General features: G+C 69.4%; 94 protein-coding genes, 1 tRNA gene and 1 other RNA gene (1 of these 96 running past the window's edge). 37 read left to right on the top strand and 59 right to left on the bottom strand.

The window, feature by feature from the left end:
- The 11 genes from O7626_RS03275 to O7626_RS03225 form a co-directional block, all read left to right on the top strand.
- A protein-coding gene (locus O7626_RS03275; RefSeq protein ID WP_278059105.1) for a hypothetical protein crosses the window boundary here: on the top strand, positions 1-190 show its final stretch. 1,889 nt of this gene lie to the left of the window's left edge; 190 of the gene's 2,079 nt are visible here — the last part of the coding sequence; its start codon lies beyond the left edge, outside the window; it ends in the stop codon at positions 188-190.
- 292 nt (positions 191-482) lie between these two features.
- The gene (locus tag O7626_RS41425; protein ID WP_347404742.1) at positions 483-977 is read left to right on the top strand and encodes a phosphotransferase; all 495 of its coding nucleotides are present in this window, start codon (positions 483-485) and stop codon (positions 975-977) included.
- 212 nt (positions 978-1,189) lie between these two features.
- The gene (locus tag O7626_RS03265; protein WP_278059101.1) at positions 1,190-2,287 is read left to right on the top strand and encodes a TauD/TfdA family dioxygenase; all 1,098 of its coding nucleotides are present in this window, start codon (positions 1,190-1,192) and stop codon (positions 2,285-2,287) included.
- Between the two features lie 169 nt (positions 2,288-2,456).
- Entirely contained in the window at positions 2,457-3,191 is a 735-nt protein-coding gene (locus O7626_RS03260) for a DUF6875 domain-containing protein (RefSeq protein ID WP_278059099.1), read from the top strand.
- Positions 3,185-10,219, top strand: coding sequence for a non-ribosomal peptide synthetase (locus tag O7626_RS03255; protein WP_278059097.1), 7,035 nt, complete (start codon positions 3,185-3,187; stop codon positions 10,217-10,219). Before O7626_RS03260 ends, O7626_RS03255 begins: the two co-directional genes overlap by 7 nt.
- Positions 10,220-10,221: 2 nt before the next feature.
- A complete protein-coding gene (gene asnB, locus O7626_RS03250) occupies positions 10,222-12,126 on the top strand; it encodes an asparagine synthase (glutamine-hydrolyzing) (RefSeq protein WP_278059095.1) in 1,905 nt (634 codons plus the stop codon).
- Positions 12,123-13,091, top strand: coding sequence for a TauD/TfdA family dioxygenase (locus O7626_RS03245; protein ID WP_278059094.1), 969 nt, complete (start codon positions 12,123-12,125; stop codon positions 13,089-13,091). The genes asnB and O7626_RS03245 overlap by 4 nt, the downstream gene beginning before the upstream one ends.
- A gap of 254 nt (positions 13,092-13,345) precedes the next feature.
- The gene (locus O7626_RS03240) at positions 13,346-14,848 is read left to right on the top strand and encodes an IMP dehydrogenase (protein ID WP_278059092.1); all 1,503 of its coding nucleotides are present in this window, start codon (positions 13,346-13,348) and stop codon (positions 14,846-14,848) included.
- A gap of 118 nt (positions 14,849-14,966) precedes the next feature.
- Positions 14,967-15,905 (top strand): hypothetical protein, encoded by a 939-nt coding sequence (locus O7626_RS03235; protein ID WP_278059090.1) that lies wholly within the window; start codon positions 14,967-14,969, stop codon positions 15,903-15,905.
- A gap of 226 nt (positions 15,906-16,131) precedes the next feature.
- Positions 16,132-16,935, top strand: coding sequence for a DddA-like double-stranded DNA deaminase toxin (locus O7626_RS03230; RefSeq protein WP_278059088.1), 804 nt, complete (start codon positions 16,132-16,134; stop codon positions 16,933-16,935).
- Positions 16,932-17,363: an Imm1 family immunity protein gene (locus O7626_RS03225; RefSeq protein WP_278059086.1), complete on the top strand. Its 432-nt coding sequence runs from the start codon at positions 16,932-16,934 to the stop codon at positions 17,361-17,363. Before O7626_RS03230 ends, O7626_RS03225 begins: the two co-directional genes overlap by 4 nt.
- 862 nt (positions 17,364-18,225) lie before the next feature.
- On the opposite strand, the gene O7626_RS03220 is transcribed toward O7626_RS03225, so the two are convergent.
- Genes O7626_RS03220 through O7626_RS03165 form a run of 12 tightly spaced genes read right to left on the bottom strand, consistent with a single transcriptional unit; the run spans position 18,226 to position 29,250 of the window.
- Positions 18,226-21,492: a LysM peptidoglycan-binding domain-containing protein gene (locus O7626_RS03220; protein WP_278059084.1), complete on the bottom strand. Its 3,267-nt coding sequence runs from the start codon at positions 21,490-21,492 to the stop codon at positions 18,226-18,228.
- Between the two features lie 3 nt (positions 21,493-21,495).
- Positions 21,496-21,921, bottom strand: a complete 426-nt coding sequence (locus O7626_RS03215; RefSeq protein ID WP_278059082.1) for a pilus assembly protein TadG-related protein — start codon at positions 21,919-21,921, stop codon at positions 21,496-21,498.
- Entirely contained in the window at positions 21,918-22,352 is a 435-nt protein-coding gene (locus O7626_RS03210; RefSeq protein WP_278059080.1) for a TadE/TadG family type IV pilus assembly protein, read from the bottom strand. Before O7626_RS03210 ends, O7626_RS03215 begins: the two co-directional genes overlap by 4 nt.
- Positions 22,349-22,843 carry a TadE/TadG family type IV pilus assembly protein gene (locus O7626_RS03205; RefSeq protein WP_278059078.1) on the bottom strand — a complete coding sequence of 165 codons (495 nt, stop codon included), beginning with the start codon at positions 22,841-22,843 and terminating at the stop codon, positions 22,349-22,351. The genes O7626_RS03210 and O7626_RS03205 overlap by 4 nt, the downstream gene beginning before the upstream one ends.
- On the bottom strand, positions 22,792-23,007 hold the full coding sequence (locus O7626_RS03200) for a hypothetical protein (RefSeq protein WP_278059076.1): 216 nt from the start codon (positions 23,005-23,007) through the stop codon (positions 22,792-22,794). Before O7626_RS03200 ends, O7626_RS03205 begins: the two co-directional genes overlap by 52 nt.
- A gap of 22 nt (positions 23,008-23,029) precedes the next feature.
- Positions 23,030-23,917, bottom strand: a complete 888-nt coding sequence (locus tag O7626_RS03195; RefSeq protein ID WP_278059074.1) for a type II secretion system F family protein — start codon at positions 23,915-23,917, stop codon at positions 23,030-23,032.
- On the bottom strand, positions 23,914-24,813 hold the full coding sequence (locus O7626_RS03190; RefSeq protein WP_278059072.1) for a type II secretion system F family protein: 900 nt from the start codon (positions 24,811-24,813) through the stop codon (positions 23,914-23,916). Before O7626_RS03190 ends, O7626_RS03195 begins: the two co-directional genes overlap by 4 nt.
- On the bottom strand, positions 24,810-26,345 hold the full coding sequence (locus O7626_RS03185) for a CpaF/VirB11 family protein (protein WP_278059070.1): 1,536 nt from the start codon (positions 26,343-26,345) through the stop codon (positions 24,810-24,812). Before O7626_RS03185 ends, O7626_RS03190 begins: the two co-directional genes overlap by 4 nt.
- Positions 26,332-27,132 (bottom strand): ParA family protein, encoded by an 801-nt coding sequence (locus O7626_RS03180; RefSeq protein ID WP_278059068.1) that lies wholly within the window; start codon positions 27,130-27,132, stop codon positions 26,332-26,334. The genes O7626_RS03185 and O7626_RS03180 overlap by 14 nt, the downstream gene beginning before the upstream one ends.
- 2 nt (positions 27,133-27,134) lie before the next feature.
- A complete protein-coding gene (locus tag O7626_RS03175) occupies positions 27,135-27,791 on the bottom strand; it encodes an SAF domain-containing protein (RefSeq protein WP_278059067.1) in 657 nt (218 codons plus the stop codon).
- Positions 27,788-28,705: a hypothetical protein gene (locus tag O7626_RS03170; RefSeq protein ID WP_278059065.1), complete on the bottom strand. Its 918-nt coding sequence runs from the start codon at positions 28,703-28,705 to the stop codon at positions 27,788-27,790. Before O7626_RS03170 ends, O7626_RS03175 begins: the two co-directional genes overlap by 4 nt.
- Positions 28,699-29,250: a hypothetical protein gene (locus tag O7626_RS03165; RefSeq protein WP_278059063.1), complete on the bottom strand. Its 552-nt coding sequence runs from the start codon at positions 29,248-29,250 to the stop codon at positions 28,699-28,701. The genes O7626_RS03170 and O7626_RS03165 overlap by 7 nt, the downstream gene beginning before the upstream one ends.
- A gap of 546 nt (positions 29,251-29,796) precedes the next feature.
- Here O7626_RS03165 and O7626_RS03160 point away from each other — a divergent pair.
- The 4 genes from O7626_RS03160 (at position 29,797) to O7626_RS03145 (ending at position 32,407) form a co-directional block, all read left to right on the top strand.
- Complete coding sequence (locus O7626_RS03160; protein WP_278059061.1) at positions 29,797-30,132, top strand: hypothetical protein; 336 nt, start codon at positions 29,797-29,799, stop codon at positions 30,130-30,132.
- 175 nt (positions 30,133-30,307) lie between these two features.
- Positions 30,308-30,652 (top strand): hypothetical protein, encoded by a 345-nt coding sequence (locus O7626_RS03155; protein WP_278059060.1) that lies wholly within the window; start codon positions 30,308-30,310, stop codon positions 30,650-30,652.
- Positions 30,653-30,691: 39 nt separating this feature from the next.
- Entirely contained in the window at positions 30,692-31,438 is a 747-nt protein-coding gene (locus tag O7626_RS03150) for an A24 family peptidase (protein WP_278059058.1), read from the top strand.
- 192 nt (positions 31,439-31,630) lie between these two features.
- The gene (locus O7626_RS03145) at positions 31,631-32,407 is read left to right on the top strand and encodes an HNH endonuclease signature motif containing protein (protein ID WP_278059056.1); all 777 of its coding nucleotides are present in this window, start codon (positions 31,631-31,633) and stop codon (positions 32,405-32,407) included.
- A 311-nt stretch (positions 32,408-32,718) separates the two neighbouring features.
- Here O7626_RS03145 and O7626_RS03140 read toward each other — a convergent pair whose 3' ends face one another.
- The 6 genes from O7626_RS03140 to O7626_RS03115 all read right to left on the bottom strand — a co-directional run bounded on the left by O7626_RS03140 (position 32,719) and on the right by O7626_RS03115 (position 44,531).
- Entirely contained in the window at positions 32,719-40,644 is a 7,926-nt protein-coding gene (locus tag O7626_RS03140) for an SNF2-related protein (protein WP_278059054.1), read from the bottom strand.
- Between the two features lie 353 nt (positions 40,645-40,997).
- A complete protein-coding gene (locus O7626_RS03135) occupies positions 40,998-41,276 on the bottom strand; it encodes a hypothetical protein (protein WP_278059052.1) in 279 nt (92 codons plus the stop codon).
- A 111-nt stretch (positions 41,277-41,387) separates the two neighbouring features.
- Complete coding sequence (locus O7626_RS03130) at positions 41,388-42,197, bottom strand: hypothetical protein (RefSeq protein WP_278059051.1); 810 nt, start codon at positions 42,195-42,197, stop codon at positions 41,388-41,390.
- Positions 42,198-42,315: 118 nt separating this feature from the next.
- Entirely contained in the window at positions 42,316-42,969 is a 654-nt protein-coding gene (locus O7626_RS03125; protein WP_278059049.1) for a hypothetical protein, read from the bottom strand.
- Positions 42,970-43,029: 60 nt separating this feature from the next.
- Complete coding sequence (locus tag O7626_RS03120) at positions 43,030-44,148, bottom strand: M23 family metallopeptidase (protein WP_278059047.1); 1,119 nt, start codon at positions 44,146-44,148, stop codon at positions 43,030-43,032.
- A gap of 5 nt (positions 44,149-44,153) precedes the next feature.
- The gene (locus O7626_RS03115) at positions 44,154-44,531 is read right to left on the bottom strand and encodes a hypothetical protein (RefSeq protein WP_278059044.1); all 378 of its coding nucleotides are present in this window, start codon (positions 44,529-44,531) and stop codon (positions 44,154-44,156) included.
- Positions 44,532-45,092: 561 nt separating this feature from the next.
- Between O7626_RS03115 and O7626_RS03110 the strand changes: the two genes are divergently transcribed.
- From O7626_RS03110 to O7626_RS03075, 8 genes are all read left to right on the top strand, one after another.
- Positions 45,093-45,389, top strand: coding sequence for a hypothetical protein (locus tag O7626_RS03110; protein WP_278059042.1), 297 nt, complete (start codon positions 45,093-45,095; stop codon positions 45,387-45,389).
- Positions 45,386-46,159 (top strand): hypothetical protein, encoded by a 774-nt coding sequence (locus O7626_RS03105; RefSeq protein ID WP_278059040.1) that lies wholly within the window; start codon positions 45,386-45,388, stop codon positions 46,157-46,159. The genes O7626_RS03110 and O7626_RS03105 overlap by 4 nt, the downstream gene beginning before the upstream one ends.
- Positions 46,160-46,236: 77 nt before the next feature.
- A complete protein-coding gene (locus O7626_RS03100; protein ID WP_278059038.1) occupies positions 46,237-47,502 on the top strand; it encodes a hypothetical protein in 1,266 nt (421 codons plus the stop codon).
- Between the two features lie 5 nt (positions 47,503-47,507).
- On the top strand, positions 47,508-49,004 hold the full coding sequence (locus O7626_RS03095; RefSeq protein ID WP_278059036.1) for an SCO6880 family protein: 1,497 nt from the start codon (positions 47,508-47,510) through the stop codon (positions 49,002-49,004).
- Between the two features lie 26 nt (positions 49,005-49,030).
- Positions 49,031-50,485: a hypothetical protein gene (locus O7626_RS03090; RefSeq protein WP_278059034.1), complete on the top strand. Its 1,455-nt coding sequence runs from the start codon at positions 49,031-49,033 to the stop codon at positions 50,483-50,485.
- The gene (locus O7626_RS03085) at positions 50,482-52,356 is read left to right on the top strand and encodes a type IV secretory system conjugative DNA transfer family protein (RefSeq protein WP_278059032.1); all 1,875 of its coding nucleotides are present in this window, start codon (positions 50,482-50,484) and stop codon (positions 52,354-52,356) included. The genes O7626_RS03090 and O7626_RS03085 overlap by 4 nt, the downstream gene beginning before the upstream one ends.
- The gene (locus tag O7626_RS03080; protein WP_278059030.1) at positions 52,353-52,565 is read left to right on the top strand and encodes a hypothetical protein; all 213 of its coding nucleotides are present in this window, start codon (positions 52,353-52,355) and stop codon (positions 52,563-52,565) included. Before O7626_RS03085 ends, O7626_RS03080 begins: the two co-directional genes overlap by 4 nt.
- The gene (locus O7626_RS03075; protein WP_278059028.1) at positions 52,555-54,627 is read left to right on the top strand and encodes a toprim domain-containing protein; all 2,073 of its coding nucleotides are present in this window, start codon (positions 52,555-52,557) and stop codon (positions 54,625-54,627) included. Before O7626_RS03080 ends, O7626_RS03075 begins: the two co-directional genes overlap by 11 nt.
- A gap of 397 nt (positions 54,628-55,024) precedes the next feature.
- Here the strand turns inward: O7626_RS03075 and O7626_RS03070 are convergent, their stop codons facing one another.
- Entirely contained in the window at positions 55,025-55,786 is a 762-nt protein-coding gene (locus O7626_RS03070) for a hypothetical protein (RefSeq protein WP_278059026.1), read from the bottom strand.
- A 105-nt stretch (positions 55,787-55,891) separates the two neighbouring features.
- Here O7626_RS03070 and O7626_RS03065 point away from each other — a divergent pair, with 105 nt between their 5' ends.
- Both O7626_RS03065 and O7626_RS03060 read left to right on the top strand, forming a co-directional pair.
- Positions 55,892-56,065 (top strand): hypothetical protein, encoded by a 174-nt coding sequence (locus O7626_RS03065; protein WP_278059024.1) that lies wholly within the window; start codon positions 55,892-55,894, stop codon positions 56,063-56,065.
- A gap of 545 nt (positions 56,066-56,610) precedes the next feature.
- Positions 56,611-56,886, top strand: coding sequence for a hypothetical protein (locus O7626_RS03060; protein WP_278059022.1), 276 nt, complete (start codon positions 56,611-56,613; stop codon positions 56,884-56,886).
- 105 nt (positions 56,887-56,991) lie between these two features.
- Here the strand turns inward: O7626_RS03060 and O7626_RS03055 are convergent, their stop codons facing one another.
- The gene (locus O7626_RS03055) at positions 56,992-58,128 is read right to left on the bottom strand and encodes a hypothetical protein (RefSeq protein WP_278066041.1); all 1,137 of its coding nucleotides are present in this window, start codon (positions 58,126-58,128) and stop codon (positions 56,992-56,994) included.
- 467 nt (positions 58,129-58,595) lie between these two features.
- On the opposite strand from O7626_RS03055, the gene O7626_RS03050 reads away from it, so the two are divergent.
- The gene (locus O7626_RS03050) at positions 58,596-59,840 is read left to right on the top strand and encodes an ATP-binding protein (protein ID WP_278059020.1); all 1,245 of its coding nucleotides are present in this window, start codon (positions 58,596-58,598) and stop codon (positions 59,838-59,840) included.
- Between the two features lie 1,090 nt (positions 59,841-60,930).
- On the top strand, positions 60,931-61,200 hold the full coding sequence (locus O7626_RS03045; protein ID WP_278059018.1) for a hypothetical protein: 270 nt from the start codon (positions 60,931-60,933) through the stop codon (positions 61,198-61,200).
- 198 nt (positions 61,201-61,398) lie between these two features.
- Here the strand turns inward: O7626_RS03045 and O7626_RS03040 are convergent, their stop codons facing one another.
- From O7626_RS03040 to O7626_RS02960, 17 genes are all read right to left on the bottom strand, one after another.
- The gene (locus O7626_RS03040; protein WP_278059016.1) at positions 61,399-62,694 is read right to left on the bottom strand and encodes a hypothetical protein; all 1,296 of its coding nucleotides are present in this window, start codon (positions 62,692-62,694) and stop codon (positions 61,399-61,401) included.
- Positions 62,695-62,813: 119 nt separating this feature from the next.
- Entirely contained in the window at positions 62,814-63,203 is a 390-nt protein-coding gene (locus tag O7626_RS03035; protein WP_278059014.1) for a hypothetical protein, read from the bottom strand.
- Positions 63,204-63,323: 120 nt separating this feature from the next.
- Entirely contained in the window at positions 63,324-63,737 is a 414-nt protein-coding gene (locus O7626_RS03030; RefSeq protein ID WP_278059012.1) for a DUF4913 domain-containing protein, read from the bottom strand.
- Between the two features lie 44 nt (positions 63,738-63,781).
- Positions 63,782-64,768, bottom strand: a complete 987-nt coding sequence (locus O7626_RS03025) for a hypothetical protein (protein WP_278059010.1) — start codon at positions 64,766-64,768, stop codon at positions 63,782-63,784.
- Positions 64,769-64,804: 36 nt separating this feature from the next.
- Positions 64,805-66,214, bottom strand: a complete 1,410-nt coding sequence (locus tag O7626_RS03020) for a hypothetical protein (protein ID WP_278059009.1) — start codon at positions 66,212-66,214, stop codon at positions 64,805-64,807.
- Between the two features lie 12 nt (positions 66,215-66,226).
- Positions 66,227-66,457 carry a helix-turn-helix domain-containing protein gene (locus O7626_RS03015; RefSeq protein ID WP_278059007.1) on the bottom strand — a complete coding sequence of 77 codons (231 nt, stop codon included), beginning with the start codon at positions 66,455-66,457 and terminating at the stop codon, positions 66,227-66,229.
- 171 nt (positions 66,458-66,628) lie between these two features.
- Positions 66,629-67,333, bottom strand: coding sequence for a hypothetical protein (locus tag O7626_RS03010; protein WP_278059005.1), 705 nt, complete (start codon positions 67,331-67,333; stop codon positions 66,629-66,631).
- Positions 67,334-67,534: 201 nt separating this feature from the next.
- Positions 67,535-69,295 (bottom strand): DUF2637 domain-containing protein, encoded by a 1,761-nt coding sequence (locus O7626_RS03005; RefSeq protein WP_278059003.1) that lies wholly within the window; start codon positions 69,293-69,295, stop codon positions 67,535-67,537.
- 343 nt (positions 69,296-69,638) lie between these two features.
- Entirely contained in the window at positions 69,639-70,115 is a 477-nt protein-coding gene (locus O7626_RS03000) for a hypothetical protein (protein WP_278059001.1), read from the bottom strand.
- A 69-nt stretch (positions 70,116-70,184) separates the two neighbouring features.
- Complete coding sequence (locus tag O7626_RS02995; protein WP_278058999.1) at positions 70,185-71,420, bottom strand: hypothetical protein; 1,236 nt, start codon at positions 71,418-71,420, stop codon at positions 70,185-70,187.
- Positions 71,417-72,520 carry a DNA methyltransferase gene (locus O7626_RS02990; RefSeq protein ID WP_278058997.1) on the bottom strand — a complete coding sequence of 368 codons (1,104 nt, stop codon included), beginning with the start codon at positions 72,518-72,520 and terminating at the stop codon, positions 71,417-71,419. Before O7626_RS02990 ends, O7626_RS02995 begins: the two co-directional genes overlap by 4 nt.
- Positions 72,517-73,386 (bottom strand): hypothetical protein, encoded by an 870-nt coding sequence (locus tag O7626_RS02985; RefSeq protein WP_278058995.1) that lies wholly within the window; start codon positions 73,384-73,386, stop codon positions 72,517-72,519. The genes O7626_RS02990 and O7626_RS02985 overlap by 4 nt, the downstream gene beginning before the upstream one ends.
- Positions 73,387-73,528: 142 nt before the next feature.
- Complete coding sequence (locus O7626_RS02980; protein WP_278058993.1) at positions 73,529-75,154, bottom strand: ParB N-terminal domain-containing protein; 1,626 nt, start codon at positions 75,152-75,154, stop codon at positions 73,529-73,531.
- A gap of 179 nt (positions 75,155-75,333) precedes the next feature.
- Complete coding sequence (locus O7626_RS02975; protein ID WP_278058991.1) at positions 75,334-75,696, bottom strand: hypothetical protein; 363 nt, start codon at positions 75,694-75,696, stop codon at positions 75,334-75,336.
- Positions 75,693-76,562 carry a hypothetical protein gene (locus O7626_RS02970; RefSeq protein WP_278058989.1) on the bottom strand — a complete coding sequence of 290 codons (870 nt, stop codon included), beginning with the start codon at positions 76,560-76,562 and terminating at the stop codon, positions 75,693-75,695. Before O7626_RS02970 ends, O7626_RS02975 begins: the two co-directional genes overlap by 4 nt.
- A gap of 118 nt (positions 76,563-76,680) precedes the next feature.
- Positions 76,681-76,920 carry a hypothetical protein gene (locus O7626_RS02965; RefSeq protein WP_278058987.1) on the bottom strand — a complete coding sequence of 80 codons (240 nt, stop codon included), beginning with the start codon at positions 76,918-76,920 and terminating at the stop codon, positions 76,681-76,683.
- 84 nt (positions 76,921-77,004) lie between these two features.
- Positions 77,005-77,475, bottom strand: a complete 471-nt coding sequence (locus O7626_RS02960) for a hypothetical protein (RefSeq protein ID WP_278058985.1) — start codon at positions 77,473-77,475, stop codon at positions 77,005-77,007.
- A gap of 672 nt (positions 77,476-78,147) precedes the next feature.
- Between O7626_RS02960 and O7626_RS02955 the strand changes: the two genes are divergently transcribed.
- Positions 78,148-78,600 carry a hypothetical protein gene (locus tag O7626_RS02955; protein WP_278058983.1) on the top strand — a complete coding sequence of 151 codons (453 nt, stop codon included), beginning with the start codon at positions 78,148-78,150 and terminating at the stop codon, positions 78,598-78,600.
- Entirely contained in the window at positions 78,537-80,048 is a 1,512-nt protein-coding gene (locus tag O7626_RS02950) for a relaxase (protein WP_278058981.1), read from the top strand. The genes O7626_RS02955 and O7626_RS02950 overlap by 64 nt, the downstream gene beginning before the upstream one ends.
- Before the next feature lie 7 nt (positions 80,049-80,055).
- On the opposite strand, the gene O7626_RS02945 is transcribed toward O7626_RS02950, so the two are convergent.
- The 5 genes from O7626_RS02945 to O7626_RS02925 all read right to left on the bottom strand — a co-directional run bounded on the left by O7626_RS02945 (position 80,056) and on the right by O7626_RS02925 (position 83,929).
- Positions 80,056-80,853, bottom strand: coding sequence for a hypothetical protein (locus O7626_RS02945; protein ID WP_278058980.1), 798 nt, complete (start codon positions 80,851-80,853; stop codon positions 80,056-80,058).
- A gap of 343 nt (positions 80,854-81,196) precedes the next feature.
- Positions 81,197-82,330 carry a tyrosine-type recombinase/integrase gene (locus O7626_RS02940; protein ID WP_278058978.1) on the bottom strand — a complete coding sequence of 378 codons (1,134 nt, stop codon included), beginning with the start codon at positions 82,328-82,330 and terminating at the stop codon, positions 81,197-81,199.
- A 689-nt stretch (positions 82,331-83,019) separates the two neighbouring features.
- Positions 83,020-83,095, bottom strand: a tRNA-Ala gene (locus O7626_RS02935).
- Positions 83,096-83,189: 94 nt separating this feature from the next.
- Entirely contained in the window at positions 83,190-83,780 is a 591-nt protein-coding gene (locus O7626_RS02930) for a YqgE/AlgH family protein (RefSeq protein WP_278066040.1), read from the bottom strand.
- 11 nt (positions 83,781-83,791) lie between these two features.
- The gene (locus O7626_RS02925) at positions 83,792-83,929 is read right to left on the bottom strand and encodes a hypothetical protein (protein ID WP_278058976.1); all 138 of its coding nucleotides are present in this window, start codon (positions 83,927-83,929) and stop codon (positions 83,792-83,794) included.
- Between the two features lie 115 nt (positions 83,930-84,044).
- Between O7626_RS02925 and O7626_RS02920 the strand changes: the two genes are divergently transcribed.
- Complete coding sequence (locus O7626_RS02920; protein ID WP_278058974.1) at positions 84,045-84,848, top strand: S-methyl-5'-thioadenosine phosphorylase; 804 nt, start codon at positions 84,045-84,047, stop codon at positions 84,846-84,848.
- A 153-nt stretch (positions 84,849-85,001) separates the two neighbouring features.
- On the opposite strand, the gene O7626_RS02915 is transcribed toward O7626_RS02920, so the two are convergent.
- The 9 genes from O7626_RS02915 to pruA all read right to left on the bottom strand — a co-directional run bounded on the left by O7626_RS02915 (position 85,002) and on the right by pruA (position 94,093).
- Positions 85,002-85,439 (bottom strand): hypothetical protein, encoded by a 438-nt coding sequence (locus tag O7626_RS02915; RefSeq protein ID WP_278058972.1) that lies wholly within the window; start codon positions 85,437-85,439, stop codon positions 85,002-85,004.
- A gap of 227 nt (positions 85,440-85,666) precedes the next feature.
- Positions 85,667-86,042, bottom strand: a transfer-messenger RNA (tmRNA) gene (ssrA, locus tag O7626_RS02910).
- Between the two features lie 246 nt (positions 86,043-86,288).
- Positions 86,289-86,774, bottom strand: coding sequence for an SsrA-binding protein SmpB (gene smpB / locus O7626_RS02905; RefSeq protein ID WP_278058970.1), 486 nt, complete (start codon positions 86,772-86,774; stop codon positions 86,289-86,291).
- Positions 86,775-86,964: 190 nt separating this feature from the next.
- Positions 86,965-87,840, bottom strand: a complete 876-nt coding sequence (gene ftsX, locus O7626_RS02900) for a permease-like cell division protein FtsX (RefSeq protein ID WP_278058968.1) — start codon at positions 87,838-87,840, stop codon at positions 86,965-86,967.
- Positions 87,841-87,943: 103 nt separating this feature from the next.
- Positions 87,944-88,624, bottom strand: a complete 681-nt coding sequence (ftsE, locus tag O7626_RS02895; RefSeq protein WP_278058966.1) for a cell division ATP-binding protein FtsE — start codon at positions 88,622-88,624, stop codon at positions 87,944-87,946.
- A gap of 164 nt (positions 88,625-88,788) precedes the next feature.
- A complete protein-coding gene (prfB, locus tag O7626_RS02890; RefSeq protein ID WP_278058964.1) occupies positions 88,789-89,910 on the bottom strand; it encodes a peptide chain release factor 2 in 1,122 nt (373 codons plus the stop codon).
- Positions 89,911-90,165: 255 nt separating this feature from the next.
- Positions 90,166-90,678 (bottom strand): PadR family transcriptional regulator, encoded by a 513-nt coding sequence (locus O7626_RS02885; RefSeq protein ID WP_278058962.1) that lies wholly within the window; start codon positions 90,676-90,678, stop codon positions 90,166-90,168.
- 253 nt (positions 90,679-90,931) lie between these two features.
- On the bottom strand, positions 90,932-92,182 hold the full coding sequence (locus O7626_RS02880) for a serine/threonine-protein kinase (protein WP_278058960.1): 1,251 nt from the start codon (positions 92,180-92,182) through the stop codon (positions 90,932-90,934).
- 282 nt (positions 92,183-92,464) lie between these two features.
- Positions 92,465-94,093, bottom strand: a complete 1,629-nt coding sequence (pruA, locus tag O7626_RS02875; RefSeq protein WP_278058958.1) for an L-glutamate gamma-semialdehyde dehydrogenase — start codon at positions 94,091-94,093, stop codon at positions 92,465-92,467.
- Positions 94,094-94,250: 157 nt separating this feature from the next.
- On the opposite strand from pruA, the gene O7626_RS02870 reads away from it, so the two are divergent.
- Complete coding sequence (locus O7626_RS02870; RefSeq protein WP_278058956.1) at positions 94,251-94,409, top strand: hypothetical protein; 159 nt, start codon at positions 94,251-94,253, stop codon at positions 94,407-94,409.
- Positions 94,410-94,538: 129 nt separating this feature from the next.
- Positions 94,539-95,756 (top strand): hypothetical protein, encoded by a 1,218-nt coding sequence (locus O7626_RS02865; protein WP_278058955.1) that lies wholly within the window; start codon positions 94,539-94,541, stop codon positions 95,754-95,756.
- A gap of 128 nt (positions 95,757-95,884) precedes the next feature.
- Here O7626_RS02865 and O7626_RS02860 read toward each other — a convergent pair whose 3' ends face one another.
- From O7626_RS02860 to O7626_RS02845, 4 genes are all read right to left on the bottom strand, one after another.
- A complete protein-coding gene (locus O7626_RS02860) occupies positions 95,885-96,997 on the bottom strand; it encodes a Dyp-type peroxidase (RefSeq protein WP_278058953.1) in 1,113 nt (370 codons plus the stop codon).
- An 11-nt stretch (positions 96,998-97,008) separates the two neighbouring features.
- Positions 97,009-98,271, bottom strand: a complete 1,263-nt coding sequence (locus tag O7626_RS02855; RefSeq protein WP_278058951.1) for a S8 family peptidase — start codon at positions 98,269-98,271, stop codon at positions 97,009-97,011.
- Positions 98,272-98,299: 28 nt separating this feature from the next.
- Positions 98,300-98,719, bottom strand: a complete 420-nt coding sequence (locus O7626_RS02850) for a hypothetical protein (protein ID WP_278058949.1) — start codon at positions 98,717-98,719, stop codon at positions 98,300-98,302.
- A gap of 90 nt (positions 98,720-98,809) precedes the next feature.
- Positions 98,810-106,159, bottom strand: a complete 7,350-nt coding sequence (locus O7626_RS02845; protein ID WP_278058948.1) for an RHS repeat-associated core domain-containing protein — start codon at positions 106,157-106,159, stop codon at positions 98,810-98,812.
- 408 nt (positions 106,160-106,567) lie between these two features.
- On the opposite strand from O7626_RS02845, the gene O7626_RS02840 reads away from it, so the two are divergent.
- Positions 106,568-106,873 (top strand): hypothetical protein, encoded by a 306-nt coding sequence (locus tag O7626_RS02840; protein WP_278058946.1) that lies wholly within the window; start codon positions 106,568-106,570, stop codon positions 106,871-106,873.
- A 114-nt stretch (positions 106,874-106,987) separates the two neighbouring features.
- On the opposite strand, the gene O7626_RS02835 is transcribed toward O7626_RS02840, so the two are convergent.
- Together O7626_RS02835 and O7626_RS02830 are read right to left on the bottom strand one after the other, a co-directional pair.
- On the bottom strand, positions 106,988-107,500 hold the full coding sequence (locus tag O7626_RS02835) for a hypothetical protein (RefSeq protein ID WP_278058944.1): 513 nt from the start codon (positions 107,498-107,500) through the stop codon (positions 106,988-106,990).
- Positions 107,501-107,677: 177 nt separating this feature from the next.
- A complete protein-coding gene (locus O7626_RS02830; protein WP_278058942.1) occupies positions 107,678-108,139 on the bottom strand; it encodes a rhodanese-like domain-containing protein in 462 nt (153 codons plus the stop codon).
- A gap of 93 nt (positions 108,140-108,232) precedes the next feature.
- Here O7626_RS02830 and O7626_RS02825 point away from each other — a divergent pair, with 93 nt between their 5' ends.
- The 3 genes from O7626_RS02825 to O7626_RS41420 all read left to right on the top strand — a co-directional run bounded on the left by O7626_RS02825 (position 108,233) and on the right by O7626_RS41420 (position 110,057).
- A complete protein-coding gene (locus O7626_RS02825; protein WP_278058940.1) occupies positions 108,233-108,715 on the top strand; it encodes an Lrp/AsnC family transcriptional regulator in 483 nt (160 codons plus the stop codon).
- 28 nt (positions 108,716-108,743) lie between these two features.
- On the top strand, positions 108,744-108,971 hold the full coding sequence (locus tag O7626_RS02820) for a helix-turn-helix domain-containing protein (protein ID WP_278058938.1): 228 nt from the start codon (positions 108,744-108,746) through the stop codon (positions 108,969-108,971).
- A gap of 720 nt (positions 108,972-109,691) precedes the next feature.
- The gene (locus tag O7626_RS41420) at positions 109,692-110,057 is read left to right on the top strand and encodes an Rv3235 family protein (protein ID WP_347404741.1); all 366 of its coding nucleotides are present in this window, start codon (positions 109,692-109,694) and stop codon (positions 110,055-110,057) included.
- Between the two features lie 77 nt (positions 110,058-110,134).
- Here the strand turns inward: O7626_RS41420 and secA are convergent, their stop codons facing one another.
- Positions 110,135-112,999: a preprotein translocase subunit SecA gene (gene secA / locus O7626_RS02810; RefSeq protein ID WP_278058934.1), complete on the bottom strand. Its 2,865-nt coding sequence runs from the start codon at positions 112,997-112,999 to the stop codon at positions 110,135-110,137.
- Positions 113,000-113,170: 171 nt separating this feature from the next.
- On the opposite strand from secA, the gene O7626_RS02805 reads away from it, so the two are divergent.
- Positions 113,171-114,415, top strand: coding sequence for a GNAT family N-acetyltransferase (locus O7626_RS02805; protein ID WP_278058931.1), 1,245 nt, complete (start codon positions 113,171-113,173; stop codon positions 114,413-114,415).
- A gap of 58 nt (positions 114,416-114,473) precedes the next feature.
- Here the strand turns inward: O7626_RS02805 and raiA are convergent, their stop codons facing one another.
- Entirely contained in the window at positions 114,474-115,127 is a 654-nt protein-coding gene (gene raiA, locus O7626_RS02800) for a ribosome-associated translation inhibitor RaiA (protein ID WP_278058929.1), read from the bottom strand.
- Positions 115,128-115,343 lie beyond the last annotated feature (216 nt).

The following is a 115,343-nucleotide window of genomic DNA, read 5'->3' as shown; positions in this document are numbered from 1 at the left end:
GGTTCTCGTGGACGCTGCCACCGGAGTTGACGAGACGCGTGCCCAAACCACTGTAGCCGACGCCCTTTTCCGAAGTGGTGAGAAAATTCATCTGACCCACTCCGATCCCGCCGACGACCTGGCCCTCGTCCGGGGCGATGCGGATGGGGGGATTGTGTTGCGCGCTTCGTGGTCGGCTATTTGCCTCTAGTACGGCAGTCGGAGCTCGCTCACGGTGGATGTCCGCCGTTCACCTCGTTGCAATCCGGGCGAGGAGGAACGGCGCAGTGGCGTCGATGACATCGTCGAAGTGCCTTCTGTTGGTCGCGAAGACGTGCCGGTCGCCGAATCTGCCTGACGCACGGGGGCGGGGTCGCTGAACCATTCGCACTGCGCGTACAGGTCCCGGTCGACCAGCGCGTGACCGTGCGCGGTGCGTAGACCGCGACGATCGCGCTCTCGATGCGGCCGGCGGTGCCGGTGTAAGCGTCCGACTCTCAGCGGTGGGCCTGCCCCTCTCTCAAAGTCTTCCGTCTCGTCGGAGATCATGGCTCCTTCTGCCGGGCGACGAAGGCACGCACCGCGTCGTCATCCCAAGCTGCCCCCAGAGAGCAGGTGCTGAAGCTGGTAGGGGCGATCTCGTCCACAACGATGCCCACCCCGGCAACCCCTTACCCGACCCGACAAGCTCGTACGGCTACGTCCTGACCGACTGGGAAGGTGCTTGCATCGGACCGCGCGAATTGGATGTGGTGCTCGTCGGCGCTCCCGGCAGCCGATTCGGTGACTCCGACGAACGCCTCGCCTTTACCAGTGCCTACGGATACGACATCGCCGCCTGGCCCTCTTACCGGACGTTTCGCGATATCCGGGATCTCCACTCTCTTGCGGCATACATCCGAACTGGGCTCCACAAGTCCGCCGCGCTGACCGAACTCCAACGCCGAGCCAGCTCGCTGCGCGACAACAACCGCACCATTCGCTGGACAGCGATCTGACGGCAAGGTTGGTCGGCGGATCAAGCCGGCACCTCGCCGACTACGCGCCGTGATCAAGGTAGGCATCTCAATCTAGAGGGTCGGCCGCTTCCCACGTCATCCAGGCAGCTGCAGACGTATAGGCAGCTCAAGGCCATGTCGGACCGAAGGTCGGACTCGAGGTCGGACCACAGGTAGGTATTCCCAGAGTGCAATGCGCTCTGTGATGGTTGGTGGTGCAGTTGGTTACATCAAGCGTCGTAATCGCACCGTCCCGAGAGATCCGCCAGGGCTGCGAAGTGATTGTGGCGGCTCTTGTCGAGGCGAATTCGGAAGGCAGGACGAGAATGTCGACGCAAGCGTCCGTCAACACCACAACCGCAGGACAGCTTGATGTCCGCCCGGTCGGCGGCCACATCGGTGCCGAGGTTGTCGGATTGAATTTGGCAGGGTCGTTGGCCGAAGATGCCGTGGCGGAGATCCGGAGGGCGATGCTGGCCCACAAGGTACTGTTCTTCCGCAGGCAAACGCTCACTCACGCCGAGCACATCGCGCTCGGGCAGCGGTTCGGCGAACTCACGCGTCGTTCTCGTACACAGAGCAACGCGGCCTTGGACGAGTACCCCCAGATCCTGACGATCTCGCCCCAGATCGACGAGGAGCGCTACGGCCAGGACTACGAGGCTCACTACCGGACGCGGTGGGCAACGACGATCACGGGTTGGCACTCGGACATGACCCATGCCGTCAACCCCCCGGCCGCCTCGATCCTGCGCGCGGAGGTGGCCCCGCCGGTGGGCGGGGACACCCAGTGGACAAACCTGGTCGCGGCCTACGAAGGGCTGTCGGCACCGCTGCGCGCCTTCGTCGACGCTCTGCGGGCCGAGCACAGTTTCTTCGCCGGATACCGCATGGTCGACCACGACCCGATCGATCGAAGAATCATCGACATGATCGAGGGGGACCCGCTGGTCGCCGTCCATCCGGTGGTACGGGTCCATCCGGAAACGGGCGAGCGGGCGCTCTTCGTCAACCCGTCGCGCACGGGCCGGATCCTCGGGCTGTCGCCCGCCGAAAGCAGGCACATCCTCGACCTGCTGTTCGCGCAGATCACGAGGCCGGAGTACACGGTCCGCTTCCGTTGGGAGGAGGGTTCGGTAGCGATGTGGGACAACCGGTCGACGGCTCACATCGCGGCAACCGACCTGAAGCCTGGGACGAGGCGAACCCTGCACCGCGTGACGATCGTCGGGGACAAGCCCGTCGGCCCCGACGGCTTCGTCTCCGAGCTCGTCAGCGGGAAGCCGTTCGGTACCGAGCCCGGCGCCTAGACCTCGTAGCACCGGAGCGGCGGCCCTGCATGCCGTGTTCGCGCCCACGCTCGGCATCCCCATCGCGCGATCCCTGAGTGATCCGGCTCGGTAGCCACGCCGCAAACCCCGTCCCTGCTCCTCGTCCCGCGCCTAAGCAGCGCCACCTAAGTGATCATGGAGGAAGACGATGGTAAGCCCGCCAACCGGCATGGCGCAGGTGGCCCATGCCGTGGTTGAGCGCTATCCCTTCGAGAACGGGTCACTCACCGACATCAACAACGCTTCGGCGCTGTTCGCGCGGTACCCCACGTACCGGTCCTGTCTGCGTTGGCTCGACGAGTTCGTGGCGGCGCCGCATCCCGACATCAAGCGACCGGGCGACGTGTGCACGAGGCTCAGGTACGCGATGCAGCGCAACCTCGTCTGGCTCGTGACGATCCGTACCCAGCGGTCGGACAGGGACGAGGCCGTGGAGAAGGGCCTTTACCTGCCGGCGCTGTTCCGCGAGATCTTCAATGAGCAGACGGACTTCCGTTCGGGAACACTGCTGGCCTTCTTCCCTGACGTTCAGCCGGCCGAGGCGGCCGGCTTCATCGACGGCGGGCACCGGGTGTTGCGGATGGAGTTCGTGAGGCGAGGTCTCATGCTCGGCGAATTCCATCCGTCCAGCACCGTCGCCAGCGTCCGTAACCCCGACTTCCAGGTCATGCGCGCGCCTGCACCGATGTACGCCGTCAGGGCCATGACCCCGCATGACCTGATGTTCCTCGATCGGCCGGAGACGCCACCCGCCGAACGGGTCGAGTACCTGCGGCACTTCCTGGAGCACCTCGGGGAGCAAATCAGCCCGGCCATTCGGGATCGGGTTGCCCGCAGCATCGCCGATGCCGAGTCCGGCGCGACCGGGAGGGTTCCATGCTGATCGACCTGGGTGGGCACCTCGGCAGCGCGTGGCGGGCGATAGCGGCGTCTCACGCGGATCGTCCGGCGCTGCGGTACAAGGGCCGGACGACCACATACTCCGAGGTTGACGAGGCATCGCGAGCGGTGGCCGCGGCACTGGTGACGCCGCTCGGCGAGACGACCGGGTCGGTGCCGCTGGTCGCCGTGGTGCTGGAGGCGTCGGTGGAGTTCGTCTGCACAGTGCTGGGCGTGGTGCGGTCCGGCGCTGCGTATCTCCCGCTCGATGTCGACATGCCCGACGACTACCTACTCGACGTGCTGCGGCAGGCCCGGCCGGCGCTGGTGGTAACCACGTCGGACCGTGCCGCGCGACTCGGCACCTCCGGTGCGCCGGTCGTCACCTACGACACCCTGGCCTCCACGAATAGGAACGACCCCGTCGACGCCTCCCCGCGTGCGGTTGATCCCGCCTATGTGATCTACACCTCCGGCTCGACCGGACGGCCGAAGGGCGTCGTGGTCACCCACCGGGCGCTGCTGAACTCGACCGGGGCGCGGACGCTGGCCTACGGGATCCCGGAGCGGGTGCCGCTGGTGCACTCCGTCGCGTTCGACCTGGCGTCCGGGGTGCTGTGGTGGGCGTTGCTGTCGGGCGGCACGCTGGTGGTCGCCGACTCGCGGCTGCGCGACGTCGGCGCCACGCTGGCCCTGGTACGAGACGAAAACATCACGCATCTGGTCTACGCGGCGTCGCTGTACGCGCCGTTCTTGCAGCGCGCCGCCGCAGCTCCGCCGACCGGGCTGTTGGCGGTGATGATCGGCAGCGAGCGGTGGAGTGAGGTTCTGATCGACCGGCATGCCGAGTTGCTGCCCTCCACATCCTTGTACAACGAGTACGGGCCGACCGAGGCGTGCGTGTGGTCGAGCTACGCGCACGTGTACGACGGGCAGACCGGCCGGCGGGCGCCGTTGACGCTCGGTCGGCCGATCATCAACACCGACTACCTCGTGCTGGACGACGCCGGTCATCCGGTCCGCTCGGGCGGTCGGGGCGAGTTGTGCATCACCGGCTCGAACCTCGCCTTGGGCTACCTGCATCAGCCCGAGTTGACCGCGCAGCGGTTCGTCCAGCTCGACGGGCAGCGGGCCTACCGCACCGGTGACCTGGTCGAGGTGACCGACAGCGGTGAGTGCGTGTTTCTGGGCCGCATCGACCGGCAGGTCCAGGTGGGTGGTAACCGTGTCGAGGCCGGGCACGTCGAAACGGTCTTGATGTCCCATCCCGGGGTTGTCCAGGCGTACGTTCGCGCCGCTGCGGCCGGACGCGGAGTCGTCCTCGTGGCGTACCTGGTCACCGCGCCGGGCGGCGGCGATCGGGAGGGGTGGGACACCGCCGGTCTGGACGCCTACCTGAGTGAGCGGCTGCCTGCCTACATGAAGCCCTCGGCGTACCTGGTCGTGGACGAGTTGCCGCGCACACCGTCCGGGAAGGTCGATGAGTCGCGCCTCCCGGAGCCGGCCGCGCCCGCCGGTGACTCGGCAGACGAGGTGGCGAGCCCGTTGGAGTCGTCACTGGCCGTCGAGATCGCCGACATTCTGGGCCGCTCCGCGGTCGGCGTGGTGACGTCGCTGACGCAGGTAGGTGCGAACTCCCTGGCGTTCGTCCAGATCGCGGCGATGATCTCCACCCGGTACAACGTCGAGGTGCCGATCAGCGCCATGTTCGCCGAGCCCACCGTTCGGGCGATCGCGGCCCACATTCAGGTCGCGATCCCCGGGAGTCGGCCACCACTGGTCGCCGCGACGCAATCCCACGGTCCTACGCCCTTGAGCGCCCAGCAACAGCAGATCTGGGTGCTGCACCAGCTCGCCCCGCGCAGCTTGGCCTACAACGCGCAGTGCTCGCTGCGGCTGACCGGCCCACTGGACGTGCCGGCGTTGGAGGCCGCCCTGTCCTACATCGTGGCGCGGCACGAGATCCTGCGCACGACCTTTCACGACGGCCCGGACGGGCCGGTCCAGGTTGTCCACGAGCCGTGGCCGGTCCGCGTCGATGTCGTCGACCTGGCCCATGTCGGTGAGGCGCTGGGCGCCGCGGCCATGGCAGCCGAGGTGGAGCGGGAGACCCGGCGCCGGTTCGATGTCGGCGCGCTGCCGCTGGTGCGCTGGCACGTGTACCGGCTGTCGCCGACGTCGTTCAGCCTGTTGCAGGTCGAGCATCACTTCGTGCACGACGGCTGGTCGGCGGTGCTGTGGCTGCGGGAGATCCGGGACGTCTACCGCACCGCTGTCGAGGGCAGGCAGCCCGACCTCGCGCCGCTGCCGGTCCAGTATCGGGACTACGCCCGCTGGTACCAGGAGTGGACCACGACGGAGGACTTCGCGGAGCAGGGCCGGTTCTGGCAGCGCACGCTCGACGGCTGCCCGGCGCAGGGCGTCACGTTCCAACCGGATCGTCCCCGACCGCAGCGGCGAGCCTTCCGTGGCGGCTGCCTGCGTGCCGAGATACCGGCATCGACCGTCGCCGGCGTAGATGCACTCTGCGCGCAGAATCGGGTCAGCCGGTTCGGGGTGTTCCTGGCCGCCTTCGCGTCCCTCGTCTGGCGGCACACCGGCGAGGACGACATGGTGATCGGCTCGGCGCTGTCCAACCGGCGCCTGCCGAACACGGCACCGGTGATGGGCATGTTCGTCAACGCGCTGCCGCTGCGGCTATCCATCGCCGGGAACCGGACCGTGTCGCAGGTGGTCGCGGACACGATGCAGACGATCTTGCAGGCGCAGGACCACCAGGAGTTCCCGCTGGTCGAGATCGTCCGGCGGCTGAGGCTGCCGCGTGACCCGTCCCGCAATCCGCTGTTCTCGCTGATGTTCGCCTTCCATGACAGCCCTCGGCCCCGGTTCGAGGTCGACGACTTGCGCGGTGAACTCGTCATCGAGCACAACGGGTCGGCGAAGAACGATCTCAACGTCGTGTGCGTGCCGCATCCGCCCGAGGCAGGGTCCGGCCTGTCGCACGCCGGAGTGCAGGTGCTGTGGGAATACGACGAGGAGCTGTTCGACCGGGCCACCGCGCAGGCCCTGCTGACGAACTTCAGCCACGTCCTCGACGTGATGATCAAGGGCTGGGACCAGCGAATCGACGCGCTGGACCTGCTCGGCCCCGATCAGAACGCCACGATTCTGCGCGCCGGGACAGGCCCGCAGGTCGCGGTGGCGCACCCCACGCTGCACGGCGGCGCCGACGCGAACATCGCCCGGCGACCTGACGCGACGGCGGTGGTACAGGGCGACCGGCAGGTCACATACCAGGACCTCGACCGACTCTCTGCGCACCTGGAGCAACAGCTCGCCCAACATGGGGTGGTCGCGGGGGCGATCGTGGCGATCGCCGTACCGAGATCGCCGGAGCTGGTCGCCGCGTGCCTGGCCGTCCTGCGTCGAGGCGGGGTGTACCTGTGCCTCGACGATCAACAGCCGCCCGCCCGCGTGGACCTGCTCGTCGCCGACGCCCAACCTGTCGCGTTGGTCTGCACGGCGGCCACGGCCGCCGGTCTGCGGCGGCTCGACCTGCCTCTCATCGTGGCTGACCGGCCGGACGTCAAACCTGTCTCGGCACCCGCCCGGCCGCAGGTCGAGCCGCAATCAGCGGCGTACCTCGTGTACACCTCCGGCTCGACCGGCACCCCGAAAGCCGTCCTGGCCACCCATGGCAACGCCGCCGCCGCGATCCAGGCCCGCACGGCACTCGTCGGGGCTGCGGCGCCGCGCACCCTGGTCACCCTGCCACCGATCTTCGACGTGGCCACCTCGGTAATCTTCTGGACCTTCACGCTCGGCGGCACGGTGGTGTTCCCGCCGGCCGATGACGAAACCCGCGATCCCAACGCGCTACGGCACCTGGTCGAGCAGCACGCGGTCACCCACCTCAACCTGGTGCCCTCGTTCTACCGGCACCTCGTCGACGGCCCCGACGGGTGGGGGCGGTCGCTGCGTCTCGTCGCAGTCGGCGGCGAGCCCTGCCCCCCGGACTTGGTGATCGGGCATGCCACCCACCTGCCACACGCGGTCCTGCTCAACGAGTACGGACCCACCGAAACCACCGTGTTCAGCTCTGCGGCGCGCCTGTATAACCCGCAGACGCAGTCGACCGTCAGCCGCATCAGCGTCGGGCGCCCGGTCGCGAACGCGAGCATGTTCGTGCTCGACCCGCAGCGCGGGCTCGCACCCATCGGTGCCGCTGGCGAGCTGCACATCGGCGGCGCCGGGGTGGCCGCCGGTTACCACCAGCGCCCCGGCCTGACGCTGGACCGGTTCGTGATCGCCGAGGGCGGGCCGCTCGCCGGGACGCGGCTGTACCGCACCGGGGACCGGGCCCGGCTGAACCAGCGCGGCGAGTTCGAGATCCTTGGCCGCTTGGACGAGCAGGTCAAGCTCCGCGGGTATCGCATCGAACTCGGCGAGGTACGCCGCTGCCTCACCCGACACCCCCAGGTCAACGACGCGTTCGTCCTCCTCCAACCGTCCAGCGACCGGGCCGGCCGGCTGCTGGCCTACGTCGCCTCCGACCAGCCGGCCGACCACCTGGTGACACAGCTGCGTGGCTGGGTCACCGACCGGCTGCCGAACTACATGGTGCCCGCCTCCTACACCGTGCTGCCCGAGCTTCCGCGGACCTCGACCGGCAAGATCGATCCGAGCCGGCTCCCCGCACCCCGCGAGCACGCCGAGACGGCACCACCCGGGCGGACAGCCACCGAACGGGAAGCCCGGCTGATCACCCTCGTGCGGGAAGTGCTCGGCACCTCGGCGAGTCCCAGCGACGACTTCTTCGCCCTCGGCGGCGACTCACTTCAGGCCATCCGTCTGGCCAACCGGGCCCGCGCGCACGGCATGCGGCTGACTGCGGCGCAGGTGCTCCAGGCCCGCACCGTCGAAACCATGGCAGCGCTAATGGTCAGCACTGCGGCGGGCGCGACGGCGGTACGCCGACCGCCGGGAACGGTGATCGACCTCACCCCGATCCAAGGCTGGTTCTTCGCCCAGCGGTTCGCCAACCCGCACCACTTCAACCAGGCCAGGCTGTACCAGATCGCTCCGGACACCCCACAGCCGGCGCTGCTGGAGGCTCTGGTCTGGACCCTCGCACGACACGACGCCTTCCGGACCCGGTTCCGCCGAGACGGCCACACTTGGGTGGCGTTCCTGCAAGACGATCCCGTACGCATCGAACAACGGGTGCTGTCCGGTCCCGCCGAGCAACACCTTGCACAGGAACTCAACGAGCTGCAACGGTCCCTCAACATCGAGGACGGCCCGCTGTTCCGGACCGTGGTGTTCAGCAGGCCGGGCAGCCCGCAGCGATGGTTGTACCTGGTCGCACACCACTTGATCATCGACGCAGTGTCCTGGGACATACTCGGTGAGGACATCGAATCGGCGTGCCGGCGGCTGGCCCTCGGCGAACCGCTGCCTGACCAGCCCGCACCGGGTCTCCCCGAGCTGTCCCCGCCGGGTGCGCCCGCCGATACGGAACTCGGCTACTGGCAGGGCCTGCTCGACCAACCCAAGCCCACCTTCGGGACCGATCAGCCCACAGAACCCGCGCCGGTCGGCCACCTGCGGCACACCGCCCGGAAGCTGACCCCGCACGCGACCCACCACCTCCTGCACGACGCGCCGCGCCTGTACTCCTCTACCACCGAGTCGATCCTGCTCGCTGCGCTCGCCCAGGCACTCGCGCCGCTATCAGATCGGCCAGGTCTGTACACCTTCGTCGAAGGGCACGGTCGGGACGGCGATCTCCCAGCCGATGGCGTCGTCGGCTGGCTCACCAACCTGTACCCGATCCTGCTGGCCCCGCCACAGGGCGACAGTCTGCTCGACTGGGCCGCCGCGTTCGGCCAACAACTCGCCCAGGTACCCGCTGGCGGGGCCACCTTCGGGCGAGCCCGCTACCTCGAACCCGACAGCTCCTTGGGCACGCTGCTCAGCAAGCTCGACCTACCGAAAGTCACCGTCAACTACCTCGGGCAGACAACGACCGTCAACGGCCGTGGCGTCCTGCGTTCCTCCCCGCTCGATACGAGCCAGGCCATCAGTCCGAGCAACGTCCTGCCCACACCGCTGCACGTCACCTTCGCAATCGATCGAGGAACGCTTCAGGCACGGTTCAGCTACGACGAGGGCGTGTGGGCCGACGCCATCGAATCCGTCGCCGACCGCTTCGTCGCTTCCCTCGAACACACCGCCCGAGCGGTACCGCTGACCGACCGGTGGCACGAGGCCACCGCCCAACCGCACTGGCTGGTACACCCGGTCGGCGGCGCCGTCGACTGGTACGCCCCGCTTGCCCGCGCGCTGGCGCCGGAGCAGAGCTGCTACGGCCTTCCATACGACCGCGACGACAACGCCCGCGACATCCCCATGCTGGCGGCGGCCTACCTCGACCGGATCCGCTCGGTGCAACCGGCCGGCCCATACCGACTGACTGGATGGTCGTTCGGGGCCGTGGTCGCCTACGAGATCGCTCGCCGGCTGGAGCAGGATGGCCAGAGCGTACGGCTGACGCTGTTGGACCCGGTCGTGCCATTCGACCGCGCTGGTGACGCCGCCGCGCTGGTGGCGCAGGTGAGCACACTCGCCCCTCACCTCGACCAGGCGACGCTGGTGACCGCCGTCGACACGACCAAGAATCTGCCGCCGCTGGCGCGGGCCCAGGTGCTGGCCGAACAGCTCGGCCTGACCGGTCCAGAGCCGGAGCACGCGCTCGCTCAACAGCGGCTGGACATCATCGTGCGCAACCACGCCGCGCTGACCTCCTGGCAGCCGGAGGGATCAGTGCAGAACCTCCTGTTGATCCTGTCCGCGCAGACCGCTGCCCGCCAGATGGAGGCCCTAGCCGGCTGGCAGGACCTGGCCAGGACGTGCGTCGGCGTCGAAGTCGTGCCCGGTGACCACCAGACGATGCTCACCGGCCCCGGGCTCAAGGAAATCGAGGAGCACCTGCGCGCTCCGTTGCAGGATCCGCACGGCGAGGGGCGGTAGCCGTGTGCGGCATCGCGGGAGTCCTTCGGTTCGCCTCTGGCGGCAGCAGCGTGCCCGGCGTAGACGAGATTCGGGCGGTCACCGCCGGGCTGGCCCACCGCGGCCCTGACGGCGGAAATGTCTGGCACCGACGCGAGATCACGCTCGGACACCGGCGGCTGAGCATCCTCGACCTCACCGAGCATGGCACGCAGCCGATGACCCGCGACCACCTGACGCTTGTCTACAACGGGGAGTTGTACAACTTCGCCGACCTGCGCAGTCACCTACAACGCCAGCACCGCTTCCAGTCCGGCACCGACACCGAAGTTGTCCTGCGCGCGTGGCAGGAGTGGGGACCTGCCGCCCTCGACCGGTTCGACGGCATGTTCGCCTTCGCCCTCTGGGACGACCGCGCACGGCAACTGCACCTCGTGCGGGACCGGCTCGGCGTCAAGCCGCTGTACTACCACCGCGGCAGCGGGTTCCTCGTCTTCGCCTCCGAGGTCGAAGCCCTCCTGCGTTGCCCGCAGGTACCACGCCGACCGAACCTGGACGCCTTCTACTCGCAACTGCTGTGCTCCTCCACGCTCCAGGTCGACCGGCAACTCACCCTCATCGACCAGGTACACGCCCTACCGCCCGCCACCCACCTCACCCTCGACCACGAGGGATCCGAAACCACCCACACGTACTGGCAGCTCCCCATCCAGACGGCCGGACAACGTCCGGCCGAGGCCCCGGCGGCGTCCACTGAACTGGGCGCCCTGTTCCGGCACAGTGTGACCAGCATGCTCGTGGCGGACGTCCCGGTCGCCGCCTTTCTCAGCGGCGGCCTGGACTCCAGCGCCATCACCGCCACCGCCGCGGCCACCGGCCCGCTCACCGCCATCACCCTCACCCACACCACCGCAGGGTGCCGGCGGGCCCGCGACACCGCCGACGCCGACCTGCGCTTCAGCAAGCTGCTCGCCGCGCACACCGGCCAGGTCACCCACCGCATCGCCGCCCGCCCGAGTACGGTCACACTCGACGACGTCGATACGGTCTGCGACCTCGCGGCGATCGGCGACGACGTCCGGCACGTCAGCATCGCGCACAACTACCGGATGGTCCGAAACCTCGGACTCAAAGTCGTGCTCAACGGACAAGGCGCCGACGAAACCATGGGCGGCTACGTCAGCCTGCCCACCTTCGTCAATCACATCATCGACGTACGCCAGCCGTCCGCCGCCACTATCAACTCCCTGCCCGGCTCCCGGCAGACCGCCGGACTCACCTGCGAAGTGCTCGCCCACCGGGCACAGATGCACGAGCGCGTCCTCGACTTCCACGCCGGACTACCCGGCACCCCGCTGGAGCGCGCGCATCGGCTGCTCGTGCACACCCAGCTCAACCGGGTCATGCAGTTCGAGGACCACCTCAGCATGCGCTCCGGGGTGGAAATCCGAGTGCCGTTCCTCGACCACCACCTCGTCGAGTGGTGCTTCACGCTGCCCTTCGAACACCACGTCGACATCCAAGCCCAGCAAGGCAAGGCAATCCTGCGCGCCGCGCTCACCGGAACGCTCCCCGCCGCGCTGCTGGCACGGCCGAAGCAGGTCTTCCCCCACCCCGAACCGGCCGCGCTGCATCGGAGTCTCGCCGCGCTCGTACGCCTCCACGCCGCCGAGCTGCACGCCGACCCGCTCGTCAACCACCTCTTCACCCTGCCGCGCGGCGGCAGACTGTCCGCCCTGCCGGCCAAGACGCTGTGGCTGCTGCTGACCACCTGGAGATGGCACCACAAACTCCAATACCCCCACCCCGGCCCCGCCTGTCCGAAGCCGACGAGAAGCGAAGCTACCGAGCCCGAGCCCGCCTCCCACGACCCATCAGCCCGCCCCGTACCCGCGCCCAGGGGCACCGATGAAAGGACACCACGATGACGACACAGACCCTTCCCGACCAGATCACCGTCCAACGGATCGCCGGGCACATCGGTGCCGAAATCCACGGCGTCGACCTCGCCCAGCCGCTGACCGACGACGTCATCTCGACCGTCCGTGCCGCGCTGCTCGCCCACAAGGTGATCTTCTTCCGCGACCAGCAACTGACCCACGCAGAGCACATCGCCTTCGCCCGCCGGTTCGGCGAACTCACCCGCCGCCCCGGGGCCAAACACGGTGTCCACCCCGAGGGCTTCCCGCAGATCCTCACCATCGACCCGGACGCCGAGGACGCGCGGTACGGGCGCGACTTCGAGGAGCGGTACCGCCAGAAGTGGACCTCCTACACCGCGGGCTGGCACACCGACCTCACCCCGGCCGTGAACCCACCGGCCATCTCGATCCTGCGCGCCGAAACGGTCCCGCCCTTCGGGGGCGACACCCAATGGACCAACCTCGTCGCGGCGTACAACGGCCTCTCCGAGCCGATGCGCAACCTCGTCGACGGACTCCGGGCCGAGCACACCTTCTTCGCCGGCTGCCAGATACACCCCGCCGACCCCGAGGACATCACGATCCGCAAGATGAACCGCGACGACCCACAGATCTCGCTCCACCCCGTGGTCCGGGTCCACCCCGAGACCCGCGAGCGGGCGCTGTTCGTCCACCCGGCCTCCGTCAGCCGGATCCCCGACCTCACCCCTGCCGAGAGCACCACGCTCCTGGACCTGCTCTTCGCCCAGATCATCCGCCCCGAGTACACCGTACGGTTCAACTGGCGGCCCAGCAGCGTCGCCATGTGGGACAACCGCGCGACCGCCCACCTCGCCGCCACCGACCTGTCCCACCTCGACGTACGCCGCACGATGTACCGGGTGACAATCCTCGGCGACCGCCCCACCGGCCCCGACGGATTCACCTCCGAGATCATCGCCGGCGAACCACTCACCGCGTTCGAGGACTGAGCACAGCAGCGCCGGCCCGCCCGACCACGATCGACTGACGAACCGCCGTCAGGGAGCGCAGGCAGCGCCCCAACGCCTTTCCGGGCGGGCCGGCGTTGCCGGCCGAATCACGGACGGACACAAGCCCTGGCAAGATCCGCCCTGGTGCGGCGGGCGGTTGCGGCAACACTCACAGGAATCAGCTGACCAACGGGCCTCGGCTGATAACCTGCCGCAACCGCCAACGCACATAGCTCGCGGAGCAAGGAGATCGCGTGAAAATCCTCGACGAAACTTCCCGGACGCTCAACGAATACCTGCTCGTCCCCAACCTCACCACCGAGGACTGCACACCCGGGAGCGTCGACCTCAGCGCACCGCTGGTACGGCACCGCCTCGGCGAACAGTCGCCAATCCGGATCGCCGTCCCCCTGGTCAGCGCCATCATGGGAGCGGTCTCCTCACCACGCATGACGATCTCCCTCGCGCAGTGCGGAGGGCTCGGCTTCATCCATCACAACCAACCAATCACCGCCCAGGCGGAGATGGTCAGCAACGTCAAGCAACACAAGGCCGGATTCCGGCACAGCGACATCAACATCAAGCCAACCGCCACGCTCGGCGAGGTCGCCGGACTCCTACAGGCGGCCGAGCGCGACATCGCCGCAGTCACCGACGACGGCACACCTCACGGCACGTTCCTCGGGCTGATCTCCACCCGCGACTTCCACCCCAAGCGCCACGACCTGAACGACTCCGTCGAATCGCGCATGCAGCCCGCCAAGTCCCTCGTCGTCGCAGACCCCTCGATCTCACTCTCCCAAGCGAACGCGATGATCTGGGACAACCGCCTCGACGTACTTCCCGTGGTCGCCGACACCGGAAGCCTGGAGTCCATCGTCCTGCGTCGCGACTACGAACTCCACAAGACCTTCCAGAACGAGACGATCGACAGCGACAAGCGGTTCCGGGTCGGAGCAGGCGTCAACACCCACGACTACAAAGAACGCATCCCCGCACTCGTCCGGGCCGGAGCCGACCTCCTGTGCATCGACTCCTCAGACGGATACTCCGTCTGGCAACGCAACACCCTCCAGTACGCCAAGGGCGAATTCGGAGACCAAACCCCTATCGGAGCCGGCAACGTCGTCGACGGACGAGCCTTCCGCTACCTCGCCGACGCAGGAGCCGACTTCATCAAGGTCGGGATCGGTGGCGGCTCCATCTGCATCACCAGAGACCAAAAAGGAATCGGCCGCGGCCAGGCATCAGCACTCATAGACGTCGTCGCCGAGCGCGACGCCTACGCCAAGGAAACCGGCGTCTACATCCCAATCTGTTGCGATGGCGGCCTGCTGAGCGACTACCACATGGCCATCGCGCTCGCGCTGGGCACAGACTTCATCATGCTCGGCCGCTACTTCGCCCGCTTCGCCGAAAGCCCCTCCAAACTGGTTCGCGTCAACGGCCAACTCTACAAGGAATACTGGGGCGAAGGCTCTCAGCGGGCCCGAAACTGGTCCCGCTACGACCAGGGCGGCGAGCAGCACCTCGTCTTCGAGGAAGGCGTCGACGGCTACGTACCGTACGCCGGCAGCATGTACGACACTGTCACGATGACCATCGCCAAGCTCAAAGCGACAATGATCAGCTGCGGCTCAACCACGCTACGCGCCTTCCACGAGAACGCAGTCCTGGTGCCCGTATCGCATCAGAGCTACCTGCAAAACACCGCCGAAATTCAACTTCGCGACCGACCGAGCGACCCAGGGCAGTAAACGCGAACCATGGAACTCCCGGCAAGCTGCGCCTTACCGTCCGCGTCATAGAGGATCGCGATTGCCGAAGCGTTGACCGACGTTGAAGTGAACGTATTGGGCAGCCAGGAGGGGATCGATGACCACGAAGCCAACGCTAACCGTCATCTATCGCACCGACGATTTCGATCCGGACTACCTCACGAAAGCCACTAACCGCTTCTTCGACGCCTCCTCAGAAGCGGCAACGCGAGCCGGATTTCGTTTCCGCGCCATCCCTATCAACGAGCTTTCGCCAAGCTGTGTGGGCCAACCGCAGCTTTGGCGCCACGGAGAGAACCTGCTCCGGACAAGGCAGCTCTTCCAAGTCGACGACTTTAGTTGGGATCCCCAGACTGCCCATCACCTAAAAGCGGTATGCCGCACAGTACGGGAAAGTGATTCAGTCCTCCTTAACCGCTCATTCACTGACGCGGAGTACCTGTCAACCGATAAGCTCGCCATCATTCAGCGGGCCTCACGGCTCGGGCTGCCGACCCCGCCTACTGTAGCGATCCCGTTTGGCCGCTATGCCCGCACCGCAATCCCTTTGATTGAGCAGCAACTCGGCCCAGGACCCTATATTGTGAAGCCCCGAGAGATGGGCATGGGGTTCGGCGTAATGAAAGTCGACAGCATCGAGCAACTGTCAACTACCCTCGACGTGACGGCTCAGGCCGGAATGGGATACGTCGTACAACCCTTCATTCCCAACTTGGGCGACCTAAGGGTTTACGTAATCAACCGGCAGGTCACCGCGACGCAACATCGCTCGCCTTCCCCGGGGCGCTATTTGGCCAACATCAGCCAGGGTGGGGCTAGTGCGGCCAGGGCAGCAGATCTGGACATTCAGTCGGCAACGCTGCGCATTGCCGACAGCCTCGACGCAGCCTGCCTGCAAGTTGATTGGCTTTTGGGCGAGGATGGTCCGGTAGTCAACGAGTGGAGCAGCGGATTTGGCGGGTACTCAGCCCTGCCCGACCTCGAACGCACCCGCCTGAGCAATGCGTTCTTCGATTGGGCCAGGACCCTCCTTTGACGCAGAAGGTGGCTCCCAAGGAAATGCTGTTTATCTACTCAGTGCCCTCCGAGGTACGCGACGTTCCGGTCCCCGCCTTGCCGACTCCAATGCTGTGCTGGCTCACCGCAGCAGCGATGCGTCACCGCTACTACGGCTTACCAAGGGCTTCCCGGAGTCCGCAGTTGGGAGATCATCAACATAAGTCGCCGGTAGGCTCCTGTCACGTGGGCAACGGGCGGCACGAATGAACCTCGGCGAGGTCGCCGCCGGGTTGCAGGCCGTGCTCGAAGAGATCGCTCGTCAACGATCATCGCTGGCCGCCACCGTTTCTTCGCTGAACAGCACGTCCATGCGTCTACGGGCTGTTATCAGGGGCAGCGACCACGTCCTCGTTCAACAGGCTCTCACCGCAACGGCAGCATCAGCCGAGCAATTGCGTGAAGCAGACCGGCAGCTCGCGGGGACCGCGATGGCGATTATCGAGTATGGGCAAATCATCGGTATCGCCCTCACCTCGGCCTCGGACAGTACACCATCCGCGCTACCCGCGAGTCCAGGGAACGTGGCCGCTGGCGATGGGCCGCAGGCCAGCCCGCCTCCGTCGTTGACCGGGGCGCCGTCGTCTGGTCAACGAACGGAGGCCGGCGATGCTGCCCCGGCCCCCTTTCTGCCGGGCTTCCTGGAGTCCTTGCCAGCGCGCCGTTCGTCGGACGCGCCCACCGACGGGGTGCTCACGACCACCGGTGGCAGGAAGATCAGCGATGTTCACAGCGGCAAGGAAGGGCCGGGCAAGGGCGGTCCTGGTCTCCGGCCGCCGTTCAAGCACTACGTGTCCGCCCTCGATCACGCCGAGGGGCATGCGGCGGCGGCGATGCGCACGCGGGGGATGACGGAGGCCACCCTGTACCTGAACAACACCCCATGCCGGGACCCCATGGGTTGTGACAGGGTTCTGCCGTATGTTTTGCCGAAAGACGCGAAACTCACCGTCTACGGACCGAACGGGTACGTCAAGGTGTACCGAGGAAACGGAAAGGGGTTGGCATGAGTGCCGAGCCAGTCATGGTCTACTACGACCGCGCCGAGCCGGTTGCTGTAGAGAGGATCGAAGATCTCGATGGGCTGCTCGACCGCGTATCGGCCAACCCCGAGTACCAACAGTTTCCCGTCATGGTGTCGCTGGAAACGGGCGACAAGGAACATGTACTCGAAATCTGCCTCGGCCGGCAAGACCTCAGTGTGCTGGTCTGGCACCATGCGTTTCTCGACATAGCAGCGAGCAAAGGCACCCTCCACCAACCTGCGGGCCTGGCCTACAACTTCGGAGGTTCACGGACGGACGCCTATGAAAATTCGGCAATTCCCGTGGCGACCGCACGACAGGCGGCACGAGAATTCTTCTCCACCAACGGGCAACGACCCACCTGTCTTGACTGGCAGACGCCAAACTATGGTGAGCAGGGCGAGACGACATAGGGGCCGATGTTGTTCTCAACCGTTCTGCTCAACGTTGGACCTAGGTTGACCTCTCAGGTTAGTCGGTCGTGGGCGCCGACCAGGGACGTTCCTCGTCAGCCATTTCGGCCGAGACACCTGCGGCAATTCCGGTTCGGAGTTCCAAAGAGATGTGGCGAAGCACGGATGCGACTTCTGTGAATGCGGCAAGGTTTCGGCTAATGGATGGAAGCCAAGCTGCACCCTCGTTGACTACTTGGTCGGCCACGTCGAGGAGGACGTCAGCGGCAGCACGGAGGCCGTCACCAACATCGCCAGCGTCGAAGGCTTCGGCCATGCGATGCATTGGATTGCATGGGATTGCTTCATAGGGGATTGGCGCCCCTGGGTCAGCTACCAGCCGCGCTCCGAGTTCAAGTGCTGACGTAACCCTAGAGCGTTCCGCCAATGAGCGAACGCAAGCGGATGCACTCGTGTCTACGATGACGACGCGGGGATGATGCTCAGGTGAGAGGCCAGACGCTCCCCGCACCACTGGATCGAACGTAACCGGCGCAGCTGGATCCAGGTCGGCTATGACGGCGGCGAGGTCGGCGACGGTACGGATAGCCCTCGTAGTGTCTCCGGTCGAACGGAAGTTGTCTTCGCGCTCAGGGAAGGTCGGGTGACCCGTTGGCGCCGTCCTCGTAGTGGTCATTTCCGCCGTCCTCCCCCTCGATACAAAAATCCCGGCTGTCTGACAGACCGCCGGGTCGCCCGCGAACGCAGGCCGCATACCGAGGGTAGCCGGCGAGCGGAACCATGGGAACCGCCTCTGCTAGTCGTGGAATCCAGAAGTCCATGTGGGTCCGAAATGGTGTGTTCCGTCCATGCTCGTCCGCTCTCAGCCAACCCGCAGGAGATCTCCAACCAGCTCGTGAATCGCCGCGTACGTGTCAGGCGAGAGATCCTCCGGGACCTCGACTTCGCGCGTGCGTACGAGGTCGTCGAGGAGGGCGCGGAGTTCTGCTGAGCGGCCGTCAGCGTGGGCGACTCGCATGGCGTCGACCCAGGGATGGTCGTCGAGGCGTGAGGGGTCGGCGAGCCAGGCACGTTCGACGGCCCATCGCGCGCCAGTGGTGTCTCCGGCGGCGAGGTAGAGGTCCACGAGTTGGTGTGCGGTGTCCACCACGGCCGAGGCGAGGTTGTGCGGTTGGACGTCGCTGCCGGGTAGCCAGGTGTATGGGTTGCGGTAGCCGGACGAGTAGGGCAGCTCCGCACCGGCGAGGGGTTCGCCTCGGACGAGTTCGAGCGCACGGCGTAGGTCGGCTGTGCCTGCTGCTCCCCTGGCTTCACCCCGGGCTCGGAGACGGCGAAACATCTGCCAGTCAAGAAGTACGCCAGGTGTGAGGCGGTAAAGCCGGTCCGCCCCCGCGTTCGGGGGGAGCCACTGGGCTCCTTCGTCTGTTTCGCCGAGCCAGCGACGTACCTTGCTGATGGCGACGCGGCGGCTTCGTGCGTTGACACCACGCTCTGGCCAGAGCGCTTCGTCGATCTGTTCGCCGGTTGCTCCGGCTCGTCCCCGCTGCGCTAGGTAGACGACCAGTTCGGAGTAGAAGCGGAGTCGCTCGTCGGGCATTTCGCCGGGTGCGTGGACTTCGACTGGGCCGAGGATAGCGACACGCGGTCGGTGCGGGTCCGGTCGGTACCAGGCGTCAAGATCTTCATCGAGGGTTGGGTCATGAGGCTCGCGGGAGCGGCTTCGTGCTGCGGGTGCGATTCGAGCAGTCGCTCCGTTGGCGATCGGGGTGAGGGTCGCGAGATCGACTGGTTGCGCCGCGGTGGTGCCGGGCTGGGCGGGCGCCGGGGTGCTGCGGTCGGGTTCGGGCACGGCCGGTCGCCTTTCTTGTGCGTGTTGGTCCGTAGTGGGGTGCGCGTTGACCGGATCGTCGGGCAGGGTGTGGTGCTCGCTGTTCTCCGCGTCTTCGCCCTGGACGTGCCGTGGGGTGCGGTCGGTATCGAGCAGGTGCCCGTGTGCGTCGGTGCCCTCGGCCCAGGGGTCCAAATCGGCTGCGGCGGGCACTCGCTCGTCGCCGGATTGGTCGTCGGTGGGTACGGCAGTGCGGGCGGCGCGCATGACAGGTGCTAGCCGGGCGAGTTGGTCGCGGGGCAGTCGGGTGGCGGCAGTGTTGGAGATGCTCAGCCAGTCGATGGCCAGGCTGCCGTCTTCGTCGACGTCGACGTGCCAGGTTGTCGGGATCTCGCTGACGACGGCGACGGCTACCGCGCATCGGCCGGCCAGGCGGAGTTCGTCCGCGAGCGCCGTGAGATGTTCCTCGGCGTCGGTGGCGTCTGCGATGAGGAGGACGTGGGGCATCCATGCGTCGGCAACATCGTCTGCGATCCGTCCGGCGAAGGTTGAGCCGATGCCGCTGTCGGTCATGGCTTTGGCGTTGGCTGCGGCGCGGCGTCGGGCACGTTCGATGGCGTTGGTTGTTGATGTTGCGGCGGTGATGCGGTTGCCGCCGATGGTGATGAGGTTGTCGGCGTCGACGGAGTCGAAGCCCGCGAGCACCACTTCGGCGTCGTCGCTCCATTGGTTGGTGGCCAACTCGGCTGCGATGTATCGAATCAGGTCCTTGGTTCGATCGTGGTCGCCGCCAATGGTGAGCAGGCCCGTGCGTTCGAGGTCGATGAGGAGGTGGTCGCCGCCGGGTCGCGATGCCACGGTGACGAGGACCGGCAGTGGCGCCAAGGTTTCTTCGACGTCGGGAAGGGTGGCGTTCGCGGGCAGCATCCAGTCCATCGCGGTGCTGTCCGCCTGGAAGGGGGGCGGTGCGTCGGCGTTGGCTTGAGCGAGCATGAGGTGGACCTCGCCGCCGGACAGCCATGCAGCGGCGAGGTCGGGCAGTTCGGCGGGGTCATGATCGCGCAGGCCGTTGGCCAGTGCCCGCAGGGCCTGATCGAGCCGGTTGACGTCGACTGGCTGGGCGGCGGCACGAACTCGCTGTTCGATGGTGGGGTGGGGCGTGGGAATCCGGCGGCCGGGGCGCCGGTGCTGGCGTTGACGGCGTCGACGTTGGGTGAGGCGGAAGAGCAGGAGGGCAGCAAGAAGGCCAGCGGTGGCAAGAGCTGCGGTGATGGGGAGGGCAGCGTCGAACTCGCTATCGTCGGCATCGGCGCTTGGTTCGTCCGCCTCGGCGGCGGGGGTGGTTGTAGGAGCCGCCGTTTCGGCGGGTGAAGACGGTGCCGGGTCGGACGCCAGGGGTGTCGGCTGAGTTGCGGCTGTCGCCGGCGGTGTCGGTGCTGCTGTTACTGCCGGCGGACTTGGTGGTGTGGCCTGGACGTTCGGCTTCTGTGGGCCTGCGGTGCCAGGGGTGCCCTCGGTCGGCGGTGGTTTTGGGGGCGTGCGGAGCTTGCCGGTGGCGTGGTGTCGGGTACCGCTGTCGTTGGCGTCGGCGGGGAGCTTCAACGCCTGTCCGGCGACGATGTGGTCGGGGAACCGGGGATCCGCCTTTTCAAGTGCCGGGTTGAGCTTGGCGATGTCGACGTAGCGGTCGCCGTCGCCGAGGAATCGTTCGGCGATGTGGTAGAGCCAGTCACCGCGGGCTACTTCGTAGACCGGTGTCCTCACCGTTGGGGCCTTCTCGCCGGCGGAAGTGGCTGTTGCCGAGTTGAAGGATGCAAGCGTGACTGCGGGCTGCACCTGTGCCGTGGTGTGTGAGGAGGCGACGCCCGAGGGTGCAGCCGGCATCGTGATCGCGTTGGCGCTCGCGACGGCGGGCGCGGCGCCTATGGACAGGGCTGCGGCGACAAGCGTTGCTGCGCGGCGTTGCTGCCAGGCGAGGCCGAGGATTCGCGGGGGCCGCCAGCGGAAGACGTGGCAGGTAATCTCCACGAGGAGTGGTAGTGCGAAGGATGCCCAGCCGATCCAGCCGGCCCAGGTGATCGCGGTGAGGAACGCGCTGCCGTCGTCGCGGGTGGTGAGTAGTTCGCCGAGGTGGGACCAGGTGGGTAGCTGGTCCGGCAGCGGGTTTCCGGCCAGGGCGTAGAGGGCGTAGGGGATTCCCCCGAGGGTGGCAAGGATGCTCAGCTGGGCGGAGAGACGTGTGGCGAGGCCGACGGCGCGCGGGCGGCGTGGCGGAGTGTTTCTGCGAGCCGGATTGGCCATGGATCATCCCACCAGCAGGGTTGCGGTGACGGTTGCGTTTGCCGGGATCGTGGTGACGCCCGGCAGTACGTCAACCAGGAGGGGGTTGTACTGCACGGTGACGGTGACGGTGAGCTGCTGGCCGTCGTCGTCGACAGTGGCCTGCCAGTCGGTGATGCCTGCGGTGTCGAGGTAGTCCGCGACGGCGTCGATGGCTTTGGTCGTGTCGACCGCCTTCGTCTCGCCGTTGATGGCTTCGGGGAGCCGGATCGCCTGACCGCCCGCCCGCGCGGCCTCGGCGGCTATGTTGTGCGCCCGTTGGGTGGTGCGGACGTATCCAGCGCCGTCTCCGGCCAGGCCGATCATGGCGATCAGGCCGGGCAGGACGATGGCGTAGAACAGCCCGATTCGGCCGGCGTCGTTCCGGAGTGCGGAGGGGTTTCGGTTCATCCGGTTCTGCTTCGGAAAAGATCGAGCGGAGAGCTGTAGACGGCGGTGATCCACCGTGATGTCGGCATGCCTGGCATCGCTCCGGCGGACAGGTCGACGCGGCATTCGACACTGACGGTCACGCTGGCCGGTTCGCCAACGTCGCGAGCGAACTGGCTGGTGTCGACGTTGACGAGAAGGTTGAGACAGTGGATGTCCTGTGCGTCGAGCGTCGTTTGAATGGAGGACTCTGCGCGGCTTTGCGCGGTGGCCGCGTCGCGGGCGAGCGACGCGGCCCGTGCTGCTGAGTAGGTTGCCGCGTCGAGCGCGGCGTTTGCCAGAGAGACCCGGCCGACGAGCATGGCGAAGGCGGCAACCAGCAGCATGCTGGGTGCCAAGATCGCCAGCTCGATGGTGACTGAGCCGCGTTGTCTCTCTGGTTGCCGTCTCACGAGTCGTCTTCCGTGGTGAATTGCTCGATGGGGCTGTAGGCGGTCTGGCTGATCTGGAACCGCATGCCCAGCCAACCGAGGGTTGTGCCCGTAACCGTGACGCGCACCGCGGTGGGCTCGGGCGCTCCCTCACCGGCAGGGGCAACGGTGACCTCCCAGTCGTTGAGGACGTCACCCATGCGGGTCAGGTACGCGCTGGCCTGGGTATGCCCAATTCCGTCGGGAGCGCCGTAGGCCGCCTCGGCGACGGCCCCCTGCTGGGCGGCGGCCAGGGCCACCGTCCTCCCGTAGAAGATCAGCCCCACCTGCACGCCGAGGAGGATCAGCAGCACGAAGACCGGGAACAGGATCGCCATCTCGATGTTGGTCGAGCCCCGGTCGCCGGCCAGGCGCCTGAACCAGCGTGTCCCCCGGCTCAGGCGCCTGACTCGGGTCTCCGTCACGGAGCGGGCGCGGCCGGGGCTGCGGCGTCCGGCCAGAGCCCGATCCATCCGAGGACGTAGTCCGACGCGGCGGTCAGCAGTGCGACCGCGATCACCGCGCCGATCGCGTAGATGATCGCGGTGGGTACGACTTCGCCGCGGTCATCGCGGCGCAGCGCGGCGAGTAGCCGCAGGGCGTACGTGGCCCAGATAGATGGTCTTGTGACATCCATGGCAGCAACCTCCTGATTGTGGTCAGTTGACGGTGGGCGCGGCGAGTAGGCGGGCCGCGAACGGGTAGAGGGCCAGCAGCATGAGCACGACCAGCAACAACGCGCCGGGAATCTCCAGTTGCGAGGTACGCAGCTCGGCGCGGGCCAGCTCGTCGGTGCGGATCTGGGCGCGCAGGGACGTGGCTCGGGCCCGCAGTGTCCGGTAGACCTGGGCGCCTGTGACGCCGGCGGCCTGCATGATGTCGCCAAGGTCGCCGAGCTCTGGCACGCCCAGGTCGGTCCCGAGCTGTTTGAGCCCGTCCCACGGTGCGGAGACGGAGAGCTCGGCCCGCAGCAGGGTTTGCCGGATTCTGGCGAATACCCAGCCACTGCCCTTGCTCGCAGCCCTCGTAAGGGATTCCTCAGTGCCCCGGCCGGCCGCTCGTTGCAGCGCGACGAGGTCGATGAACGTGCACACGGCGCGGCGGCACTCGCGTCTGGCGATGACGGCCTTGTGGCTGACGTCCCGGTAAACGATGAGGATGAGGAGCGCGGCGAAGCCGAGCGCCGCGACCACCGGTACGCCGGTACCGAAGCCGCGTCCCATGAGTGCCAGCAGGCCGAGGATGACCGACGGCACGGCGAGCCCGAGCAGCCCGGCGACGATGAGACTGGTGACGAACTCCTCCGGGCTGCGGCCCAGCAGCCTCAGATCGGTGGCTGGGATGATGCGATGCACTCGGGTGGTCAGACGGCCGATGGCCTTGGATCCACCGGACTGCGCCGTGACCGCGCCGGTTGGTGGTTGCAGGCGGGCGAGCGCCGGCCCGAGCGCGGGGCTGGCCGGGCGGAGTTCGTGCACGGCGAGGAAGACCGCGAGACCGAACCCCGCGCCGAGCACCGCGGTGATGCCGATCCAGGTGGGTGTCATGACGGACTCCCTCCAGCGCTCGCATTCGTGGCCAGGAAGCGCTCCTCGGCCGGCGGCAGGCCCAGCGTTCGCGCCCACCACAGGCAGCCGACGAACCCGGACGCGAGGACCGCGAGCACGACCTGTCCGCGGGGCTCGGCGTACGGGGCGGTGTACTGGCCGCTGGCCAGTCCGAAGCCGACCAACAAAACAGATCCGATGGTGAGGAAGCGGATCTGGAACCGCGCCCGGGATCGCTTAGAGGAGGTTTCGCGGCGCATCGCCACTTCGTCCGCTGCGGCTTCCGCGATGCCGGTCAGCGCATCGGTCAGCTTGGCGCCCCGATCGCTGAGGTGCAGCGCGAGGGCCACCACGACCTGATCGCTGACCGGATCCCGGAGTGACTCGGCGAATTCGTAGAGCGCAGCTTCGGCTTCCCAGCCGGCTTGAATACGCGCGGCGAGCAACTGCACCTCGGCAGCGATCGCGGCGGGGGCGGTCTGGGCGGTGTCGACGATCGCTTCCTGGAGGCCAACGCCGGAGTCCTCCACGTCGCGCAGGCGGCGGGTCCATGCCTCCACCGCCTCGACCCGGGTTATGGCGCGCTGTTCCTCCTTTCCCGCCGACAGCAGCCAGGGCACGCCCGGCACCGCAACGGCGACGAGGAGCGCCGCCACCGGTATTCCGCTGATGACCCAGGCGAGGGCGCCAGCGGCGAGCGCACCGATCACCCAGGCTTGGTGGCGCCGTTGGGCCTGGCGGGTGGTCCCGGACCCGTACCAGAGCCACCGAGCGCGCATCGTCCACCGGGACGGCGGGCGGTCAGGCTGGGCGGACCCGATGACGGCGCTCACGCCCAGCACGAGGCTGCCGACGAGACCGGCGCCGAGCATGGCGGCAACGAGGACCGGGTTCACGTCCGCACTCCCAGTCGGGGCAGAGGCCGTGGCCAGCCACCCCGACCGCGGTGCGCGGTCAAGATGGTCGGGTCGTAGCCGGCGAGGAGGAAGTGCTGCTTGAGCCGGTCCGGCTGGTGCATCGGCACCGCACGGCCATCCGGCCCGGGCCCGAAAATCTGCGTGGTCCGGGGACGGCCGTCTTCGACCAGTCCACCCACTTCGATCACGTGGGACACGAAGCGGTGCTTGCGGCCCCCGATCGCGCTTTCGTCGATCATGCTGACGTAAACGACCAGGTCGAGCGCGTTGGCGACCTGGAGGTAGGCGCGCCGGTCGGACCGCTCGTCGCGGTGGCTGAGGGCCAGCTCCACCACGCGGTCAAAGACCAGGCCGGGCTCGCGGGCATGGATCGTGCAGAGAGATCCGTTGGTCGTGCCCATCGCCTGGAGCATGGCGACGATCTCTCGGGATCGGACCTCGCCGACGATGATCCGGCGTGCGTTGAGCTGCAACCCGATCGGGATCAGGTCATCGAGGGTGATCTCGCCGACCGGTCGGCCGTCCGGTCCGCGTTCACCATGGCCCTCGCGGGTTTCCATCGAGACGGCCCACGGGTGGCGCCCGGTCTTGTGCAGGCCGAGTTCTCGCGCCTCCTCCATGATGATCATCCACTCGTCGGCGGGGATCTCGCTCGCCAGCGCCCGCAGAAGAGAGGTCTTACCGCTGCCCGGCACGCCGGCGACCATGATGTTGAGCCCGGCCCGCATCGCCGCGCGGAGGAAGTCACGCAGGAGCGGATCGATCATGGCGCTCTTGTTGGGATCCGCCTGGTCCAGGGTGACCAGCTCGTCGAGGGTGACCTTGAGGATCTGGTGGTTACGGATGACCGCGACCGGTCGCTGCGTCACCAGGTAGGTGGCCGCGAGCCGCTGACCGCCGGGCATCTCCATGCTCAGCGTGGGTTTGTCCTTCGTGAGTGCGCGCTCGGTGCCGCCGGCTCGCCGCGCGAGGGCCTGGAGCAGCAGGACGAGTTCTTCGTCGCTGTCCGCTACCGGGGCCTCGAAGTCGACGCGTCCGTCCGGGCGCTCGACTCGCACACCGTCGCAGCCGAGGATGGTGATGGTGTCATAGGGTTCGCGCAGCAGCCGGTCGAGCCGGCCCAGGCCCAGCAGCGCGGCGAGCACGCCGTCGAGCAACCGTCGCTCGTAGTCGCCGCTGAGCGGAGTGCCACTCATTCGTTGCTGGTCGACGTACTGGCTGACGCGCCGTGACGCGATCTGCCGCCCCTCGGCTTCTCGCTCCGACGGGCTGACGTATTCACGTCCGGCCAGCAGGCGCGACAGCTCGTCACTGACGGCGTTCTGGAGTGACCGGATGACGGCGTAGTCGGGCTCGTTCAGCCTCGGCCCAGGTGTCGGAGGCCGCGGTGCCGCTACGAGGGCGGCGACGTTGCCGTTAGCGCGTCCATTTTGTCGCGGTGGAGCGGCGCTCTCTATCGTGGGTGTCCCGTCGGAGGGGTCGCGCCACCGTGGGTGCTCAAACGTCGGCATGAATGGTCTCCCGGGATCCAGGGCTGCGGAGGCGGTCACGTCGGTCGGTGATGGATCGCATGACCTTGCCCTCGGCTGCCGCCGCCGCGCGGAGCAACGGCCGCCGGGTCCGGACCGTGCCTCCGTGGGCGAGCACCCGGGCGGATCGGTCGTCGTCGGGCAGGTAAGCGATCACCGGTACGTCGAGGTGCCGCGACACGGCGCGGTCGTCGTAATCGCCGTCGCCGACCACCAACAGCCCAATCCGGCCCTCGCCGCCAGGACCGCCGCCCGCGAGCAGCGTCTGCACGGCAGCGCGAGCAGGCAGGAGGGAGGACAACGTCGGCTTCACCGCCAGCAGGACCAGGTCGGCGCGACTGAGCAACGGCCACGGGGCGTGCGGGGCGACGAGCCGGCCGCAGTCGGCGATGACGTCGAAGCCTGGGTCACCATGTTCAAGTGAGGCGAAGAAGCCGGCGAGGCCGTACCAGTTCGGGTCAAGGCTGGCCGCCTGTGCGGGGGTCGCGATGCCGGGCAGCAGCAGCCGCTGCGCATTCGGCGGGTCGAGGTCGACCAGTTGGGACCAGAACTGCTCGCTCGCCTGTCCACGCAACTCGGCCACCACCAGCTGCATAAGGCCGTGTCCGCCGTCCAGTTCCAGGTGCCGCAGGTACCCGGCCGCGATGTCACCGCCGGCCGGGTCGCACTCGGCGAGCACCACCGGCCGCGACCAGGTCAATGCGAAGGCCAAACCCGCCGTGGTCACCCCCGGCGACCCCTTGGCGCTGGCGAGGCAGATGACCGCCATCGTCAGCTCCCCGAAGTCATGGTCAGCACCAACCGGCCCTGTGCGGCCAGCCGGGCGACAACCGGCCCGTCGCTCTCCCGGACCGCGACCGACACCGTGGCGGTGCCGTCGCGTGCCCCCGCGATCACGTGCACCACCGTGGCCCGGATCGTCGGCGCCGCGGTAGTGGGCTTGTCCTGGGTGGCTTCCTCGGTGGACACGAGCAGAACGTTCGCGCCCGGCCGCAGCGGCGCGGACGGCATCTGCCCGGCCTTGAGGGATATACCGACCACCTGTTCACCGGGTGCGGGAAACGGCTTGTCGACCAGGGCATTCGCATTGAGCAACGTGCCGGACAAAAGCGCCACCGAGGCGTATTTGCCGACCACGGACTCGACCCGATCGGTTGACACCCCCGCGATGCCCGGGTCCGGGTTGAGGTGCACGGTGGCCAGGTCGGCAGCGGTGATCTGACCTCCCACCGGCACATCCCTGGCAATCGCCAGGTACGGCTGGGTGCGGCTCACGTAGCCGAACAACGCCACCGCACCCAGGGCACACACGGCCATGAGGGCGACCGCGACGCCGAGACGTCCCCGGCGCACGCTGCGCTCGCGGACCACGCGCCGCTGCGGGATGGCCGCCGTAGGAAGGCTCACAACGTCGTCCGTCGTTGTCACCCGGTCACCACCTGAAGTTCGTCGATGCGGATTGATGTCGTGGATTCGCGGGTCACCGTTTCGGTCCCCGTCGCGCCGCCGCCGACCACCCACCAGTCGATGTGCCATGTGGTCGTGGCGGTGATCGGGTACCGGCCGGAAGGCTCGTTGCGGCTCGGCAGCGGGTACCCGTCGTATCCGCACGTCGGCGATGGAGACGCACCGTGCTTGGCCTTGTTGTACGGGGTGCCCGGGTTGTCGCAGGTGATGGATTTCTCGTTGCCCATGTTCCACCTGATCTGGGTGGCTTTCGCCCGAGCGGTGACGGACATCCCGGGCACGGAGGCGGTCGCCGTGATCGGTCCCCAGGTCTGTGGGGTGACCGCGGTCCACAGCCAGACCGGAAGGCCCACCAGCCCGGCGCCGGAGGGGTTCGGACTGATGCCGATCTGGGCGCCCCGCATCGGTAGCTCCTTGACGGCCCGAGCCGCCAGCTCCGCCGGGCTCAGGCTTCCCGGTGTGCCCGGTGGCGGGTCCGCCCGCCACACCAGTGCGCCGATGATGTCGCCGTAGCACCGCTGCCGGTACACCGCCCCGTCGCCGGGTTCGTGGCCGGCCCACGCCTCATCGCCGGCGGGTGGCTGTGGCGATTCGAGGATGTAGTAGCAGCCGTCAGCGGGGTTGAGGTATCCCCAACCTGCCTGCCAACACGGCACGACGATGCCGCCCGAGGTGCACTCCTGCGTACCGCCGCCCTCGCCACCACCGGGCGGTGTACCGCCACCGCCGTCGCCCGGCTTCTCGATCACGAGGTAGCAGTCCCCGATCGGGGGGCACACCCAGTAATCCGCTCTGGCCGGCGCGACCGTCAGCCCGAGGGCCACGACCGCGACGGAGACGGCGACGGCGAGGGCTCGGAAGGTTCGAGTCAGCATGTGGAACTCCGCTGGGCCGTTGACTCGTACACGTACCACTTGTCGTTGACCCGCTTGGCCTTCACGACCACCGGGTACCTCTTCGCCTGCGCGGTCGGCTGCGCCTTACCGCCGACGGTGTTCCAGTTCGTGGAGTCGAAGCAGTCCTGGATCACGGCCTGGTTCGCGTCGAGGCGCAGCTCGGTGACGGTCGGGCTCCAGGTCGGTCGGCCCTCGTTGTGCACGCCGCTGCGCGACATGTTGAACAGGTTGTTGAGCAACTGCCCGAGCAGCGGTTCCCCCACGTACGTAGCCAGTTCCTTGGTCCGGTAGTCGGCCGTGGCCGACGCCTTGACGTACGCCTCTAGGTACCCGTTGTAGGCAGCGAGGATGTCGTGTCGGGCACCTTCCTCGACAGCATCAGGGGTGGGCGTTCCCGCCGCGGTCGTGGCGCTGGTGGGCGCGACGTCCGGCTCGGCGGGGTCCGATGTGCACCCCGCAAGCACGCACAGCGCGACCCCAAGTCCGACCACGATCGACCCGCTCACCTTGGCTCGCTTCGTCATCTGGATGCCTCCCTGCCCTCAAGGCCGCACCGAGGCGGCGCAACTGGTGGGGATGATGTCCCCGCTCCAGCTTCGTCGGCGAGACCGGGCGGCAGCAGATTGACAGCGGCGTGCGTGTCGGTGAACAGCTCGAAACTGAGCACTGCACGATTGGGCATCCCCTGCCACCTCCCCCGCGCGGTAGGACGCACCCATTGGTCTTAGCGCATATGAACTGGGCTCCGCTACGCACCGTCAGGTACGCCGTCGCCGTGCGTTCTCCTGCGTACGCACCGCTGTGTGCGTTCCTGACGGAACGCTCATTGCGGCTGCGACCTCGCACTCGTCGGTACCCTGCCGTCCCACGACGAGCTAACGCCGGATCGCCCTGGCCCTGGGTGCACTAGTGAGTGCCACTCACTCTCAGTACATGTCCCGTTTGACATCGAGCCCGGAAACAGTGAAGGAAGTTCCCTCTTGTACCGTCCCCTCGCCACCGTCACACTGTGGCCATCAAGCTCTGATCACCGATGACAGCGAATGCAGCCACCACTCACGGAAAGTCAGATGGGGATGCCCGAAGACCGTAGCGAATTACAGTCCGTGATTGACTTCTTCGGCACCCCATTGATTGTCGACGTTCTTCTTGCTGTTCGGGACGGCCGCCCTCCTCACGACTGCCCCGAGCTAAACACGTACGGTGATGCGATCAACACGGCGATCGCGGCCCTGGCTGCCGCCGGCGCCGTAACCGGGCCGGCGGCAGCGAGCCTCGACGGAGCACACTCCCTCACCCTCACCCGCAAAGGCCGCGAGGTCTGTGCGTTGGTAGAGCGCGTCGTCGACTTCGAGGGGAACGACCGCAGGACCGAGCTGTCGACCGAGCGGGTAGCTATCGGATAAACAATCGATCGACCTTTTTGGGCCGAATTGCCTGAACGCGGCGCAAACTTTGCGCCTTCGCACTTGACAGCGAGGTCACTACCGCCTGCACACTGGTGCCTTACTGTCGGGTAGCTGACACCCGATAGCGTGGCTGGGGGCTACGCGTTGAGGCAACGCGGTAACGGGGGGCGGGGTGGAATTCGGAGATCTGCTGGAGATCCGGGATATTCTTCAATATCAACATGTAATCGGGGCAGTAGTGTGCCTCGGCGAACGGCCGATGCGGTACGGCGAGTTGGGCAGTGCGATCACCGAGTGGACCGGCAACCGCATCGGCGACGGCGAGATCACCCGAACGGTCCGCCGTCTAGTGGAGAGCGGGCTCGCGCGGGAGACGTTCGCGGAAGGGCATCGGCTACTGACCCTCACAAAGGCGGGACGTCGGCGGCTGGAGACGATCCGGGCTCTGGGTCACGCGTTGCACCGCAGCGACTCGCACGCTCAAGACGACGGGCTGCCTGATGGCAAGGCGTCCTGAGGTTCTCCGTCGCGACGCTCGGCAACGACCGGCAGCGGAATGAGCCCGTTGATTGTCTCGCTCGCCGCGGCGCTCGCTGTGGCGGCCGGTCCGGTGATGCGGATGGCAGCGTTCCGCTATTCGGTGCCGAGCGGTCCGGCCCGCGCCACGGCGTGTCCACATTGCGAGCGCCCGATTGCCGGCACGGGATCGCTGTGGCGGGGCTTCGTGTGGTGGTGGTCCGGTCGATGCCGTCAGTGCGGGGCGCGGGTGGGGCCCCCGCAGGCGTCGGTGGAGGTCGCAGCCGGCTTGTCGGTCGCGGCCCTTGCGGCGGTGACCGATGATCCACTGCCTCTGCTCGCGTTCTGCTGGCTGGCGCTGGTGGGGATCACGCTTGCGGTGGTCGACATCGCGGTGCACCGTTTGCCGAACCGGCTGACCGCGCTACTTGCGGGCGGGGCGTTGGCCGTCTTCGGCGTACAGACGATCATCTTCGGTGATGCTCGTCGCCTAGGCGGAGCGCTCGCAGCCGGCGCAGGCACCGCAGCGTTCTACGTACTGATGTCGCTGCTGACCCGGGGCGGCATCGGTCTTGGAGACGCCAAGCTTGCGTTCGGGCTCGGTATCGGCGTCGGCTGGATGGGATGGCCGGCGGTCACGGTGTCCACGTTCCTCGCGTTGGTGCTCACTGGGCTCGCGGCCGGCGTCCTGCTGGCGGTCCGACGGGCCGGACGCAAAGACGCGATCCCCCACGGGCCGTTCATGGTGGTCGCGGCGATCGCGGTAGCGATCGCGCTTCAGATGTAGGTTCTCACCGCCAATGTTCTCCAGAATTCGGATGTCTCATGAGACATCTCGCTGGGCGGCGCGGCGGCAGGCTGGGCTTCGCTCCTCCATCGACTTGGCCGGTCGCAACGGCTCCTGTCGGCTCCTCCTTGGTCTTCGTCGTGTACGTGTGTACCGACGGGACCTGTCACAGGACTATGCCAGCATGGCTTCATGTCCCTTGTCCCAGCTACCGTGGCGGGCGCGCTCTCGAACGACCGCTACTACCTGGTGGCGGTCCGAAAACTGCGATCAGACCTGCTGAATATCGCGCTCTATACCCGATTCGCCAGCTTCTCAGCCCGTGATCGCCGGTGGGAGATCCGACAGGCTGATGCAGTGGGCCGTGAAACTTTCGACAGCCTGCTCGTCCGGTTCGGGCACCGGCCTAAGGTGATCGCCGATGATCCGCAGGGACTTGCTGCGGTCCTGAGCCGTGGGGGCTTCGTTGCGACGGCGATCGCCGACGCCCTGCTACGCGAGTTCTTGCCTTCGCTGCTACGGCCAATCGAGTGTGTACGCGACGTGGCGTCGTTCGTACCCACATTCGATCCGGGCCACGATCTCGTCGGCAGGAAAGCGCCGACTCGCCGACAGCGGGGTGATGTCCTGCGCCGCGACGGCCGCCGGTGCGTCCTGTGCGGCCGCAGCCCGGCTAACCACGTTGACCTAGAACTGGATGTCCATCACGTGGTGCCAGTACGCAAGGCCGGACCCACGGTGGAGCACAACTTGTTGACCCTGTGCGGCACCTGTCACGCGGGATTGGGGGACGACCACGACCCGGGCCTGCGTCAACACGGGTACCTCCCGGGACCAACCTACGACGTGAAGACGGCTCCGTTGCCGCTGATGATCGTGGACAACCTCGTTGACGGGATCGTCATCGACGGCCTGGCCGTGGTCGACGCGCTAACCGCAATTCATTGCCCAACGCGGCGGGCGCAGTGAGCGCGCGCGGAGAGCTGACCAACTCGCGGGGTTGCTCGTGTGCGAGGGGCATGAGGCCGGGAACCGACCCAGGTGTCGGCGGCGTCGGCCGCATCGCCTGAACTGAGCGTCTCGACACCGGTGAGCCGATCGGGTCGTTCCTGTCTCGTCCTCGGCGTCGCGGGCGACAAGGAGGCAACGCCGCGGTACCCGCTCGGCCGGTTGTCGCTGGCTGCGGGCGACTCGTACCGTTGCTGGACATCTGGGCAGGGTGGCTTCCCCCGTGGTCACCCTGGCCAGATGTTATCGGCTGGGCCCGCGTCGCCGTTTGGTCAGCGGGCACGGGCGTTGCGCGCGGTGGCCGCAGGGGCGGGTTCTGCCGATGGCGGCTGGCCGGAGCTGGCTGCCGGAACCGGCACCGGGGTTGCGTGGCCGGCCCTGGCCAGGGCTGCCGGTCGCGGCCGTTCTGCGGTGGCCACGTCCGCGCTCTTCGTCGTGGAGTCGGAGGGTGTGGCCGCTCCGTCCACGACGCCCGAGCCGGCCTTGGTCCGCACGATGCCGCGATAGTGATCCCAGTTACCGCCTCGGTCCGGGTGGCCGTCCGGGCAGTACACCTCGGCGTCGTCGAGCCGTTCAAGGGCGAGGTCGAAGTCGCCGCGCCTCATCGCGTCGGTAGCAGCCCCGAATGCTGTCCGGGCGGCCGTGCGGTTGATCTCGACGATGCGCGCGTCGCCGAGGCGTTCGCCATCCAGCACCTCGGGGTTGGCCTGGGCGTAGGTCGCCATCCACTCCCATTCCTGCTCCGTCGCGCGCATCACCTCAGCTGCGTACCTGACTCCGTCGCCGGTGAGCCGGTGGTATCCAGGCCCGTACTGTTCGAGCGCGCGTACCAGTTGGCGCTGTCGCACCTGGGATCGCCGATCCACCGGCGCGTCTTCCCGAGGCATCTGCTGCTCGGGCTGGTCGCCGCGTCCCGGAGTCTCTACCGCCGGGCCAGACGTAGGCGGGTTCGCAGCGCCGCCGTGCGTTCGCACGTAGTCGCGGCCGGCACTCCATTCCGCGAGAGAAAGCACTCCGCACGCCCGTGCCTCGTCGAGCCAGTCCAGTGCACCGGTCAGGTCGCCTGCGGCGTGGGCAGCTTCGGCCTGTTGGAACGCGTCCTCGCCTCGCCGCTGCCGGACCTGGTCCCACTGCGCGGGCGTGCGGTACGGAAGCTCCAGCACCTCGGGGTGATCAGCGATGTAGCCCTTGATCCACTCCATCTCTGTTGGAGTTGCCTTGACCATCTCGCCGACGTAGCGGTGCGCTGATCCGGTGCTCCGGTGCAGGCCAGCTGCGTGTTCCTCGATCTTCAGCACGATCTGGCGGCGGCGCACCTGCTGCTCCCGTTGCTCCAGGTCGTCGTTGGCGGCTGGTTCGGTCTGGTCCGGCGCTGGCGTGCCCGCACTGTCCGCGGCTTCTGCACAGTGGTCGGGACCGGCGTTTGGATCGTCAACGGAGGGTGTGTGGGCCGCCCGGGTGGCCTCCGGTTCGGCCTCCGCCTGTTCTGCGAGTGCCTGGAGATCGGCGGCGGATCGGACAGCGGCGAAGACTGCCTCGGTGGCGGCTTCGCGCAATGCGGTCTGGTCCTGTCGGTCGCCGAAGTACGCCCACCGCAGGAAGTCGATGCGTTCCTCGAAGGCGTCCATGAGGGTGTCGGCGAGCATGTTGGCGAAGGGGTGCGCGAAGTTGTCGGCGGAGTTGGCGAGGGCCCACATCTGCGTTTGCGGATCGTTGGCCAGTCCCGTCAACACGTCGGAGAGCCAGGTGATGTCGTCCTCGCTCGCACGTGCTCCGGGTCCGGCGGCCCAGGCGTCGAGGTTCACCGGGATCGTAACGGCAACGGTGGCGGCTGGCGATGTGATCGCAGACGGTGCCGGAGGTGCGGGTTCGGGTGGAGGCGGAGCGTCGTCGGCCGGTTGGCTGGTGGTGTCGTTGTGGTCCCGCGGCCAGTCCGCCGGCATGTCGATCGGAGCGAGAACGCACCGGCCGAGTTCGGTCTGCCGGTGTCCGTCCGTGGTGTCGTGACCTTTGATCTTGCCCGTGACGTGGACGTACGTCCCGTCCCGGAAGGCGTTGAGGTTGGGTGCCCGCCAGGTCCAAAGGTTCCCGGACGCGTCGGCTAGGTAGAGCGTGGTGGCGGAGGACTGGGCGCCGCGGCGTTGGCGGTTGTAGCTGCGGGCCGCGAGAACCTGAGCGTCGAAGCTGACCTGATCACCCTTCTTGCCCTGCCACGTCGACGTGGCCGTGACGTGGCGGATGGCTTGGTCTTGTAGGTGGCGCTGGTAGCTGGAAACGGCCGAGACCAGGGTGGCGAAGTGGCGTGGGCTTACGCTGGGCTCGGTCGCGGCGACCCGCAGTTGGTAGGCGTAGTCGCTGACGTCACGGTCGGGTAGCGCGATGGCGTACTCCCGCACGGCGGTGGCATAGGCACGAGTTTCGTCGGTTACGGCCGCCTCCAGTTCCTCGCGCAATCCGGCGGCGTCGTATCCGTCGCCGTTGATCGCAGTGTCGACGATCGCGGCGGTCGGAACGAGTTTGCCGTCGCTGGCGTCGGCATCCCGGCGAGACACCCAACCGTAGGTTTGGATGGCTGCGGCGGTGAGGGTGAGGACCTGCATGGTGTCGTTGCCGTCGGGGTGTCCGGGACGGCCGCTGCGGATGATGGCCGGGTCAACGCGCTTCGGCATCGCCGTGGCTTCGTTGGGGGCGGCGGTCGAGGACGCTGTCGGCTCGGACTTGCTCGCCTCGGTGATCTGCGCGTTCACCTGCTCCAGCCGCAGTCTCGCGGTGCGCAGCGCATCGCCGTGTTTGAACGGCGCGTCCAGCCCGCTCGTGATCCGATCAAGGTCCTGTTCCTTGGCCGCGAGGTCACGTTGCAGTTGCCCGACGATGGCGTCGAGCCCGCGCAGCCGCTTCTCCAACCGGCCCACCAGGTCCGCGTTGTCCAGCTCGGTGTGGGAGAGTGCGAACTCGGCTCGGGGCAGGTCGGGCACGTTGACGAACAACAGCCGCCGGTTCTGCGCCTCGATCCACCGATGTTCCGCGACTACCGCAAATCCACCGATCGTGGCGACCTCCTGCTCACCCCGTGGGGGCGGCACGGTGAGGGCCTTGAGCGCGTCACGCAGCAGCGCGTTGCCCTGCTTCCGCTCCGCAGTGCTCTGGCCGAGCACGGCAATTCGGAACTTGTCCCCCGTGGTGTCGACTCGGCGTGCCTGGGCCGCGATGGCCTCCCCGATCTCGGCCCGCAGAATGGCGATGTCCTGCTCACGTTCGCGCCGGACCCAGGCCATCCGATCGCGTTCCCGGTGATGTGAGCGTTCCATCCGCTCCAATTTGGTTACTTCGGCTTGGAGGGCCGCCTGGTCGAGCAGCAACGGGTTGCCGGTCGCCAACGCTTTCACTTCGTTGTACGACAGGGCCGCGTCTCCGATGTCTTCGATTTCTCGCACGTCGAGCCGGCCACGCATGAGCTGCGCGATGAACTCGGCCTTCCTCGCGACCGTCTGCCACATGAACCCGTCGAACGAGCCTTCGGTGACGTACCGGATGATCTCGACTTCAGAGTTCTGGTTGCCCTGCCGAAGGATTCTGCCTTCTCTCTGTTGGAGGTCGGCCGGCCGCCAGGGACAGTCCAGGTGATGCAACGCGACGGCGCGAGCCTGGACGTTCGTCCCTACACCCATTTTCTCGGTGCTACCGACCAAGACGCTGATGCGCCCGTCGCGGGCAGCGGCGAACAAGGCGGCCTTTTCCGCGTCGTTTCCGGCCTCGTGCATGAACCGGATCTGAGCCCGAGGCACGCCACGAGCGACGAGTTGAGCCCGCAGTTCTTCGTAGGCGTTCCATCCGGCCGCAGGCACACCGAGGTCGCTGAAGACGATCTGAAGCGCGCCGGGGCGCGGATGGGGTTGACCGTCGCTGTCGTTGAAAATGTCGTCTCGGTGCTCGGCGTAGATGCCGGCGATCGTCTCCGCTGCGATGGTCAGCTTGCTGGCCGCATCCGTGTCCATGGCGCGGATTGCGAGCAGCGCTGATTGGACCTCCTCGCTGAACGACCCCGACCACAGCAACTCCGGCGGAGCGGTGATCGGGTCCGGCCATGCCGTCTCCGCTGCTCTGGCCACATCGTGACCGACGTCCGGTCCAGCGGGAGGTTCCTGGCTCCATAGACCGGCGAGGTCCGAGGCGAGCCGCTCGCGGATCCTCGGGTCCGCGAGGCGGTCGTAGGTGTCCATCAGCTCGACGAGCCGGTCTGCGGTCACGGGGTGTTCGTCGTCTGCGTCCCGATAGGCAAAGACGAGGGCCTGCTTGAGGGTGTGTGGCAGTTCGCCGCTCCAGACCACGCGGCCGGTAGCGTCCTCAACGCGGTCGGGCCAGCGGACGCTCCGGCCGACCTGTGCGTACGGCGGTTCGGTCACCCAGTGGTCGATCAGGTGCTCGGCCACTTGCTGTCGGATGTCGGCGTCGCCGAGCCCGTCGTAGTTGGTCAGCGTGTCGAGGATCTGGCCGCTTTCCAGCGGGCCGACGCTCCAGTCGTGGGTGTCGGAGAGCCGGAGCAGGGCCTGTTCGGTGGCGTGATCGAACTGCCCCGACCAAAGTGTCTCGCCCTGTTCCTGCCACACCTCGCCGGGCCATACGGCTGTGGTGGGGTCCAAGCGGTTCGGCCGCTGCCGGGCCCACAGTGCGGAAAGGTTGGCAGCCACCGCCGCGATAGCTCGCTCGTCTTCGAGCACCTCGAAGCGGCGCAACACGTCGGCAATCTCGTCTGCCGTGGGTGGCACCAATCGCAGGTCCATCGCCGCAGAGCGGCCGTTGTGCGTGATCTTCAGGAGGTTGTCCTCGGTCGGCTCGACATCCCCCTTGCGGACCTTGTCGGCCCGGTCGACCAGGGCCGTGAGGTAGTCGGTCAGCCCGTCGCTGGGGGCGACGACAATGGTGCGGGGCAGGCGTTGGCCGTCCTCGCGCTGTTTGAGCGCGGGCACGGGCAGAGCGAGGTCTTCCGCCGTCTTCACGTCTGCGACCTGATGCAGCAGCCGCAACAATTCTGGGACGTTGTAGAACTTGGCGAACCGGCTGTTCATTCGCAGGCCGCCGCCCTCGGGAACGACCTCGATCCCCTCGACCGTCTCGCCGAACGTCGCCGCCCAGGAGTCGAACTCGTCAATACGCAGCGAGCGCATCAGATCCGGGGCGAGGTACATGAGCATGGTGTGGACCTCGCCGAGGGAGTTCGCGACGGGGGTCGCCGTCGCGATGGTGCCCACCCTGTCGTTACTCTCGCGCAGCCACCGCAGCTTCATGTCCAGGTCGGTGGACCGGTTGGATCCGGGGATGCCCATGCCCGGAATCCGGCTCGGCCGCTCCAGATTCTTGAACAAATGGCCTTCATCGACGAACAGGTAGTCGACGCCCAGCAGCTCGAAAGTCAGGCCGGGGTCCTTCTTCGTGGCGAGCTTCTTCTTGATCCGTTCCTCTGCCCGACTGATGGCGCCTTCAAGCTGCTTGACGAGCCGCTTCTGGCCGGCAGCCTCCGCCGACGCCAGCCGAATCTCCAACTTCTCGATCTTCGACTTCAGGTACTTCCGCTGGTACTCGGGTGACATGGCCACCTGCTCAAACGCGCGGTGAGTCATGATAACTGCGTCCCAAGTGCCGGTCGTCACCCGAGCCTGGAACAGCCTGCGTCGGTCCGCCGTCAGGTCCGCGCTGCTGGCGGAGAGCAGCCGAGCCTGGGGATATAGCTGGAGGAACTCCCTGCTGAATTGCTCCAACATGTGATTGGGAACGATAATCATCGGCTTGCGGACCAGGCCCAGGCGACGAAGTTCCATCGCCCCCATGACCATTTCCGCGGTCTTGCCGGCGCCGACTTCGTGCCAGAGCCCGACCGACGGTTCGGCGACGATCCGGGCCACCGCGCTGTACTGGTGCGAATGCGGCTTGAAGGTAAGAGCCAGACCCGGCAGGGTCAGCTTCAAACCGTCGTAGGAACGCAGCACGAGAGAGTTAAATCTCTCGTTGTAGGTGGCCAGGTGGGCGTTGGCCCGCTGCGGATCCGCCCACAGCCACTCGCTGAACCGTTCGTTGATCTCGGTGGCCTTGGTCTGGGCAGCGAGAGTGGCGTCGGCGTTCAGCCGCCGCTTCTCAGTCACCGGGTCGACGTCGTACACGCGCACCGGCCGCTGCTTCAGCAGGTCCTCCGCGATGTCGACCGCAGATCGGCGTTCGGTCCCCCACGTGCTCGTCGCGAGGGTCGTCGCGCGACGCTTCGAGGTGACGGTCCAGTCCGTGCCGCCGTCGCCGTGCTCGACCGCGAGCGTGGGGTCGTCCAGAAGCTCTTGCAGGAACTCCTGCACCGTGCTGCCGCTCACCCAGCTCGCACCGAGCCGAACGCGGATCTCCTCCGGGGTGAGGTCGACTGGTTTGACGGCGGTCAGCGCCTCGACGTTGGGCGCGTACCGCTCGTCTTCCTCGGCTGCGGCGCGGGCCTGATCCAGCTTGACCCGCACGTTGCCGGACAGGTACTCCGCCGCCGGGACGAGTCGGTCGGTGCCAGGCTCGTCGAAGACCAGGGTTCCCAGTCGCTGGCGCGCTTCCGCCTCGTCCACGCCGAGCAGCCACGCCACCCGCTCCAGCGTGATGTGGCCGTACACGTCCTGGCAGACCGCGATCGCGTCCTCGGGTGTCTCCGCGCCGAGCTTCGGCGCACGAGGAGCGATGGCCCGCGTGGTGAAGATGTCGGACTTGTAGGCGAGCTGGGACGCTTCATCGAAGCGCTCCAGGGCGTAGACAACGTTGGAGAACGGGTCGGCACGGAACCCGCCCTGGGCCGGGGCGACCCGCCGCAGGACCGGTTCGCCGGTCTCTTCGTCGACCTTGCCGGTCTCGTAGGTGTTGTAGCGGTTGATCGGCCCAAATCGTGAAACGTAGCCGTCGTAGCGCCGCCCGAGCTGGGCGCGCAGGTAGTCGATCTCTTCGGTGTCGTCGCGGGTCGCGGCCTCGGCCTCCAGCAGCCGCATCGCGATGTTGCGCAGTCTCAGCAGTTCCCGCAGCTCGTCCGCTTGAGTCTTCGGCGGCGCGTAGGGCTCTGTCTGCCCGTCGATGACCCGCGTGAACGTGCCGTCCTTGTTCAGCGCAAGGTAGCCATCCGGATGCTGTTGCGCGGCGGCGACGAACGCGATCGGCTGCGGTGCCGGGGCCCGCCGGGCTTCGCTGTACGTCAACGCCTGCATCTCGGCTACCGCCACGACGTCCTGCAACGCGGCTCGTAGCGCCGGCGCACAATCACGGTCTCCCACGACGGTCAGTTCGTCCCTGCTGTGCAGGCCGCCGGTGCCCAGTCGGCCGAGCACGCGGTCCGGGCGATCCAGGAAGTAGCCGTTGATCCTGACCTCGTCCTCGCCGAGGGTGACCCGCCGAGTCGTTTCCCAATCCTGCGAAGTGGCGGCTGGGCGGCCCTCTTCCCGTCGGCGCAGGATCAGTACGTCGATGACGGCGTCGGTACCGGCGGCTTTCGCCATGGCGCCCGACGGCAGGCGTACGGCGCCGACCAGATCCGCGAGTGAGGCGATCTCTCGGCGGGCTGCGGGGTTGGCGCGGTCCATGCTGAAGTGCGAGGTGAGCACCGCCATAAGCCCGCCTGGCCGCAGCAGGTGCAATCCCTTGATCATGAAATGGTCATGAATGCTGTGGCCGCCCGGGTTGTGGCGACGGTCAGCGAGCGTGATCTTGCCGAAGGGGACGTTTCCGATCACGAGGTCGAAGGCGCCGGTCGGGATGCGGGTGTCGGCGAAGCTTTCGTTGAGGATCCGGGCGTCCGGGTAGAGCGCGGCAGAGATTGCTGCGGTGACCGGGTCCAGCTCGACCCCGACCATCCGGGCGTTCTCGGGGGCGAAGGCGATGAAGTTGCCCGAGCCGCTGCCGGGTTCGAGTACGTCGCCGCCGGTGAAGCCGAGTTGCTGCACGGCGTCCCACACGACCTTGACGACAGAGGCGTCGGTGTAGTGGGCGTTGAGGGTGGTACGTCGTGCGGCACGCCACTCGGTCTCGTCGAGCAATTCGACGAGTTGCTCCCGTGCCCAGACGTAGGCGGTGTGGTCGTCGCGGTCCGGGTCGAAGACGGCGGGGACGGCGCCCCATCCGGACCAGCGGGCGAGTACCTGTTGCTCGTCCTCGCTGGCGGACCGCTGATCGGCTTGCAGCGTACGCAGCACCCGCAGCGCGGCGATGTTCGCCTTGATTCGGGCGGCCTCCCCGGAGGGGGCGAGATCGGCCTGCTCCGTGGGCCGGAACCTCGCCCCGGTCGGCGCTGCCCCGGCGTCCGGTACTGCCCTCGCGTCGTGCGACTCGGATCCGGAGAAGCGGTCCGGAGGAACGGGGTCGTCCTCCGGCTCGGCTGGGGGTGCCGGCGGGGCGGGTGGCAGGTTCGCCAGTTCGCCGAGCAGATCTGTGGTGGCGGTCGGGCGTGGGGCGGGTTGAACGACGTGTGGCGTGGTGGAGTCGGATGAAGCCGTCGCCGTCGCCGTCGGGGGCGGTAGCGCCGCCCCCGACGGCGGCGCGACGGGTTCTAGCGGGTCGGGCTGAGGTCGGTCTCCGGGTCGGGCAGCATCTCCCGCAGCACCTGGCCCTCGGCGCGCAGCCTGGCGTTGTTCAGCCGGCCGAGCTTGTCCAGGTACGTCTCCTGCTCCGGGTCCGGGCCGGCCAGCGTCCTGCTCAGGTCCTCGATCTGCTGGGCGATCTGCTCCCCCAGCGCCGTGAAGAACTCGTCCGGGTTCCCGATCTGTTGGTACCGATTCGGCAGGTACTTCTTCCAGTGAGTCTGTGCTTGCGCTGCGTACTGGTTCACTCGTCTCCACCTCCAACTCGTCGGAGCCGTCCGGTTCCGACGCACGCGCCCAGAGGTAGTCGTCGAACGACAGCTGCCCGGCTATCTCCTTGCGCTTCCTCGCCAATGGAATCACATCCCCCGCGGCCTGCGGTCGTCCTTATCCAGGCCGTTGTTGTGGTGGTTCTGGGCCGCCGATGGGGCCTCCCGGCTCGCCGGGTCACCGCTCGCAACCGGTGGCGCCTCGGTCGGCCCGGCCAGTCGGGCGAGCCGGACAGGATGCTGGCCGGGTCGCTCGTCGGCGATCGCCCGAGCCGCATCGGCAAGGTCGTCGAGCCAGGCGACGGCCGGTATCCCGTCGATGGCGCTGGTGGCGGAGAGCTCGCTGTCCCGGATCGCGATGATGATGCGGTTAGCGGCCCAGTACGCCTGTCCCCAGCCGTCCTGGATCCCGTGGGTCCAGGCGACGCCGGCAGCGGCTGCGGCGCGCTGCGCGTCGGTGTTGGCGCGGTTGTCGCTGGCCGCCACGAAGTAGGTCCGCGGTGACGGGCGATTCCGTCCGTCGTCCGCCGCCGGTCCGGCGTGGCGCCGGACCTCGTCGTGGGCGGCAGCCGTCAAGCGGCCTAGAAGTCCGCGCACGATGCGCCCCGGGTCGGTGTCGTTGCTGAGGCGGGTGACCGCCTCACGAGTGGCTGCGGTGATGTGGTCGGCCACGGCCTCGACCCCGGCTCGCCTTGCGGCGGCGTACCCGAGCGGGAAGACGGCGTCGACCACAGCATCAGCACCTGCTCGGTGCCGGTCGTCGGCGGCGATCGTCCTCGCCTCGTTCCAGGCGGCGGCTGTGCGGGTGGCCAGGTCAGGCGGAGTCGGCCAGTACGCATCGGGGTGGTAGGTGGGAAGGTGCGCGGCGACAGTGTCGCGGGTGACGGGTGGGTCGCTCATGAACTTCTCCGGGCCGGAGCGGAAGCCGACTGGCCGGCCGAGGACGGGGTGACCGGTTTCGTGGCCGCGGCTTGCGGAGGTCGGCGCGATGGCGCGGGCATGCTTGTAACTCCGTCGTCTATCGGCTGTGCGGGCGTGCTGCTGCCCGGTGACTCGACAGGTCGCGGGGCTGGAGAGGCGGGGATCCGGCGGCGGCCGGCGCGGCAGTGGGTGGGGCCGCGAAGCTCAACTGGGCAACGCCGCGAGGCAGAGAACCGGTGTTGGCCGTCTCAGCGGTGTCCGCGCTGGGAGCGAGTGCGGCGGGCGCCGGTCGCGGGTGGGCGGGTGCGAGCCGGGAGGTGACCACTGATGTGCGGGCATAGGCGCGAGCGGTGTCAGCGCGCAGTGGCCCATTGGCGGCATCGGCGAGCAGGGTGAGGGTGGTCGGGGTGGTCCGCACGGCTACCCACGGCCGGTCTGCCAGACCGAGGCCGTCGGCCATGCCACGCACGATCTGCGACCAGTCGTAGTCGGACATCTGGCGCTCGTTCGGCTCGGTACGCAGGGCCAGCGCGGTCACGCGAGCCCGGTCGGCAAGCCGGCGCAGGTCTTCGCGCCAGGTGCCCGGGTGCCAGCCGCCGCCGACATCGACGACGCGGGTGCCGGCGAGGTGCGCTCGGGGACCGGTCCGGCCGGCCGCCCCCACCGTGATTGACGTGGCGAGCTGACGTGAGGATTGAGAGTCGTAACCGCTTACGAGCATTGGGAATGCCTCCAGGTATCGCCGGGTCATGAGGAGTGCCGGTAAAGGCCGGCGGTGCAAGGTTTCGGAGGTGACGACAGTGGCGGCGGACTACCTCCGGATACGCACGCCCACCGAATCCATCCACGGCAACGGATCGATCGCGTTCGCGGCGGTCAGGGGCGGCGCATTTCGGTGCACCTCGAAGTGCAAATGCGGTCCGGACGAATGGCCCGTGCTGCCGACCCAAGCGATGAGTTGCCCGGCTTGTACCTGGGCACCGGCGGAGACAGCGAGGCGGACCGCGTGGCAGTAGCGGGTGGCGATGCCGTTGCCGTGGTTGATGTTGATCAGGAGTCCGCAGCCCAGCAGGTTCGGGTTTCCGGGGCGGTCGCAGTACGCGCTGTCGCATCGGGCGGCCAGGACGGTTCCGGCTGCGGCGGCGTAGATCGGGGTTCCGGTGGGCGCGGCAAGGTCGATGCCGTCGTGGCTGGGCCGCGATGGCGGCCGGAACCTGCTGACGAGTTGGTAGCTGTCGGCGGGTAGGGGCAGGCGCCAGGCGCCGGTGCTTCCGGACGCGAGGGTGTACTTGCCGATGCGGGAGCGGACCTGTTGGGGGTAGTCGTGCGCCTTGCCCGCAGCGGGTACGCCGCCGGCGCCGATGACGCAGGCTCTGCCGCAGAAGTAGGCGGCCCAGGCGATGTCGAGGGGGTTTCCGGTCACATGGTTCGCCTCGATGTTGCGGCTGGCCCATGCCACGAGGTCGCACATGAGGCGGCCCATCGCGTAGATGGCGTCCTCGGGGTCGTCCGGCCCGTTGCGACCGTCGTTGTCGTAGTCGTCGCCCCACGTCGCCCACGTGCCGAGCTGGAATTGGGCGATGCCGATGGCATCTCCGCCGCGGTCAGGCGGATTGTGGGCGACAGCGTCGGCGTTCCAACTGCTTTCGAGGTCGACCTGCGCTGCGATCATCGGCGGGGTGATCTGTGGGCAGATCGAGCCGGCCCGCACCACCCAGGGAGCGAGATGGCGAGCGTGCGGCGGGATGGCGTCGATGTTGAGTTGGCCGCTGGCGGGGGCGGAGACCAGCGCGGGGCTCGCGGCCAGCAGCGTGGCGGCGCCTGAGCTGACGAAGGCGACCAGACCAGCGCCCACCGCGAGTACGCCGACGAGCAGTAGTACCAGGGCCCGTCTCGACGTCGTGCTGGCCTGGCCGGTCGTGTTGGTCATCACGGTCAGCCGATCTCGTAGTCGCTGATCCGCCAGCCGCCTGTGCTTGGCTGAAGGGCGCACACGACGGTGTGGCGCTCCAACGGGCCACGCCAGCCGTCGCGTCCGATCGGCTGGACGGTGATGAGTACGGCATGGTGCCGCTGCTCGGCGGTGTCCGGCGGGAGCGCGTCTCCGGCGTACGGGGCGATCTGGACCTCGGTGTGGGCCCGGTGATGGACCCACTCCTGCCACTGAACGGTCTGTCGTACCGGGTCTCGGAGGGCTGCCGACCCGGCAAGCGTGGCGTCCAGGTACGCCACGGCCCGCTGGTAGGCAGCGGCCCAGTCCTCGTCGATGGTGGTGTCGATACGGTGCACGGCGGCGGCGAACGCCTCACACACCGCTGGCGGATCGGAATAGTCGGTCGACGGGTCGACCGGCGGGGCAGATGGTGTCGTGGATGCCTGGAGCCGGGGCGTTGGGCTGGCCGTGGAACAGGCTCCAAGCAATCCGATGAGAGCGACCGCCAAGGCGGCGGATCGGATGCGAGTCATGCTCGTCACGGTCACGTCCGCGCCTTTCCGGCGACGCTGCCGTAACCCCGTAGCGCTGGTGTTACCCAGGCACGAAACGCTCTCCACTCACGCGCGTCCCCTGGCCCGGAAACTCCATGCCGAGCGGCGCTTCGCCCGTCGAGTTCCGACATCGACGCGTGGACGGCGGCGGCGACGGGGTCGCCGTCGCTCAGCCTCGCCCGCCGCTCGCGGTAAGCCCCCGATCCGAGGGCGACGAGTCGCCGCCCCCACCTCTACCTCCCCAGCAGCCGAAAGCAACGAGGGCTACCCCTAGCGCCCGTAGCGCTGCCGCTGACTCCGGCGGCAACCGTAGCGGCACCGCACCGACGCGAACGTCTCCGGCAGCGGCCCCCATCGGGCCGCATTCCCTTGTCGGAGGAGATCAGCATGATCCTCAAGTTCGTCGTTGCCGGCCAAGCGGCGCTCGCCGCAGACGCCCCGAATCCGGCTCCCGCCGCACCGCCCGGGATGGAGGCGATAGCCAACACCTTCCTCGGCTGGGGCAAGTGGATCTTGCTCGTGGCTGGCGTTCTCGGGTTCATGATCTGCGCCGGAATGATGATCATCGGTCGGAGGAACCGATCGCAGACCGCCGTCGACGGCGCGGCGGGCGTTCCCTGGGTGCTCGCCGGGCTGGCACTGACCAGCCTGGCGGCTGGCATCGCGGGGGTGGCGCTGACATGAGTCGGCCCCGTTTCCGTCACGCCGCGCCACGCCGGGTCCGTCCGCTGGTCATCACCGCTGCCGGACTGGCGCTCCTCGTGCTGGCGTCGCTCGCGGTCGCCCGGTCCGGCGACACGCGGCCGAAGGACGAGCACGCTTCGCCCGACCGGCAGCCCGTCACAGTGCTTCCTCCTGCCGACGACCAGACGGCAGAGCCCCAGCAAGTGGAGGTAGCCGTTGCCTGGCCAACCGATCTCACCTGGGTCACCGTCGCCGGGCTCGACCTCCCCGTCTCCGCCATGCAGGGTCCGCGTGAGCTAGCTGGCGGGCAGGCTCAGCAGTTCGCCCAGACACCGCCCGGTGCGGTTCTCGCGGCGCTGCACCTGCTGGTTCGCACCAGTCCGCAGGTGGGCCCGCGAGTGTGGGGACCGACGCTGCGAGAGCAGGTCGTCGGCCCGGACGTGGCCGCGTACGTCGACGCCGTCAACCAGGACTACACCGCCGGCCGCGAACAGCTTCAGATTCCCTACGGGGAGCCCCTCGCGCCGATCTACGCCTCGATCGCTGGCGTACGGATCGACGCCTACAGCCCGCAGGCGGCCAGCCTGCGGCTGCTCATCGAGGCGCCGGACGGCGACGGTGGCGTCGCCCGCGCGGCCACCGTGGTCCAGGTTTCCTGGTCAGGCTCGGACTGGCGCCTGATCGCTCCGCCGCAGGGCGACTGGTCCACGGTCCGCGCCCTAGTCGGTCCCGCTGTCGTCCGTGACTACACGCCACTGCCGGGCAGGTAGCCATGTGCGACGCATGGGACCTCAAGTGCCAGTTCAAGGAGGGCGCCACCGAAGTCGCCGGGGCGGTGGCGGACAGCATGATCGGCCATCTCGCCATCCTCATCAGCCAGGCGCAGTCCACACTGATCAAGTCCACGGTGACCTGGTGGCTGTATCTGCCCCCGGTCAACGTCGAACACGCCCCGGCGGCGAGAACCCTTCAGCAGTGGATGCTGCCGTTCGCGCTGATGGTCTCCATCGGCGGCATCATGTGGCAGTCCCTCCTGCTGATCATCAACCGGAAGGGCGAACCGCTCGTCACGGTCGTGAAAGGGCTGTTCACGACCGCGCTGTTCGGCGCGGTGAGCCTCACCGGCACCCAGATGCTGCTCAGGGCCTGCGAGTCCTACACCGAGTGGGTCCTGACCTGGGGGATGGACTGTGCTCCAGGTCTGGGCCAGGACCAAGGATGCAAGACCAACGCGCTGGCCGAGCGGATGCAGCTGCTGCTGCTTCCGGTCGGCCCCAGCATCGGCAGCATCCTGGTGGTCGTCGTCGGCTTGTTCGTGCTCGTCGCGAGCATCGTGCAGGCGATGCTGCTGCTGTTCCGCAACGGCGCCATCATCATCCTCGCCGGGATGCTGCAACTCGCCGCCAGCGGCAGCTTCACCGCAGCCACAAGTAACTGGCTAAGGCGGGTGCTCGGCTGGCTGCTGGCACTGGTCTTCTACGAACCGTTCGCCGCCACCAGCTACGCGGTCGCGTTCATGCTCATCGGCGATCCTGCGAACCGGGACATCTCGACCTGGTTCACCGGCGCCGGCATGCTCGGGCTGACCCTCGTCGCACTGCCGGCCATGATGCGGTTCTTCAACTGGACCGTTGGCGCCGTCCAGCAGTCCGGCAACTCGGCGGGCATGCTGGCCGCTGCGGGTGCGGCCGGGTTGCACGCGGTGGCGTCGAGCCGCGGCGCGTCCGGCATGACCGCGACGGACTACGCCCGCGACATGGACCGCCGCTATCCGCCGTCCTCGGGCAGCAACGCGGACAGCGGCTCGGGCACACCCCGGCCAACGCCACCGACGTTCAACGGTCCAGCCCCCACCGCCAGCGCCAGCCCTTCGGCGGGTACCACGACGGCAACCACGGCAAGCACCGCGTCCGGTAGCGCTACGACGGCTACAGCCGCCGGCACTAGCGCGGCGGCTGGTTCCAGCGCTGCGGGTGCCGGTGCGGTCGGGGCCTCCGCCGCTGCGGGTCCTGCCGCGCCCGTCGTTGCGGGTGTCGTCGTCGGCGCCCAGGTCGCGGGAGCGGCGGCCAAGTCTGCGGCGAGCACGGCCGCCCGGTCGACGGAAACCGGGTGAGCGGGATGTCTGCTGACTCTCCGGTCAACGAGACGCGCACGTACGGCGGTTGGCGCCGGGCTCGAACGCTGGGCATGTTCGGGCTCGGCTTCGGCCAGACCATGGTGGTGCTCGGGGCCATGACCGTCGCCCTGATCACGGTGTCGGTAAGTCTTGCCGCCCTCGTGGTGGTCGGCCCGGTCTGTCTGATCATCATCGTCGGCAACGTCGCCCAATGGGACGGGGTGTCGCTGGCGCAGGCACTGGTGCAACGGCTGCGCTGGGTCAGCGGCACCGCGCGGGGCCGGACCAGCTACCGCGGCGGCGTGATGTCGGCCGAGGAGCACGCCTGGCAGTTGCCGGGCGTGCTCGCCCCGACCGTGCTGTTGTCCGCCGACGACGGCCACGGCGGCACCTACGGGGTCGTGTGGCATCGCCGGCTCGGGACCATGACCGTCACCTTGCGCTGCGCCGCCCAGTCGACCTGGCTGGCCGACGCGGAGGCGGCTACCGCGTGGGTGTCGAACTGGGGTGGCTGGCTGGCCGGGCTCGGCCATGTGCCGATCGTGCGGTGGGTTGCGGTCACCGTGGACACCGCCCCGGACTCCGGCACCCGGCTTGCCGACTACATCACCGGGCGGCTGGCCCCGGACGGGCCAGCGGCGGCGGTACGTGTGCTTCAGCAGCTCGTGGCCGCCGCGCCGCAGGCTGCCGCCGACGTGCAGACGACCGTGTCGATCACCTTCGACCCGGGGTCGTCGCCGGCACGCCCCAAGACGGTGCCGGAATGCCTCGCTGAGGTCGACCGCGCCCTGCCCGGATTGCAGGACGCTCTGGCCGGCTGCGGGCTCACCGTGCTGGGGCGGGCGACAGCCGCGCAGATCGCGGGGATCGTCCGGCACAGCTTCGACCCAACCAGCCGAGGCGACGTGACCCGGCTGCTCAGCGCCGATCCCGGCGCGGCGGCAGACCTGCTCGACTGGAGCAACGCGGGTCCCGTAGCCGCGCAGGAGCACACCGACCGGTACGAGCACGACGGCGCTACCAGCGTGACCTGGGCGTGGCACGAGGCGCCGCGCCAACCGGTCACCCATCACGTGCTCGCCCGGCTCCTCGCGCCCGGTGACCACCCAAAGCGGGTCACCCTGCTGTATCGGCCGCTGACCGCCGCGCAGGCCGCCGGTGAGGTCGAACGGCAGGTCAACGCCGCCCAGTTCCGCAGCGCCTACCGGCGGGCGCGCAAGCTCGACCCGACCGCCCGGGACATCGCCGACCACGAGCAGGCCGCGCAGGCCGCCCGGGAGGAAGCGCTCGGAGCCGGCGTCGGGCTGATCAGCCTGTGGGTGACCACGACGGTGCTCGACCAGGCAGACCTGGGCCGGGCCGTCGCCGACGTGGAGAGCCGCGCCGAGACGTGCAAGGTGCGCCTACGCCGCCTGTGGCGCTCCCAGGCCGCCGGGTTCGCCGTCACCCTGCCGGCCGGCATCTGCCCGCCAGTGCTGGCCCAGCAGTGGCCGCACTGACTCTTCTCTTCTTCAGGAGCATCACCGTGACATCTGCGGATATCGACGTGTCCTCATTCGGCCCCGTCGCCCCGGCATGGGGATGGCGGCAACCGGGCGCCGGCCGGGCCGTCCACGTGACGGCCGGCACCGAGTACCAGGCCACGACCGTGCAGGCCGCCGGCTTGTACCCGTTCACCGCCGGCAGCGGATCTCCCCTGCTGGGAGTGCCAATCGGCCGCCATCAGCTCTGGGGTGAGTCCGTGCTACTCGATCCGTTCGAGTGGCTCGGCGCCGGTTTGATCACCAACACCGGCGTCTTCGTGTTGGGCCAGCCGGGCGCGGGCAAATCTGCCCTGGCCAAGCGGCTGGTGATGGGGATGGCCGCGACCGGTGCCCAGATTCTGATCTTGGGTGACACGAAGCCGGACTACACCCGGGTCGTGCAGCATCTGGACGGCCAGGTGATTCGGGTCGGCAGGGGCCTGGACCGGATCAACCCGCTCGACGCCGGCCCCTTAGGCACAGTGCTGTCGCGGATGAGCGGCCCGGACGCCGAGCAACTTCGCCTGGAGGTACGCGGCCGGCGTCTCACCCTGCTTATCGCCCTGTGCACCCTGGTCCGCGACGGCGGCCGGGTCAGCAACACCGAAGAGGTCGTCCTCGGCAGGGTGGTCGACCTGCTCGCCGAGCGCCGGACCGGCGACCCGGTGATCCCTGACGTGCTCGCGGTACTCGACCAGGGACCGGACACGATCCGCGCCGCCGCGCGGGCCACCTCTCTGGCGGACTACCGCCGCCGGATCGATGACCTGGTCGCCACCCTCCGGCTGCTGTGCGAGGGCACCCTCGCCGGTGTCTTCGACTCCGCCACCTCCACCCCCATCGACCTGTCCGCCAAGGCGGTCAGCATCGACATCTCGCGGGTGGCCGCCGCGGGCGACAAGCTCGTCGCCGCCGCGATGCTGTCCACCTGGAGCTACGGGTACGCGGTTATCGACGCCGCAGCCGTACTCGCCGACCAGGGCCTCGCGCCCCGGCGCCGTCACCTGGCGGTGATGGACGAGTTGTGGCGGGCGCTACGGGGAGCACCGGGACTGGTCGAGCCGGCCGACGCGCTGACCCGGCTGTCCCGCAACCTCGGCGTCGCGCAGATCATGCTCACCCACTCCCTTGACGATCTCGACGCGCTCGCCAGTGACGAGGACCGGGCCAAGGGACGTGGCATGGCCGAACGGTGCGCGATCAAGATCCTGGCCGCGCTACCTGGCCGGGAACTGGACCGGATCGGCCAGATGGTCCGTCTCTCCGGGCCCGAACGGGACATGGTCGCGTCCTGGGCCGCCCCGGAGGCCCTGGTGCCCGGCGCGACTCATCCCGGGCGCGGCAAGTACCTCGTCAAGACCGGCGAGAGGGCAGGGCTGCCCGTCGCCCTGCACCTGGTCGGCGACGAGATGTCGCTCTACGACACGGACGCGGCGGTGCGGGCGGGTGCCCGATGAGCGGTATCCGCAGCCAGCAACCGATCTACCCGCGTGGTAGCGCGGGCGGATACCCCGTAGCGCCGTGGCTGATCCTGGGTGCCTGCTCCGCCGCCATGGCGCTGACCTGGCTGGCGTGGTTCGCCGGCCGCCTCGCCGCCGTGGCGTCCGGGCGGCCGTGGGACACCGGCCCGCCGTTCGGGTGGGACTTCACCGGACGGCTGCTCGATCGGGACTGGCAGCAGTTGTGGCCGGGGGTTGCGCCGCTACTGGTAGCGCTCATCTACGCGCTTCTGCTCACCGCGACCATCGTTCCCGGGTTCTGGGGGTGGGCGTGGTGGCAGGCTCGCCGGCCGCAGGCCGGAGACCCGTTGGCGTCCCTCGCCCGCGCCCGCGACGTTGACGAGCTCATCGGTTCGACCGCCCTACAGCGGGCGCGGCGGCTGCGGCCGAGCCTCGCCGGACGCGCCCCGAAGCAGGTACCGGCCGCCGCGATCGGCATCGCGCTCGGACGGCTCGTCACCAGCAGTCGCCGCCGAGGTCCCGTGCTCCGATCGAGTTGGGAGGACGTCCTCCTGGCCGTGATGGCGCCCCGGGCCGGCAAGACGACCAGCCTCGCCGTTCCCCCGATCCTGGACGCGCCGGGGCCGGTTCTGGCCACGAGTAACCGCTCCGATCTGTGGGCGGCCACGTCCCGAGCCCGCGAGCGGGTCGGCCGGGTGTGGTCGTTCGACCCGCAGCGGGTCACCCGCCAGCGCCAAACCTTCTGGTGGGACCCACTCGCCACGATCAACGGGGTCGAGGACGCCGCGCGGTTCAGTGATCACTTCATCCAGGAGATCCGGGGCGTTGGCTCCTCCGATCCGTTCTGGCCGCTCGCTGCCGGGGACCTGCTCACCTGTCTCTTCCTCGCCGCCGCCAACTCCGGCGGCACGCTCACCGACGTGCAGGCGTGGTTGTCCGACGTGACCAGCCGCGAGCCGGTCACGCTGCTGCGCGCCGCCGGCTATCCACAGGCCGCGCGGTCCCTCGCCGGGCGTCAAGGTGGTGCGCCGGAAACCAGAGACGGTGTGTACGAGACCGCGCGCACGGCCGCGCGGTGCCTGTCGGACCCGGAGATCATGGCCTGGGTCACCCCACCGGCCAGCGCCATGGACCGGCTCGACGTGACCACGTTCCCCGCCTCCCGCGACACCCTCTACCTGCTCAGCAAGGAGGGAGCGGGAGCTGCCGCGCCTCTGGTCGCCGCCCTCACCGACGCCGTGTTCCGCACCGCGGTCGTGCACGCCGAAGCCGCTGGTGGTCGCATCGACCCGCCCGTGCTGGCGGTGCTCGACGAGGCAGCCAACATCTGCAAGATCAACGATCTGCCGCAGCTCTACAGCCACCTCGGCGGCAGAGGAGTTATCCCGATCACGATCATCCAGAACATCGCCCAGGGCCAGGGCGTGTGGGGCGAACGCGGCATGACCGCCCTGTGGAGCGCCGCGACCGTCAAGGTCATCGGCGCCGGTCTGGACGATGCCCGCCACGCCGAGGACATCTCCCGCCTGATCGGCGACCACGACGTGGCAACAACCTCGATCAACCGCGACGGCAACGGCCACACCAGCTACTCCACCAGCGCCCAACGGCGGCGGATCCTCGAACCCGGCGACCTGCGCGCGCTCAAACGCGGGCGGGCGATCTTGCTGGCGACCGGCGCCCGAGCGGCCATGATCGACCTGATGCCGTGGTACGGCGGCGAACACGCCGACGTCATCGGCGCTGACACCGCCGCCAGCGTCGAGGCCATCACCCGGACCGCCCGGGCCGACCTCGCCGCCGGGAAGCACGACGTCGATCCCCCGAGCTTGAACCGGCCGGCTCCCGATGGCGAGGACCTGCCATGAGCGGCCCTGAAGCCCGGATTTCGGCGGACCTGCGTTGGGTCGAGGCGATGCTCGCCGACCTACAACGGCAGATCGATCAGCTCGCCGGCGAGCTCCGGGCTCTCTCCCAGGTCGTGAACGCCCAGACCCTCGCGTCGCTAAAGGGCGCACCAGCTACGGACACAGGTGCCCGGCCGCCCGGGTCGGAGGAGGCCGACGATGGCCAGTGAACAGCCGACCCCACCGCCGGAACGCCTGTACGCGGTCAACGCTGCCGCAGCCCACTTCTACGCCGGCCGGCTACAGACGTCGCGCAAGGCTGCCCGCTATCTGCAAAGCCACGGCATCAGTGCTGCGGCGGACTCAACCGGGCCGTGGCAGGTGGGCTACGCGCCGGGACGGTGGACCGAACTGGCCACCCACCTCCAGGCAGCGGGATTCAGCGCCGGGGAGGTGACCGCCGCCGGCCTGGGTTTCATCCACAGCAGGAGCGAACACCTGCTGGACCGCTTCCGCGACCGGCTCATGTTCCCGGTCACCGACGCACACAACCGGGTTGTGGGGTTCACCGCCCGCGACCTGAGCGGACGAGCCGAGGCCAAGTGGATCAACACGCCGGAGACGGCCATCTACCGGAAACGCCTGCTGCTCTACGGTCTCGGGCAACAGCTCGCGGACCGGCCCGCCGGTGTCGGCGACCCGGTCGTGTTCGTCGTCGAGGGAGCCGCCGACGTACTCGCGATGCACCGCATGGCCGCAGCGCACTCCGCCGTTCCCGAGACGCAGCCGGTGTACGCCGTCGCCCCGTGCGGTACCAACCTCACCCGGGAACAGCTCGACCTGATCCAACAGACCCTGCCCGGTGCCCACCTCATCCTGGCCTTCGACGGCGACGACGCCGGACGCCGGGCCGCCGACCGGGCGTACCCGGTCGCGTCCCGGTGGCCCGGCCAGGTCTCCGGTGTACGTCTGCCGAAGGGGCAGGACCCCGCCGACGTGCTCGCCACCATGGACCCGATCTGGGCGATGAGCGAGGTCCTCGGCGCCGTCCAGCCCCTGGCCCAGCTACAGATGACCAACACGATCAGCCGGCTGTTCGACACCAGGCGGATCACCAATCCCGCCCGGTTCGTGGAGGACCGGATCACCGCCTACCGGGCGATCGCCGAGTTGTTCGTTGACGCCCCGCACGCCACCCGCGAGATGGCCGAGGCCGCCGCCGAGCAGCTCGGCCTGCACTCCACCGACGTGGTGCGCGGCGTGGTCGAGGCGTGGCACGCCCGCACCGGTGCCCCCGGCGGCACCGACCCGCCGCCCGACTGGGCCTCGCCGGCCCCACCGCATCCCGAGCAACCACCCGCCCCGTCCGACGATCCGTCGATACCCTCGGGCGCCCGCGTGCCGGAGAAGGAACCTACGACGGTGTCGGCTGCGGCCCGCAGCGCGGGTGGCCGGGGCATCGACACCACCGCAGTGATCACGCGCCACGATCCGGACAGCGGCGTTACCGTCTGGGCCCTCGCCGATGGCATCGGCCGGCATGCTCCAGCAGCGACCGCCGCGCAGATGTCTGCCGACATCGCCGCCACCGTCACCTTGCGCTCCAACCCAGCAGCCGGCCTGCACGCGGCGCGGGCCGCGATCAACGCCTTCTACGGCGGGGTCGACGCCAGCCAGGCAGGCGACGCCTCGCTGCTCGTCGTCTCGGCATACCCGGCCAAGGGGAACCGCCACGGCGTACGGTGGGAACTCGCGTGGGCCGGCGACTGCCGCGCCTACACCATCCGCGCCGGGCAGCTCGCCCAGGTCACTGCCGACCACACGACCGGCCGGCGACGCCGCGACCAGGGGGAAGCCGTGCCGCTGGGCAGCATCGCCGACCTGCTCCTCACGTCCAGCGTCCGCGCCGGTGACGTCAGCGTGTGCCCGCTCGACGCGGGTCCGCTCCTGCTGTGCAACAGCGTCGTGCACCGCACGGTCCGCGAGGACCGCCTCGCGGCCGAACTCGCCGGCATGAGCGACGCCCAGGCCAGCGCAGACCGGCTCGTCAGCGTGATCGGACAGCAAGACGACCGACGTGCGGCAGTGCTACTGATTCACGCCCGATCCGCCCCACCAGCCCGCGTCACCATCACCGGATCCTCGCAACGGGCGACGGCCATGGCTTCAGGACCTGCGGCGGCCCTGGCGAAGACCTCCTTCGCTCACCCAGGGCCGGCAACGGCGACGACACCGCCGTTTGAAGCGGCAGCGCCGGGCCGTAGTCAGTCACGTCCCGGCCGCCACCGCTGACAACACTCTCGCGAGGCAAGAGGAGGGCAGGCGCGGCGATGTTCGTGGGACTGGTTCGGCTAGGAAACGGCATCGGTCCCCCAGGAAGATTCCTGGGGGACCGATGGAAGGCCGTGCTTCCGGCGTCATAGCCGCATCTCCGAAGAGATGAGCCAGAGGAGCTGGGTGTCTGCCGGTTGCGCACCCGGCAGGCTCCCTTGATCCGGAAGCTTACAAACAAGAGCGTAAGGCACGCGCGGGCGAACCGCTACCCGATTTCCTCGTTGATGCTTCACCGATGAGAACCAGACAGTCCGACCTCATGGTCCTGGGCCGGCCGTCCTGCGATTCACCTCGCCGGGTGGACGCCAGGTGGGAATGGCTTGCGGGGCTGCCAGGAGCACCGGGAGCCGTTGTGTCACGCCTCCGCTTCAGACAGCGTCTTGACCACGAGGTCTGCGACCTGTTCCGGGTGCGCGTACCAGCAGTACAGGCCGAACGAAACCGGCTTCCATCTCGACGGTTTCCCGGTCGGGAAGAGCAGGCTCCAGCTGTTCTCGCTGCTAAGCGCCAGGTGCCGGTCTCCGCCCAGTTCCCACCTTGTCTCCGAATCGAAAACGTGCACCTTGGCAACCTCGATGCCACGGGCTCGCAGTTGCTCGATCACGCCGGCGATCAGCGTGTCCATATCGAGAGCCGGGCTACGGTCTCCCGGCACAACCACCTCGCGCAAGGGCAGGCCAGCCGCTCGCAGGAGATCTGCGGCCCTGCCCAGCTCCGTCCGGGCGGCGGCCGGCTCGCCGTCGAGCTCGCCGCGCTGGTACGCGGCGTCCAACCAGACGCCCAGACCTTCCGCGACCGCGGCCAGGGCCGCGATGTGCTGGCCCAACGCTGCGAGCACCGCCTCGACGTCCCGGGTGGTCCGCAGCGTGTACGGCTCGCGCAGTACCTCGCCCAACGTGCCGGTCTTATCCGCCAGGTAGCGGGCACTCGCTACGGCGTACAACGCGGTGGTGGTGCCGGGCTCGCTGTCCAGCCCTTCGAGGTGCTCGCTGTCGTGGCGATCCTCCTCGTAGATCCGCTCGTAGTCGTCTTCCACGCTCAGCACGTACTCGCCGCGGTAGTGCACCGGCACCCCCGCGATGATCTCGGTTACGGTCCCGCTCTCGGCCTCGGTCATCCTGGTTCCTCTCGTGCGCGCCACCGCCCAACCCGGACAGCAGCAAGGTACGCGCTAGGTGTTCCGCCTCGGCGTAGGACCAGAACCCTGCCAGCCGCGCCGCTGGTGGCACTACCGACCGGCGTCGCGATCCTCGCCGGCTGGTGCGCCGGCCTCGCCGCCGAGATCCGCGACGCACTCGGCCTCGACCCGATCGACGAGAAGCTCCCCGGCTCGGAGTGCCCCGCCTGCGGGTTGCGCCTCCTCCGGTCCCTACCGGCTGTCCGGGCGCTGCGGTGATCGTCTGCCTGCCCGACTGTCTCTGCTCCGGCGAGGGCTGCCGATGCAGGATGCAGGTGCAGGTGGAGGGCGTGGCACACATCTGGGCTGGGCGACGGCGGCTCGGGCTGCCTGACCTAGTCATTCAGGGTCGTCACGGCGAACAAATACCACATTTCGCGGAACTCGTTAGATAGGCAGAGGGGAACCCGAGGTCAACATCCTGGGATGGGACGCCCGCCTCCAATCTCGCGAGGGAGGCGAACGTCCTCTCTGGAGGGAGACCGTGCCGTATGAGTGCGCCACATCTCGCACCACTCCGGCCAACCAAGACCGACAGGTGGAGCAAGGCAGGCGAGGTGACCGTCCTGGCGCTCAGGGCGCTTGCCGCGACCGCGACGCTGATAGCCGCGATCGTGTCCGGAAACGGGTGTGGGCCCACCTGACCGACCGGTCGGTGAGCCCACACCAGAGCGGGAGACCTCCGCCTCGGGGCCGCAAACCGTGGGGCGGAGGTTCCTCCGTCACATCTAACGAGCCCCGCTGGGCGGACGTAGCATCGGGCGATGACCATCTCGGCCGACGGAGTTACGCACGCCATCGCACTCGTCACCCTCGCGATCGAGGCCGGCGCTGATGGCGACGCGCTCGCTGACCGCATCGGACCGCTCATCGCCGAGCGCACGGCCGGCACCTCCATCAGTGGCCTGATCGCTCTGGCTTCCCTGCTCGCCCAGCTCGCCGCCAACCGTGGAGGCGACACTCCAGCCGAGGTTTTGGAGCAGGTGGGCCTGGCCGTTGCGGCACACGAGGCCGAGCACGGTCCCGGCTCGACCGGTTGACCGCGCGGGTGTAGCGATGATGACCGCCTGTACCCGGACGCCGTAAGCCTCGCCGAATCGTGCGCGCCACGAGGAGGAGGCGGACCGGCTCGACAGTTACGGCGGTCAGGCAGCGTGACGGGCGGCGAGGCGGTCGAAGAAGGCGGTGAGCCGGCGTACAGTCTGTGGGCGGTCAACGAGTTCGGCGCCACCGAAGCGGTACACCTCGTAACCGTTGAGTCGCAGTTCGCGATCCTCGGCCGTCATTGCGGCGTAACGGCGAGGGCTGGCCCGGCCGTCTTCGTCGGCGTAGTGCTGGCGGCCGTCGCATTCGATCACGACGCGGGCCTGGTGCGGCAGGAGCAGTAGGAAGTCCATGCGCTGACGCGGGAGCGGTGCCGTGCCGGGCGGGTAGTGGCTGCGTACGTTGGGGTCGTAGTGCAGGTAGACCTGCGGAATCAGCGCCGGGATGTCGGTGCCAAGCCGGTCGTATCGCTCCTTGTAGGTGTGCAGGATCCGTCGTTCGGCGTCGTTGTCGCCCAGGGACAGGTCCAGCCGTTGGTGCAGGCTGTCGGAGACCTCCTGCGCGGTCGCGCCGATCATGCTCTCTCGGTCGGCCCACCAGACGGCCATTTCGGCCCAGGTCAGGCCGTGCGCGGCGAGTGGCCGGTCGTAGACCAGGCAGTTCTCCGCGTTTCGGACGATGCGTATGTCGTTGTTGACAGCATCGGCGAGCACGATCTCGGGCTTCGCACCGATCGCGGCGAAGATTAGGTTCTTCATCGTGCCGGGCACGCCGGAACCAATGCGACGAGGGGCGAAGATCGGGGCCCCGCTGATGGCGTCGACCTGGACGAGTTCGTAGCCGTCGTGCACCAGGACGCCATTGAAGAGGTCACGCAGTCGCTCGACCTCGGCGAGGTCGGTGCGTACGGCTGGGTGCAACATCTCAGCGAGGAACTCCAGGAGCTTCCCGTCGCTGTCGGCTAGGCCGAACCGTGGATCGTCGAATATCCAGTCGTCGGCCCAGTCGTCGTTGGCCATGCGGTGCTGGACGATGTCCTCGAAGGCGGTGCGGAACCGGGTGTCCGTGCTCGGAAGCTCGCCGAGGTCGTACAGCCGGGAGAGGAAGTCGGTCTCCGTCAGTACGCCGCTCCAGTAGGTGTATCGCGGTGCGAGAAACTCGCGGAAGCCCTCGGCCTCGGCGATGAAGGGCAGCCGGCCCAGACCCTTGATGAGTCGACGGCGGGTGACCTCAGTGATGTAGTTTGTGATCGTCGCCTCCCTAGGATGATGCCTCGATCCGTCTTACCGGCCAGCGATCGCTGTTGTCCAGCAGCCTGTGACACGAGCTGAGCAAGCCCGAAGCGTGCGCCGTCGCCGAGCACGGCCGCGCGGGCATCATCGACCAGCATGGGTGCCGCTGCTCGCCTGGACGACGTTCGCGCTGAGCTGGCCAGGCCGGGACCCTAACGTGCTCGTACCCAGGGCGCCCGGACCTCCAGCCGGCGAACGTCAACGCGCCATATCTCACGAATGACGCCGGATAGGTTCGGCAGCGAGCACTCTGGGCAGCGCTCGCCACGCTGAACATGCCCCGTGATGTAGGAAGCACCCGCACGGCTACGGCTGGGGCTGCGAAGGATGCTCAGCGCTCTCAGGCGTTGACGCTAGACGGGACACGCGCCTGCCTCCTCGCAAGTGGATAGGCCCGGTGCGACCATCATGAGGTGACAGATCTGTATGGCGCGGGCCAGTGGCGTACATGGGAAGAGTTCGAGAAACATGTCGCATCGGGCGAACTGCGTGAGTCGCACACCCTGGAGCTGAAGCGCGACGACTACTCCAGCGGGGAGAGCGGTAAGAAAGAGCAGGCCAAGGACATCGCCGCGCTGGCCCTTGACGGGGGCGTCCTTGTCATCGGGGTGGAAGAGGACAAGACGACAGGCGTCGCGATCAAGGCGTCTCCGGTGGCCCTGGCCGGCGTCATAGAGCGGATCGACCAGATCTGCGCCAGCCGGATCGCGCCGCCGCTGCGAGTGGCCATGCGCGACGATCTACGCAGCCCATCCGACCCGTCCACCGGCGTGCTCATCATCGAGGTGCCGGCAACCGGCGTTCCCCACATGGTCGATCACCGCTACCTCGGCCGGGACAACCGCACAACGCGGCCGCTCGACCACACCGAGGTAGTACGCCTGCTGGCCCGCCGCGACCTCGACGCCGAGCAGGTGAACAAGGAACTCGACGCGACGAGCGCGCTGATGGGCGAGGAGGGGATGTCGGCCTCCCGGCTGATCATCACCGCGACCCCGATCCCCATGCTCCGCCGCGATGCGCTGCGCGACCATCTCGCGGCATCCGGCACGGCCAGCTGGTTCAACGACCGCATGACAGCTGCGGCCGCGCGTGCCAGCGCCGCGCGTGCGGGCAGCGAGGCGATGTCCCGGCTGTTCAAGCCGTGGACGTGGATGGATCGCTCGAACGGTTGGGGTGCGCGTCGGATCCCCGGGGGTGCGGCTCTGCGATTCGGATCCGACGGCAAGACGCCGTTCGTCATCGAGGTACTGGAGTCGGGTGGGGCACGGTTCGCCGCTGACTTCGTCACGCAGGTCTACAAGGACCGGTATAGCGAAGCTGAGACGAAAGTGCTCTACCTCGACTACGCGATGTCCTTCACCTGCGAGGCCCTGGCATGGATCGCCGAGGTGGCTGAGGAGGCCGGCCTGCGCGGGACCTACGGCATCGGCCTGCATCTGGGCGACCTCGCCGGGGCCGTGCGCGCGCCGACCAACTCGATCGAGGAGACTCGCCTGCACGTACCGGACAAGACCAAGTACCGCGACGACAGTTACCGGCAGATCCTCCTGGCGACCGGCGCGGACCTGCGTGGCCCACTCCAGCCCATGCTTGACCAGCTGTTCGGCCAGCTGCTGCGGGCGATGGACTACGGCGACCCGCTGCGCCAGCGGTAGGTGCGCCCTCAAGCTTGCTGCGAGACCGAAGGCCAACCCGTGACGTCACTGACGTTCGATGTCGTTTCCACTGACGTTCTGGTTCGCTCAACACCTCGCGGGTATCCGTAACGATGGAGCCGTGAACCTCTGAAAGCGGAAGCGTACGATCCCGTTCTGGATCGCGCTCCTCCTGCAATCGCTCAGCCCGATCACTGATGATCTTTTCGTGCCGAAACCGCCCGAGCCAGTGTTGGAGATTCTGGACGGCCACGAAGCCCAGCACCAGACGGCACCGCTCCAAGACTGGGCGCTCTCGGTGACCGGCGGCGCCAGCGTGTCGCGGGAGGATGGTCCGGGCTGGGCCAGGATTCCCGCGTAATCCAGGTCGAGGGCGGGGAGCGCGTGACGGCGGTGTGGTGTCCATTTTGCCCCGACCGTATTCGGCTTAGGACCCTGAAAGATGCCAACTCGGCCCGAGATCCCACCGACGCGGGCGGGGGGTCGGTCGAGTGTCACGCTCGGTGGCTACAGTGGTCAGTAGCACAGCAACAACACCGCCTCACCAACCGAAGCGAGGGAGGCACAGGGTCTCCCCCGACCCGAGGAGGTGGCGTCATGGCTGTGCCCGGCAACACAGAGGGCCACGCTGGCCCAGCAACCCCGCCGGCCGAAACCAGCAAGTGGGCGAAGGCGAGCAGGGTTGCCACCGCAGCTCTCGACGTCGCAACGGCGGCGGCGAGGCTCGTGGTGGTGGTGTTGTCGGGCTGTGGCCCTACCTAGCGCCTGAGGTACAAGGCGCCGGTAGGACTCACAGTTCCGATCGGATGGGCCCTCGTCACGCTTGGCGGCTCGGCGGGGGCCTTTCCGTTGATTCATTCCGCATCTGATTCTACTACCACACGACCGAGGTTACGCCTTTGCCATAACCTCAATCGTGCCAACGACAGCTACCTACCCAGGTAGCAGCCGATGTTGAAGAGGCAGACTCGCCTGCTCCGTCATCAAGCAGCGAGCACTACCTGGCGAGCTTGACCCATGCCGTGGAGCAGGTTGCGTCCGGCCTGGTCGGTCGGATCTGGCCCGGCTTGCGTCGGGCTACCCTCACCCCATGACCACCTACAACGGGCCCGCCGTACTCATCGAGGCCGACGGCACCGAGCACGACACCACCGCGACCCTCAGCGCCGGGGTGAGGCCGGGCCTGCCTGTCCGGCGGATCTGGGCCGGTCGCCTTGACCTCGACGGCGATGTGGCGTGGCGCGCGTTTGAAGCCTCCGACCCGCTCACCCTCCGACTCCCCGATGGCCGGGAGGGAGGCGTCCTGGTCCAGGCTGACGGTCAGGTGACCGGCTCCGGGCCGGCGCCGTTCGGCGAGTAGCGATGATCCGTGTCGAAGGTCGGGAGTACGGGACAGCGGCCGAGCTGGCCGCCGATCGTTGACGCGGGGCCGGATCATCGTCCCGGACTACATGATCCAGATCCAGGGCCCGGGACAGGGGGCGACGACCTGGGACGCCAAGCGCGAGGTCCTGTCCCGGCCTGGAGGACCGGATCCGGTACCGGGCACGTTCGGCGTTTAGCGTCCCCGTTGGGACCGGTCGCGATGACTCTGCCCAGGGAGAAGCTGTCCCGTCGCTTGGTGGCTGCCAGCGTCCGCGTCGTTTCTGGACGTCTGTTCGGCGGTGGCCGCGAAGGCTAGCTTGGCCAGGCGCGGTGCCGTGCGCGGAAGGTGCGGCGGCGCCGACGCGAGTGCGGAAGAGCCTGCGTCGAATAGCGCTGCCCTCAACCGGTAGACCTGCTCGTCGTCCGGGCGTGCAACACGCCACCGCGCGACGGCGTGATACACGAGCGACCTCGGAACCCGTTCAAGCTGTCGGCGGCCGACGACGAAGAAGTTCCCGTGACGAGCGGCGTTCCGGGCTGCCGTGCTGAGGACTTCCGCCAGCGACGGCAGGACCGCGGCGAGTTTGTCGATCGCTTCGGCTCGGGAGCCGGAACTGGTGAGCTGGCCTGGGCGTGGTGGTCCAGGACGGACCCACAGTGTGACCAGGTCAAGTTCACGGGCAATGGACGCGCCCGGGCCATGTGGTGGGGTGCCGTGCAGTTGGCCTGCGGAATGCGCCGCTGCGCTCCAGGAGCGCCAGTCTGCTCCGGCGGTGTTTGGTGTCGCGAGCACGCTGATCGCGAGGGCCGCGTGGGTTGCCTTGGCCAGATGAGCGGCCCGCACGTCTCCAGGGTTGCGGTACATCCAGTCCCGTGCGGCGGTCAACGATCGCCGGGCTGTCTCGCCATTCCTGATGGCACGCTTGCCCGCCGGGATGGGCGGCGACTCCAGCAGGTGCAACAGTGGTGGATCGTCGCCGGCGTCCGACCTCACCTGCTGGATGACTTCGCTGAGATAGCCTTCGCTGGCCCACCGTGCCTCATCGGCTACCGTGTCGTAGACGTCGTACGCGAGCCGGTGGCTGTTCGACAACCAGCTAGGGAATCCCGCATCGACGGTCAGCATGTCGTGTGCCAGCGCGGCGATGTCGGCCAAGCCGGCTTTCTGCCCCGCGCCGGCACGAACCGCCATCCCTTCCGGGGTCAGCGGATCCCTCATCGGCGGCACATGGCCAGCCAGGATCTCCCCGGCCACCGCGACCGCCTCCGCCGCCGAAGCCAGGTGGCGCCCGACTCGGCAGATCGGGACCGCGTCCCGAACACCCTGCCGGTCGAGGCGAGCCGCCGTGGTGAGTCCCAGATACAGCCGCGTCATTGGCTCTCCTGCCTGCATCCGCAGTGCGATGTCGACAGTGCCGCGGTCGATATCAGCGCGAGCCGGCTGACCGCCGGTCACCAGCTCTATGAGCTTGGCCAGCCGGAGGTACACCCGGTGCCGGGCTACGACCGCCGCGCCGACATCATCGAGGGTGACAGCAGGGTCGGACCGTAGGCGTGCTTGGGCGTGGGCTAGCTGCTCGTGCGCCCGCGAGAGCCACTCTCCGTACGTCACACCAGTCCTCGCACGGCAGCGTTCAGGCGAGCGGCTGTCGCGGCATAGGCGAAGCGCCGCTGGGTCGGCAGCTCCGGCTGTGCGCTCGCCCGGTCGTAGCCGGTAGCGAGTGCCGACGCGAGGCGGATGAGGGCCTGTTGCGTCGAGGTGGACGTGATCGACGGGCTCAGGGCGGCGATTGAGATGGGTGCCGGATCAGGGTATAGATCGGCGAGCGCGGTGAGCAGCTCGAAACCGAGCAGCGCCCACTGTTGAGCGGGCACGCTCGGGGAGTCGTCGAAGGCCAGACACGCCAGCCGCAGGCTGGCCTGAGCCTCGGTCTCATCGTTGACTCCCCGAGCCTCCAGGCGGGTGATGGCCTGCTCCAATGCGGTGATGTAGTTCATCCCGGGATCCTTTCGGCGGGTGTAGGAGTACGGCCACCGAGACAGTGATGTTCTGTGGATAACCGGCCGGCTGGGTGGGCGTCACGAAAGCCTGGCGAGGACAGCCCCTCGTCACGGCTGTCACTCCCACCATCCGTCTGGGGCGGGCTCGGCGGTCGCTGGCTGGAGTTCGGTGTGCCGGGCAGCGCGGTCGTCATCGGCCGCCCGGCACTGTTTGAATGGTCCGTCGTCGCCGAGCAGTTCGTGGATGTGCCGGTCGACCTCGACCGACCAACCGGACATGCCGGTCGGTGCGAGGCGGCTGACTTCCCACGAACGCCACAGCAGTTCGAGGCGCCAGATGGCCTCTGCGTGGCGCCACCACTGCGGGCACCAGTGCCACCGTTGGCCGTCGACGCGCCACCCGAACATCGGGAGGAACAGGCCGACGACCCAGGCTTCGACGGTCGGGAACCTCAAGGCGGGCGGCGCGTCGGTGGAGATGGGGGCCTGGTCGTCCAGACGCTGGGTGAGTTCGGCGACCTGGTGCTGCAACGCGGCGACCGTACCGGCTAGGTCTTCGTCTCGGTTCCGGCTGGTCACCGGGTCCTCCTCTGCGCGGGGCGTGCTGTTGGGGTGCGGGCTGGCATGGCAGTTGGGTGGGCGGTGAGTGCCCGCTGTGCGGGCACGGCGAAGGATTCAGCGGCCAACCGTGTCGGTTCCGCCGCCGGTGTGGCTGCGCCTTCTGCGGCGGCGTCGGCGGCGAGGTCACCGGCGCGGCCGGTTGCGGCGGCGGTGCCAGCGCGAGCCGCCTGGTGCTCATCGACCGCCGTGTCGGGGTTATCGAGCGTCCCGGCGGTGGTGGCCGCGGCGCGCTGCTCGGCCTCGGCACGGTCGAGGAGAGATTCGACGTGGGCGAGCGACTGTGCGGACCAACCGCTGTCTTCGAGGTTGCGCAGTAGCCGGGCCCTGCTGACCGGGTCCAGGGTTCCCGCGAGTCGCATGATCTCCTGGTCGAGTTCTTCGCCGACTTGGGTCAGCGCGCCCGTGGTGGGTGGCCGCCCGCTGTGCGGGCGGGCAGGGCCTGATCCGGACCAGACATAGCGGGCAGCCTCCGCCATCGCTTCCTGGCGTGACAGTCCCGCGTCGCGTCCGAGGTGGTAGAAATCGATCAGGCTCGGGGCCCGGCGACGCAGTTCTTCTTCGGCGGCGGCCAGCACGGCACCGTCGGTGGGGTTGCTGTCGGCGTTCTGGGCTGCCTGTCCCCAGTGCCGTGCCACCTCCACGAAGGGCAGATCCGCGAGGTAGTCGCGTAGCCGCTCCTCGTCCCCCGCGAGGCGGGACCACTCTCGCTTCCGTCGGGACGCCTCCGCCGCAGCGAGCCGTTCGGCTTTCCGGTCCGCCTTCCGTTCGTCCTGCTCCTGGCGAGCCTGGTCGCGTAGCTCCTGTTCGGCTCGGTTGGCCTTGGCGCGGGCGTTCTCTGCGGCCAGCCGCGATCCGGCCTCGACGAGTACGCCGAGGGCCATGAGTCGTTCCATCGCGCGCTGGGTGCCCTCGCTCCAGGGATCGTGATGCTCGGGTTCCATATCAGCGACGCTGCGGGATGCGGGTTTCCGGCGGCGCTACCGGGAGCGGCCACGGGTGGGCTGCGCGGTGGGCGGTAGCGGCGCTACGGGTAGCGGCTGCCCTGACGCCGGCGCTGCGGTCGGCTGCCGGTGGGTGGCGGCCGTCGAGTGCAGGTGGGCTGCGGCGGTGGAGGCCGCAGCGGCTTGGCTACGGCGTTGCTGGGCTTGTCGGAGGGTGGCCAGGTTGTCGGCGAATCCGGCCAGCAGGTAGACCAGTTGCACGGCAGCGGTGCCGTTGCGGTCGTTGCTGAGTTGGACCATGAGCCCTATCAGCCGGGCGAGGGAGCGCAGGTGCACGGCGCGGGCGTCTGGAGCGGAGGGCGGGGTTCGACGCCGTTCACCGATCGCGCGACGGAGTAGTTCGGCGGCGTCGGCCAGGCGCTGTGCCTGCGGTTCCGGAACCGCCGTCGCGGTGGCGGTCAGAACGTCGGCTACGGCGTGGGCTGCCTGTGCGGACAGCGGTTGCGACGGCTGGGTGAGGTCGTTGGTGGCGCTCGTGACCGCGTCTGCCGTCTCCTGCCACAGGTGCTCGCGCTGCTCTGGCGTGGTGGGCGTGGAGGTTCCGGAGGGTCGGGGTGCCTGGGCCCAGCGGACACGCAGGTGCGTCAGGGTCAGGTCGGGGGCGAGCTGACCGCCGCCGAACCAGCGCGGCTGGTCGCCGCCGGGCGGGACGGGGTGGCTGACGGCGTAACCGGTGACGCTGTTGTCGGCACGGCTGCGCCGTAGTCGCACCCGCATCCCGGCTGCCCGCAGCCGGTGTACGAAGTCGTCCTCGTCGGTGGCGACGATGGCTGCTGCTCGGACCTGGCGGCGCAGCCGGTCACGGGCCGAGGGGGGCGTGGAGCGTCGTGTCGGGGCGGCATGCGGGGTGCCGGGCGTTGTCGCGCCCGGCTCCGGCGGAGGCGGTGCGAGTCCGAGTCTGCGCTCGATGCTGCGGATGGCATGCACGCAGCGGTGCCGATCGTCGCTGGCCGGTTCGGTCCGGCCGTCCTGGCGGACGAGGGTGGCGACGATGTCGACCCGGGCACGCCCGTGGGCGACGGCGATCCACCGCACGGCGTTGCGGTCGCCGTGTGGTGCCAGGCCGGCTTCGTCGAGGAGATCCCTGACGGCGGCGGCCCACTCCTGATGGGTGAGCCGCCGTTCGGCGGGGTCGAGTTCGAGGGTGCAGCGCCAGACCGGCCGGGCCGGGGCGGTGCCCGCCCTCATCGGTTCGGCGAGCATCGTGGCCAGGTGTGCGGTGTCGTAGCCGCCCGGTCGGGGCGCTGGTTCCAGGTCTGCCAGCTCGCCGCTGCCCTCCCAGGCGGCGACCAACTGGGGTGCTGGATCGGTCACGTCGCGGGCGGCGTACGCACGGCGGATCGCGGCGCCCACGAGGGTGCCGCGGGCGTGCACTCGGCTGATCATCGAGTGGTCCGGCTAGTCCACGCCGAGGAGCTTGAGCAGGGCCGGGACGCTTACGAGGTAACGGCGACCGATGCGGAGGATCTTCACCGGAAACTCGTTGGTCTTGGCCAGCTCGTACGCCTTGGTTCGGCCGATGCCGAGGATCTCCCCGGCGGTCTCGATGTCGGTGGTCATGCCGAGGGCGCGCACGGCCTGTTCGGTCCAGACCTGGGACTGCGGCGTGGTCGCGGTGGTGGTCGTCATCGGTCCTCCCGCTGTTATCTGGTGCCGACCTGTGGGTCTGCGACAACAGCGACGGTGCCGATGACGGGGTGGCGCCGGGGCTACCCCTGCGATGTCATGCGCTAGGCGTAGCGCAACCGGATCAGGTGGCCGGCGACGACGACCAGCCGCGGTGCTACGGGTAGCTCGGGCTCACCCTCCGGCGCCCGGTTGCGCGTCCTGTTTCGGCCGGCCGGTGCTCGACGCCGATCCAGTGCGGTTGTTGATCCAGCTTTCGACCCGGTGCCGCTTCCAGGAGCGGATGATCCCGCGACGGCCGGGCTCCTCCAGATCCGGCTTGATCAAGTAGCCGTCCCGGCCCTCCTCCCAGGCCGGGGCGCTCTTCTCCACGTACTTGGACCAGGCTCCGTGGCTGACTCGGATCAGCGTGCGGAATTCCTTGGCGGTGATCAGCTCGTCCGGGTCCCCCTCCAGGCTGACCTGGTGCACGCGCGCCATGCGAGCGGTCCGCTTCGCCTGGAAGTACGCGATATTGAACGCGTCGAGATCGTCAAGCGCGTACCACTCCTGGCCGTCCACCACGTCGACGGGCTCCCGCCAGCCCGTGGTAGGGCGTTGTTTGGGTGAGGCGACCAGGTTGATGGTGTGCAGGCTCCGGTCGAGGTATTCGGCAGCGCCGCGTCGGTTGGTGCAGGGGCGTCCACTGATCACTCGTAGCTCCACGCATCCCCCTGCGTTCACGTCCCGCCGTGCCCCGGCCTCGCCCGCCAGGCAGCCGTTTCCGCTTCCGCTCACCTCAGCCGGGCGGCTCCGGTCGCGGGTGAGGGTCACTGTACCGGCAGCAACGTCACCGAGTGCTTCCGCTGCTTCCGGAAGCACCACGTCAATCCGCTTCATGAACCGTCCTCCGCGAACGTGGCCAGGTGCGATAGACATCCGCAGGCGCCCGGCGACGCTCTTGGCGTCGGCCGGGCGGCTGATCGAGCGGGGCCGGCGGGGCTGTGCGGGCGGGCGATGGCATCGCGCTCGGGTGTGAGTATGGGCAACGCCTCCCGGGAAGCCCGGGAGGCGTTGCCGAATCGGGGAGTGACTTGCAGGTCAGGTGCCGGCGGTGGCGAGTTCTTTCCGCGATGCCGCAGAAAGCACGCTCCGGACCGTCCGGTCGGTGACGCCCGCCAGGGTCGCCAGGTCCTGCTGCTTCGCCTCTGGGTGATCCCGGTGTGCTTCGAGCACTGCCAGGACGGTGGCCGGGCTGACCCGGTCGACCTGCGGTACCGGCCGCCCGTCGAACATCAGTGGCTCGCCCGCTGAGGCGTTCGACGCCGTGCGGCGACGGCGTGGCGACATCCGCTCCATGAGCCCGCGGATCTGCTCCTCCGCGGCCTCGCGGCGCTGCTGTTCGTCAGCGAGGGCACGCTCGGCGGTTGCCGTCCGCACCTCCAGGTCCTTCTGGACCCGCGCCTGCTCCCTGCCCTTGAGCCGGAAGTTGGCGACCTCCGTTTCCGCCAGCTCGCCGCGCCGGCGCCACTCCTGAGCTTCCGCTTCCGCCTGACCCCGGCCCCGGGCCGCCTGCTCCGCTTCCGCTCGGGCAGTCGCTGCTGCTTCCTCGGCCGCCGCCCGCAGGGCCGCTTCGTGCTCCGCTCGCCGCTTCGCTCGTTGCGCCTCCTCGGCTGCTTCCGCTCGCCGCGCTGCTTCCGCTTCCGCTGCCTGCCGAGCCGCCCGGATTTCCGCTTCCGCCTGAGCGCGCCGCGTCGCTTCTGCATTCAGCCGCGCTTCCGCTTCCGCCAGCGCCACGCGGGCCAGGCGGGCATCCTCCTGCGCCGCTTCCATCTCCTTGCGCGCCGGCCCGGGTAGCGCCAGTGACGGTACCGAGGTGCCGGTCTGTGCGAGGTGCAGCAGCAGCGTCAGGGTCTTGCCGGTCTCCCCGGCACGGGCAGCCTTGCGGGCGGCGGTGCGCGCCTGCTTCCGGACGTCTGCCGCGAGCGCCTCCCGCCGTTCCCGGTCGCGTTCGACGGCGGCGAGCCGGCGGCGCTCACGGCGAGCGGCTTCGGCACGAGCGACCAGGGCCGCCGCGCCGGGGCTCAGCCGGTCAAGCACGTCCAGCCGCCAGGCCGTGAAGGTCGAGCGCGGGGCCACCAGCCACCGCCGCCATCCGAACCGCTCCGGCGGGGGCGGCAGCATGCCCCGGTCGCGCAGCGTCGGCCTGTGCTTGGCTCCGCTGCGGACCTCGTAGACGATGATGCCCAGCGCCGAGAGGAACGACAGCCCGACCGCCTTGACCGGGTCGGTGTGGTGGCCGATGGCGTTGATCGCGACCGCCGCCGCCGTGCAGATCCAGATCAGCGCCCGCGCTGCGAGCGCACGCTCCCCGGCAAGGCGCTGCTGCTGGGCGGTCAGGGCCATCGCCAGGCCCGTGCCCTCGATGGCGACCGCCGCCACGACGCCGATCGGCGTGGGCAGACCGTTGATCCTGGCAGCGTCGACCTGCCCATACACGGCGCCCGCTACGGCGAGGCCGTAGATCACGCCGGAGTAGACCGAGGCGGCGTTGGCCCGTACGTACTCGACGCGACGCGCGTACCAGGCCGCCGTGTCCTGCCGGCGAGTCTGCCGCCGCTTCCGCCTCGCCTCACGCTTGTCCTCGCGTTCCTTCCGGCGACGCTCGGCGCGGTCAGCCTTCTGCCGATCGCGCTGGTCATCCAGACGCAGCCGCCCTTCCTGCTCGCGAAGGCGTCGCTCCACCGCCGCGTCCTCGTCCGCGATCCGCTGCTCGCCGGCCAGCCGCGCCCGTTCGGCGGTCGCCAGCTCACGGGCGACCCGCCGGTCGGTCCGGGCGAGGTTGGTCAGGTCGGTGCTCATCGCGCCACCGGGCCTTCCAGCACCCCGCGCGCCGGCACCGACCCTGTCGGCACCTGGTGAATCGGGGGCCGAGGGAACGGCGATGTCGAAGCCGTAAGGTCTGTCATAAGTCGGACCTCCGTTGTCCGATCAAGGTCCCGGCCGGTGGGTTGCCTCCACCGGCCGGGACCGCTGCGTTTACGGGCCGAATGGGGCACCAACGGTGGGTGATCATCCGGCTTATCGTGGGAGCTACGGGTTATCGGCAGCGCTACGGGTAACGCGCCTGGTGTACGGTGCGCGGCTTTCCCTTCCCGTCCGGGGCCGGCGGGTCGCCCTGGCCGCACGCTCCGGTTGGCGCCGTTCAGCGCGCCGGCGGCTGGCGGGGCGAGGGTCGGCGCGGCGCGGCGAACGCCTTGACGCAGTAGCCGGAGCAGTGCTCCTGCCAGGTGGTGTCGTCGGCGTCGTCGGCGTAGAGCAGGTGACCGGCGGCCCGGCGGGTGCCAAGCCGATACCCGGCGGCGCGAAGCCGGGTGGCGGCGTCGGCGCGGCTGATGACGCGCCAGCCTTCCGCGCTCAACACGGCCTCCACCTCGGCCGTCGTTCGCTGGGTGAAGGGATGCCCGGCCGGCAGCGGTACCGGCGTGGTTGCCTCCAGCAATCTGAACCCGCGGGCCGGGACCGGGCCGTTGTCGTGGTGGGGACGGATGCCGATCAGGCCGGCGGCCCCGGTCGGCAGGTGCAGCCACACCTCACCGATGTCGGTGGCAGCGAGCGGGTCACCGGGCCAACCGTCGAGGCGGCCGGCCCCGTCGAGGTGGCTCGTCACGCGCGTTGTCATGAGGTCTCCATAAGCATTTGGCGTCGGGCACCGGCAGCACGCCCGACAAGACTTGTAATGATACCGCATTTAGTCGGCGTTGCCGCCCGGGTCATCGAAAAGCGTGAGCTGGTCGGGGTGCGGAGCCCCGGGATGGGAACGCCGGGGCGATGTTCCACGCCGGCCGGTCAGCGATGTCAGGGGCGGGGCTAACGGTAGGTCGACCAGCGGTGTGGACGGCGTGGGCGTAGCGCGTGCGGCGTACCGCAGGGCGTCCATCACCTCCTCTCGGTAGGCCAAGGCGTAGCGGAAGCAGTTGCGGCAGTCGGTGGGAACTCGGCAGCCGGTCAGCGGGTCCGGACGGCTCACATGGGTGCAACCGGGCAGGCGGATGCGCTCCCTCCGGGCGGTGGCCGACCAGGCTTGGCTGTCGGAGCTGGCCAGCAGCGGGCCGACGAGCCGTAGCGCGTTGATGCTCACGCCGAATCCGTGCATCCGCATACCCAGCGGCGCGAGGGTACCCAGGACGCGGGCCACCTCACGCTGGGAGCCACGCCGGCACAGGCTGCCGACACCGACGCGCATGGCGCCCAGGTCCACCCCCGCGTCCTGGTACATGCGGTGGTGCTCGACGTACTCCCACGGATGCCACCCCTGCAACGTCGGCAGCCACGGGACGTGCGGGAACTGTTCGGCCAGGTAGAGGTAGTTGGTCAGGGTCGCTTCCTGGTGCTCCCGCACGGTGGCTCTGGTGCGGCGCAGGCACTGCGGTTCGCAGGGCCAGTCCTGGATGCCGACGACATCGGGCGGTCCCACGTCCTCCTGGAAGCGGGTCCACATGGCTCCGTACTCGTCCGGGTGCGCGAACCAGGGATGTCCCTCCGGGTCGGCGCGCAGGATCAGTGCGGCGTAGGCGCCGGAGTCGCCGGCCCACGGTGCCCCGTTCATCCGTACCGGGAAGTCGTCGCCGCGCCGCCGGTAGCAGGCCAGGGTTGTCGCCGAGAGGAACAGCGGCACGGGTGAGTCGTTCAGCCGATGGGGATGCCCCACCCCGAGGTAGAAGGTGGTCCGGCGCGCGGCGTCGGGATGGAACTCGCTGATGGTCCAGGGAGTGACCGGCCCCCAGGGCGTGTCCAGGCGTTCGGGGCCGAGGCCGAACCGGGCCACGTGCGCGTCCCAGCGGGCGCGACGCTCCTGCACCGTTGGTGGAGGCGGGGGCCACTGCGTCAGGTTCTGCTTCCGCAGCAACGCCAGCAGTTTCGCAGCTCGTCGCGGGGAGACGCCGGAGGCTGGAACGGTGAAGCGGCGGATCGTGTCGACGATCATGCCGGCACTCCGGTCGGCGCGTCGAAAAGCGTGAGCTGCTCGGTCTCGGGCCGGATGACGGGCACGATCTCGGCGAGGATACGCCCCATGGTGAAGCGCAGGCTCTCCACGTTCAGGTCCCCGCCGTAGAAGCGTCGCCCGTCCTGGAGGGCGGCGATGGCGGTGGCGCCCGAGCCGAGGAACGGGTCCGCGACCAGATGGTCGAGGTCGGTGGTGGCCCGGATCACCCGGGACACCAGCGCCGGGTGCAGCGAGTTGTCGTAGCGCAGAAGGTTCCGGCGGCGCTGCTCCGGGATGTCGGTCCACAGGTCCGTGGCGTAGATCTGCCCGGTACGGCCCCTGGGCATCTCCGGCGGAAGGTGGAACACCCGGGCAGGATCGGTGAGCGATCCCTTGCACAGCAGCGTCACCCGATGGTGTTGGTGGACGAAGCGGCGCCGGGTGTAGAGACCGAAGCGGCGCGCGACCGTGATCGAGTTGACGTAGGTGAGCCCGGCGTCTTCGGCCGTCACCTGGACCCGCGCTGCCTGCTGGGCGCCGGTGACCACGGCGAGGTAGCCGCCGGGGCGAAGCGCCGCGCTGGCCGCCCCGATCCACTCCGAGGTGAACGCGGCGTACTCGGCCGGGTCAACGTCCTGGTATCCCGGTATCACCTGGTCCTGGTTCCGGCCGTACGTGCGCCGGTAGGCAGAGCGGTGGTCATCTCGGCCCAGCGCCCACGGCGGGTCGGCGACGATGAGGTCGATTGGCTCGTCGGCCTCGCGCAGCACGGTGGCCGCCGCGCCGAGCACCAGTTCGACGTGCGACGGGTCGGCGGGCAGCCAGACCAGCAGCGCCCGGCGCGGCCGGGTGGTCGAGCCTTCGATCAGCCAGGCGGCTTTGCCGGTACCCGCCGGGCGGGCGCGGCCCTGTCGCTTGAAGGCGTGCAGCGCCGAGCGCAGCCGCCGCTTGTACTGGGCCTGACCGTCCTGGATGATTCGGCGGCCGTCCGCCCGGTCGGCCAGGCCCGCCTGCTCGGACAGCCGGTACAGCTCGGGCAGGGTGTAGCAGCCACGCTCCAGGGTGCGCAGCAGGTCGGCTTCGGTGCGCAGCGGGATCACAGGGTCACCGCCGGGTCCGTGGCGAGCGGGTACGGCAGTTCGACCAGGCCGATCCGGCACCGCCTGCGCCAGCCCCTGTCCCCCACCGGCCAGGCGAAGCGGTGGCAGCCGCGATGACGGACCCGCCGAGCGCCGATCTGAGCAAGAGCGAGTTCCAGCCACTCGCCGGGGGTCAGGCCCATGCCCGCCCGCGCGTACTCGGCAACCATCTGGGGCAGGGATCGGGCGCCCAGCGCCATGAGCCTTGCCCGGACGCCCGCTGCCCCGCGCTCCCCGGCGCGCACCTTCTGTGCCGCTCTGGCCGTCAGTACGGTGCCGTCCGGCAGGATCGTGATGGTCCTGGCGGTCCCCCGCCCCAGGTACCTTCCGCGAGTCGCGCGGTACACGTGCCCGACGTGGCCGGGCATGAGGAGTTCCCCTGCTAGGATCCGGGGCATCGGGTCGGAGAAGGCGACGAGCCCGCGAACGCCCTGCTCTGCGGCGAGCCGAAACAGTCGGCCGAGGACCCAGCTCTCCGCGTTGGACGGCACCTCATCGAGCAGGACGAGGCGGCTGATCTCGGCAGCCCGGCCGGGTCCGAGGGTGGGGAACGGCTTGGTCAACACGGCGGGGTGCATCGGCACGCCGAGCACGACAGCCCCGACCAGATGGTCGCCTTCGAGCAGCCCGAAGGACATCCGGGCAGCGGGAAAACTCTTGCTGTAGTGGTGCTCGGCGACGAACCGGCGGGCCGCAGCCTCCGGTACCGGTTCCAGCCGGTAGCGGCGCTGGTCGAAGCCACCCTCGCGCACCGGCCGCCAGGTGTGGTTCCCGCCCCGCCACCGCTGGCAGAAGGCAGGGTCGAACAGAGAGAGTTGTTCAAGCATGGTGTGCCCCCGTTGATCCGTTCGAGGGATATGAGCGGGCGGGTCCCCGCCCTGGGCAGGTCGACCTGGGCGTCACTGGCGCATCGCTGCTCGCCGTTCCTCCGGCCGCCGCCGGACAGCGGCGGCCGGAGGGTCGCGCCGGCTACGCCTCGGCGGCAGCGAGGTTGGCGTCGGTGGCCGGCAGCGGTGACTCACCGCATGCCCGCAGCTCGACCGTGGACAGCTCGTACCCGTTGGCTTCGAGATAGCGCAGGTAGCGGGTGGTGCTCTCGCTGACGCTGCGCCACGAGTTGCGGCTCGTCGCCTCCTCGTACGCGGCGAGCAGCAGGCCCAGCGCGATCATCTGGGCGCGCTCGTCGCTGGCCTTCCCGACGAGTTCCACCATCGCCGGGGCTCGCCGGCCGAGCGTGGGAGCCTGGTCCGGCAGCCCGAGCAGGTCATGGGCCAGCCGGTTGCCGCCGGTCAGCGCCGACGTGACGGCGTGGTCGGTACGGGCGAGGCTGCCGGCGATGAAGCCGGCGGCCGTCTTCGGCGCGGCCTTGCGAGCGAGGAACGTACGCAGCCAGTTCCGGCGGACCGTCTCGGCGCTGTCCCACGCCTTGTTCGACTGGATGACGTCACGGCGCTGGGCGCGGGCTTCCTCCCGTTCGACGTCGGTCATCTCCGCGATGGTCTTGCGTCCGCTGGCGGAGTCGTGCTCCTGCCAGCGCAGCGCGTGTCCGTGGGCGGCGAAGTCTGTGCACACGTACTCAGGCAGCCAGGCACGGTACGGGCGCGCGGGTTCCGGCCTCTCGGCGTTCTCGTCTGCCCCGGCCGGGGTGTCGTCGCCCCACGGATCGTCCCCGTCGTCCTCGTCTTCGTCCTCGTCCGGGTGGACCCATTCGTCGTCGAGAAAGGCCGCGTGCCCCGGGCAGGAGGCGTGGTTGTCCTCGGTGAGTTGCTCCTCGCCGTGCTTCAGCCTCGACAGCCGCTTGACCTTCTCGTCGTTCCACGACGGCCGGTCAACCAAGGTGATGCCGGCGGCGGCAAGGGCTGCGGCGGCTTCGACCTTCGCCGCCGCCTCCGCGCGGGCGTCACGCAACTTCTGCGCCTCGTGGTCGAATCCGCCGCGCTGGGCGGCGACCACGAGCCGCTTGACCGCCTCCGGGTCGTCCTCGAACTCCGCGACCACCGCGGCCTGATCGATGCTCAGGAACTCCCACCGTTGGGTCGCGCCGCGAGCGAGCTTGCTGCGGGCCACGGTGAGCGCCTTGTCGACCACGGGCCGGCTCGTGGACATCCGCTTGGCGATCTCCCCGGCCGGGACACCGCACAGGGCGAGTTGCTCGTACGCGGCCACACGCTCAGCGACGGTGAGGGGCTCGCGGTGGTCGTTCTCGTTGACCTGGTCGGTCAGCCGATCGGCTTCGTCCGGCTTGGGGACCACCGTCACGCGGACCCACGGGCGCTGGGCTTGCACGGCCGCGAGGGTCCGGCGTTGCCCGAACAACACGACGAGACGGCCGTCGTCGTCACGGTAGGCCACGACCGGCTCCAGCACGCCACGAGCGCGGACGTTCTCCACGTAGCTCTTGCGCAACCGTGGGTCCAGGCGCACGTTGGCGCCCACGACCAGGGTCGTGGGGTCGACACGAAGCAGCTCATCCTCGACCTGCTCGTCTTCGACGGCAGTCGCCGTGGCCGTGGCCGTCATGGGAGCAGAAAGCGTCACAGTGAAGGTCCTTCCAAGGGGTGTGCGGGCAGCAGCGACCGCGACGGCAGCGGGCACGGCTGACCCACCGCGTAGGCGGTTGATGAAGGGGTGGGACGGCGATGAGCTGCGCTACCGGCAGCAGCAGCGGCTACGCTGGCCCGTGCGAACCGTCTGGCGGTGCGCCGGGCTCGGGTTGTAGCGGCCTGGAGCCCCGGTGTCGGCCCGCGCGACGCAAGACCGCGCGGGCCGCTCCGTTACTCCTGGTCCGGCGAGATCTCCAGCTCGCACTGACTGATCAGTTGCTGGTGCATCCACGTGCGGATCCGGTACCGGGCCATTCCGTCGACGGCGGGTAGCTCGGTGGTCTCCACGTCGACCGGCACCAGGGCGTCAGCCATCCGGACGTACACCGCCACGAGGGCATCGCGCACGTCGGGTCCGTGCAGACGCCGGGTGATCTCCGCGTGCGCAACCGCCCGCACGCCTCCGACGAGGAGGCCGGAATCCGGACGCAGCGTGGTCAGGACGATGTAGGTCGCGGACTGGCGGGTGGGCGTCACGTTCTCGGCCGGCGCGGGGTTCGAGTGTTTGGCGTCGCCGGGCTGCTGGCCGGTCACTGCGCACCGCCGGGGCGTTCGACCCTGGTCACGTCCTCGATCGACGGAAGGGCTTCCCACACCTGCCCGGTCCAGATCTGGTAGATCTCGCCGTCGTTCAGGGGCCGCTTGTGGTGAAGCGCTCGTACGATCGCTCCCCACCAGGTCCGGTCGGCCGGTGCGCCGGCGCCAAACGGAAGGCCCTTGACGTGGCCGTGGCCTTGGCCGGCGGGTTGAATCGGTGTGAGCAGGCGCACCGGCGTCCACTCCCTCGTCAACACCTGACGCACGGCGTCGGCCGCCTCCTGCTCATCGATCAGGGCGTCCAACACAGTCTCGACGGTGACGGTCGCACCGTCCTCGTCGCGGCACTGCCCCACGAACGCCGCCAGGTCGGCTTCACCAAATGGCGTGGCCTCGACGGGCTCGAACCAGGTATCGGTGCCGTAGTCGTTGAGGATTCGGCCGGCAACCTGTTCATCGAGGTAAAGCACGGCGCTGTACCCCACCCGAGAACCCCCGAGGTCGCGGTGCCGCAGGTCTCGCGCGCTCAGGCGTCCGTGCGGCACCCCCAGTCCGGTGTGCGGCAGCACGATCGTGGCGGCCGCGCCCGTGGGCTCGGATGATGGTGCCGGTGGGGCGAGCAGGAAGGTCTGTCCGCCGGAAAGGTCCAGCACCGAGCCGGCGTCGGTGACGACGTTGTAGCGGGTGCGTCGACCGGAGATGGCCTGCTTGTCGAGGACCGTCGCGGCGGTCGCGCCGGTCTTGACTCGGCTCGGGTGCCAGTCGCCCCGGGTGCGAGTCGATGCCTTGGCCGGGTCGTCGGTAATGAGGATCCGGTCGCCACGAACCAGGCCGGTAGTGGTCTTCTTGCCTTGAGCCGTCATTTACGTTCCTTCTGGTCTGGCGGTTGTCGGTGACGACGTGAGCCGGGTGGTAGCGACACCCGAAGGGCAACACGCCGCGAGGTCGGGACCGTGTGAGCAGCAGGTGGTAGGGGCGGATCTAAGTCGCGCTCGGGTCGCCGTCGTGACCGGGAGCGCCGTAGTCGGCATTGCCGCAGGAGGTAGTCCCGACCCCGTGCCCGGCTTCGCCGTCCGGGTTCTCGCTCCGCTGGACGTCGAGCAGGAAGTCGATGAACTGCTGCTGCGTCTCTTCGTCGGCGGCGTCCAGGAATCGCCGCGCCAGCTCGCCGAGCGTCGCGTCGGTCCAGCCCTGCTCCACCGCAATCAGGTGCGCGATCACGTCCGGACTCTGGCTTGTGTGCCGGCTGTGCCGCCCAGGTCGCTCGTGATTCATATCCATCGCTCCCTTCTAATGATGCCGCAATTAAGAGGAGTGCGGATCCGAGGCACCCTGGGAGCCCCCCGCTTGGACGGAGATCGGACCGGCGATCAGTCGAGCGATCCGACCTGGCAGCATCTCGACCAACCGATCGATGTAGTTGGTCCATCCGCGCTCGGACTCAATGTGCGAACGACCTGCACCGATGAGCTGATACCAGGCGTAGCAGAGTTCGTAGACGGCGATGGCGACCCCCGAGCCGTGCGGGCAGCCGGATCGGGCCGCGACCCAGGCCGCAGCCCTGCCGCCGTTGACGGTGAACAGGTTGGCATTCAGGGCAGAAGAGGCTGCCGGGAAGCCGTTGATGTCCGGCACCACCAGTTCGGGCACCGGAAGGCACTCGGCGGCAGCCGGGTGCACGGTCTCGATGGCAGCCGCGATCTCACGTCGGGCGTCCACCAGGACTGCGCGGATCGCGTCGAAACGTTTTTCGGGAGTCGAAGCGCTACGGGGCACATGAACCTCCGAAGGGGTCTGGATTCTGTCCGGAAGGATTCGATCTCCTTACACTTATAATGATACCGCATATAGGTCGGATTCGGTAGGCTCCCAGGTCACTTGACCTGCAATAACGGGGGAGCGGCGCAGCTCCGTCGACCACCACAGCACTCTTCGGCGCCGGCGACCGAGCCGCCTCGGCAGCGCGACCCAAGATCGAGTTTTCGGACACCGCCGCCCTATCGGTGATCCGAGCCGGCCGCTGCGCCGTCCCAGTCCGGAGCCCGGGTGCGTGGAGGGGCGGAGCAAGTTGTAGTACCGGTCACCGGATGTGCCGACCGAGCGCGGTCGGCACATCCGGCAACCGGCGAGAGCACTGACCCAGCGGGGTCAGTGGACGACAAGGTAACGCGGCGGCGCCGCTCGTACGGCAGCAGCCACGCCGACGCTCCGGCGAGCTTCCGCCTTCGCGGGCAAGCGTCGTGCTTCACGTCGAGCCAGATCCGCCTGGTTCCGCTTCCGCAACCGGCGGCTCCGGCACGTTCGCTTCCGGTCGCAGTCTCTTGCTTCCGCCGTCATTGCCAGCCGGAACCGGAAGCAACGTCACGCCGAGTCGCTACCCGTAGCGTCGCCGATAACCCCGCCGCCGCACGTTCGGACGCAGGAACGTGCGAAGCGGAGGCGATGAGGGTGGACACCAGTACGCGAGCAGCGACCGGCGACACGCCAAGCCCACGTGGTGCCGACCGGCGTCACCAGTTTCCGGGCCGGCAGCAACGAATCAACCTCCGGCTCGACGACGCCGAGTACGGAGATGTCGTGACCGCCGCAAGCCGTGCCGGGCTGACCCCTACCGGCTTCTGCGCCGATGCCGCATTGGCAGCCGCCAGGGGCAACGCCGCCCCCGGGGGCTTGATCGGCGGGACCGGCGTCACCCGGGCGGAACTCGCCGCCATGCAACGCGATCTCTTCGCCACTCGGACGGCCATAACGCGGACCGGCACCAACCTCAACCAAGCCACCGCAGCACTCAACGCCACCGGCGAGGCGCCGGTCTGGCTCGACCACGCCGTCAGGCGGTGCACGCAGGCGCTCGACAGACTCGACGCCCTCGTGGCCGACATCGACCGGCGGCTGCGCTGATCCCCGCCATCCATCCCCGCGGCACGAACGTAGGCGGCCTGCTCCGCTACCTGTTCGGCCCGGGGAAGGCCGAGGAACACGTCAATCCCCACCTCGTCGCCGCGTGGTCCGGCCCCAGCCAGCTGCCCTCGCTGGAACCGCCGATCCACGCCTCCGGGCGCCACGACATCCGGGCCCTGGCCCGCCTGCTCGAACAGCCCGTACGGGCTGGCAGGAACCCGCCACTGAAGTTCGTCTGGCACGCCTCCGTCCGCAACCACATCACCGACCGCATCCTCAGCGACAGCCAATGGGCGCACATCGCCGCTGAGATCGTCGCCGCCGTCGGCATCGCCCCGCACGGCGACCCGGACGCCGTGCGATGGGTGGCCGTACGCCACGCCGACGACCACATCCACATCGTGGCCACGCTCGTCCGACAGGACGGCGAAACCGCCTGGGCCTGGAACGAACGCCTCAAGGCACAATCCGCCGCCCGAGACCTCGAACAACGCTACGGCCTATACCAGGTCGGCCCGGTTGACCACACCAGCCACCGCCGGCCGACCCCTGCGGAGCAGAACAAGTCCCACCGGCAGGGCAGACCAGAAATTCCCCGCGACCGGCTCCGCCGTGAGGTACGTGCAGCCGCAGCCGCAGCGAGCGACGAGAACGACTTCGTCGACCGGCTCCAGACGGCAGGTGTTCTCGTACGACTCCGACACAGCACGATCAACCCGGACGAGGTCACCGGCTACGCAGTCGGGCTCCCCGACCACCACACCAGCTCCGGCGACACCGTCTGGTACGGCGGCGGCCGACTCGCCCCGGACCTCACCCTCCCGCAACTCCGACGACGCTGGGACTCCGGTCCCGGCACAGTGCCGCGCAACGGCGGGCACAGCCCAAGTCGCCCAGGAGTTCAGCACCGAACGGACGCCTTCCGCCGGGCAACGACAGCCGTGGACACAGGCGCCCGTCATCTCGGCGGCAGGCGGCCTGACGATGAGGAAGACATCGCATCCCTCGCCGATGCGGCAGCCGATGTCCTAGCCTCCACGGCACGGGCATTCGAGGGCCGCAAAGGCGGCCCCCTCACCGACGCCTCGGAAACCTTCGACCGGGCGATGCGGGAGCCACAGCGACGCCACGCCGGGCGCCTGCACCCGGCGGCGGGCCAACTCCGATCCATGTCTCGACTCATCTCGGCGGTCGGCCGGCTCACCAGCGACGACGACACAGCAGCAGCTCTGCAACTGGTCCTGCGCATGTCGATGGTCGCGGACAACCTCGCCCGCCTCCGCGAGGCTCAGGGCAGGCTCCACCAGGCTCAGGCAGCTAGACAAGCCGCAGAAGACCTCCGCGAACTCGCGGCAAAGGTGCCTGCCACGCTCGCAGGGGTTCGACCCGCCGCCGCGTCCGTCCAGACGTCGTCGAGACGTACCCCTTCCAAGGGCCGCGCAGTTTGAACGCCGCTCAGTTCCGGCGGACGTGCTGCACACCCAACGGGTCACGGATGAACCGCGGCACCGCCGGCAGCATTAGCTGTGGCGCATGCCTCGCCACCGCAAGCTCCACATCCGAGTCGCTGACGCTGCGCGCGGGTGGGAAGCGGATGGCCTTCAGAGCGGGCCAAAGGGGTACCCACTGGTCTGAGTTGCGCTCAGGCGCCGGCACTCCCCAACCATCAACGGTGTACGCCAGCAGCGCCACGCCCCGGAAGACAAGACACGTCCACAGAGCGTGCCGTACCTCTGCGTGATCCCAGGAACGGTCTGTCCGAGTAATTCCCAAGGTGGCTTGCGGAAGCGAGAAGTCGCGTTCGCCGACATGTCGCCCCAACCAAACGGCGCTGTATTCGGGCGGCAGTTCGGTCTGCTGGAGTCGTCGACGCATTGCGAGAGTTGTCACCGGAGGTGACGGCGTAGAAAGCTCCCGCATCCAGGCCGTCTTGATCGCCCATGCGGCAAGGTCGGCTGCTCGATCAGGCGGGATCGCCAGCGGCGTTCTGCTGCCGGCTGATTCGATCAGCTCTGAGATCGTGGGCCCCACCCGCTGCTCAAGCTGACTCATCCAACCGTTGTTACAGATCTGGCAAACCTCGCGCGCGACCAACGTCAGGACCGAGCCCTGCCGCTCGGTCACCACCGTCGGCATCTCGGTAAAGGTCTCGGCATCACTCCGCCGGAAACCTGCCTGGTGTACGTACCTGTTTGGATTCGGGTTGTCGAGGTACGGGTGAAGCCATCGCGGCCAGACGTGTTCCTTGGTCATCCCTCCCGATTGACCGCAGAAGGCGCAAGCCTTCGCCTGGCGCGCTCGCCCCCGGGCTACCAACATGATCACCTCTACGCGTCGCCCACCTTGCGGCGATTCCCCTGCCGTCATCGTCGATCGAGTGCTGCGCGCCGACAGCCTGACGCAGCAGGTCTGCTAGATCAAGTCACCGCTCCAGTGACGCCTCCCGAGAGGATGATGGCAGAAGACAAGTGGGGCGGCGAGTTAGCAAGCAGGGCGGGTTCCCGAAGTCTCGGGAACCCGCCCTGCGCCCGGCTGGGAGCACCGCTCAGGAGCAGCAGGTCCCAAGCCAGAGCTGATCTCTAGACCTGATCACCGATCATGCCGCTTCACCCAGGATGGTCTGTTCCATGATCTTCGCCGCCGCGCGTTCCGCCTCCGGCAATACGTGGGTGTACCACTCCTGCGTGGTCCGCGACTGCGCGTGTCCCAGGCGACGCTGCATCGCGTGCTGAGGGATCCCGTTATCGGCTCCAACCGTCGCCGACGAGTGCCGACCGTCATGAAGCGCGATCACCGGTACCCCAGCCTGGATGCAGAGGGCCCGGAACCGGTCGGTGAAGTACTTCGGGTGGTAGGGCGAGCCGTCCTCCTTGCAGAAGACGTAGCCCCTCTGCTTGTAGAGCACGCCCACCTCGGCCATCTCCTTCTCCTGGCGGCGAAGGTGTTCCGAGAGCACCTTCGTTATCGCGGCGCCGATAGCGATCGAACGCTTGCTCTTGCCCTTGGGCTCCTTCTCGATCACGCCGCCCTCCACCTCGCCGCTAGCCACCGCGCGCTGCCAGTGGACGTAGATCACTCCACTCTCCAGGTCGAGCTTCGGCCACTTCAGTCCGGCCAGTTCGCCGCGGCGCATGGCGCACACCACGACGAGCACCCACGCGGCGTACAGGCGGTCGTTCGCCGCAGCGGTAAGGAACTTGGTGCACTGTTTGGCCGTCCAGATGCCCTTGCGGCCCCGGTCTTCGCGCTCAGAGGGCTGGGGTTGGCGCACCCCTTCGATCACGATGCCGAGATCTTGGAGCGCCTTCTTGAGGGTGCGGTGGACGTGCCGGACCGTCTCCGCCGACAATCCGGTACCCTTCCTGCCCCCCTTCTTGAGCAAGTGACGGTAAAGGTCATTAATGGCCCTTTTGTCGAGGTCGTAGAGCTGTAGAGCGCCCAGCCGAGGGATGATGTACTTCATGATCGCGTTGCGATAGTTGCCGAGAGTCGTGGCAGCCACGTCCAGCTCACGCTCCTCCAGCCAGTGCACCAGCTCGGCAGCGACGGTTCCGTCCGCCGCCAGTTCGGTCTTGCCGAACTGCTTGACAGCCAGCCCTTCTTCGCGGATGGCCTGCTTCTCGTCCTTGAACCCACGGCGCTTCATCTGCTTACGCTTGCCGTCCTCGCCCCTGGGAAGGTCGATGACGAAGTACCAGTTGCGCCGCTTGGGATCGAAGTGAACTGCCATGTTCTTATCCCCCTCAGCTCACGCCACGTTCACGAGGGCAGCAACAGCACCAGGCGAGAAGACCTCGAATGGAACGGTGGTTACGCCTGCCGAGGTGAAGGCGGAGCTGGAGTACCGGAACTGCGCCACCGGAGGCAGCGCGCCTGCCGGAACTGCCGATCCCTCGGCAGCGCGCGGGCTGGCCGCACATGGGGTCGTAGAGTTGTGCATGGATTGGACCTCCTACGTCCGATCTAGGCCCCGGGCTTGTGGTGGAGTCACGTGCTCGGGGCCGCCTTGGTGTTGCAGCCATCTCGTCGCACCTCGGCACGGTGATCTCCCCCGCCGATGCTGATCGGCGCGGGTTATCGGCGGCGCTACGGATAAGCGCTCAGCCACACCCGTGCAGGGTTACGGAAGTTGCGGCACCGCCATGGAGTGAGCCCAACCGCAGTGGGCTCCTGGCGTTACCGGAGTGCGTCCAGCCGCAAGGCGACCAAGACGCAAGCCCGCCCGATAGCTCGACCCCGGGCATGCACAAACGTGGATTGAGGGGCTACGAGACTCCCTCGCCCCTTGGTCACAGAGGACCTTCATCTGTGCCTCCCGTGGTCACACGCGACGACTGCGAGGACCACGGTAACGGATCTCTGTGACCACGGCGGTGACCACAAGATCATCGCCGTACTTCTATATCACCAGGTCAATCCTGGTGGAGCCGAGGGGACTCGAACCCCTGACCCCCACACTGCCAGTGTGGTGCGCTACCAGCTGCGCCACGGCCCCTTGTTCCACTGCCTGCCCGGTCTCCCGGGCACCCGCGCAATAGTACACACCCGCTCGCCCCCGGTCATCCAAGGGGGCACCGTGCCGCCGGGGGTCAGTTCAGCAGTACGTCCGGCGGGAAGTGGGCCACCGCGGCCATGATCCCGCCCTGTCGGCGCAGCACCATCGGCCACAGGTCGTCAGGGCGCTCCATGAACGCGTCGCCGGGAAGCGCGTCCAGGACGAACCAGGAGCCTCGGGCCACCTCCTCCTCCACCTGCCCCGGTGACCAGCCCGAGTAGCCGGCGAAGACCCGGATCCCGGTGACCGCCTCCCGCAGCCGGTCCGGGTCGACCGAGAGGTCCACGGTGCCGACCGCCCCGGTGACCTGGTGGATGCCCTTCACCCGCTGGTTCGGGGTACGCATCCGGGCCAGGCAGATCGCCGACTCCGGCTGCACCGGACCGCCCTCGAAGAGCACCGCCGGGTCCCGGGCCAGCCCGCCCCAGGCGCCGAGCACCTCGGAGACCGGCACCTCGGTGGCCCGGTTGAGCACCACGCCGAGGGCGCCGCCGGCCTCGTGGGCGACCAGCAGCACCACGGTCCGGTCGAAGTTGGGGTCCTTCAGCGCAGGGGTCGCGACCAGCAACTGCCCGGTCATCGACTCCATCGACCGTCCCCCGATCGCCTGCCCCTCGCCGAACACGCCTGCCACCGTTACTCGGCCGGGCAGAGGACCAGGAACCGCTCCCCGGGCCGCCGCCGTGTCTTGTCGTCGGTCACCCCGACCCGGCCCTTCACCGGCCTCGCCGGATCCACAGGATCGATGGTGATCCTGCGCGCAGTAAACGCCATGCCACGCACCATAGCTTGCGGCACTGGTGCTGGTTAAGGTCTGTAGGGCTAGTCCACAGAGCGCTTTGACGACAGTTGGCGAGCCGGACGAGAGCTGAGCAGGAGAGGCGGGGGCATGGGTCCTCAGGCGGAACTCGCGGTGATCGGCGGATCCGGGCTCTACGCGCTGCTGGAAGATGCCACCGAACACCGCCTCGAGACGCCGTACGGGCCGCCGTCCGATCCGGTCACCGTGGCCCGGGTCGCCGGTCGGACCGTCGCCTTCCTGCCCCGGCACGGACGGGACCACCGGTTCCCGCCGCATCTGATCCCGTACCGGGCGAACCTGTGGGCGTTGCGGTCGCTCGGGGTACGCCAGATCCTGGCTCCGTGCGCGGTCGGCGGGCTGCGACCGGAACTCGGTCCGGGGACGTTCGTGGTCCCGGATCAGCTCGTCGACCGGACGAGTGGCCGGGCGCAGACCTACTACGACAAGGGTGCGGTGCACGTCTCGTTCGCCGACCCGTACTGCCCGAGGGGGCGGGAGACGGTGCTGGCCGCGACCGCCGCGCACGGGATCGAGGCGCACGACGGCGGCACGATGGTGGTGGTGGAGGGACCGAGGTTCTCCACCCGGGCGGAGTCCCGCTGGTATTCCGCGATCGGCGGCGCGGTCATCAACATGACCGGACACCCCGAGGCGGTACTCGCCCGCGAGCTGGCGCTCTGCTACACCGCTGTGGCACTGGTCACCGATCTCGACGCCGGAGTGGAGGGCGGGCACGCGGTGACCCAGGAGGAGGTGTTCCGGGTGTTCGGCGAGAACACCGCGCGGCTGCGCGAGGTGTTGCTCGACGCGCTCGGCCGGCTCTCCACCGACCGCGACTGCCCGTGCCCGCACAGCCTCGACGGCATCAAGCTGCCATTCGAACTGCCCTGAGCACCCGCAGCGCCCGGCGACCCGGCGTCCCGGCACCGTCCGGCGTCCCGGCACCGTCCGGCGTCCCGGCACCGTCCGGCGTCCCGGCACCGTCCGGCGTCCCGGCACCGTCCGGCGTCCCGGCACCGTCCGGCGTCCCGGTCGCCCCGTCGCTCAGGTTTCCCCGCCGATGTCCGTCTGGTATGCCTCGTAGACCAGGTCGGCGCCGCGCTGCCGGTGCCGGTGCAGCTCCCGGAGCAGGTCGGTGGCCCGGTTCCGGAGTTCGGTCACGCTGACCTCGGGCAGGTCCACCCGGCGTTGCAGGGCGGCCATCGTGTCCACCACGGCCGCGTGTTCCCGGAGCAGCACGTGTACGCCCCGGGCGAGTCGTGGCGCGTGGTCCAGCAGTTCGGCGTAGAGCCCGTCCGGCCCCTCGGTGCTGACCATGTGCTCGACGAAGGCGCCGCGCAGCCCGCCGAGGCTGGACCGGATCCGGGGCCGCCAGCCGGGATCCCGGGCCGACGCGGCGAGCGCCTGCGCCAGGACGTGGATCTCGCCCGCAGGCGCCGGTACGCAGCTCGGTAGCTGCTGCTGGTTCGGGTCGGTCGGCATGACCACCTCCCGCTGAGCGGCACCTACCGGACGTAATCCTGATGGTGCGGCCGGCCGCGTACCGGTGTCGACCCCTCCGGCCTGTCTCATCTGCCCATCCGGCCCCACTGGGCGCATCGGCCCCAGCGGCACCGATCGTCGCAGCCGGCCCGGGCCCCGGGGCGCGACCGGCGCTGCGGACAGTTGCGCCCCGGTCCGTCCGGACCGGGGCGCAGCCGTTGTCGTTGTCGTGGAGGTGCCGGGAATCGAACCCGGGTCCTTCGTCGCCTTACCAGGGCTTCTCCGAGCGCAGCTCGCTGTGCCTCTACTCGGCCCCTCCGATCACGCGAGCGAGTCGGTGTGACGGGCCCAGTCGCTGATTAATCTCGCCGCACGGACCCCGCGACCGGGTCCGGTTGGCCAGCCTCCTAGCTGATGCCGGCTAACTGGGTCGAAGGCACTCCCAGGCCGACAGACTTGCTACCCGCCTCAGGCGGCGAGAGCGAAGTCAGCGCGATTCTGCTTGGCGCTTATTGGTTTCCGACGAACGATTCTCGAGACGACGTCGGCTTCCTCGGCTCGCTTCCCCTGCCGCAACGTACGAAGTCGAAACCAGTCACCCCCTGTGTCCGACCGGTGCGCGTGCGCACGCCGGTGGAGTTTCTCGGCACCGCCGGTCGGCGGTCCACCCCAAGCCTAACGCCTCACCCCGCCGACTTCATTCCAGATACCGGCCCGCCACACCGGTCGAACCGGACGCCACGCCGGTAACGTGCGTCACAGCAGCCCCGGGGCGAGTCGGCATCCCAGGAGATCAGTCCGACGAATCAGGACGTCAGGACAACATCCGGACCAGGTAACCTCAGGACGTCAGCGACGGTAGGACATCCCCTTGCCGCGCCGGCCGGCGACCCGGGAGATCTCCCGGTCCGCGTCCCGCTTGGCCAGGTCCTGCCGCTTGTCGTACGACTTCTTGCCCTTGGCCAGGCCGATCTCGACCTTGGCCCAGCCGTCGGAGAAGTACACCGAGAGCGGCACCAGGGTCAGTCCGCTCTCCTTCAGCTTGCCGATCAGCCGGCTGATCTCCTGGCGGTTCAGCAGCAGCTTGCGGGTGCGCCGGGGTTCGTGGTTCGTCCACGTCCCCTGGGCGTACTCCGGGATGTGCATGCCGTGCAGGTAGATCTCGCCGTCCCGTTCCTGGGCGAAGGCGTCGACCAGGGACGCCCGGCCGGCGCGCAGCGACTTGACCTCGGTGCCGGTCAGCGCCATGCCCGCCTCGTAGGTGTCGAGGATGGCGTAGTCGTGCCGCGCCTTGCGGTTGGAGGCGACGACCTTCCGCCCCTGCTCCCGTGGCATCGGCGCCACACCCCTTTCCTCGTCGCACCCGTCCGTGCCCGGGCCGTCGTGCCCGTGCACAACCGCGCAATGCTACCTCGCGGCACAGGGCCCCTGGCTCGCGCTTTTCCACGCGTACCAGGGGCCCTGTGGTCGATCGTTCGACGGCCGCGACGGCGGCTGCGGAGAACTACACCCTCGGGTGAGGGAACTAGACCCGCAGGTAGAACCGGAGCGTCACCCAGGCGGTGACCGCGCTGACCAGGCCGCCGACCCCGGCCATGAACGGGAACATCAGCAGCACCGTGCTCCACTCGATCGGGGTGAGCAGGTCGGTCAGGTCCCGCAGCGAGCCGTCCAGCAGGAAGATCTTGCCCAGCACCAGGGCGCCGAACCCGATGATCGCGCCGAGCATGCCGGCGACCACCGCCTCCAGCACGAACGGTGCCTGGATGAACCAGTTGGAGGCGCCGACCAGCTTCATCACCGCGACCTCACGGCGCTTGCTGTACGCGGCCACCTGGATGGTGTTCGCGACCAGCAGCAGCGCGGCGATGGCCATCACCGAGGCGGAGACGAGTGCCATGTTCTGGATCGCGCCGAGGATGTTGAAGATCTGTTCGAGCAGCCGGCGCTGGTCGATGATGTCGTCGATCCCCTCGCGGCCCTTGTAGGTGTCGAAGATCTTCTGATACTGCTCCGGGTCGACCAGGTTGACCCGGAACGACTCGGGGAGCTTGTCCGCCTGCACCGCCTTGACCAGGTCCGGCGAGTCCGCGAAGAGCTTCTGGAAGCGCTCGTACGCCTCCTGCTTGGACTCGTACTTGACCTCCCGGACGAGCGGGTCGCCCTCCAGGTCGGTCTGCAACTGGGTGCGCTGCTCCTCGGTCACGCCCGCGACGAGGAAGATCGAGACCTCGATGTCCTTGTAGTACGCGTCTTTCATCGCGTCGACCTGGAGGTACATCAGGCCGCTGGCACCGAGCATGGTCAGTGAGACCGCCATCGTGATGATCATCGCGATGGTCATGGTCACGTTGCGCCACAGCCCGACCAACACCTCGGACAGGACGTATTTCAAGCGCATCGGGGGGTTCCTTCCGGATCTCCGCAGGAGTCGTTCGTCGTCGAGTCAGGGCCGGTGCCGGGCCGGACCGGGGGCTGGTCGGCGCCGGCACTGCGGGGCGTGGTCAGCCGTAGACGCCCCGGGCCTGGTCACGCACGATGCGACCGCTCTCGATCTCGACGACGCGACGGCGCATCTGGTTGACGATGTTGGAGTCGTGGGTGACCATCACGACCGTGGTGCCGGTGCGGTTGATCCGGTCCAGCAGACGCATGATCTCGATCGACGTGTCCGGGTCGAGGTTTCCGGTGGGCTCGTCGGCCAGCAGGATCAGCGGCCGGTTGACGAACGCCCGGGCCACCGCGACGCGCTGCTGCTCACCGCCGGAGAGTTCGTGCGGGTAGCGGTGCTCCTTGCCGCCGAGCCCAACCAGCTCCAGCACCTCGGGGACGACCCGGCGGGCGACCGCCTTGGTCTTGCCGATGACCTCGAGGGCGAACGCGACGTTCTCGTACGCGGTGCGGTTGGGCAGCAGTCGGAAGTCCTGGAAGACGCAGCCGATCGAGCGCCGGAAGTGTGGGATCTTCCAGGAGCGCATCGAGGTGACGTCCTTGTTGTTGACCATCACGCGACCCTTGTTCGGGGTCACCTCGTGCAGCAGCAGCTTGATGATCGTCGACTTGCCGGAACCGGAGGGACCGATGAAGAAGACGAACTCACCCTTCTCGATCGAGACCGACACGCTGTCGAGCGATGGCCGGGACGCCTTCGGGTACGTCTTCGTCACTTGCTCAAGCTGAATCACGGGTGGTGAGTCTACGCGTCGTAACGAAAAGGCCAAGCCCGGAGCCCGGCCTGTCCGGGCGACATTTGTCGTGAAGCTGCGCTGCGTCCGGCGTCCCTCACGCCCCGCACATGGAAACCATCACCGCTGTCGACGCACCGCAGCGACGCGGACGCGAGCCGTGTTCACGCGGCGTCACCGGCAAGCTGTCGCTGCTTCCGCCACCGGATGCCGGCCTCGATAAACCCGTCCAATTCACCGTCGAACACCGAGGACGGGTTCCCGGTCTCCTGCTCGGTACGCAGATCCTTCACCATCTGATACGGGTGCAGGACGTACGAGCGCATCTGGTCGCCCCACGACCCGGCGGCGTCGGTCTTCAGGCCCTCCAGTTTGGCCTGCTCCTCCTGCCGCTTGCGCTCCAGCAGCCGGGCCTGGAGCACGCGCAGCGCGGACGCCTTGTTCTGGAGCTGGGACTTCTCGTTCTGGCAGGTGACCACGATCCCGGTCGGGACGTGTGTGATCCGCACCGCCGAGTCGGTGGTGTTCACGCTCTGCCCACCAGGACCTGACGAACGGTAGACGTCGACCCGCAGCTCGTTTTCCGGAATGTCGATATGGTCCGTCTGCTCGGTCACCGGCAGCACCTCGACCCCGGCGAAACTGGTCTGCCGGCGACCCTGGTTGTCGAACGGACTGATCCGGACCAGTCGGTGCGTGCCGGCCTCCACGCTCAGTGTGCCGTAGGCGTACGGGACCTTGACCGCGAAGGTGGCCGACTTCAGGCCCGCCTCCTCGGCGTACGACGTCTCGTAGACCTCGGTCGGGTAGCCGTGCCGCTCGGCCCAGCGCAGGTACATCCGCAGCAGCATCTCGGCGAAGTCTGCCGCGTCCACCCCGCCGGCACCCGCGCGGATCGCCACCAGCGCCTCCCGGGAGTCGTACTCCCCGGACAGCAGGGTACGAACCTCCATCTCCTGGATGGCCTTGCGCAGCCCGCCGATCTCCGTCTCGACCTCGCCGAGCACGCCCGCGTCGCTCTCCGCCTCGGCGAGTTCCAGCAGCACCCGGGCGTCGTCGAGCCGACCGCGCAGGCTCTCCAGCTTGCCGATCTCTCCGTTGACGTACGAGAGCTTGGAGGTCACATCCTGGGCTCGGGCCTGGTCGTCCCACAGGTCCGGCGCGGAGGCCGCTTCCTCCAGCTCTGCCTTCGACCGGCGCAGCCGATCGACATCGAGGACGGCCTCGATGTTGCGGAGCGTGGCGTCAAGATCCTTGAGCTGGTCGGCGTACTCGGCAGCGGTCACGACAGTCAAGAGTACTGGTCGTCCGCGGGACCGGGTCGTCGCCGGCCGCCAAGCGCCCCGGCGCGTCCACCGTCGTCGCCGAACCGGTCCGCCGACGTGCCGGCGCGGCACGGAATCGACACCGGGCCGAGCCGGGCCGAGACGCGGGCCGGACCGGGCCGAAGCGCTGGCCGAGCCGGGCCGAGACGCGGGCCGGACCGGGCCCAAGCGCGGGTGGGACGAGCTGTCGCTGGTGGGTCGGTCGGGCCAGCCGGCTCAGACCGGCGCCGTCTTCAGCCAGGACAGCGCCGCCTTGTGGTACGCGACCGCGAACTCCAGGGCGGCGGCTCCGTACGAGTCACCGGCCTTCTTGGCGTCCCGGGCCTGCTCCCGAGCGGCCGCGAGCGCCTCGGTGTGGTATTCGTTCGCGCTGCTCACCAGGTTGCGCAACTGGGTGGCCGAGTGCTGCGGACCGAACGCCACCCGGAGGGCGGTCGGATTGCGTACCGTGTCCCGCCCCGGCATCTCGGTGAGCCAGCGGGAGAACGTCCGCTTCCCGGCCGCCGTGATCGCGTACGGCTGGCTGGACCGGGGGCCGGGCTTGCCGAGCCGGACCAGTCCCTGCTCGGCCAGTGCCGGCAACTCCCGGTAGACCTGGCTCCGGGTCATCGACCAGTACGGCGCCAGGCGCCGCTCGGCGGCGGCCATCAACTGGCCGCCGGTCTTCGGTCCTTCGTGGAGCAGCCCGAGCAGGGCTGCCGCGGTGGGATTGATAGCAACATCCGCCATGGCCTCCACGCTGCCACTTTGCTGGCGCCGCGTCCAGGATTTGCCACTATCCGCCGGTTGTTGTCTCCATTGTGCACTGTTCTGGGACGACAGTCGGATGAGGACGATCGATGGAAGGGGGCTCGGCGGGCACGGCGGAGCCGACCGTCGGCGGGGAGACCAATGACCGTCGGCGCCCGCACGGCCACCGTCGGCAGCCGACAGCGCCCGGCACGGGCGACGTCACTTGGGGAGGCTAGTCAAGTTTCACCGTTTATGTGGGCTTTTGCCGGAAACCTGCTCCGCCCCCGCCCAGCGCCCCGGCATCCGCCGCCACCGTACCCAGGAACGCGGCGGCGACGATCGCGCGGGCGCCGGCCAGCACCGTCGCCTCGCCCCGCCGGTGCTGGTGGTGACCTCGGGGCGGCGGCGCGGGTGGGTCGGGCGGTGCGCCGCTGTCGGTCGAGCCGGACCAGCGCCCGGGACCATCCACCGGAGCCGAGGACCGACCGACCGGGGTTGAGGAACGACCGACCGGGGTTGAGGGACGGCCCACCCAGGCCGAGCGGCGACCCACCCGGCCCGAGGCGCGAGCGGCCGAGGTCGAGGACTGACCCGACGGGGCCGAGGGGCGAGGGACCGGCGCGCGCCCGGTGGCGGTGCCGGTCGACCGGGGCCACCAGGTGACCAGGTCGGCGGTGGGCCGGGGCAGCGCGGTCAGCCCGTCCACGGCCGACTCCATCCCGCGCAGCCGGGCGGCGGCCCGGATCGCGTCGGGGCGGTCTGCCGGGTCGGCCGTCAGGCAGTCCTCCACGAACTGCCAGACCACCGGCGGCAGTCCGGGCGGCGGCACCGGCCGGCAGGTCCGGTGCCGGTTGAGTACCTCGGCCGGCGACCCGCCCCGGTACGGGCTCAGCCCGCTGACCAGCTCGAAGAGCAGGATGCCGAGCGCGTACACGTCACTGGCCGGGGTGGGTGCCCCGCCGGCCGCCACCTCCGGGGCGACGTACTCGGGAGTTGCCTGGGTCTCCGGCCAGGACGGCCCGGCGCCCACCCGACGGGCGGCGCCGAAGTCGACGAGCCGGACCAGGCCGCCGTCCGCCGGCACGACGAGATTGCCCGGCTTCACGTCACCGTGCACGATGTCCCGGCCGTGCAGGTAGGCCAGCGCACCGGCGAGCTGCGCGGTCACCTCGGCCGCGATCGCCGGCGGGACCGGCCCGGTGCGGCGCAGCCGCCGCCGCAGGTCCTCCCCCTCGACCAGTTCCATCACCAGGGCCCGCTCCCGCCCCTGCCCGAGTACGTCGCGGGCGGGTACCAGGCAGGGGTGGTGGAGGCCGGCGACCAGTTGCGTCTCGGTGACGAACGCGGCCACCAGGTCCGGTCTGGTGGCCGCGTGCGGGCGCAGCATCTTGACCGCCACCGGTACGCCGTCGCGCAGGTCGACGGCCCGCCAGACGATTCCGGTCGCGCCGGAGGCGACCTCCCGGACGAGCCGGTACCGGCCGGCAAGCACCCGATCCATCACGTGCCCTCCCCTGACCCCGGGTCGCCGCCCGTCCCACCGACGCTGGTTGACGGATGGTCACCTTCCGCTGTCTGGAAGTGACGCTAGGGCGAACGGACCGGGCCGGGCGCCGGCCGGGACCGGGCTGGCACGAACCCGGGACGCCGGCCGGAACCGCTCGGCACGAACCCGGGACACGCGACCGGCCCGCTGACGCGGAGGCGGGACACGCGACCGGCCCCGCTGGCGCGGAGGCGGCGCGCAGGCGGGAGGCGGAGGCGGAGGCGGAGGCGGAGGCGGTCAGCCCATGTGCGGGTAGCGGTGGTCGGTCGGCGGGGCGAAGGTCTCCTTCACCGTGCGCGGCGACATCCACCGGGCCAGGTTGTGCCACGAGCCGGCCTTGTCGTTGGTACCGCTGGCCCGGGCGCCGCCGAACGGCTGCTGCCCCACCACCGCACCGGTCGGCTTGTCGTTGACATAGAAGTTGCCGGCCGCGTACCGCAGGGTGTGCGCGGCCCAGTCGATCACCCGGCGGTCGGTGGCGAAGATCGAGCCGGTCAGGGCGTACGGCGCGACCGACTCGGCCTGCCGAACGGTCTCCTCGAACTGCGCGTCCTCGTAGACGTGCACCCCGAGGATCGGCCCGAAGTACTCGGTGGTGAAGGACTTGTGCCCCGGGTCGGTGCACTCGAAGAGGGTCGGCCGGACGAACCAGCCCACCGAGTCGTCGGCGGTGCCGCCCGCCAGGATCCGGCAGGCGGAGTCACCGGAGATCATCTCGAGTGCGCCGGTGTGCCGGGCGAACGCCTTGGCGTCGATCACCGCACCGCCGAAGTTGCCGAAGTCGGCGACGTCGCCGTACGCCAGACCGTCGGCGGTGGCGGCCAGCCGGTCCCGCAGCCCGCCCTCCCAGAGCGAGCGGGGCACGTACGCCCGGGACGCGGCCGAGCACTTCTGCCCCTGGTACTCGTACGCCCCGCGGACCAGCGCGGTGTGCAGCGCGTCGGCGTCGGCGCTCGGGTGCGCGACGACGAAGTCCTTGCCGCCGGTCTCGCCGACCAGCCGGGGGTAACCCCGGTAGTTCGCGATGTTCTCGCCGACGCCCTGCCACAGCTTCTGGAACACCTTCGTCGAGCCGGTGAAGTGGATGCCGGCCAGGTCAGGGTCGGCGAGGGCAACCTCGGAGACCGCGATGCCGTCCCCGGTGACCATGTTGATCACGCCGGGCGGCAGGCCGGCAGCCTCGAAGAGCCGCATCGTGAAGTGCGCCGCGAACTGCTGGGTCGGCGCCGGCTTCCAGACCACGGTGTTGCCGACCAGCGCGGGTGCGGCCGGCAGGTTGCCGGCGATCGCGGTGAAGTTGAACGGCGTGACCGCGTAGACGAAGCCCTCCAACGGCCGATGGTCGAACCGGTTCCACACCCCACTCGACGACAGCGGCTGCTCGGCCAGGAGCTTGCGGGCGAAGGCGACGTTGAAGCGCAGGAAGTCGATCAGCTCACAGGCGGAGTCGATCTCGGCCTGGATCGCTGTCTTGGACTGGCCGAGCATGGTCGCCGCGTTCAGGGTGTCCCGCCACGGTCCGGCGAGCAGGTCGGCGGCCCGGAGGAAGACGGCAGCCCGCTCTGCAAAGGACAAATCACGCCACATCGGGGCGGCTTGCTTGGCGGCCGTCACCGCTGCCTGCGCATCCGCGTTGGTTGCGTTGTGGGTGACCCCCAGCACATGCTGGTGCCGGTGCGGCGCTACGACGTCGATCGCGGCACCCGCGCCCATCCGTTGCGTACCGCCGATGGTCATCGGCAGTTCGAGCCGCTCGGCGGCCAGCTCGCCGAGCCGGCGTTGCAGGCTGGTTCGCTCGGCACTGCCGGGCGCGTAGTCGCGGACCGGCTCGTTGCGCGGCTCGGGTACGGAGAGAACGGCGTCCATGGGATTCTCCTGGGCGATCTCGACAGCGACGGCGAAACCGGACCCGCCGGTGCCGACCGGTCGGCCGGGCACCTCGACCCCGAGCCCGGGCTGTACCGGGAGTGCGAGGGCGGGACCTGCGCCAATCCTTGCATGGTCGGCACCGCCGGCTCCCCGCATGGTGGACAGCGCCGACCCGCCGACGCCGGGCAACACCCACCCGCCGGCGCTGGTCGTGCGCGGTGTCCGCGACACCGGCCCGCCGGCGCTGGTCGTGCACGGCGCCAGGCCGCTGGCGCTGGTCGCGCGCGACATCCGCGGTACTCCGTCCAGGTGAGCGCGGCACCGCCCCGGCCGGTCCGGCACCGGGGCACCACCCCGACCGGCCCGCGTACGCTGAGGGACCGGCGGCCCGGCCACACCGGCACAGCCCCGTCGCCGCCGCCGGCCACCTGCTGAGGGGGAGATGATGACAGACGAGTCCGGCCCCACCGCGACCTCGGCTCCCGACCAACCGGTCGAGCCGGAGGCGCCGGTGACGGCCACCCCGTCCCCGGTGCCGGCGCCCGGCGCGCTCGTCCTCGCCCTGCTCGCCCTCGGCTGGCTGGCCGCGATGCTCTGGTCGGCCAAGGCCGAGATCTCCTCGGCCGGGTTGAGCAGCATGGCGATCACCCTGGCCGCGTACTCGCTGCCGGGGCTGATCTCGGCGAGCCTGGTGGCCGGTGCGGCCGTCAGCCTGGTCCTGGGCAACCTGATGACCCGGCTCGGGATCTGGCGCAGTACCCCCCGGTTTCTCGTCTCGCTTGTCGCCGGTCTCGCCACCGGTTTCCTCGCCGCGCTGGTGGTGACCCTCAGCTACGGCGAGGGCTCGGCGATCATGGTCCTGGCCGGTACGGCGGCTGCTGCCGCCACGGTCGGCGGGATCATCGGCGGCCTGCGCGGCACCCTGGTGGTGGCCGCCGTGGTCGCCGCCGGGTTGGCCGTCTTCGCGGTCGGCTTCGCCCTGAACTACTTCAAGGATCCGCTGCTCGAACTCTACGGCTTCGGCGAGACCCAGGTGTCGCAGGTCACCGCCGCCCGCTGGTTCGCCCGGACCGTCTCGGTGACCAGCGCGCTGGCGGCCGGGCTGCTGGTCTTCGGCTACCTACGGGCGGCCGGGCGGCGGGCCGTCGAGCGGGGCACCGGCGCGGTGCCGACGCTGCGCTGGCCGGCGTACCTGATCGCGGGTGCCGGGCCGGGACTGCTGCTGCTCGTCACCGAGATCCTCGTCCGGACCGCCGGTGCCGAGGTGATCAGACTGGCCGGCGCGATCAGCGAGGCCGACCAGATCGTGCAGAGCGATTTCGGCAACTCCCGGGTCAACCACCTGCTGTTGGTGCTCTTCGGTGGTGCGCTCACCGCGATCATCGCCTTCGGCCGTACACTCCGGCCGGCCGGGGAGGCGACCTCGCCGCCCTCCGACCCCCGGAACCCGGACCGCGACGACGCCGAGGGCAACGGGCCGGAAGACGGCGCCCGGGACGGCACCGGGACCGAAGCCCCGGACGACGCGGCCGCCAGGTCGGCGGCAGACGGACCGGCGCCGGCCACGGACGACGACACCGGAGCCGGCACGGACACCCGGGCCGACACCGGGCAGGAACATCAGCCTGCGGACCGTCCCGAGCCGGTCGCCGGCCGCTGATCCCGCCCGGCTCCCGACCCGGGTCAGCTCGCCCCGGTCAGCACGCCGCCACCCTGGACACCAGACCACCCCGGACACCAGACCACCCCGGACACCAGACCACCCCGGACACCAGGCCGACCCGGAGATCAGGCCGACTCGATCATCGTGCGGCCCAGGTAGTCCCCTTCGCCGGTGCCACCGGGCAGCAGGAAGTAGTAGCCGCCGCCGAACGGCAGGGTGTAGCGCTCCAGGGCCTCGCCGGCAAGCCGGCGCTGGATGGTGGCGAAGCCCCGCTCCACGTCCCGCTGGAAACAGACGAAGATCTGCCCGACGTCCTCGCCACCCGCGCCCCGGCCGGTACGCCGGTACGAGTAGCCGCGCCGCAGGATCCGGTGCCGCTCACTCTCCGGGGTACGCGGGTTCGCCCGGCGGATGTGCGCGTCAAGTGAGATCAGCCGGCCGTCCGGGTCCGCCGCGTAGTCGGGCTCGTCCGCCTCGTGGTGCCGGCCGAGCGGCGCACCGCCGATCTTCGCCCGGCCGAAGACCCGTTCCTGATCGGCGACCGGCTCGGCTTCCCAGGTCGGCATCGCCAGTCGGATCAGCCGGACCACCTGGTAACTGCCGCCGACGCACCAGGTCGGCTCGTCGTCGCCCGGCCCCACCCAGACCAGCCGGTCCATCAGTTCCTGGTCCGTCGGGTCGGGGTTGCCGGCACCCTCCCGGAAGCCGAACAGGTTGCGCACCCCGGACCCGCCCGGCGGGTGGAAGCCCTCGATCCGCCAGCGTTCGCGCAACCCGGGAACCGGTCGGCCGAGCAGCATGGCCGGCGGCTCCGGGTCGTCCGCCGAGACCTGCACCAGCAGGTCGCCGTGGCACCAGTCCGGGTCGAGCAGGTCGGCCCGGAACGCCGGCATCGGGGTGAGCAGCCGGGGTGCCGTCAGCCCGTACCGGCGGTCGAAGAGAGAGGCGCCCACCGCGACGGTCGCCGCCGCATCGCCAAGCCGGGCGGTGACGGCCCGCAGCGCCGAGGCCAGCCCCGCCCGGTCCACCGCCTCGACGTCGTACGCGACCAGCAGCGTGGTGGCCGGCGCCGGCCGGACGATCTCGGTCTGCCGGGCAGGTGCCGCCACGGGAGTACCGGCGGGCGGCGGCGCCGGGTCCGTACCGTGATCGCCACAGCCGGCCGCACCGGTCAGTCCGGCCGCGCCGACGGCGCTGAGGAAGGCCCGCCGGCTGACCGCCTCGGGACGACGGTTCACGGGACCGCGGTTCACAGGACCGGGCGGGCCGGCGGGTCGACGACCTCGGGAGCGTAGAGGAACCGGTTCGGCGAACCGCGCAGACTGGCCGGGCTGATCGCCCCCGGTGTCGACCGGCCCACCAGTACCGCCGCCACCTGGGCCGGTGTCGCCGCGGGATACTCGGAGAGCACCAGCGCGGCGGCACCGGCGACGTGCGGCGCGGCCATCGAGGTGCCGCGGAGCACCCGGGAGGCGAGATCGGTGGCGTTGTGCGCCGAGCGGATGCTCTCCCCCGGTGCGAAGAGGTCCACGCAGCTACCCCAGTTGGAGCCGGGCTGGTCGCCGCCCCAACCGGTCGCCCGGTCGCCGTTGGGGTTGCTCGCCGCCACCGTGATCGCGGCCGGCGCCCCGGCCGGACTGTAGACGCAGGAGTCCTGGTCCCAGTTGCCCGCCGCCACGACGTAGGTCACGCCGGACGCGATGGAGGCCGTGACCGCATCGTCCAGCGGCTGGTATTCCCGGCTGCCGAGGCTCATGTTCGCCACGGCGGGGCGCTGCGCGTGCTGGGTGACCCAGTCGACCCCGGCGAGGATCTGGCTCATCAGCCCGAGGTTGTTGCAGGCCAGCACGCGCACCGAGACCAGCGAGACCCGGTTGGCCAGCCCGTATGTGGCACCGCCGATGGTGCCGGCAACGTGCGTGCCGTGGCCCTGCTCGTTGCAGTCCTGACCGTTCCAGCCGTCGCCGATCGCGTCGAACCCGGCACTGGCCCGGCCGCCGAACTGGCCGTGGCTGGTCCGGATCCCGGTGTCCAGCACGTACGCCGTCACCCCGGCCCCGGCGCTGGCCGGATAGGCGTAGGCGTCGTCGAGCACCGACGAGCGCTGGTCGACCCGGTCGAGGTTCCACAGTGGGTACCACCGGGTGTCCTGGCCGTGCACCAGCACGTCGGCGTCGACCCGGGCGACCTGCGGATCGGCGGCCAGCCGCCGGGCCTGCGCCTCGGTCGCGGTCAGCACGAAACCGTGCAGCGCCTTCTGGTACGTCCGCTCCACCTTGCCGCCGTACCGGCTCGCCACCGTGCCGGCGGTGGACTGGATCGACACCCCGGCCGGTCCCTTCAGCGTCACGATGTAGCGGCCCGGCACCACCGTCGCGTTCACCGGCACCTGGACCGGCCCCTCGGCCGGCGACGCGGCCCACGCCACCTCGGCGCCGCCGAACAACGCCATCGCCGTCACACCGGCGAGCGCTGCCGCCAGCAACCGCCGTCCCCCGTCGGCTACGTCCACTGCGCGTCTCCTCACGCTCGCCGGTCGCTCAGGCGTTCTGGGTCACATTCCATATCTGAAAACGAAGTCTGGTCGGACGAGTTTCTTCGTCACCGGAAATCCGCACCCGCGACGAGCCGGGGTGGTCTGTTGTTATCTTCAATCTCACGTCCTCGACCGGGTCGTGCAGGACGAACTGTCCCTGGAGTGAGTCGATGATCCCGTCGAAAATGGTGACATCGAGTGATAGTTCCGGAGAGTCATCCTCGTAGAGGTCGACCTCGACTGGCCCATCTACCGGATGTTGAACGCAGATATAGATAGAATCGGCGACCGCGTGGATCAGGGTATCCCACTTGTAATCAGCGTGGGTGTCGGTCGAGTTCACGTCACGAAAGACAAGAAGCCCGTTGCCCACGAATGCGCAGAAGGAACCGAGGAACTCTTCATCATCCTCGTCCTGATACATACCCGACACCTCCTCTTCGAATGGCGGGCGGCGACAACGGGGCACACCACGGATGGGGTCGAGATGTCGAGCAACCATCCACAGCCACTGTCAAACTGGCGGAAAGTTGTAGTGCCCCTGAGTGAGTTGCCTCATGATGCCGCCCTGTTGCGGCTGACATCCGGACCGCCCACACTGCGGATATCCCGTTCCGCGGTACGGCTTGGCAGGGTCGACGGCCGCGACCGGGGGCTGGTGGTCGAAGATCCACTGGCCGTTCCTGGTCGCCGGCGTCGCCCGCCCGCAGGTGTGACACCCGTATGCAATGCCGTTGATTTGGTTATCCGCCCACTCGGGGTCACTTCTCGTCACCTTCCGCTTGGTGGTGGCAACACCTTCCCTGGCGTACGGACCAGCCCCCAGCGTCTGCCGACATATGTCTTCCTCGTCGATGTTGTGGACGAGGACGGGTTCGCTGCCGGCGAGCACATAGTACGTGTGCAGGTCGTCCACGGTGAGGTTGTGAACCCGCTGCACCGCGCTCCGCTGCGCCGCCGAGACGACCTGGACGTACGTCCCGGCGGCGGTGCGGAGCAGGTCACCGGCCTTGAGTTCCTTGGCGTCCCGCCACTGCCGTGGGCCGGCCACCCAGAACGGGTGCTCGTCGGTGGCGGTCACCCGACCGTCCGGGACGCCGTCGCCGTCGTTGTCGATCGCAACGTCGACAAGTTGTTTCCGGCCCTCGCCGACTATTGTCGCGGTGACCTCCCGGTTGCCGGTCCGGCCGGTTTCCGGGTCGGTCGCCAGCACCATGTCACCGACCTCGACGTCGGCGATCCGCCGCTGCGAGCCGTCCGCCATCCGCACCGGCGTCTCCGGGGTAAAGCTGTTGGGGCGGCAGCTCCTGCCACCGGCCCGTGCCGGCTTGGTGCCCATCGGGTCGGTAAGCGCGGTCGGGTGGTTGAAGACGTAGGCGTACGGGTTCGCGTCGCCGGAGGCGATGCCGATCGGGTCCTCGCTGATGAACCGTTGCAGGGTCGGGCTGTAGTAGCGGTTCCGGTAGTAGTAGAGCCCGGTGCCGTCGTCCTCCCGGCCGGTGTACCGGTACGGGTTGCCGCCGTCGTCGCCGGTGACGGCCGTCGCGCCGAACGGCTCGTACGCGTACGTCGCACCGGCTCCGGCGTTGTCGACAAGCCCGAGAGTGCTGCCCAGCCCGTCGGTCAGGTAGCGCTTCGTCGTGCCGCCGGACTCGCGCAGTTGCCAGCCGTCCACCCCGGCGCTCGTGGTCGTCGCGGTTACCGCCCCGTCCACCTTCTCCTGCACCGGGTTCAGCCCGTCGTACAGGTAGTTGACCGTGGCGCCGTCGACGGTCCGGTCCAGCCTCCGGCCGTCGGTGGAGTAGCCGAAGCTGGCCGACAGCCCGGTCCGGGACAGCCCGGAGAGTTCACCCCGGGCGTTCCAGGTGTAGCTGGTGGTGCCGTCGAAGCTCAGGTTGCCGTCGGCGTCGTGCCGGATCGCGGTGCCGGCGAGCGTCTCGATCCGGTTCGCCGCGTCGTAGCTGGCCGGTCCGAACGGCGCCGGCAACTGCGTCCGGGAGTACGCCCCGGTGGTCCGGACCGGCTGGCCCGCCGAGTCGTACTCGTAACCGAGGTCGCCCAGGACCGTCGTGCCGGCCCGGTAGGTGATCAGCCTGACCTGGCCCGCGTCGGTGTAGGCGTAGGTCTGACTGACCCCGGAGCCCGGCGCGCCGACCCGCTCGGGGCGGCCGACGACGTCACGGCTCACGGCGGTCACCACGGTCCCGCCCTGCTGGATCTCGGCGAGCGCTCCGTTGGCGTCGTAGAGGTGCCGGGTCGGCGTCCGCCCGGCGATCGTCATGGTCCGGTCCCGGACCGTCGGGCTGTACTGGTACGACACCGTGCCGTGCGGGGTCGTCTCTCCGGAGACCCGGTCGAGGTCGTCGTAGTCGGTCACGGTGACCCCGGCCACCGAGTCCTCGGTACGCCGCAGCCGGTTGCCGGCGTCGTAGGTGTAGCCGACGGTGGCCTCGGCGCCGATCACCCTGGTCTTCAGCCGGTCCAACTCGTCGTGGTCGTGGTCGGTGAGGATGTCCCGGCGGCTGGTGTGCTTGTCCAGGTTGCCGTTGAGGTCGTACGTGAAGGACTCGGCCGCGCCCTTCGGATCGGTGATCGTCTCGACCCGGTCCATGTTGTCGTAGTCGAAGACTGTCGAACCCTGGCGCGGATCGACGATCTCCGTCTGGTTGCCGTTCGGGTCGAATTCGAAGCGGGTGGTGCGGCCCAGTGCGTCGGTCACCGAACGGAGCTGGTCGACGTTGTCGTAGCTGGTCTCGACGGCCGCGCCCCGGCCGTCCACGGTCCGGACCTGCCGGCCCAGGGCGTCGAATCCGGCCCGGCTGACCCGACCGAGCTGGTCGGTGAACCGCACCGGATCGGAGCCGACGTAGTCGATGGTCACCGATTTCGTGGCCGGATCGGTGATCTTGGTGACCTGCCCGCTGCCGTTGACCGTGTACGTCGTCTTGCGGTTCATCGGGTCGGTGACGCTCTTCAGCGCGCCGCGCGGATCGATCTCGTAGATCGTCGACTTGTCGTAGGAGTCGGTGCTCTTGGTCAGCTCGGCGTACGGGCCGTGGAACTCGAACGTCTCGGTGCGGGCCGCTGCCGTGTCGGCAAGTGTGACGACCCTGTCGACCTGGCCCCTGGCGTTGTAGCCGAAGGTGGTACGCCGGTTCAGCGCGTCGACGGTCGCCTTCCTGCGCACCCCGTCGGCCTCGTACTCGTGCGCGGTGGTCTGGGCCAGCGGGGTGCCGTACGCCCGGGTGTCGGTGAGCACCGAGCCCTGGGCGTTGAAGGTGAACCGCCGGACGTGCCCACGCGGGTCCGTCATCTTCGTCTCGGTGATCACGTTGTTCACGGCGGTGTAGTCGAACCGGGTGATGCCGCCGTCGGCCGCCTGCTGGGTGAAGACCCGGCCGGCGCTGTCGTACTCGTTGTCCAGGTAGGTGATCTCCCGGGGGTCGGTGATGGTGTCCAGTCGACCGCCGCTGTCCCAGGTGTACGCGGTGACGCCCTGCTCCGCGTTGGTCACGAAGCGCAGCCGGTTCGTGGAGTCGTACGTGTAGCCGACCTTGCGACCGAGGTTGTCCTCGATGCCGACCACCTTGGGCGGGCTGGCCGCGTCGTAGCTGAACTTGACCCAGCGGCCACTCGGCGAGGTGATCTGGGTGATCGCGCCGTTCTGCCGCACCTTGCCGTCGGTGCCCGGCGCGGCGGTGGCCCGGGTGATCGTGGTGGTGTTGCCGTACTTGTCGCGGATCTCCTGCACCGGCGCCTCGTCGCCGAGCACGTAGACGGTGCCGTCCCGCAGCTTGACGTCCCAGCCGTCGCCGTTCCAGGCCACAGTGGAGCCGGCGTACCTGGTCGGGGTCGGGTCGGCGGCGAAGACCGCCCCGGCGTAGTCGTTGCCCGGCGAGGTCCGCCGATAGTGGATCTTGCTGCCGTCCGGCTGGACGAAGTCGAACTGCTGGAAGTCGAAGTTGCCGATCTGCCCCGGCGACCACGGGAACATCCCGTAGTCGAAGTTCATCCCGACGCCGAAGGCGCGGACGTCCTGGTCGCCCTGCTGGTAGGTGCGCTTGATCTCGATCGGCATCACGTCGTCGACCACCAGGTCGACCTGCTCGTCCACCAGCAGGCCGGTGGCCGGGTCGACCGGGTCGGCGACCCGCGTCCCGTTGGCCCGGGGTGCCAGCGCCGGCGGGTTCATCCCGGGTACCGCGGTCATCGCCCCGGTCAGCCGGTAGAACCTGACCTCCGGGTCCGGGACGATCTGCCTGCCGTCGGCGGAGACCCGGCCCAGGCCGTAGACGTGCCAGCCCTTGCCGTCCGGGTCGTAGTTCCAGAACTGGGTCCGGGTGCCCGGCGCTTCCTTCGTGTAGTTCGGATAGATGATCCGGGCACCCTCCGGGAAGAGCACCCCGCCGCCCGGCTGCACCGTGAAGTAGACCGGGACCTTGGTCGGCGGCAGCGGGAACGGCGGCCGGTCGATCGGGATCGGGGTCAGGTTCAGCTCGGTGGCGACGTTCCCGTCGGCGTCCCGGATCACCGTGCCGGCCGGGACGTGCACCTCCAGCCCCGGGATCGCCCGGGTGGTGAGCACCACCTCCCGGGTGGTCGGGCTGGCCACCGACACCGTGCTCGCCGTGTCCAGCTTGGGCAGGAACATCGTGTACGGCAGCACCAGCACCTCGCCCCGGGTCAGCTCGACCCCGATGTCGAAGACGCCGTACCGGCGCTGCGCCGTGCTGGCCGAGCGGCCGTCGACGCGCAGCGACAGGTGCCCACCGGGTACGCCGGCCAGCGCGAACAGCCCGTCCGCGTCCGTGGTGGTCGACTTCCCGCCGCCGCTGACCGTCACCTTGGCCAGCGGCTGGTCGGCGGTGTCCAGCACCCGGCCGACCACCCCGGTCAGCCCGACCGGGAACTGGAGCGCACGTTCCCGGGTCGGCACCGGCTCACGACGGGTGGTCCAGTCCGCACCGCCGAGGTTCCGCTCGTCCGGCGCCCAGCCGGCGTCCACGCAGCCGGGGACCGTGTTCGGCGCCGGCTCCGGTTCCGGCTCGCCGGCCTGCTGGCCGGGTGCGGGAGCGGTCGGCGCGGTCACCCGGGCCGGCTCGGTGTCGCAGCCGGGCCGGACCGGCTCGGCCGGTTCCGCCCACTTCCGGCCGGTCGGGGCGGTCCGGGGTTTGACGGTGATGTCGAACTCGCCGGTGGCACCCTGCGGCGGGTCCATCACCAGGGTGTGCGTGCCGGTGGCGGTGAGGGTCGGCAGGAGCTCCCGGTCCCGGCTCATCCACCACCGGGTCGCCAGCGCCCGGCCGTCCGGGCCGTACAGGGCGAAGTAGAACCGGTTGTTGCCGGTCAGTGCCCAGCGGGTGACCTGGATGTCGAGCCGGTCGTTGGCGTTGCCGACGAAGGTGAGCCGGCCGTTCTGCGCCGGCCGGGGGATGGTCACCGTCAGCGCCGGGCCGCCGACCGTGGCGAGCCCGGCGTCCGACTCGGTGGAGAGATAGAGGGTGAGGTCCCCGGTCTCCCGGTTGAGCGCGCTGACCTCGATCCGGTGCTCGCCGGCCACGGTGAACGCCGGCAGGTCCTGGCCCCAGAGCGGGTCGACGGTGCCGCTCCAGAAGAAGCCGCCGGTCGGTGTCGTGACCCGGACGGAGAGGCCGGCGAGCGCGGTGCTGCTGCCCAGGCTCAACCGCTGCCCCACCTGCGCGTTGATCCGCCCGACCACCTTCTGGCCGGGCAGGTTGATCGGCGCCGGTATCGCGGTGTCCAGGGTGATCAGGCCGAGGTCGACCGGCTCGGCCGCGTACACGTGCACCGCGCCGGTGCCGGACGCCTCCGGGTCGACCTGCAACCGGTACCGGCCGGTGTCCGGCAGCGACGTCACGTCGATGGACCGGCCCGTGCCGAGGCTGACCAGGTTGCCGTTCGGCCGGTAGAGCCGGAGCGTCACCTCGCCCGGCACCGAGTTGTTGATCGTGCCGAGGGCCAGTGGCCGACCCTGCACACCGTCGACGTCCAGCCAGGCGTCCCGGCCCGGCCGGTCGATCGTCACCGTCTTGCGGGTGTTCACCGCGAGCGGGCCGCCCTCGATCGCGGTGGAGAGCCAGGTCCGGACCGTGCCGACCGCCTGCCAGCCGGTGATCAGCAGCGAGTGCTGGCCGTTCTTGCGCAGCGTCGGCAGGTTGCGCGCCTCCGGATAGCCGCCGCTGAGCAGCTCCCGCTGCACCTCGTCCGGCTCGATCAGCAGCGCACCCGGGTACGCCGGGCGGTCGTGCTGCTGGAGGGTGTTCTCCGAGTAGCCGAGTTGCAGCACCTGCCCGGTGGTGCCGGCGAACGGCAGCCGCACCGACTGGCCGGGCCGGTCGATCCGGATCCGGGCGTCGGCACCGTTGATCCCGAGCGTCGGCCCGTTGAGCACGGTCGACAGCCAGACCTTTCCGAAGCCCAGCTCGTTCGGGCCGAACGTGACGGCGAGCCGGTGCGTACCGGTGAGCGTCGCCTTGTAGATCATCGTCGGGATGTACTGGGAGAGCGGATAGTCCCAGGTCTGCGACCGGTTGTTCGGGTCGGTGATGGTGACCACGAACCGGTTGCCGGGCTCGCTCAACTCGGTGAGGCCGAGGCTCAGCCACTCCCCGGCGGTCGCGGTGAACGGGAAGACGGTCGTCTGCTGCGGCACCGTGATCTGGAACGGCACCCCGGCACCGTCCTTGGTCAGGGTGAGCCCGGCCAGCGTGTTCGAGACGGTGACCCGCAGGGTGCCGGCGGCGTCGTCGTTCGGCTTGATCACCATGGCGTACGTGCCGGTGGTGGGTAGCGCGGGCAGGTCCTGGGTGAGCCGGCCACCGGCCCAGACGTCGATCGGGTCGCCGAGCGAACCGCGCCCGAAGTTCCCGCCGTACGGGGTGAACAGCCAGAGCGCCGAGCGGACCGGCACGGTGTTGTTGTCGACCGTGACGTTGACCCGCTCACCGGCGGTACCGTCGAGCAGCAGCAGCGCGGCCTTGCCGGCCGGAACGGTGGCGGTGACCGCCGGCCGCCCGGCGGCGACGGTACCGGCGTACGCCAGGTTGCTCATCACGAATCCGCGCGGCGCGACCAGGAAGTCGGTGGGACTCTGCGCGGTGCCGCCGGGGGTGCGCACCGAGATCCGGCCGGACGACGCGGCCGCCGGGATCCGGACGGTCAGGCTGGTCGGCGTCGCCGCCTGCACCTGCGCGACGGTGCGGTGGAACATCACCACGTTGCGGGCCCGGTCCGGGTCGAAGCCGGTGCCGGTGACGGTGACAAGCTCGTTCCGGTTGCCCCGGTCGGTCGAGACGGCGGTGATGGTCGGCACCGGCGTGCCGGCCTGCACCCGGAACGGTCGTGGGCTCTGCGCCGAGCGGCCGTTCACGGCCACCTCGACGACCCCGTCGCCAACTCCGGCCGGCACCGCGACGGTGAGCCGGTTCGCGGTGGCGGCGGTGACCGGTGCCGCGATGCCGTCGACGGTCACCGTGTTGGTCGCGGCGGTGGCGGAGAAGCCGACGCCGCTGATCTCCACCGTGGTGCCCACCGGTCCGCGCTCGGGCACCAGCGCGAAGACGGCGAGCGCGTCGGCGGCTAGGCGCCTGGTCTCCAGCAGGTTCCCGGCCTCGTCGTACGAGTAGGTCGCCGCCCCGGTGGCCGGGTCGGCGACGCCGACGAGCTGCCCGGCTGCGTCGTAGAAGTGTTCCCGGGGACCGGCCGGAGCGGGTGCGGCAGCGGGTGCCGGCCGTTCGGCCCGCTCGACGGGCAGGTCCGGCCGCTTGGCCGCGGCCGTGCCGGCCGGTAGTCCGGCGGCGAGGACCAGTGCCGCGATCGACGTTCCGAGTAGGCGTCCGGGCATGCGGACAAGACGCTTCGCGCGCATTGATCCCCCCGTAGATCATCTGCGGTCGTCAGCCAGTCGATGCCGCAATCGCGTCGCGACATCGACGAAGCCGACTGTATTCGATGCGGACAGTGATCGGAACCCGTGCCCGTCAGGCGCGGCGGCACCCGCGCGCCGCGCCGGCACCGCCCGACGGCGGCCGGACCGGCCACACTCCCGACCAGCCGCACCGGCGCCCAGCAGCCACGACACGATCGCCCACAGTGGAGCGGAGGTAGCATCGAAGTACATCCGTCCGCAACAACGAATTAACAATGCCCGATTACCGACAACGGACGGCCAGCCACGTGCCGGACGGTCCGTCCAAGGCTGACGCCGCCAGCCCACCAGCGCCGACGGACCCGGCAGGCATAGACTGGGGTCGTGGTTACATTCCGCAGAACGGCTGCCGGCGCCCTCGCCGCGCTGGGACTCGCCCTGGCCCTGACCGGCTGTTCCGACACCGGTCCCGACCGTGACGACGTGGTGGCGAAGATCCGCACCGACCCGCGCATGGCGGGTAGCCCCGACCGGGCGGTCGACTGCCTTGCCGACTGGTACATGGACAACGCGACGGTCGAGCAGCGCGAGGCGTTCGTGGCCGGCGAGTCGGTGACGAATCCGGACGAGATCGCGGCGGTCGACGGCGCCGTGCTCAACTGTCTCAAGCTGGCGGCCGGCACACCCTGACCCGGCGCCCGCCCGCCACCGACAGGTACGCCGGGCCCCTGTGCCGGACCCGCCATGCCGGACCCGCCGGCCGGCCTCCGCCGGTCAGCCCTGGTCAGCCCTGATCAGCCCTGGTCAGCCGGTGGCGCCGGAGAGCGCGTCCAGCTCCGAGGGGTCGTACCACTCCAGCTCGTGGTCCTCGGCACCGTCCACGGTGAACTGCGCGTCCGGGTCGCCGGCCAGCGCCTGCTCGACCACCTCGACCGCGGCACCGACGTCCTCCGACGCGTCGACGCCGTCCACGTGGATCGCGGCGACGGCGTCGATCGCGATCCGCCCGCCGAGTCGTACCGCGCTGGAGCCGAGTTCGGGGTCGGGCCGGCGCACCGTCCCGGGCGGCAGGTCCACGGCGACCACCACCCGACGCCGGGGCGCCGCCGGATCGGCCTTGAGCAGCCGTAGCGCCTCCTGCGCGGCCCGGGTGAAGGCGACGTACTCCAGCTCCTCCTCGTCGCCCTCGGCGTACCACTCGCGCAGCTCGGGAGTGACCGCGTGGCCCTGGGCGGCCATGATCCAGCTCTCCTGGCGCAACTCGGCGAGCATCGGCAGGGTGGCCGGGACGTACACCCGGACGAGCTGCTCTGTCACCTCTAAAGTCTCCCCCGCTCGACGCCTGCCCGCGACGGCGCCCGGTCCGGGCGACGGCGTCGCGCCATCCACCCGCGACGGTAGTACACCGGCGACCCGGTGAGCGGCAGCGGACCCGGGTCGGCCAGGCCGGGCCGGTGCACTGGACCGGTGCACTGGACCGGTGCACTGGACCGGTCAGTCCCGCACCGGCGCGGTAAGCGGATCGACGGCCCGGGTGAGCAGGCCGGCCCCGGCGACCCGGACCGGGAAGCCCTCCCGGATCCAGTACTCGATGCCGCCGATCATCTCCTTGACCCGGTAGCCCCGGCTGCTCAGCGCGTGGGCCGCCCTGGTCGCGCCGTCGCAGCCCGGCCCCCAGCAGTAGGTCACCACCGGCACGGCCGGGTCGAGCAGCCGCGCGGCGCGCAGCGGGATCATCCGGGTGGGCAGGTGCACGGCGCCGGGGACGTGGCCCTGCCGCCAGGCCGCCAGGTCCCGGGTGTCCAGCAGGACGAAGCCGGGGTCGCCGCCGGTGAGCGCGGCGTGCACGTCGGAGACGTCCGTCTGCGCCGCCAGCTTGGCGGCGAACCAGGCGGCGGCCTGGTCGGGCGCGGCCGGCGGCACGGCCAGCACCGGGTTCGGGGTGGTCGTCGTCATGCCCGAAACGGTACGGCCGCAGCCCGACCACCTGAACAGAAGTTCCCCGGCAGTGGGCGGCTACGGCCGTTGTATCGACGCTATGGTGAGCAGATGACCGCTGATTCCCCGGCACTGGACCCGACCGACTGGCGGATCCTCGCCGAGCTTCAGCGGCACGGCCGGGCCAGCTTCGCCGAGTTGGCCCGACTGGTGGCGATGTCGCCGAGCGCCGTCACCGAGCGGGTGCGCCGGCTCGAGGAGGCCGGGGTGGTCGCCGGCTACCGGGCGGTGGTGGCGCCGGAGCGGATCGGCCTGGAGATCCTCGCCTTCGTCCGGCTCCGCTATCCGAGCGGCAACTACCGGCCCTTCCACACGCTGCTGGAGAGCACCCCCGAGATCGTCGAGGCGCACCACGTCACCGGCGAGGACTGTTTCGTGCTCAAGGTCGTCGCCCGCTCGATGCGTCACCTGGAGCAGGTGGCCGGCCGGATCGCCGGGCTCGGCCCGGTCACCACCAGCGTGGTCTACTCCAGTCCGCTGCCCGGACGGGACCTGACGGCGGAGGCGACGGCGCCGCGGTCGATGGCAAACTGAGGCAGCCACCGACTACCGGGAGTTCTCCGTGGAACCCAGGTTCCTGCTGCTGTCCGACGTCGCCGCCGAGCTGAACGTCTCGGACTCGCAGGTCTACCACATGGTGCGCAGTGGTGAGCTGCCGGCGATCAAGATCGGCGGCCGGGGCCAGTGGCGGGTGGAGCGCACCCGGCTGGAGGAGTACATCGAGCGCAAGTACGCCGAGACCGCCGAGTGGGTGGCCGACAACCCGCTGGTGGAGCGCCTTCCCGAGTAGTCGCCGGAGAGACGTCCCGGGCCGGCCTGTCAGACCGCCCGGCTAACCTCCGCCCCGGACCTGCGCACCGTTTTCTCCGCAGAACGCGCACGACACCGTAGCGATCTCCGCCCTTCGGAGCCGCCCCGACTCCTGGGGTGAGTCGTCGTGCCCGCAGCCGTCCGCACGCGGGAGTCGATCGGATTCCGGTCATTGACGTCGCCGAGTGGATCCGCTACAAATTAGCCCGTCGGAGGCAAACGAAAGCAAACGCAAGATCAAGAAAGGAGCGAGATGCCTCTCGCCCGCACCCGGCCGGCTCTCCGACCTGCCGTGCGCCTGCGCCCCGTACCGCCTCTTGATCCGCCCTTCGACGACGAACGTGTCCCGGAGACCTGGGTCAACCTGACACCCGCACCCGAGGCCGTCCCACCCGCCCCGCCCGCCGTCCGACAACCCCGGCCGGCCCAGCCGAACACCTCCCACCCGAACACCTCCCGGCCAGCCAGGTCCCCGGCCCCGGGCACCAACCCGGCGGCCTCCACTCCGGCCCCGGGCACTGTCCGGGCGGCCTCCGCTCCGGCCCCGGACACTGTCCGGGCGGCCTCCGCCCCGGGGCCGGGCACTGTCCGGGCGGCCAGATCCCCGGCCCCGGGCGCTGCCGGGGCTGCCACCGAGCATGCGCCACGCTCGTTCCCGGCGGGCGCCCGGCCGGATCCGCGCACCGTCCGGACGCCAGGTGTGGCGCTGGCCGTGGCCGGCGCGACTCCCGAGGCCAAACGGGCGGCGAAGCGGTTCCTGGACACCTGCCTGGAGATCGTCAACGGCTACCGTCCGGCCGGACACGTACGGGCGCTGGCCAGTCCACCCGACGCCGCCGGCATGGTCGCGCAACTCGCCTCCGCCACCACCCGGGTCTCCGGGCGGCGCCGACCCGGCCAACCGGTCCGGACCGTGCAACTACGCCGGCTGCGGGTCTGTGAGCCGCGGCCCGGGGTCGTCGAGGCGGCCGCCGCGGTCGGCGTCGCCGGGCGCACCTGGGCGATGGCCTTCCGGATCGAGCGGCGCCGGGGAAGCTGGGTCGGCACCTCCGTGGCCCTGCTCTGACCCACGTCGGTGCCACCCGGGCCGGAAACAGCGTTGCCCCCGACCGCCAGGTCGACGGTCGGGGGCAACGGGGACGATCAGGCGCCGCCGGGCGCCCCGTGGCAGCGCTTGTACTTCCGGCCCGAGCCGCAGGGGCAGGGCGCGTTCCGGGACGGGGCGTTGGCCCCGACCGCCTGGCCGGAGGCGGGTCGCCGAGACGCCGACGGCGCCGGCGGACCACCCACGCCGAGCGCCGGAGCCTGCGGCTGCGGGCGCTCGACCGCCACCCCGCCGGTCGCCGGAGCCTCTCCGTCGATGGTCGGTGCCGAGTACTGGAGGCCCTGGGTCCGGGGTGTCCGGCCCAGGCCCTTGGCCCGGATCTCGACCGGCGACTCCGCCGGCATCGGCATCGGCGCCGGACCGGCGGGGACCTCGGCCGGAGCCGGCTTCGCCTCCTCGACCTGGACCTCCAGGTTGTAGAGGAAGCCGACCGTCTCCTCCTTGATCCCGTCCATCATGGTGGCGAACATGTCGAAGCCCTCGCGCTGGTATTCCACCACCGGGTCGCGCTGGGCGTACGCGCGCAGGCTGATGCCCTCCTGGAGGTAGTCCATCTCGTAGAGATGCTCGCGCCACTTGCGGTCGATGACCTGGAGCAGCACCATCCGCTCCAACTGGCGCATCGCCTCGCTGCCGAGTTCCTCCTCGCGCCGCTGGTACGCCGCGACGGCGTCCTGCTTCAGCTGCTCCAGCAGGAAGTCGGGGTCCAATGAGTTCCGCTCGCCGCCGGACTCCTCGACGATGTCGTCGACGGTGACACCGATCGGGTAGAGCTGCTTGAGGCTGGCCCAGAGCTGGTCGAGATCCCAGTCCTCGGCGTAGCCGTCCGCGGTCGCGCCCGTGACGTACGCCGTGACCACGTCATCGATCATGTTCCGGACCTGGTCGTTCAGGTCCTCGCCGTCGAGCACCCGCTTGCGCTCGGCGTAGACCACCTGGCGCTGCTTGTTCATCACCTCGTCGTACTTGAGGACGTTCTTGCGGATCTCGGCGTTCTGGCCCTCGATCTGGGCCTGGGCGCTCTTGATCTGCCGGGTCACCATCTTGGACTCGATGGGGACGTCCTCGGGGATGTTGAAGCGCTCCATCACGGCCTCGACCGCGCCGGCCCGGAACCGCTTCATCAGCTCGTCCTGGAGCGAGAGGTAGAAGCGGGACTCGCCCGGGTCACCCTGCCGGCCGGACCGGCCGCGCAGCTGGTTGTCGATCCGCCGCGACTCGTGCCGTTCGGTGCCGAGCACGTAGAGGCCGCCGACCGAGGAGACCTCGTCGGCCTCGGCGTCGCACGCCTCCTTCCAACGCGGCAGGATCTCCTCCAGCGCCTTGGCGTACTCGTCGGCGTGCTCCACCGGGTCGAGCCCGCGCTGCCGCAGCTCGGTGTTGGCCAGGTATTCCGGGTTGCCGCCCAGCAGGATGTCGGTGCCCCGGCCGGCCATGTTGGTGGCCACGGTGACCCCGCCCTTGCGTCCCGCCTGGGCGATGATCTCGGCTTCCTTGGCGTGGAACTTGGCGTTCAGGACGGCGTGCGGGATGCCCCGGCGGCGCAGCAGTTGGGAGAGCACCTCGGAGTTCTCGACCGAGACCGTGCCGACCAGGACCGGCTGGCCGAGGGCGTGCCGCTCGGCGATGTCCTCGACGACCGCGTTGAACTTGGCCCGCTCGGTCTTGTAGATCACGTCCGGCCGGTCGATCCGGATCATGTCGCGGTGGGTCGGGATGGTCACCACGCCGACCTTGTAGACCTTGTTGAACTCGCCGGCCTCGGTCTGCGCCGTACCGGTCATGCCGGAGAGCTTGTTGTAGAGCCGGAAGTAGTTCTGCAGGGTGATCGTGGCAAGAGTCTGGTTCTCCTGCTTGATCTCCACGCCTTCCTTGGCCTCGATCGCCTGGTGCATGCCCTCGTTGTAGCGGCGGCCGTGCAGGATCCGGCCGGTGAACTCGTCGACGATCAGGACCTCGCCCTCGTTGACGATGTAGTCCTTGTCCCGCTTGTAGAGCTCCTTGGCCTTGATCGCGTTGTTCAGGTAGCCGACCAGCGGGGTGTTCACCGACTCGTAGAGGTTGTCGATGCCGAGCCGGTCCTCCACCTTGGCGACGCCGCGCTCGGTCACCGCGATGGTCCGCTTGGCGTAGTCGACCTCGTAGTCGCCCTCGCCGTCCTTGCCGGGCTGTAGCCGGGCCACCACCCCGGCGAACTCGCTGTACCACCGGGCGGAGTGCTCGGCCGGGCCGGAGATGATCAGCGGGGTCCGGGCCTCGTCGATCAGGATCGAGTCGACCTCGTCGACGATCGCGAAGTTGTGCCCGCGCTGGACCAGGTCGTCCCGGCTCCAGGCCATGTTGTCCCGGAGGTAGTCGAAGCCGAACTCGTTGTTGGTGCCGTAGGTGATGTCGGCCTCGTACGCGGCCCGGTGCTCGCTGGCCGGCCGGTTCGGCAGGATCACCCCGACGGTCAGCCCGAGGAACTCGTGCACCCGCCCCATCCAGGCGGCGTCCCGCTCGGCGAGGTAGTCGTTCACCGTGACGATGTGCACGCCCTTGCCGGAGAGCGCGTTGAGGTAGGCCGGCAACACCGAGGTCAGGGTCTTGCCCTCACCGGTCTTCATCTCGGCGATGTTGCCGAAGTGCAGTGCCGCGCCACCCATCACCTGCACGTCGTAGTGCCGCTGGCCGAGCACCCGCGACGCCGCCTCGCGTACCGTGGCGAACGCCTCCGGCAGCAGGTCGTCGAGGTCCTCGCCGTCGGCCAGCCGCTCCCGGAACTGGTCGGTCAGCGCCCGCAGCTCCGCGTCGGTGAGGTTGACGTAGTCGTCCTCGATCGAGTTGACGGCGTTGGCGATCGCCTTGAGCCGGCGCACCATGCGCCCCTCGCCCGCGCGGAGGACCTTTTCCAGAATCGACACGGATCAACGCTCCCCTAGACAGTCTGCCGAACCATCGTAGGCGCATCACCGGCCCGATCGTCAGTCGCGCCGCCCCTCCGGTTCAACGAACCGGACATTCTGTCCGATAGCAGCCTTGAGGACCGGTAAATCCGGTTACGCCCAGCGCGAACCCTCCGGCACGATGACCCGATGAACGAGTACAGCCGGCCGGACGGGGTCGAGATCGTCGAGGCGGGGCTGCTGCTGCGGCCGTGGCGCGCCGAGGACGCCGAGAACGTACACCGGGCGTGCCAGGATCCGGAGATCCAGCGCTGGACCAGGGTGCCCAGCCCGTACCGGCTGGAGCACGCGATCGAGTTCGTCGGCAAGCGGGCCCCGCAGGTGTGGGTGGACGGCACCGGGGCACCCTTCGCGGTCTGCGACGCGGCCACCGGTGAACTCCTCGGCTCCTGCGGGCTGGTCGGCATCGACCCGGCGCTCCGGTCCGGAGAGGTCGGCTACTGGACGGCTCCGCAGGCCCGGGGCCGTGCCGTGGCGGTCCGGGCCACCCGGGCGGTGAGCCGGTGGGCCCTCGCCGAGCTGGGGCTGCGCCGGATCGTCTGGCAGGCGGAGGTCGGCAACCACGCGTCCCGGCTGGTCGCGCTGCGGGCCGGCTTCACGGTCGAGGGACGGCTCCGGCTCGCCGACCCGCATCCGCGGGGCACCCGGGACGGCTGGGTGGGGTCCCTGCTCCCGGAGGACCTGGCCGGCACCGACCCGGCCGAGGAGGCCGGCGCGGACCCGACGGCGGGCCCGGCCGGCAGGGGCTCGCTCCAGGCCCGCCGGGCGGCCGTCTTCGCCGCACCGCAACCGGTGCTCTTCGCCCGGGCCGGCGACGGTACGGAGTTGCGGCTGCGTCCCCTGGACGAGCCGGACCTGGACTGGATCGTGCGGACCTGCCGGGACCCCGAGGTGGTCCGCTGGACCACCGTGCCGGACCCGTACCAGCCCTCGGACGCCGAGTTCTTCGTGCACGGGCACGGGCCAACGGTGTGGCGGCGCGGCACCGGCGCGGTCTTCGCGATCGCCGACGAGTCCGACAGGTACGCCGGGGTCGTCGAACTGCGGATCTCCCCGGCTGATCCGCTCGTCGCCGACCTGGGATACGTGGTCGCGCCGTGGGCGCGCGGGCGTGGTTACTGCCCGGCGGCGGTGCTGGGGGTCTCCGCCTGGGGCTTCACCGCGCTGAACCTGGCCCGCGTCGAGTGGCGGGCCAACGTGGGCAACACCGCCTCGCGGCGGGTGGTCGAGAAGGCCGGCTTCACCTTCGAGGGTACGGCGCGGCACGCGCTCAACCACCGGGGCGACCGGACGGACGCCTGGGTCGGCGCCCTCCTGCCGGCCGACCTCGGACTGTCGACGACCACCGGTGGCCGGAGCCGCGAACGGGGATGACGGTCGTGCCCACCGGCCCCGGGGCAGCGGCCCCCGGGCCGGTGGGACACGATCGGACTCAGTTGGCCAGGGCGATGATGCCGTAGTCGTAGCCCTTACGCCGGTAGACGACGCTGGGGCGGCCGGACTCCTTGTCCAGGAACAGGTAGAAGTCGTGGCCGACGAGTTCCATCTGGAACAGCGCGTCGTCGACCGTCATCGGCTCGGCCGGGTGCACCTTCTCCCGGGCGATGTGCCAGGGCTGCGCGTCGTCGTACTCGTCGTACTCGGGTTCGGCGGTCGCCCGGCCGTTGCCGTTCGACTGCGCCGGTGCGGGGGCGGTCAGGGTGGCCAGGGCCGGTCCGCCGGCGTCGACGACCGGCAGGCCGGCGGTGGCGGCGGCGACGGAGACCGGGGCGTGCCGGCCACGGTGCACCCGACGCCGGTCGGCGGCCCGGCGCAGTCTCGTGTCGAGTTTCGAGATCGCGGCGTCGAGGGCACTGTAGAAGTCCTTCGCGCACGCCTCCGCGCGGACCACGGGTCCCCGGGAGATGCAGGTAATCTCGATTCGCTGGCAGTGATCGGACTGTCGCGGATTGCGTTCGTGAAAAAGCTCCACGTCGATCCGAATAAGCTTGTGGTCGTAGCGCTCGATCTTGGCGAGCTTCTCGGCTACGTGCACCCGGTAATGGTCCGGCACCTCGACGTTACGGCCTTTGACCACGAGATCCATGCGTGACCTCCCTGCGCCATCGGAGAGTCTGCGGAAACAAAAATGCCGGTCAGCCCGCCCCTGGAGTGTCCATTCGGCTTGACCGGCTCGGGAACAACGGCGATGCCTCCCTCCGAGTCGCGTCCGCGGGGCGGTGGAACCACGGTCATACCCCCGGTGAACAAGACGCTAACCCCAATCGACCCGCCCGTCACCCCGCTCGGCAAGACCAGTTCG

It is taken from the genome of Micromonospora sp. WMMD1102, assembly GCF_029626265.1.
Taxonomy (GTDB): domain Bacteria; phylum Actinomycetota; class Actinomycetes; order Mycobacteriales; family Micromonosporaceae; genus Plantactinospora.
Note: the sequence above shows the minus strand (reverse complement) of the source record. Positions and strands in the feature narration are given on the sequence as shown.

Coding starts and splice junctions, on each gene's coding strand:
- O7626_RS03225 (WP_278059086.1), top strand. CDS start 16,932: ATGAGTGCCGAGCCAGTCATGGTCTACTACGACCGCGCCGAGCCGGTT.
- O7626_RS03020 (WP_278059009.1), bottom strand. CDS start 66,214: ATGATCAGCCGAGTGCACGCCCGCGGCACCCTCGTGGGCGCCGCGATC.
- O7626_RS02805 (WP_278058931.1), top strand. CDS start 113,171: ATGAACGAGTACAGCCGGCCGGACGGGGTCGAGATCGTCGAGGCGGGG.
- O7626_RS02995 (WP_278058999.1), bottom strand. CDS start 71,420: ATGATCGTCGACACGATCCGCCGCTTCACCGTTCCAGCCTCCGGCGTC.
- O7626_RS03110 (WP_278059042.1), top strand. CDS start 45,093: ATGATCCTCAAGTTCGTCGTTGCCGGCCAAGCGGCGCTCGCCGCAGAC.
- O7626_RS03095 (WP_278059036.1), top strand. CDS start 47,508: ATGTCTGCTGACTCTCCGGTCAACGAGACGCGCACGTACGGCGGTTGG.
- O7626_RS02880 (WP_278058960.1), bottom strand. CDS start 92,182: ATGGATCGGGTGCTTGCCGGCCGGTACCGGCTCGTCCGGGAGGTCGCC.
- smpB (WP_278058970.1), bottom strand. CDS start 86,774: ATGCCACGGGAGCAGGGGCGGAAGGTCGTCGCCTCCAACCGCAAGGCG.
- O7626_RS02845 (WP_278058948.1), bottom strand. CDS start 106,159: ATGCCCGGACGCCTACTCGGAACGTCGATCGCGGCACTGGTCCTCGCC.
- O7626_RS03235 (WP_278059090.1), top strand. CDS start 14,967: ATGACCACGAAGCCAACGCTAACCGTCATCTATCGCACCGACGATTTC.
- O7626_RS03195 (WP_278059074.1), bottom strand. CDS start 23,917: ATGACACCCACCTGGATCGGCATCACCGCGGTGCTCGGCGCGGGGTTC.
- O7626_RS03045 (WP_278059018.1), top strand. CDS start 60,931: ATGACCACCTACAACGGGCCCGCCGTACTCATCGAGGCCGACGGCACC.
- O7626_RS03220 (WP_278059084.1), bottom strand. CDS start 21,492: ATGGCCAATCCGGCTCGCAGAAACACTCCGCCACGCCGCCCGCGCGCC.
- O7626_RS03070 (WP_278059026.1), bottom strand. CDS start 55,786: ATGACCGAGGCCGAGAGCGGGACCGTAACCGAGATCATCGCGGGGGTG.
- O7626_RS03165 (WP_278059063.1), bottom strand. CDS start 29,250: ATGACGAAGCGAGCCAAGGTGAGCGGGTCGATCGTGGTCGGACTTGGG.
- O7626_RS03245 (WP_278059094.1), top strand. CDS start 12,123: ATGACGACACAGACCCTTCCCGACCAGATCACCGTCCAACGGATCGCC.
- O7626_RS02940 (WP_278058978.1), bottom strand. CDS start 82,330: ATGGCAGTTCACTTCGATCCCAAGCGGCGCAACTGGTACTTCGTCATC.
- O7626_RS03000 (WP_278059001.1), bottom strand. CDS start 70,115: ATGACAACGCGCGTGACGAGCCACCTCGACGGGGCCGGCCGCCTCGAC.
- O7626_RS03100 (WP_278059038.1), top strand. CDS start 46,237: ATGATCGGCCATCTCGCCATCCTCATCAGCCAGGCGCAGTCCACACTG.
- O7626_RS02925 (WP_278058976.1), bottom strand. CDS start 83,929: ATGGCGTTTACTGCGCGCAGGATCACCATCGATCCTGTGGATCCGGCG.
- O7626_RS03145 (WP_278059056.1), top strand. CDS start 31,631: ATGTCCCTTGTCCCAGCTACCGTGGCGGGCGCGCTCTCGAACGACCGC.
- O7626_RS03170 (WP_278059065.1), bottom strand. CDS start 28,705: ATGCTGACTCGAACCTTCCGAGCCCTCGCCGTCGCCGTCTCCGTCGCG.
- O7626_RS03010 (WP_278059005.1), bottom strand. CDS start 67,333: ATGAAGCGGATTGACGTGGTGCTTCCGGAAGCAGCGGAAGCACTCGGT.
- O7626_RS03125 (WP_278059049.1), bottom strand. CDS start 42,969: ATGACCCGGCGATACCTGGAGGCATTCCCAATGCTCGTAAGCGGTTAC.
- O7626_RS03150 (WP_278059058.1), top strand. CDS start 30,692: ATGAGCCCGTTGATTGTCTCGCTCGCCGCGGCGCTCGCTGTGGCGGCC.
- O7626_RS03180 (WP_278059068.1), bottom strand. CDS start 27,132: ATGGCGGTCATCTGCCTCGCCAGCGCCAAGGGGTCGCCGGGGGTGACC.
- O7626_RS02920 (WP_278058974.1), top strand. CDS start 84,045: ATGGGTCCTCAGGCGGAACTCGCGGTGATCGGCGGATCCGGGCTCTAC.
- O7626_RS02915 (WP_278058972.1), bottom strand. CDS start 85,439: ATGCCGACCGACCCGAACCAGCAGCAGCTACCGAGCTGCGTACCGGCG.
- O7626_RS03060 (WP_278059022.1), top strand. CDS start 56,611: ATGACCATCTCGGCCGACGGAGTTACGCACGCCATCGCACTCGTCACC.
- O7626_RS03215 (WP_278059082.1), bottom strand. CDS start 21,921: ATGAACCGAAACCCCTCCGCACTCCGGAACGACGCCGGCCGAATCGGG.
- O7626_RS02850 (WP_278058949.1), bottom strand. CDS start 98,719: ATGTATCAGGACGAGGATGATGAAGAGTTCCTCGGTTCCTTCTGCGCA.
- O7626_RS02830 (WP_278058942.1), bottom strand. CDS start 108,139: ATGACGACGACCACCCCGAACCCGGTGCTGGCCGTGCCGCCGGCCGCG.
- O7626_RS03230 (WP_278059088.1), top strand. CDS start 16,132: ATGAACCTCGGCGAGGTCGCCGCCGGGTTGCAGGCCGTGCTCGAAGAG.
- O7626_RS03005 (WP_278059003.1), bottom strand. CDS start 69,295: ATGAGCACCGACCTGACCAACCTCGCCCGGACCGACCGGCGGGTCGCC.
- O7626_RS02865 (WP_278058955.1), top strand. CDS start 94,539: ATGATGACAGACGAGTCCGGCCCCACCGCGACCTCGGCTCCCGACCAA.
- pruA (WP_278058958.1), bottom strand. CDS start 94,093: ATGGACGCCGTTCTCTCCGTACCCGAGCCGCGCAACGAGCCGGTCCGC.
- O7626_RS03130 (WP_278059051.1), bottom strand. CDS start 42,197: ATGAGCGACCCACCCGTCACCCGCGACACTGTCGCCGCGCACCTTCCC.
- O7626_RS03105 (WP_278059040.1), top strand. CDS start 45,386: ATGAGTCGGCCCCGTTTCCGTCACGCCGCGCCACGCCGGGTCCGTCCG.
- O7626_RS02945 (WP_278058980.1), bottom strand. CDS start 80,853: ATGACCAAGGAACACGTCTGGCCGCGATGGCTTCACCCGTACCTCGAC.
- O7626_RS03120 (WP_278059047.1), bottom strand. CDS start 44,148: ATGACCAACACGACCGGCCAGGCCAGCACGACGTCGAGACGGGCCCTG.
- ftsX (WP_278058968.1), bottom strand. CDS start 87,840: ATGCGCTTGAAATACGTCCTGTCCGAGGTGTTGGTCGGGCTGTGGCGC.
- O7626_RS03160 (WP_278059061.1), top strand. CDS start 29,797: ATGGGGATGCCCGAAGACCGTAGCGAATTACAGTCCGTGATTGACTTC.
- O7626_RS02885 (WP_278058962.1), bottom strand. CDS start 90,678: ATGGCGGATGTTGCTATCAATCCCACCGCGGCAGCCCTGCTCGGGCTG.
- O7626_RS03255 (WP_278059097.1), top strand. CDS start 3,185: ATGCTGATCGACCTGGGTGGGCACCTCGGCAGCGCGTGGCGGGCGATA.
- O7626_RS03025 (WP_278059010.1), bottom strand. CDS start 64,768: ATGGAACCCGAGCATCACGATCCCTGGAGCGAGGGCACCCAGCGCGCG.
- O7626_RS02825 (WP_278058940.1), top strand. CDS start 108,233: ATGACCGCTGATTCCCCGGCACTGGACCCGACCGACTGGCGGATCCTC.
- O7626_RS02985 (WP_278058995.1), bottom strand. CDS start 73,386: ATGCTTGAACAACTCTCTCTGTTCGACCCTGCCTTCTGCCAGCGGTGG.
- O7626_RS03085 (WP_278059032.1), top strand. CDS start 50,482: ATGAGCGGTATCCGCAGCCAGCAACCGATCTACCCGCGTGGTAGCGCG.
- O7626_RS03080 (WP_278059030.1), top strand. CDS start 52,353: ATGAGCGGCCCTGAAGCCCGGATTTCGGCGGACCTGCGTTGGGTCGAG.
- O7626_RS03205 (WP_278059078.1), bottom strand. CDS start 22,843: ATGGATCGGGCTCTGGCCGGACGCCGCAGCCCCGGCCGCGCCCGCTCC.
- O7626_RS03200 (WP_278059076.1), bottom strand. CDS start 23,007: ATGGATGTCACAAGACCATCTATCTGGGCCACGTACGCCCTGCGGCTA.
- O7626_RS03260 (WP_278059099.1), top strand. CDS start 2,457: ATGGTAAGCCCGCCAACCGGCATGGCGCAGGTGGCCCATGCCGTGGTT.
- O7626_RS03185 (WP_278059070.1), bottom strand. CDS start 26,345: ATGCCGACGTTTGAGCACCCACGGTGGCGCGACCCCTCCGACGGGACA.
- O7626_RS03075 (WP_278059028.1), top strand. CDS start 52,555: ATGGCCAGTGAACAGCCGACCCCACCGCCGGAACGCCTGTACGCGGTC.
- raiA (WP_278058929.1), bottom strand. CDS start 115,127: ATGGATCTCGTGGTCAAAGGCCGTAACGTCGAGGTGCCGGACCATTAC.
- O7626_RS03015 (WP_278059007.1), bottom strand. CDS start 66,457: ATGACGACCACCACCGCGACCACGCCGCAGTCCCAGGTCTGGACCGAA.
- O7626_RS03035 (WP_278059014.1), bottom strand. CDS start 63,203: ATGAACTACATCACCGCATTGGAGCAGGCCATCACCCGCCTGGAGGCT.
- O7626_RS02870 (WP_278058956.1), top strand. CDS start 94,251: ATGGTGGACAGCGCCGACCCGCCGACGCCGGGCAACACCCACCCGCCG.
- O7626_RS02970 (WP_278058989.1), bottom strand. CDS start 76,562: ATGACGGCTCAAGGCAAGAAGACCACTACCGGCCTGGTTCGTGGCGAC.